The sequence below is a fragment of the Microcoleus sp. Z1_A1 genome, from assembly GCF_036700305.1.
Taxonomy (GTDB): Bacteria; Cyanobacteriota; Cyanobacteriia; order Cyanobacteriales; family Microcoleaceae; genus Microcoleus.
Genome location: NZ_JAUBOR010000008.1, coordinates 89,478 through 187,126 on the forward strand (window position 1 = coordinate 89,478; position 97,649 = coordinate 187,126).

The 97,649-nt window shown below is 46.3% G+C and carries 75 protein-coding genes and 1 pseudogene; 38 read left to right on the top strand and 38 right to left on the bottom strand.

Translation table 11 applies throughout. The features are described from left to right. Positions 1 to 236: 236 nt before the first annotated feature. Positions 237 to 1,253 (bottom strand): hypothetical protein, encoded by a 1,017-nt coding sequence (locus QT973_RS07545; RefSeq protein WP_333053408.1) that lies wholly within the window; start codon positions 1,251 to 1,253, stop codon positions 237 to 239. Positions 1,254 to 2,167: 914 nt separating this feature from the next. Beyond that, positions 2,168 to 2,305, bottom strand: a complete 138-nt coding sequence (locus tag QT973_RS07550) for a hypothetical protein (protein WP_333053409.1) — start codon at positions 2,303 to 2,305, stop codon at positions 2,168 to 2,170. A 316-nt stretch (positions 2,306 to 2,621) separates the two neighbouring features. Between QT973_RS07550 and msrA the strand changes: the two genes are divergently transcribed. The 4 genes from msrA (at position 2,622) to QT973_RS07570 (ending at position 4,810) form a co-directional block, all read left to right on the top strand. After that, positions 2,622 to 3,275 (top strand): peptide-methionine (S)-S-oxide reductase MsrA, encoded by a 654-nt coding sequence (msrA, locus tag QT973_RS07555; protein ID WP_333053410.1) that lies wholly within the window; start codon positions 2,622 to 2,624, stop codon positions 3,273 to 3,275. Between the two features lie 129 nt (positions 3,276 to 3,404). Further along, a complete protein-coding gene (locus tag QT973_RS07560; RefSeq protein WP_333053411.1) occupies positions 3,405 to 3,728 on the top strand; it encodes a hypothetical protein in 324 nt (107 codons plus the stop codon). A 121-nt stretch (positions 3,729 to 3,849) separates the two neighbouring features. Beyond that, the gene (locus QT973_RS07565; RefSeq protein ID WP_333053412.1) at positions 3,850 to 4,191 is read left to right on the top strand and encodes a YtxH domain-containing protein; all 342 of its coding nucleotides are present in this window, start codon (positions 3,850 to 3,852) and stop codon (positions 4,189 to 4,191) included. Between the two features lie 37 nt (positions 4,192 to 4,228). After that, positions 4,229 to 4,810, top strand: a complete 582-nt coding sequence (locus QT973_RS07570) for a DUF948 domain-containing protein (RefSeq protein ID WP_333053413.1) — start codon at positions 4,229 to 4,231, stop codon at positions 4,808 to 4,810. Between the two features lie 17 nt (positions 4,811 to 4,827). Here QT973_RS07570 and QT973_RS07575 read toward each other — a convergent pair whose 3' ends face one another. Then, on the bottom strand, positions 4,828 to 6,615 hold the full coding sequence (locus QT973_RS07575; RefSeq protein WP_333312747.1) for a cellulose-binding protein: 1,788 nt from the start codon (positions 6,613 to 6,615) through the stop codon (positions 4,828 to 4,830). 4 nt (positions 6,616 to 6,619) lie between these two features. Between QT973_RS07575 and QT973_RS07580 the strand changes: the two genes are divergently transcribed. After that, positions 6,620 to 6,790 carry a hypothetical protein gene (locus QT973_RS07580; RefSeq protein WP_333391052.1) on the top strand — a complete coding sequence of 57 codons (171 nt, stop codon included), beginning with the start codon at positions 6,620 to 6,622 and terminating at the stop codon, positions 6,788 to 6,790. Here QT973_RS07580 and QT973_RS07585 read toward each other — a convergent pair. After that, positions 6,787 to 7,290 carry a DNA-binding response regulator gene (locus QT973_RS07585; protein ID WP_333391055.1) on the bottom strand — a complete coding sequence of 168 codons (504 nt, stop codon included), beginning with the start codon at positions 7,288 to 7,290 and terminating at the stop codon, positions 6,787 to 6,789. The genes QT973_RS07580 and QT973_RS07585 overlap by 4 nt on opposite strands. A gap of 226 nt (positions 7,291 to 7,516) precedes the next feature. Between QT973_RS07585 and QT973_RS07590 the strand changes: the two genes are divergently transcribed. Together QT973_RS07590 and QT973_RS07595 are read left to right on the top strand one after the other, a co-directional pair. Beyond that, positions 7,517 to 7,732 carry a hypothetical protein gene (locus tag QT973_RS07590; protein ID WP_333391057.1) on the top strand — a complete coding sequence of 72 codons (216 nt, stop codon included), beginning with the start codon at positions 7,517 to 7,519 and terminating at the stop codon, positions 7,730 to 7,732. A gap of 461 nt (positions 7,733 to 8,193) precedes the next feature. Continuing rightward, positions 8,194 to 10,422, top strand: a complete 2,229-nt coding sequence (locus QT973_RS07595; RefSeq protein ID WP_333391060.1) for a dynamin family protein — start codon at positions 8,194 to 8,196, stop codon at positions 10,420 to 10,422. On the opposite strand, the gene QT973_RS07600 is transcribed toward QT973_RS07595, so the two are convergent. The 4 genes from QT973_RS07600 to QT973_RS07615 all read right to left on the bottom strand — a co-directional run bounded on the left by QT973_RS07600 (position 10,415) and on the right by QT973_RS07615 (position 11,314). Next, positions 10,415 to 10,540: a hypothetical protein gene (locus QT973_RS07600; protein WP_333391063.1), complete on the bottom strand. Its 126-nt coding sequence runs from the start codon at positions 10,538 to 10,540 to the stop codon at positions 10,415 to 10,417. The two genes, QT973_RS07595 and QT973_RS07600, sit on opposite strands and share 8 nt — an antisense overlap. Positions 10,541 to 10,568: 28 nt before the next feature. Continuing rightward, a complete protein-coding gene (locus QT973_RS07605) occupies positions 10,569 to 10,796 on the bottom strand; it encodes a hypothetical protein (RefSeq protein WP_333053419.1) in 228 nt (75 codons plus the stop codon). Then, positions 10,786 to 11,043 carry a hypothetical protein gene (locus QT973_RS07610; protein ID WP_333053420.1) on the bottom strand — a complete coding sequence of 86 codons (258 nt, stop codon included), beginning with the start codon at positions 11,041 to 11,043 and terminating at the stop codon, positions 10,786 to 10,788. Before QT973_RS07610 ends, QT973_RS07605 begins: the two co-directional genes overlap by 11 nt. Positions 11,044 to 11,146: 103 nt before the next feature. Then, positions 11,147 to 11,314 (bottom strand): hypothetical protein, encoded by a 168-nt coding sequence (locus QT973_RS07615; protein ID WP_333053421.1) that lies wholly within the window; start codon positions 11,312 to 11,314, stop codon positions 11,147 to 11,149. Positions 11,315 to 11,402: 88 nt separating this feature from the next. Between QT973_RS07615 and QT973_RS07620 the strand changes: the two genes are divergently transcribed. The 7 genes from QT973_RS07620 (at position 11,403) to QT973_RS07650 (ending at position 13,845) form a co-directional block, all read left to right on the top strand. After that, a complete protein-coding gene (locus QT973_RS07620; RefSeq protein ID WP_333053422.1) occupies positions 11,403 to 11,618 on the top strand; it encodes a hypothetical protein in 216 nt (71 codons plus the stop codon). Beyond that, the gene (locus QT973_RS07625) at positions 11,615 to 11,791 is read left to right on the top strand and encodes a hypothetical protein (protein WP_190738037.1); all 177 of its coding nucleotides are present in this window, start codon (positions 11,615 to 11,617) and stop codon (positions 11,789 to 11,791) included. The genes QT973_RS07620 and QT973_RS07625 overlap by 4 nt, the downstream gene beginning before the upstream one ends. Positions 11,792 to 11,801: 10 nt before the next feature. Beyond that, positions 11,802 to 12,188 carry a hypothetical protein gene (locus tag QT973_RS07630; RefSeq protein ID WP_333053423.1) on the top strand — a complete coding sequence of 129 codons (387 nt, stop codon included), beginning with the start codon at positions 11,802 to 11,804 and terminating at the stop codon, positions 12,186 to 12,188. A 174-nt stretch (positions 12,189 to 12,362) separates the two neighbouring features. Continuing rightward, positions 12,363 to 12,587, top strand: a complete 225-nt coding sequence (locus QT973_RS07635) for a DUF433 domain-containing protein (RefSeq protein ID WP_190742266.1) — start codon at positions 12,363 to 12,365, stop codon at positions 12,585 to 12,587. Further along, positions 12,587 to 12,955, top strand: a complete 369-nt coding sequence (locus QT973_RS07640; protein WP_333053424.1) for a DUF5615 family PIN-like protein — start codon at positions 12,587 to 12,589, stop codon at positions 12,953 to 12,955. The genes QT973_RS07635 and QT973_RS07640 overlap by 1 nt, the downstream gene beginning before the upstream one ends. A gap of 165 nt (positions 12,956 to 13,120) precedes the next feature. Then, positions 13,121 to 13,459, top strand: a complete 339-nt coding sequence (locus tag QT973_RS07645; protein WP_333053425.1) for a hypothetical protein — start codon at positions 13,121 to 13,123, stop codon at positions 13,457 to 13,459. A gap of 197 nt (positions 13,460 to 13,656) precedes the next feature. Beyond that, positions 13,657 to 13,845, top strand: a complete 189-nt coding sequence (locus tag QT973_RS07650) for a hypothetical protein (protein WP_333053426.1) — start codon at positions 13,657 to 13,659, stop codon at positions 13,843 to 13,845. 456 nt (positions 13,846 to 14,301) lie between these two features. Here the strand turns inward: QT973_RS07650 and QT973_RS07655 are convergent, their stop codons facing one another. After that, positions 14,302 to 14,511, bottom strand: a complete 210-nt coding sequence (locus tag QT973_RS07655; RefSeq protein ID WP_333260243.1) for a hypothetical protein — start codon at positions 14,509 to 14,511, stop codon at positions 14,302 to 14,304. A 553-nt stretch (positions 14,512 to 15,064) separates the two neighbouring features. Between QT973_RS07655 and QT973_RS07660 the strand changes: the two genes are divergently transcribed. Then, positions 15,065 to 15,988 carry a fused MFS/spermidine synthase gene (locus tag QT973_RS07660; RefSeq protein ID WP_333374665.1) on the top strand — a complete coding sequence of 308 codons (924 nt, stop codon included), beginning with the start codon at positions 15,065 to 15,067 and terminating at the stop codon, positions 15,986 to 15,988. 444 nt (positions 15,989 to 16,432) lie between these two features. Here the strand turns inward: QT973_RS07660 and QT973_RS07665 are convergent, their stop codons facing one another. The 3 genes from QT973_RS07665 to QT973_RS07675 all read right to left on the bottom strand — a co-directional run bounded on the left by QT973_RS07665 (position 16,433) and on the right by QT973_RS07675 (position 18,192). Beyond that, on the bottom strand, positions 16,433 to 16,861 hold the full coding sequence (locus tag QT973_RS07665; RefSeq protein ID WP_333053428.1) for a heavy metal-responsive transcriptional regulator: 429 nt from the start codon (positions 16,859 to 16,861) through the stop codon (positions 16,433 to 16,435). 103 nt (positions 16,862 to 16,964) lie between these two features. Further along, complete coding sequence (locus QT973_RS07670) at positions 16,965 to 17,258, bottom strand: hypothetical protein (RefSeq protein WP_333053429.1); 294 nt, start codon at positions 17,256 to 17,258, stop codon at positions 16,965 to 16,967. Positions 17,259 to 18,021: 763 nt separating this feature from the next. Continuing rightward, the gene (locus QT973_RS07675; protein WP_172186391.1) at positions 18,022 to 18,192 is read right to left on the bottom strand and encodes a hypothetical protein; all 171 of its coding nucleotides are present in this window, start codon (positions 18,190 to 18,192) and stop codon (positions 18,022 to 18,024) included. A 167-nt stretch (positions 18,193 to 18,359) separates the two neighbouring features. On the opposite strand from QT973_RS07675, the gene QT973_RS07680 reads away from it, so the two are divergent. The 3 genes from QT973_RS07680 (at position 18,360) to speA (ending at position 22,577) form a co-directional block, all read left to right on the top strand. Further along, positions 18,360 to 18,950 (top strand): DUF3611 family protein, encoded by a 591-nt coding sequence (locus QT973_RS07680; RefSeq protein ID WP_333053430.1) that lies wholly within the window; start codon positions 18,360 to 18,362, stop codon positions 18,948 to 18,950. 155 nt (positions 18,951 to 19,105) lie between these two features. Then, positions 19,106 to 20,257, top strand: a complete 1,152-nt coding sequence (locus QT973_RS07685) for a helix-turn-helix domain-containing protein (RefSeq protein ID WP_333053431.1) — start codon at positions 19,106 to 19,108, stop codon at positions 20,255 to 20,257. Positions 20,258 to 20,567: 310 nt separating this feature from the next. After that, a complete protein-coding gene (gene speA / locus QT973_RS07690; RefSeq protein WP_333312739.1) occupies positions 20,568 to 22,577 on the top strand; it encodes a biosynthetic arginine decarboxylase in 2,010 nt (669 codons plus the stop codon). A gap of 392 nt (positions 22,578 to 22,969) precedes the next feature. Here speA and QT973_RS07695 read toward each other — a convergent pair whose 3' ends face one another. From QT973_RS07695 to QT973_RS07730, 8 genes are all read right to left on the bottom strand, one after another. Further along, the gene (locus tag QT973_RS07695) at positions 22,970 to 24,133 is read right to left on the bottom strand and encodes an NDP-sugar synthase (protein WP_333053433.1); all 1,164 of its coding nucleotides are present in this window, start codon (positions 24,131 to 24,133) and stop codon (positions 22,970 to 22,972) included. A gap of 751 nt (positions 24,134 to 24,884) precedes the next feature. Next, the gene (locus QT973_RS07700; protein WP_333053434.1) at positions 24,885 to 25,700 is read right to left on the bottom strand and encodes a segregation/condensation protein A; all 816 of its coding nucleotides are present in this window, start codon (positions 25,698 to 25,700) and stop codon (positions 24,885 to 24,887) included. 87 nt (positions 25,701 to 25,787) lie between these two features. After that, entirely contained in the window at positions 25,788 to 26,177 is a 390-nt protein-coding gene (locus tag QT973_RS07705; protein WP_333211675.1) for a LapA family protein, read from the bottom strand. Between the two features lie 199 nt (positions 26,178 to 26,376). Further along, entirely contained in the window at positions 26,377 to 27,201 is an 825-nt protein-coding gene (locus QT973_RS07710) for a DUF3153 domain-containing protein (protein ID WP_333053436.1), read from the bottom strand. A 213-nt stretch (positions 27,202 to 27,414) separates the two neighbouring features. Next, positions 27,415 to 28,719, bottom strand: a complete 1,305-nt coding sequence (locus QT973_RS07715; protein ID WP_333211672.1) for a metallopeptidase TldD-related protein — start codon at positions 28,717 to 28,719, stop codon at positions 27,415 to 27,417. 138 nt (positions 28,720 to 28,857) lie between these two features. Further along, complete coding sequence (locus QT973_RS07720) at positions 28,858 to 29,061, bottom strand: hypothetical protein (protein ID WP_333053438.1); 204 nt, start codon at positions 29,059 to 29,061, stop codon at positions 28,858 to 28,860. Between the two features lie 4 nt (positions 29,062 to 29,065). Continuing rightward, a complete protein-coding gene (locus tag QT973_RS07725; protein ID WP_333053439.1) occupies positions 29,066 to 29,272 on the bottom strand; it encodes a hypothetical protein in 207 nt (68 codons plus the stop codon). Between the two features lie 75 nt (positions 29,273 to 29,347). Then, positions 29,348 to 30,535 (bottom strand): transposase, encoded by a 1,188-nt coding sequence (locus tag QT973_RS07730; protein WP_333053440.1) that lies wholly within the window; start codon positions 30,533 to 30,535, stop codon positions 29,348 to 29,350. 52 nt (positions 30,536 to 30,587) lie between these two features. On the opposite strand from QT973_RS07730, the gene tnpA reads away from it, so the two are divergent. After that, on the top strand, positions 30,588 to 30,986 hold the full coding sequence (gene tnpA / locus QT973_RS07735) for an IS200/IS605 family transposase (RefSeq protein ID WP_333053441.1): 399 nt from the start codon (positions 30,588 to 30,590) through the stop codon (positions 30,984 to 30,986). On the opposite strand, the gene QT973_RS07740 is transcribed toward tnpA, so the two are convergent. The 3 genes from QT973_RS07740 to QT973_RS07750 form a co-directional block, all read right to left on the bottom strand. After that, positions 30,983 to 31,348: a hypothetical protein gene (locus QT973_RS07740; RefSeq protein WP_333053442.1), complete on the bottom strand. Its 366-nt coding sequence runs from the start codon at positions 31,346 to 31,348 to the stop codon at positions 30,983 to 30,985. The genes tnpA and QT973_RS07740 overlap by 4 nt on opposite strands. A gap of 178 nt (positions 31,349 to 31,526) precedes the next feature. Further along, the gene (locus QT973_RS07745; RefSeq protein ID WP_333211668.1) at positions 31,527 to 32,048 is read right to left on the bottom strand and encodes a tetratricopeptide repeat protein; all 522 of its coding nucleotides are present in this window, start codon (positions 32,046 to 32,048) and stop codon (positions 31,527 to 31,529) included. Positions 32,049 to 32,095: 47 nt separating this feature from the next. Then, positions 32,096 to 32,455: a single-stranded DNA-binding protein gene (locus tag QT973_RS07750; RefSeq protein WP_190663675.1), complete on the bottom strand. Its 360-nt coding sequence runs from the start codon at positions 32,453 to 32,455 to the stop codon at positions 32,096 to 32,098. Between the two features lie 330 nt (positions 32,456 to 32,785). Here QT973_RS07750 and QT973_RS07755 point away from each other — a divergent pair, with 330 nt between their 5' ends. The 3 genes from QT973_RS07755 (at position 32,786) to mreD (ending at position 35,250) form a co-directional block, all read left to right on the top strand. Then, positions 32,786 to 33,793: a rod shape-determining protein gene (locus tag QT973_RS07755; protein WP_006632285.1), complete on the top strand. Its 1,008-nt coding sequence runs from the start codon at positions 32,786 to 32,788 to the stop codon at positions 33,791 to 33,793. An 87-nt stretch (positions 33,794 to 33,880) separates the two neighbouring features. Then, complete coding sequence (gene mreC / locus QT973_RS07760; protein WP_333053446.1) at positions 33,881 to 34,687, top strand: rod shape-determining protein MreC; 807 nt, start codon at positions 33,881 to 33,883, stop codon at positions 34,685 to 34,687. Then, positions 34,684 to 35,250, top strand: a complete 567-nt coding sequence (gene mreD, locus QT973_RS07765) for a rod shape-determining protein MreD (protein ID WP_333053448.1) — start codon at positions 34,684 to 34,686, stop codon at positions 35,248 to 35,250. Before mreC ends, mreD begins: the two co-directional genes overlap by 4 nt. Positions 35,251 to 35,446: 196 nt before the next feature. On the opposite strand, the gene QT973_RS07770 is transcribed toward mreD, so the two are convergent. Beyond that, entirely contained in the window at positions 35,447 to 36,238 is a 792-nt protein-coding gene (locus QT973_RS07770; protein WP_333053449.1) for an HAD family hydrolase, read from the bottom strand. 246 nt (positions 36,239 to 36,484) lie between these two features. On the opposite strand from QT973_RS07770, the gene argB reads away from it, so the two are divergent. The 5 genes and pseudogenes from argB (at position 36,485) to QT973_RS07795 (ending at position 40,598) form a co-directional block, all read left to right on the top strand. After that, positions 36,485 to 37,396 (top strand): acetylglutamate kinase, encoded by a 912-nt coding sequence (gene argB / locus QT973_RS07775; RefSeq protein ID WP_333053450.1) that lies wholly within the window; start codon positions 36,485 to 36,487, stop codon positions 37,394 to 37,396. Between the two features lie 235 nt (positions 37,397 to 37,631). Continuing rightward, on the top strand, positions 37,632 to 37,823 hold the full coding sequence (locus tag QT973_RS07780) for a DUF4926 domain-containing protein (RefSeq protein WP_445243001.1): 192 nt from the start codon (positions 37,632 to 37,634) through the stop codon (positions 37,821 to 37,823). A gap of 155 nt (positions 37,824 to 37,978) precedes the next feature. Then, the gene (locus QT973_RS07785) at positions 37,979 to 38,224 is read left to right on the top strand and encodes a hypothetical protein (protein ID WP_333053452.1); all 246 of its coding nucleotides are present in this window, start codon (positions 37,979 to 37,981) and stop codon (positions 38,222 to 38,224) included. A 278-nt stretch (positions 38,225 to 38,502) separates the two neighbouring features. Beyond that, a pseudogene (locus QT973_RS07790) lies at positions 38,503 to 39,612 on the top strand (IS630 family transposase). A 266-nt stretch (positions 39,613 to 39,878) separates the two neighbouring features. After that, positions 39,879 to 40,598 carry a PHP domain-containing protein gene (locus QT973_RS07795; protein WP_333053453.1) on the top strand — a complete coding sequence of 240 codons (720 nt, stop codon included), beginning with the start codon at positions 39,879 to 39,881 and terminating at the stop codon, positions 40,596 to 40,598. Between the two features lie 482 nt (positions 40,599 to 41,080). On the opposite strand, the gene QT973_RS07800 is transcribed toward QT973_RS07795, so the two are convergent. Continuing rightward, positions 41,081 to 42,247 (bottom strand): CO2 hydration protein, encoded by a 1,167-nt coding sequence (locus tag QT973_RS07800; protein ID WP_333209389.1) that lies wholly within the window; start codon positions 42,245 to 42,247, stop codon positions 41,081 to 41,083. A 312-nt stretch (positions 42,248 to 42,559) separates the two neighbouring features. Continuing rightward, the gene (locus QT973_RS07805; RefSeq protein WP_333209387.1) at positions 42,560 to 44,074 is read right to left on the bottom strand and encodes an NADH-quinone oxidoreductase subunit M; all 1,515 of its coding nucleotides are present in this window, start codon (positions 44,072 to 44,074) and stop codon (positions 42,560 to 42,562) included. Positions 44,075 to 44,304: 230 nt separating this feature from the next. Between QT973_RS07805 and QT973_RS07810 the strand changes: the two genes are divergently transcribed. Beyond that, complete coding sequence (locus tag QT973_RS07810; RefSeq protein ID WP_333053456.1) at positions 44,305 to 44,916, top strand: Uma2 family endonuclease; 612 nt, start codon at positions 44,305 to 44,307, stop codon at positions 44,914 to 44,916. A gap of 123 nt (positions 44,917 to 45,039) precedes the next feature. Here QT973_RS07810 and QT973_RS07815 read toward each other — a convergent pair whose 3' ends face one another. After that, positions 45,040 to 46,914, bottom strand: a complete 1,875-nt coding sequence (locus QT973_RS07815) for an NAD(P)H-quinone oxidoreductase subunit F (protein ID WP_333053457.1) — start codon at positions 46,912 to 46,914, stop codon at positions 45,040 to 45,042. Positions 46,915 to 47,537: 623 nt separating this feature from the next. On the opposite strand from QT973_RS07815, the gene QT973_RS07820 reads away from it, so the two are divergent. The 7 genes from QT973_RS07820 to QT973_RS07850 all read left to right on the top strand — a co-directional run bounded on the left by QT973_RS07820 (position 47,538) and on the right by QT973_RS07850 (position 54,354). Beyond that, a complete protein-coding gene (locus QT973_RS07820; protein ID WP_006635059.1) occupies positions 47,538 to 47,849 on the top strand; it encodes a carbon dioxide-concentrating mechanism protein CcmK in 312 nt (103 codons plus the stop codon). A gap of 96 nt (positions 47,850 to 47,945) precedes the next feature. After that, entirely contained in the window at positions 47,946 to 48,287 is a 342-nt protein-coding gene (locus QT973_RS07825) for a carbon dioxide-concentrating mechanism protein CcmK (RefSeq protein ID WP_006635058.1), read from the top strand. Between the two features lie 404 nt (positions 48,288 to 48,691). Continuing rightward, positions 48,692 to 48,997 (top strand): EutN/CcmL family microcompartment protein, encoded by a 306-nt coding sequence (locus QT973_RS07830; protein ID WP_006635057.1) that lies wholly within the window; start codon positions 48,692 to 48,694, stop codon positions 48,995 to 48,997. 118 nt (positions 48,998 to 49,115) lie between these two features. Further along, on the top strand, positions 49,116 to 50,753 hold the full coding sequence (locus tag QT973_RS07835) for a ribulose bisphosphate carboxylase small subunit (RefSeq protein WP_333053458.1): 1,638 nt from the start codon (positions 49,116 to 49,118) through the stop codon (positions 50,751 to 50,753). Between the two features lie 289 nt (positions 50,754 to 51,042). Continuing rightward, positions 51,043 to 51,741 carry a carbon dioxide concentrating mechanism protein gene (locus QT973_RS07840; RefSeq protein WP_333391068.1) on the top strand — a complete coding sequence of 233 codons (699 nt, stop codon included), beginning with the start codon at positions 51,043 to 51,045 and terminating at the stop codon, positions 51,739 to 51,741. Positions 51,742 to 52,089: 348 nt separating this feature from the next. Beyond that, complete coding sequence (locus tag QT973_RS07845) at positions 52,090 to 52,863, top strand: BMC domain-containing protein (protein WP_333053461.1); 774 nt, start codon at positions 52,090 to 52,092, stop codon at positions 52,861 to 52,863. A 450-nt stretch (positions 52,864 to 53,313) separates the two neighbouring features. Next, a complete protein-coding gene (locus QT973_RS07850; RefSeq protein ID WP_333053462.1) occupies positions 53,314 to 54,354 on the top strand; it encodes a tetratricopeptide repeat protein in 1,041 nt (346 codons plus the stop codon). Between the two features lie 304 nt (positions 54,355 to 54,658). Here QT973_RS07850 and QT973_RS07855 read toward each other — a convergent pair whose 3' ends face one another. The 11 genes from QT973_RS07855 to QT973_RS07905 form a co-directional block, all read right to left on the bottom strand. Beyond that, entirely contained in the window at positions 54,659 to 55,846 is a 1,188-nt protein-coding gene (locus QT973_RS07855; protein ID WP_333053463.1) for an aldo/keto reductase, read from the bottom strand. Between the two features lie 58 nt (positions 55,847 to 55,904). Continuing rightward, the gene (locus QT973_RS07860; RefSeq protein WP_333391071.1) at positions 55,905 to 60,254 is read right to left on the bottom strand and encodes an amino acid adenylation domain-containing protein; all 4,350 of its coding nucleotides are present in this window, start codon (positions 60,252 to 60,254) and stop codon (positions 55,905 to 55,907) included. A 191-nt stretch (positions 60,255 to 60,445) separates the two neighbouring features. Continuing rightward, positions 60,446 to 66,181: an amino acid adenylation domain-containing protein gene (locus QT973_RS07865; protein ID WP_333374679.1), complete on the bottom strand. Its 5,736-nt coding sequence runs from the start codon at positions 66,179 to 66,181 to the stop codon at positions 60,446 to 60,448. A gap of 136 nt (positions 66,182 to 66,317) precedes the next feature. Further along, positions 66,318 to 69,560, bottom strand: coding sequence for an amino acid adenylation domain-containing protein (locus QT973_RS07870; protein WP_333391074.1), 3,243 nt, complete (start codon positions 69,558 to 69,560; stop codon positions 66,318 to 66,320). 22 nt (positions 69,561 to 69,582) lie between these two features. Further along, positions 69,583 to 70,632: a TauD/TfdA family dioxygenase gene (locus tag QT973_RS07875; RefSeq protein WP_333209378.1), complete on the bottom strand. Its 1,050-nt coding sequence runs from the start codon at positions 70,630 to 70,632 to the stop codon at positions 69,583 to 69,585. Positions 70,633 to 70,805: 173 nt separating this feature from the next. Next, the gene (locus tag QT973_RS07880) at positions 70,806 to 72,350 is read right to left on the bottom strand and encodes a condensation domain-containing protein (RefSeq protein WP_333231391.1); all 1,545 of its coding nucleotides are present in this window, start codon (positions 72,348 to 72,350) and stop codon (positions 70,806 to 70,808) included. After that, the gene (gene panP, locus QT973_RS07885) at positions 72,337 to 74,025 is read right to left on the bottom strand and encodes a pyridoxal-dependent aspartate 1-decarboxylase PanP (RefSeq protein ID WP_333391077.1); all 1,689 of its coding nucleotides are present in this window, start codon (positions 74,023 to 74,025) and stop codon (positions 72,337 to 72,339) included. The genes QT973_RS07880 and panP overlap by 14 nt, the downstream gene beginning before the upstream one ends. Before the next feature lie 204 nt (positions 74,026 to 74,229). Then, entirely contained in the window at positions 74,230 to 77,502 is a 3,273-nt protein-coding gene (locus QT973_RS07890; protein WP_333312723.1) for an amino acid adenylation domain-containing protein, read from the bottom strand. 1 nt (position 77,503) lies between these two features. Beyond that, positions 77,504 to 82,243 (bottom strand): amino acid adenylation domain-containing protein, encoded by a 4,740-nt coding sequence (locus QT973_RS07895; protein ID WP_333391080.1) that lies wholly within the window; start codon positions 82,241 to 82,243, stop codon positions 77,504 to 77,506. A 34-nt stretch (positions 82,244 to 82,277) separates the two neighbouring features. Beyond that, on the bottom strand, positions 82,278 to 91,055 hold the full coding sequence (locus QT973_RS07900; protein WP_333391084.1) for an amino acid adenylation domain-containing protein: 8,778 nt from the start codon (positions 91,053 to 91,055) through the stop codon (positions 82,278 to 82,280). Between the two features lie 94 nt (positions 91,056 to 91,149). After that, the gene (locus QT973_RS07905; protein ID WP_333053475.1) at positions 91,150 to 91,314 is read right to left on the bottom strand and encodes a hypothetical protein; all 165 of its coding nucleotides are present in this window, start codon (positions 91,312 to 91,314) and stop codon (positions 91,150 to 91,152) included. A 551-nt stretch (positions 91,315 to 91,865) separates the two neighbouring features. Between QT973_RS07905 and QT973_RS07910 the strand changes: the two genes are divergently transcribed. The 3 genes from QT973_RS07910 to QT973_RS07920 all read left to right on the top strand — a co-directional run bounded on the left by QT973_RS07910 (position 91,866) and on the right by QT973_RS07920 (position 97,560). After that, positions 91,866 to 94,634: a TonB-dependent receptor domain-containing protein gene (locus QT973_RS07910; protein WP_333391087.1), complete on the top strand. Its 2,769-nt coding sequence runs from the start codon at positions 91,866 to 91,868 to the stop codon at positions 94,632 to 94,634. A 272-nt stretch (positions 94,635 to 94,906) separates the two neighbouring features. Then, positions 94,907 to 96,088 (top strand): PepSY-associated TM helix domain-containing protein, encoded by a 1,182-nt coding sequence (locus QT973_RS07915; protein ID WP_333391089.1) that lies wholly within the window; start codon positions 94,907 to 94,909, stop codon positions 96,086 to 96,088. Positions 96,089 to 96,297: 209 nt separating this feature from the next. Then, positions 96,298 to 97,560 (top strand): MFS transporter, encoded by a 1,263-nt coding sequence (locus tag QT973_RS07920; RefSeq protein WP_333053478.1) that lies wholly within the window; start codon positions 96,298 to 96,300, stop codon positions 97,558 to 97,560. Positions 97,561 to 97,649 lie beyond the last annotated feature (89 nt).

The following is a 97,649-nucleotide window of genomic DNA, read 5'->3' on the forward strand; positions in this document are numbered from 1 at the left end:
CGCTATGAGATTTTCAGGTTCCCAATTAGATGACTGATGGCGACGCACCCTAGGATGTCTCAGGCTCGACAATTCATTTGTGTATCCGTGTCAAAATCAGTATGGTGCGTCGCTATGAGATTTTCAGGTTCCCAATTAGATGACTGATGGCGACGCACCCTAGGATGTCTCAGGCTCGACAATTCATCCGTGTATCCGTGTCAAAATCAGTGTTGTGCCTTCCTTCTTCCTTCTTCTTACAGTTTTAGCAACGCTTCCTTGATATCCAGCGCTAAAAATCTATCCAATGCTAGATACATCCAATAAACAGATAACTGACTATCGCTGCTAGTCTTCTGAAATCCCAAAGCCAGGGACTGTTTTTCGTACATGGGGTGGATCATCAGGGTGTACAAGTCGCAAAGATTGGGAAAATCTGTTTGCATTTCGCCTAAAACTTTTTGTGAGTCTTCGAGAAAAGCAATGCGGTATTCTGACAAATACTGCGGATCGATCATCCAACTGCGGACAAATACTGACTGGCAATTTTGATCTCCTGGTAACGCCATTTTGAAAGGATCGATATCGGAAATAGAGCTTAAATGAAGCCCTTTACTAGGAGCATTAAAAAAATTCACTTCCGATTCGCTAGCTGTGGGATAAAGTAAGTAAAAGCCGACTGGATTTAGATTATCTGAGCGGCGCAAAACTCGCATTCCCTTTGAGTATTGATGGGCAAAAAGCCGGAGTATTTTAGCAATTTTGTGGGGAACTGTGTTAGTGTTGCGGTTCATCCAGTTGTAATTGGTGGCTAATAAATTGGCAACGATAATTGCGTCGCACCGAGGGTTGAAATCATCTAATTGGAGTTGTACAGGCTTTTGAGGTTCGGCGGTTTCTAAAATTTCTGAAACTGACTGAATTTTAATTGCCGTAGCGTTACCATCAAAGTGTTTTGCGATTAATCCGAGTGCTGCTAATTTATCTAACATCATTCCGGCGGCGCGATCGCTCCCGCGATCGGAATCGCAGTAAAATAGTTCGGCGGCTTCCCGGTGAGTGCACTGCACTTCTGTTGCGGGTACTTCCAGTTTCGTCAGCGGTGGTTTGAGACGGGGCTGGCTTTCCTGAAGCTGTTTCACCGATAAGTAAACCCAAAGCCTGATAAAGCATTCAGCCCTAGTGCGGGTTACGCCTACTCGTTTCATCAACAGCGAAACAGCCGTGCGGCGTTGAGAAGGAGAATACCAAGTATCTAGTTTTGCAATATCCATTTCAGTCGGGAAGCTGCGAAGGAACTCTAGTTACATATTGGCTCAATTACATAAAACTTCACCCCACTTCAGGTTATTTGTTGCCGCTGTTGCTCAACTTGCCTGATTTCCGGCGAGTCTACAAGATAGCTGCTTGCTCGTTGCAAGTTTACAAATCACAAAGCACAATCAATTTTAAATATTTTATGACCCGACTAAATTAGCAACTTTAGAGGTTTACGTCATGTACAGTGCTGATACCAATTTAATATGAAGCTGCCGAGAATAAAGCTTCAAGAATGAAATTGTAAGAAGATAGCGAACTGCGACAGTTCAGGTGTGATTTGTTGCAGAACAAGGTTAAGTCGTTCATGCAATAGGGTTCTTGGAGCCTCTATCGATATTTGGAACTGCAAAAAGAGATGAGGAATGTTTAAAAGTATGGTGCTACTTATAGCAATCTTTGCAGGAGTCGTAAATTTTTTACCCCACCCCAACCCTCCCCGAAATCGCGGGGAGGGAGTAAGAAATTCACAAATGATTTAGGATGGCTATAAGCTGTTGTGCATTTAAATTGTATATTTCGAGTCCCGATCGAACAATCGTCAAGTCCTCTCCCCCGATCCCCATCGGACCCTCTCCCTCTCTAATACCATAGGCAATCTAGATGCAACACAGCTTATGTAGGGTGCAACCTAAGCACCTTACGACTATTTAATGACTGCCAACAATCTAGATAAACCCGCCCCCACACAATGAATAATCTGCATCAACGCTGTCTGTGAACGCATCGAAAAAATGTACATTTGGATTGTTCGTCTTGGGAGGGCGGGTTTTTCAGATTATTCGTTTCCGACATAGATGGTTGGTAAAACCCGCCCCTACGCAATCTGAAATTATAGTTGATTTTTCAGGTATAAAATTAAGAGGAAAACTCAAGCTGCTGCTAGCTGTGCTTGTTCTGCTGCTTGGGGCAAAGTCTGATTTACCACAATCCACTTGCCTGTAATTGGGTCGCGGTAAGTAATAAAGGGATTAGATTTTAAAGGTTGACTGCAAGGTTTAGCGCCCATCTCTACACACTCCCTATAAATGGCATTGAATAACTACTACAACACCATACCTTTAATAATCGGCTATTTTGCCTAAAATCCGCGTGATTTATACCTCAACAATAGGTGATATTTAAGGTATGTTTTCGTGACATAGAACACTGCCTCATGTGATTTAAAACTGCGTGGACAGTGAGCAGTATCACCAAAAACCTTCCGTAAAAAAATCTGCCTTGTGGTTTTTACCTTCTACCTTTAAGCAGACCACTGTTTTCAGTATACATCTGATATTATTAAGTAAGGTAAAGATGTTTATCAGAGATCCCCTCACAAACTTATGGTGCTATTTGGATTTGGCAAAAAGTCGAGCCTGCCCTCTCCCCAAGAGGCATTACCGGGACGGGCAGAGTCGATGTCGGTACCGGCAAGTCACTTTGTTAACGGCAATCCGCTCAAACCTCCCTTTCCAAACGGCATGGAGACTGCGTTGTTTGGCCTGGGCTGTTTTTGGGGAGCGGAACGCAAATTTTGGCAGCAAAATGGAGTTTTTTCGACGGCTGTTGGCTACGCGGCTGGGATTACTCCGAATCCTACTTACAATGAAGTTTGCAGCGGGATGACGGGACATAATGAAGTAGTTCTGGTTGTGTTCGATCCGAAAGTAATTAGTTACGAAACGCTGCTTAAAGTTTTTTGGGAAAGTCACAATCCTACTCAAGGAATGCGTCAGGGTAATGATTCTGGTACTCAGTACCGATCGGGCATTTACACGTATTCAGCTAGCCAAATGCAGTTAGCTGAAGCTTCGCGAGATGCTTACCAGCAGGCTTTGACGGCGGCCGGTTACGGCAAAATTACTACTGAAATTATTGATGCTCCTGAGTTTTATTACGCAGAAAGCTATCATCAGCAGTATCTTGCTAAAAACCCGAACGGTTATTGCGGTTTGGGCGGTACTAAGGTTTGTTTGCCTGCTATGTCTCAGGCTTAAAACTTTTACAAGGGGTATTTTGGGGCTGTTACAATAGTCCGGCAGTCGGGCAGGGGTTTAAACCCCTGCCTCAAAGCTTAAGTCGTCTGAAGACGACTGAAAGGTTATTGAGATGGCAAAAGGGATTAGTTGAAAGCAGGTAAAATAATGCTGGCGGGTGTGGTAATTATCAATTTAATGATATCTCTGGTCTGTTTTTATATCGCTGCGAAGGTGGGGAAAATCAGGCGGACGATCGCACGTTTGGAACTTCGGATCGCAGCAATCGAACGCTGTAGCAGCAATGTCCTCAGTATGTCGCCGGATTTCCTTGGTAAAAGGCAGCAAGGTACTCGCCAACTACGACGGCGTTATCAACAACTAGAATTGCAACTGCAACAGGTTCAGCAACTTTTGGGATTGCTGGGTTTGGGACGGATGCTTTGGTCCAGGCGCGATCGACGTTTGAGGTAAGCTATCCTAAAATTGCCGCCTGTGCTGACTCCCTAGGATTTTCAACAATATTTCTACCTTTGTAAAGGGCTGCGATCGGGCAAACGCCCCTAAAATTGGTGTATGGAGAGAAGTTATAAAAATGTCAACTAAACGTTCAGGATTATTTATTGGCGGTTTGCTTGTGGGTTCTGCGATCGGGGCCGTGACTGGCTTGCTGATGGCACCGCGACCGGGCAAGGAGACGCGGCAGATATTGAAAAAATCAGCCGATGCTTTGCCGGAGTTGGCGGAAGATTTATCGACTAGCGTGCAGTTGCAGGCCGATCGACTTTCTGAAACTGCCATCCGAAATTGGGACGAAACTTTGATTAGACTCAAAGAGGCGATCGCGGCCGGTTTGGAAGCGACTCAGCGGGAACGCCAAACCCTGTCGGAAGCTGAATCTGAAGTGAGTCCCTCCTCGCGCCCTCCCATCCGCTAAATGGCATGAAATTCTCAACCCCCAATCCCAGATTCAAGTGAGCGATCCTATATTTTGGCTAGGACTTTCAATTTTGCTAGTGGCAGTTAGCCTGACTGCTGTTTTAGTGACTTTAATACCTGCAGTGCAAGCGCTGGCCAGGGCGGCCCGCAGCGTGGAAAAGCTCGCTGACACGCTTTCTCGCGAATTTCCGCCGACTTTGGAGGCGATTCGCTTGACGGGGCTGGAAATTAGCGAGTTGACGGATGATGTCAGCGAGGGAGTACAAAGTGCGGGCGAGGTTGTCAAACAGGTCGATCGAAGTATTGGTAGCGCCAAAAAGCAGGCGCAAAATGTGCAGGTAACTACTCGCAGCGTGGTGACTGGGATTAAGGCTGCTTGGAAAACTTTAACTCGCAAGCCACCGATGTCTGGGACAAATCGCCGATCGACAGATAGATTGTCGCCGAGTCAAAGAAGTGCGCTTTCGCTGAGGGATTCGGGTTTGGAGGGCAGGCATTCTGGGGTTTACGGTGCCGGTGCTAGTAATGGGGAATCGCCCAGGTTGAGGAGTAGCGAGGGTTCGGGTTTGCCGGGGGATGCTGGAGAGTTTGAGGAAGTGCGATCGAACGATTCTTGATTGCACCCAATTCCCGATCATCCCTCCACAGCACACCCATCCCACCAGCAAGGATTCTTATCAATAAAATCCATCAAAGCATCATACTTAGGCGAACCCTTTTGTTCCACATATTCCAAAGCCCCCCAACTTCCCCACTTACTAAATCCACCAACGTCCACAAAGTGCATGAAAAGACTGCCTCCAGCTTGTTTCCAACTATTCAGTAATTGAGTGTACATATCATACATTTCAGGACGCCTATTTAATGCCATAAAAAACTCAGTCAGTTTTTCGTTATTCTCAACTCCTTCAATACCTACAATATGTTGACCGCCCTCGTAAACAAATAACTTGAGACCTTTTTTTTGAGCCACATCTAAGAAATACTTAAAGTCATTCTCAACATCGGGCAAACTATCTTTGAACCCCGGCAGTAACCCGCCCTCTCTTAATTGCTTAAAAGCTTTGCCAAATCCGCCATCTGCGTCATTCAACCAAGACTCTACTGTGCTGACACTTTCTTTCCCGCCCAAGTTGCCGCTAAAATATCCAGCTATGGCTACGGCATCAATACCGTGTTGATAACAAGGTTTATTGCCTTCAGCCACCCAATAGGAACACTCTAAAGAATAAGTTTCTAAATCTCTCCAGGCTCTTTGAGTTCCTAACACGCAGACAACTCGATTCTTTTGATCCTCAAAAACACCTTTCCAGATATCGCACATTTGAGCAGTACGCATTCCGTACCATTGCATAAAAGCATCGCCTTTATCTCCCCACTTCGCTTTACCTTGTTCCAAAGCATAATGAGATTGTGGAAATAACCAATTCCAAACCTCATTAGAATACTCTACATAAACTTTCAGCCTTGGATCTAAACTATCTTTTACCATTTTAGCAAAGTTAGTCATATATTCATCAGTAGCCTGATGCGGCATATTAAACCAGGGTTCTGCTTGAACTTTGTTAGCTAAATTCACCATGACTTCTATGGGAACACTGCCTCTGTAAGAATAGGATACACTCTCTGGTTTAGGTCGGTTTGACCATTCTTTTTGTTCAGAACCATTTGTCTCCATCCAGTCCATAAAACGCAAAACTCTAAATTTTTTAATCTTGTCTATCAACAGCGGATTAAATATTTCACCGCTTTGAATAAGCTGTTCATCTTGGGAGTGAAACATTTTAATGTTGCGGATATAGTTCCCTGTTTTATTGGGATCGGTAGCAGTAATTGTAATCATTATGCCTCCGCCTTGTGTGGCATCGACATTAATGATATCCCTCCCAGGTTTCGACGCAGCCTCATCTTTTTTGGCATCAAACCTATATTCGATCGCACCTTCACCCTCATAAGTAACAATATATTGCCCTGAAGGATAGCGATTGGGGATTTCCCTAAGTAATAGGGTACTTACCCTAGTATATTTAGGAGCATCTTCGGGCGAGGGGAGAGACTTCACCCACCCATTTTCATCAAGGTTTAAAAGATTATACTCTTCTGTATCCCATTCACCTTGACAGTTTGGTTGTCCGCTGACGCATTGAGTTATCCATTGTCTAGAAGATTTGAAAGCATCTAAAAAGGGTAATTGTGTTGACGAGTCAGCAATACCGTGAAGCCCAACTCCTAAAGAAGAGCGAGAATTTGATGTATTTTGTACATCTGCCCGCACAGCTACTGTGTTATCTACTTGCCGTACTGCTGTGGGAGCAATATTAGTTGTTAAAGCCCAACATCCGGGAATAAAAATGACAAAAATTAATAAACCCAGCACAAAGCCCAGAGCTTTTTTGTTCGATCTGATACTTAATCGAGACATAAATTTGACTGATTTTATTGTTTTAGGTAAAATCGAAGCGGGTGAAGCTGTTTTAATTTTGATATTTTATCAAAAAGTTCCTTCTAAAACGATCGGCTATAAGATTATTAACATTTTTGCCTCTGTGTGGAGGGGCGAGATCCCTTTTTGTCCCCAAGTGCGATCGCCCATCTAACCGTCTTTATCCAAGTGTTCGGTTTTTGCAGTTTCTGAAGTTGAGGGGAATTCTAGTCGAATGTTAATATCAATTGATATTGTATTTTTCTCAATCACACCTATACCAACTATTTTTACTAATGCTTCTGTAGGTACAGAATTATTTATTTTAAATTCAGGAGAAGACAGAGTTTTATATCCGGCTTCCTGTAGCCGATCGCAAATATTGCGCCAATTTCCTACAGGTTCGTTAGGTACATCTGCGAGTTTTTTAACATATTGGTATAAAGTTTTACATAAATAAACCTCTGCACTTTTGGAGCTCTGAAACAGTTGGCGGGCGATTTCGGCGGGGCTGCAACCGGAAAGCAATCCTCGCAGGTAGAGTTTTTCTGTTTCTGTGAGTCCCCGGCGCGATCGGGGAGAGATTTGCCGTTTAGCTTCTGCAAAAGCTTGGTACAGCCTTTCTAAGTCCCAGTGTTTGGCGGCTTCGGCAAATAAGTCTTCTTTTGATGCCATTGTCGGGTGTGGTGAGATGTGGCTAACGATAGCATAACGGAAATTGCTAGCGTTTGTTAGTTGCTTGCTATCGATAGCTAGTGTAGTATTATACTAATACTAAAGATATAAGTGTAAATACTTAGCTAAGCGGGGAGGCGCGATCGTGATATTTCAAATTTTACCTGTTTAGTTAACTTTCATTAGTCAAAAAGTTAGTTTTTGTTCCTTAAACTGAGGTATTCCAATGGCTAAAGGTGATGAAATAGCGAAAGCGGCAGGTTCCGCTGCTGCGGGTGGTGCTGTGGGTGCTGGTGTGGTAGCTGCTACAGGTTTGACGGCAGTTGGTGCCGTTGGCGGAGGTGCTGGTATTGGTGCTGCTGCTGGCCCCGTTGGTATAGCCGTAGGTGCATTAGCAGGTTTGGCATTTTACGGGATTAGCAAGGCTTTTTCTGACGACTAAATATTGACTCGCGCCAGGGACTTAAATCCCAGGCTAATAACTCAAGTCGGTTGTTGATATTTAGCGCTTGTTGCACGAGTCCGCCGGGGGTTAAAAACCCCCGTCTCATAGCGAAAGTCCTCTAAAGAGGACTAAATACCTAATGTACAAAATTTTCAGTCCTCTGAAGAGGACTTTCGCTGTTAGCCAGGGGTTTAAACCCCTGGCGGATAGGTGGGTAAGCGCTAAATATCTTTCAATTTGAACCGCGAATTTCTAGCTCTAACTTAGCCCGTCCCTCAACTAAAAAGTGTTAACTTATGTCTTCTCAAGAATTTCAAGCAGCATACACCAGCATTGACAGTACAGGCACTTTCCTCTTACAATATCTCAAAGAATTTCGAGACGGACTCCGCATTCAGGGAGATGAAAGTCAAGGGCTACAAAGCATTGAAGATGAAATTAACAAAGCTTTAAAGGCTTTGCAAGATCAGAAGTATCAAGTAGCCGTCATAGCAGCAATGAAAGCTGGCAAAAGCACCTTCTTAAATTCTATCATCGGTGCTGATGTACTGGCGAGTGAAACGGCCGCCTGCACTATCTGCCGTACAGATGTCCGACACATTAAACCAGGCGAAACTCCTAAACTTTTAGAGTATCGGGAAGGAGAAAGAAAACCAGTCATTCTTGTTAAGGGTGACGCTGGCGAAATTCAGCAAAAATTCCTGCAGCGTACCCGTGAAATCAGAGAACAAGGCAATCCCGATCACACTACACGCTTTGAGATAGAGCATCCGATTGAAGCAATTAGCCAATTATCTTCTCTCACAGGCTTTACCTTAGTTGATACTCCCGGCCCTAATGAGTGGGAGTCTGCAAACTTCAACATAAATGCACTGAAGCAGACAGCACTAGAAGCACTGCGAACCTGCAATGCCATTCTGTTTATTTTAAACTACGCTTCCTACAAAGATAATGCAGTTGCTGATTTGTTTAAGGATGTTGTTGAAAATCGTAAGGATTTTATAGCTGAGAACACGGGGAAAATTTACTTTATTTTGAATAAAGTTGACCAAAAAACAGAGAGAGACAAAGAAATTGCTGATGTCATTAAAGATTTAGAGCGAGAGTTAGTTGGCTTTGGCTTTTGCAATCCAGTTATTTACCCTGCTAGTTCTCGACAAGGACTTCTAGCGAAACTGATTCAGCAAGAAAAGGCCACTGAAAGCGAAACCAAAGACTTTAAAAAATTCTTTAGTGCTAGGTATGCCACGGAAGATGAGGAAGGAAACCAGATTATTCCTGCACCCCGAAAAATAGCACCGCAAGCACTAGCAGATAGCGGTATCCTAACCATTCAAGAAACCGTCATTCAAAGGATTACGCAAAATTCTGGATGGAATTTATTGAGTGAGGTGGTGGCAGAAATTGATAAAGCTGCTAAGGCTATTGAGGATACTCTCAATACAGAGATCCGGGGTTGGGAAATGGGGATTGAAGCCCTCAAGGAAAAAGTAGAAGACTACAGGAGACGCTCAGAGAATGCGAGGTACAAAGTTAAATCTGTAGAAAAAGCTGTCGAGCAACAAAAACAAATACTAATTTCAGGATTTAGTCAAGGCATTAACACATTTCGTGATGAAGCTAAAGCTCAGATAACCAGTGAGATAGATAAGATTGCAGGATCACGTTCCGCTAACTCTCCAAACCCAAAAAAAAGTGAATTTCTTTCCCAACAACTGCAAAAAGTTGAAAAAATGGGCTTCGTCGGACAAATAGTGGGAGAATTTGGAGAAGCACTATTAGGGTTGATCCCTGTTTTTGGTCAGGGATTAGGCAAAGCATTCAAATTGAGCACATCTCTATGGGATAAACTGAGTGAAACTGTTCCTGACACTTTCAATGGTTCTGTCTCTGAACAAGATGATAAGCCTGAAAAGTTCGATCCATACATTATCCGTTGCAAGACTCAGACTGAAGCTCAAAAAATCCTAAAAACTATTAATGATGTTTGTGCGCCAAGTATTGAAAGTTGGTGGATAGATACTCAAGATCAGTTAGTTCGAGAGGGTACTAGCATCCGAGAGCAGTTAGCCGAGAAGATTCAAGAAGATATTCAAAAAATATCTGATGAGTTGTCTAATTATTTGGGTGATACTTTACAGGTGAGACTGAATATTAACCCGATTCAGTTTCCGAGTTTTGATTTTCCCGGAATTGATGCAGGTATTCAACGTCAAGTAGAGGTATTTACCAGGACTGAAAAGATAACTGAGGTTAAAAAGAAAAGCAGGACAAAAAAATCAAAAAGTTTATGTAAAGGCGATAAAACTTACACGATAGACGTTCCTATTGAAAAAACAATAGAAGTTCAAGACCAACGTACTATTTATCAAGTTGACTTGCGCCTAACTGTAAAACAAATCAAGCAAAAAATTGATGACAATGTATCAGGCAGCCAGTTGCTCCTAGAGCAGGTGATTGAGCAACAAGTTTCTACTGATTTTAAAAGTGCTGAACGGCAAATCAATGATTATATCAACAGGTTTCAAAATGACTTCGATCGCGTTTTGAAGGAACGGAAAACGAAAGAAGCAGAAGCGCCGGAAATTCTAGCTCGTCTTGAGTATCAAAAAGCCAAGCTTATTGAGTACCTCAGTCAATTGAGTTCGATTCGGGAATCTCTCAATAGTTGGAAGCCAGTTAAGTAAAGTTAGAGAAAGTACGATCGCCCTTTTTTCCCAAAGTGCGATCGCCCTTTTCCTCCAAATAACCAAAAGGGCGATCGCCATTATTGTCCGAAAGTTCGATCGCTCTTTCATTAATCAATAAAAACTTCTGAGTTGGAACTACAACTCTAAACGTGATAAGCAGTAATAGCAACTATTCCATCAGCACTGTAAATGGCTTCGATGCGTCTAAAAGTAGAATGAGTCCACCATACTTTCAGGCGATTTCCTTGAGCCGGATCTGTACCAATTTTACCATACCCTGCTGTCAATAGAAGTAACTCAAATTCTGTAGAAGGCAAAGTTTTGGCAGTAATTTGAATGATGCCGTCAAGCTTATGCTTATCAAGGGTCATAGCTACCTTGGTAAGTGCTATAGATACGGTAGCCAGGGAATACTAAAGCAATGCCAATGGGACTGTGAATAGTCCCCGGATAGCTTTCTTCGGGCTCGCTACCCCCAATCCTAATTTTGATAGCACCCAGCCAAATGTATAGCCCTGGAATTAAAGTATCTAAACTGTAGGCGATCGCCCGCATTTGAAGATCCGGGGGATTAATCGGTTTTAAATACTGTGGCTTTTCAGGTTGAGAAATGGACATGGCACTGATTCCTGTGCGGTATGGTGGAGAAGCGGTCTTGTTGAGAACATTTTAATATAACCTAAGTTTCAATTGCAAATTGTCAAGCTTAATTAATCTTATTTTACTTTAACTTGCGTAAGTCAGTTTGTCGGCATTTATGAAGACTACTCAAAGCTCGATCGCCCTTATTGTCCGAAAGTGCGATATACCTTATTTTCCCAAATAACCCAAAGTGCGATCGCCTTTCCCATGTCAAATCCCAAAGTGCGATCGCCCTTTTTTTATTCACTCGCGCACATATTCAACTTGTTAACATGATAACATATAAGCAGAACAGGTGTACGATCGTGAGAATATAAAAATTGGAGGAAGCCTAAATGGGAAAAAGTACGGAAGTGCCAGCCAAGCGACACGACCCAAATTACATACAGCTATCGGGAGATGTCCGAAAAGAACTAGGACTTCAGTTTAAAGCTGCGTGTACTCTCAAGCAGCTAAATATAGGAGAAGGGTTGGAAGAGGCGATCGAGATGTGGTTTCAGGCTCAGCAAGTCCCCTCATCCAGCAAGAGCAGCAAAAAGGGGGACAAGTGAGAGATCCAGAACGGGAAAAAGAAGAGCTTGGCAATCCCATCAACGAACCCGTACAAGCGTATAACCTAAAAGAAGCGAAAAAGAAATGCCAACAGCTAGCAACTGAATATGAACGGTCTCTTGCAGATGTTCGCCCTGAAGGCAAAGCCTGGTTTCGCTGCTACTTTCAGTGAGGGAAAATACATGAAAATTCGAGAATCAGTTGGTCAAAGTGTCTGGAACCATTCTGAGGGTTGGTGCTGCGAGCCTCTTGACCCCATACCGCCCGGTCATATTGCCCTGGCCGTTGAAGCGATCGATCTTAATCTTGTAGACTGGGATATCGAAGAAATTGGCGAAAAAGCAGGTTTTGATATTCAGTACAAATACACGGGAGTCAATGACCCGAAAGATTCATCTTTAGCTTGCGTAAGTCAGTTTGTGGGCATCTATGAAGACTTCTCAAAGCTCGATCGCGATTTGGAAATTTTGATTGCAGCCGGCATCCCGCGTCATTTATTTAAAATACTGACTGACAACGATGACATCGATTTGAAGCCTGTAACGCAATACCTCAAAGCTGTCTCATAATGCTTTGAGTGTAGCGCAATTGTTTCTTTTTCCGAAAGTACGATCGCCCTTATTGTCCGAAAGTGCGATCGCCTTTCCCATGTCAAATCCCAAAGGGCGATCGCCATTCCTTAAGTTAAAATATAACTTGTCAGATTAGATAATATAACTTCTCAGATTCAGAAAGGACAAGTTATGCCTGTAAACTGGAGAGAACATATCGTTAGTACCCCCGATGTACTGCGAGGTAAACCAAGAATCAAAGGGACTAGAATTCCCGTTGGCCTGATTTTAGGATATTTAGCATCAAATAACACTGTAGAACAAATCATCGACGAGTTTCCAGATATCACCAAAGAACAGATAGCTGCTTGTCTTGATTATGCTCGCGATTTGTCGGATTTTGAAACAGTTGCCTAATGAGTTTAAGATTGTTCATCGATCAATGCGTTCCTAAGTCTATTATTCAAATACTTCGTGATACCGGACATGAAGTTTTTGTATTGGGAGATTACATCTCAATAGAATCTCCAGATACTATTGTCATTGCCAAAGCTCAGGAATTCAATGCCATACTTGTTTCTCTGAATGGAGACTTCTCAGATATTGTGACTTATCCGCCAAGTTCATATCAAGGAATCATTTCTATTCAACTGAGAAATCACCCTGAAATTATTCCTCAGTTGATGGCAAGGCTAACAGAATACTTATCATTGCACGATAGTGAGGAGCATTATCGAGGTAAATTACTACTGGTAGAAGTTTACAGAATTCGCATTCGAGAGTAAAAATTGATAGCGAGATCCCTTTTCCCCCAAATAACCAAAAGTGCGATCGCCCTTATTGTCCGAAAGTGCGATCGCCCTATAATTTCAGCATGGCAACCACTGTCAAATTCAACAGAGCGATCGGTATAATTAAAAAAACAACATCAAATACAGTCAATTAATGCCATGATTGCTAATTTGCCCATCAAGCTGCCTCACTTACCCAACAGCTTGCCCAGCGAAGGTTCTGTCCGCATTGAGTTAGTCAACGGACTCTTAATATTTAGCGCTTCTATTCAAACCCAGGAACGAATTCAAACTTTAACAGCTCAACAACAAGCATCAAATCTCACTCCCGAAGAACAAACAGAATTGGATGGATATCGAGAATTCATTAGCTATCTAAATTTGGTAAATGAAACCATGAAAAATACTTTTCTATATCCTTTGCGAGGCACTGTCATTGGCTATAATGAGCCGTTTGAACCTGCGGTTTCCTTGGAAGATTGGGAAGTGTTACAATGATTGTACTAGATACTCATATATGGGTTTGGTGGGTTGACGATAACACACGACTAACTCAGAAACATCGGGACAGGATACAACAATATCAATCTCAAGGTTTAGGAATCAGCATCATTTCTTGTTGGGAGGTTGCTAAATTAGTAGAAATGGGAAGACTTACTTTGTCCGTTATAGTTGATGAGTAGTTAAAACAAGCTTTGGCTTATCCCGGAGTGCAGCTACTCGAACTCACCATTCCCATCATTGTTGAGTCAACTAAACTCACAGGTTTTCACCGCGATCCAGCAGATCAAATCATTGTGGCAACTGCGAGGATTTGCGGGTGTCCCTTACTAACTGCTGATGCAAAAATTCTGGCATATCCTGATGTACAGACTCTTCAGTGACAGGTAAAAAATGCCTTAAGACGAATCTTTAGGTTGCGTTAGTCAGTTTGTCGGCATCTACGAAGACTCGTCAAAGCTCGATCGCCCTCTCGAAGCTTTGATTGCGGCCGACATCCCTTGTCATCTATTTAATAGGACTTACCCATGAGGCCCAGAAACCGGGTTTTTTATCAAAATACTTCGTTGTAGCCTGCAAATTCGGTAAAAAACCCGGTTTCTTTAGTCGGAGTGCATCAGTCTTGTCGGATAATGTTTTGGGTGTAACGCAATTGTTCTTTTTCCCAAAGGGCGATCGCCCTTACATCCCCAATTGTCAAAAAGTGCATGAAGCGCAGCTATCCCGTAGGGAATCGCCCCTACATGAATTATTCAAACTAACTCCGACACACTCAGCCGCCATTCTACGGATTCATACTCATCTAGCTCATTAAATTTTTTATCTCTTTTTTTTTGTCCTCAAACTAATTGATGAGATGAAGACCATGCAGTGACTATATATAGGGCTTTTTGCTGCTCATTTCGGTCATAAGATAGTTTCATTGTTTTGCCATCAATGGCAATCGCGTTTAATTCTAATTCCCCGATTATCGCATTTACCCAACTCAAAAAATATTCTTGAAACTGCTGCGGTTCACTTCGGGCTAATAAGGAGACTAAACCTGTCATTCGATTTTAGATTTTAGATTTTAGATTTTGGATTGACTTGCGCGAGATAAATTCGGGGGACGCAAGGATTTGAGATTTTAGATTTTGGATTGATTCCACGGATAAATCACGTGGCGGGTACCATCAAGAAATTCTTGGTCATGAGATGGTATACCGGTAATTATAGAAAGCTTTTGAACCATTCATATTTGGCGTTACCATAGGCTGTTCTTGCCACCCATCCGTCGGCACCGCGTCTGGATAGCTAGAATCGCGATCGATCTAATATCTTTGAGCAAATCTTCTTTACTTTTTTCTATTCTTAGGTCGTTCAATGTGGAAAAACTAAAAAAAAATGGTATTTAAAATATACACTTTTGGCAATGAATTTATTTGTTTGTTTGTTTTTGTTGCCAAGTTACAGCTTTACTAAAACCTCTTGCCCTCGATCACAATCTTGAACTACAATAAAGTACATAAAAAATTAGTCGGATCTAACTGTAGCATATTTTGGGTTAAAGTTAAGATTCGTTTACCCTGAATCTAAAATCTAAAATCTAAAATCTAAAATCGTATGACTGATTATAAAGGCGATCGACAAACCAGCAACTTAGCAGCTATTAACCAACAAATCACTTGGCTTCAGCAACAGCCAGATGGCTTCCTATTTCAACAAAACTCCGGCGACAACTGCATCGCCGTAAAAAAAATAAACTCAGTGCTACTACTGCTCTTAGCAGACAGAGAAACCTTAATCACAAATGTAGCTCAATCTATCCTAGACCTCAACAATCCACTAAATTTAATTTTTCCCTATTCCCGATCCGTGCTGCTAGCATTAGTCTGGAAAACTAACCCAAAAAAAATCTATGTAATCGGATTTGGTGGCGGCACCCTCCCCAGAATTTTCCACCACTATTTCCCTAACGCGATAGTCGAATGTACAGATATTGACCAAAAAATAGTCGAAGTAGCTCAAAAATTTTTTGGCATTCAATTCGACGACAGACTCAAAGTAGTCATTCAAGACGGGCGCGAATATCTAGCCCAACAAGATTCCACAGTAAAAAACGATATAATTATCGTGGATGCTGGTTTTGGCAGCGGCTATATGCCCTATAAATTGGTGACACAAGAATTTTACAAACTGTGCAAAACTCGCTTGTCAAGCGCAGGTGTTCTAGTTGTCCACCTGTTCCACAAACAAGAGTTTAATGCGGCAGCGGTGAAAACGATTCAAACTGTGTTCGCACAAGTTTATATATGCAATTTAGAAACCGGCAACAGCGTTGTCATTGCGACTAATGCTCCCGATTTAGCTAAAAATGAAATTTTCTTGAAAGCCGAACTTATTCAAGATTTCCACAATTTAGGATTTTCCTTAATAGAAATGTCGCTCCAGCTAAAAAAAGTAGCCCAATTTCCGGAATGGGTGAAAATTTGGGAAACGCTGCCAATTTTTACAGATGCTGAAATACCCGCCGGATATTTGGACTGATAAATATACACAATTAGGGCTGTTAAGGGAATCCACAAAAAACTCTAATTGTAGGGTGCTTATGGGGGCACGATCGGGCTGTAGAGTGTTTAGGGGCGCACCATCGCTATGCCTTTAGCAAATCCCAATCACTCAACAGTTGATACTACGAAACTTCGCTCTAAAAAATACTTGACAGTGAAAATCTGGCGGTGTATTATAGAAGTAGTGCAAAAAATGAAAAACATGAGACTAAAAAGTTGGGAGTCTCCTCGCAGCGAGGGTAGAAACTCCAAAGGTAAAGGCGGCTCAGCCAGGGCTCGGCAACTCAAAAAGCAACAGCAAACTCTGCGAAAACAGTTAAAAGCTCAACACGATCGACAAAATCACCCACAAAACCACCAACAAAACCATCAAGGGAAGGAAACCCATAATTCCTTCCCTTTTTTTGTATCTTTCCGCTGCTCAATCCCGCTGAATGTTCGGACAAATCGTGCTAGTAATGCTCGCCTGCGAGGGTTGCTCTTGCCAGCACTTGAGAATGCCTTGCAACTCCCTCTTCAAAGTTTCTAAGGCTGCAATTTGCACGGAAATTTCCTCTACTTTAGCCGTTAGATGCTGCTTCGCTTCAGAACAAGGCAACTCTCCCCGATCGCGAACCTCTAAAATATCCTTAATTTCCTGAAGGCTCAAACCCAGAGTCTGAGATCGTTTAATAAACGCCAACCTGTTGAATACGGTTTCGCCAAACAAGCGATAGCCCGCGGGTGATCGCTCCACCGCAGGAGACAGCAAGCCCATCTCCTCATAGTAACGAACAGTTTTGACCGACAAACCGCTACAGGCAGCTACAGAGCCAATTTTGTACAGTTTCTCGGCAACAGAAATATTCATAAACCAAGCATCCAAGATCGAAAGACTTTCTTGCCCTATCTTTTGGTGCCTCAGATCCAGGGAGTCGATCGGCACATCGCCCAGTCAGCATTGCCCAGTAATCTTAATAAGGAGGATTTTTTTTAGACACATTAAGCACCGGTAACTGAGGTCTAGAAGACTGAGGAGGAAGATAGTATTCGGGAGCAGGTGCGGTTTGTTCGGCTGCAGAGCGGTAAAATTGCCACCAGCGGAGAGCCATCGCCACCCCAGCGGTGCCAAGCCCAAAAGCCAATAAAGAGCCACTCGCACCCATGCTGCCGATGGCTGCATCGACAACGCCCACTGTCACAACAAAGCTGGTAATTGGCTCTTTACGGTAAGCTGACCTCAAAAGTCGCGTCCACGAAGCATTCATTTGGTTTTACTCTGTTCTATATTTATTTACAAGCTGCTATACAAAACTTGGCTAAACTTATCTCAGTTTCACCATTCAACTAGAAGTATTTTCTAGAGGGTCTGATTCCTGCTTCTGCCAAGGGAGTCGGCTCCTACTTGTCCACAGGCGTAAATTCGGGTGTAGCCCACCCTATTTTTTTAGTCAGTACAACTATTCTTTTTGAAGCTTTTAGCCATTGTTGAACCATTATTTTCAACCCATTTAACGAATCGTGGTATCCCGTTCGACCTTGTTATAGGCTGGTCAGTCTTAAATCGACCGTGGTTTACAAACCAGAAAATTTTTGCCTTGGTTTTCGGCATTATCCTGAGAATGTTACATAAAACGGAGCGCCTGTCAATATGGTCGCCATAATTCGCTTGATGGCAAGTTTAATAAAGCATTAAGCGATTAGAGCCATCTCTAAAACTTAGAGTTGGCGGAACGATCGGGATTTCTAGCTCAAAGACTAGCTTCACCTAAATTAATCTTCTCGCCTGTGGGGAATTGTACGGGAGCGAGGCAAAATTGCCAAGCTTGTCAAATCAAAATTCCACCCCATATATACCTCCAAAAGCCAGCTATTGCATTCGGGAACAGAACTCTCTCGGCAGAGAAGTCGCTGGGCTTCTTTCTAATTAATATTTTAATCAATTCCCGAATTTGTCGCGGTCAGCAGAAGCCACACCCGCTGCCGTTCGAGTCAAGACAAAGTGTAAGGCTGACCGCGCCATTGCTAAAATTAGTTGAGACCTAACCAGGACAGCAAGCCCTGGCCTGTGACATACTCGATAATTAAAGTTAGAGAAAAACCGATCATCGCGGCTCGACCGTTAAGGCGTTCCGCGTAGCTGTTGAAGCCAAACTTTGGCTGTTCCAGTTTGGGAGTGACGGTGGGTTGTAGTTGTGTCATTGCTTTGGATACCTGGCGATCGACGCTATTCAAATGTGAAATCCAATGTTAGTTACAAATCTTAAACATTGCTACTTCTATTATAAAGAGGGTTAACCGCCGTCAACCGTCCCCGAAGAGAAAAAACTGCTGCCAACTAATGCCAATTAATTATACCCGCTCAAAATATGACTAATCAGTTAGATAACGATAAGCTTCCTGTCGCCGTACAGCGAGTAGCCTTTGCCCTTCGTACAACAGGCTGGGTTTGCTTCTGGGTACAGTTAGTGCTAGCGGTTGTAGCGGGGATCATTTTGCTCTTTGCCATCCCCTTCGCCCTCCCCAGCACTACCGTCGCTGGGCGTTCAACCAGTGCCGGCACCGGCGGGGGCGTTTTTTTTGCCATTTGCGGGCTAGCCGTACTCGCTTACAGCGTATATCGCTCTTTCCGCTTCACCCGTTTGTCGAGACAACTGCGATCGCCCGGTAACGCAGCGCGCCCCAAAAAAGCAGACACCATCAAAGAGGTGCGGCTGGCACTGATGAGCAACTTGTCAGGAATGATCCTGACGCTGATCGGCGCAGAAGCCATCAGCGGCACGCTTTTAGCGAAATCTCTAGCTCAGCCGCAAGCCTTGTTCGGTGCCGCAGTTGATGTGGGTCGATTTATTCAGCCTCTAGATATATTTGTGGTACTCGCCAATACTCACGCCACAGTTGCCCATTTTGTCGGGATTTTCGGGGCTCTTTGGTTGCTCGATCGCATCCACAAACAATAGTTATTGGGGAGGGGCAACCGATGCCCGATGCCCAATGCCCGATGCCCGATGCCCGATGCCCCACTCTCCCACTCTCCCCCAACCGACATCCGGAATCACTGCCAACCTGTCGAAGAACGTACTCAGATACCTTCTACCAAGACAAAATGAATATCATGGCACTGAAACCCGAGGCTTATTTTGGGGTGACAGATCACCCAACTATTGAAATTTCTCAAGAAAGTTTTCGTTCTGTCCTAGGTCAAATAGAAGCTGAACTCCTCTGTAGCGACACCTATAGCCACGCTCTAGCTAGCTTGCAAACCATGTTGGGCGAAGCAGCCTCCGCTGCCGAAATTTTAATTAGAGCAGTTAGCAGAGAAGCCGTCAAGCTCGCATTTGACAGATTTCCCAAACAGAACAAAATTGAAGCGCAAGTAGCCCAAGAGAGTGTTACTGCTGTAAGTCCCGCTATTGAGACGGTGACAGAAATTCAAGAATTGGAGCCACCAGTAACTGCTCCTGTCTTCTATTGGCGCAGCGCTACTGTGGAAGCGCCCCCCCAAACCGAGTCCGACACAGAAGAAAATTCCGATCGAGAAACTAACACTTCTGAAGACAGCAAACAAGCGCCCCAAGACGAAATTAAAGTCGAGTCGGCTCTACCTGCAACTGTCACCGTCCCCGGAAAATTCTTTCCAGGGTTCGGTTTTCCCAAAAAGCCGAAAAAACTCACCAAGGAAGAAGAAGCAGCTTTAGCCGTTCAACAGCGAGAAGAATGCCTGCGGGAGTTGGGTAAAGAATTGCGTAAGGGACGGCAAATTCGCTCCCTATCCCTGCTCCAACTCCACAGTCAAACTCTCGTGCCGCTGCACCACATCGAATCGATCGAAAATGGGGAAATCGACAAACTGCCCCAAGATATTTACGTTAGAGGTTTTATCCGCAGACTAGGCGACGCCTTGGGACTAGACGGCAGCGCTATGGCGAATGCTTTGCCCAAACCCGCTCCGACTCCAATTCCCAGTATGTATGTGTCTGTTTCCGATTCCGACTCAGGCGAAGGCTTTCAAATGCGTCCGGTGCATTTGTACATCGGCTACACCGCTTTGATGGCTGGGGCTGTAGGGGGTTTGGGTTGGCTGTCGCAGCAACCCGTGGTGCCAGGAGCACAGGCAGTACCTCAACCGCAGGTGACACCGCCAGCCTCAGTTGCACCGGCTCAGAAGACCCCAGAAAAAGCACCTCAACCGGGCTTGAAGAAGTCTAAGACCGGGGGAATGATTATGGGCGCTGACATGGCGCCGCCGGAGGTGATTTTTGGTTAGTGTGTGTCGGGCGAGCGATCGTCCGATAACTCTCTTGGCGCAGGTGAACTCTGAAACTCGGTTTCAGAGTTCACCTGCATAGGGATACTTGCTTGAAGAAATAAGTCCCGCAAAGCAAATACGGTTGAGATTGTAGTTCAATCCCCGCTTTTCATCTATCTGTAGACTCAATTCTAAAATCTAAAATCTAAAATCTAAAATCTAAAATCGCCCGCCCGTGTACCCAAAGTGATTTTTCAACTGCATCAGGAAACCCAATATCTGCGATAAACTATCTATTTGACCACTCCTAAAAGAGGTTTTCGATAAGATGAGTTCCCCAGCTACCGCTGCCTTCTCCGATCTCGATCCGCTATCGACTCACTCGCCAACAGTCACGAGTTTGGCGGCACCAGACAGTGCTTTGGTAACGGCGGCTCAACTGCCACAAGCATCTTGGACAATAGAAGATAGTGAGAAACTCTACCGAATTCAAGGTTGGGGCGAACCGTATTTTTCGATCAATGCAGCCGGTCACGTTACAGTGTCTCCCAAGGGCGATCGCGGCGGTTCCCTGGACTTGTGCGAACTGGTAGAATCCCTAAAACAGCGAAATTTGGCTTTGCCCCTGCTGATTCGATTTTCTGATATTTTGGAAGACCGGATCGAGCGCTTAAATTCGTGTTTTGCCAGAGCGATCGCTCGGTACAACTACAAAAATGTCTATCGCGGTGTCTTTCCAGTTAAATGCAACCAGCACCGACAATTAATTGAAGATTTGGTGCGTTTCGGTCAACCCCATCACTTCGGGCTCGAAGCCGGATCTAAACCGGAATTAATGATAGCTTTGGCGACCTTAAAAAACCCAGGCGCTTTATTAATTTGTAACGGTTACAAAGACCGCGAATACATCGAAACTGCTATTTTGGCGCAGCGACTAGGGCAAACTTCCGTAATTGTGCTGGAGCAAATAGAGGAAGTAGAACTCGCAATCGCCGCAAGCATTGCATTAGGCATTAAACCGATTTTGGGAGTGCGAGCAAAACTCACTACCAAAGGGGTTGGCCGCTGGGGAGGTTCCACGGGCGATCGGGCAAAATTTGGCTTGACAATTCCTGAAATTATGCGTGCAGTCGGCGAACTAGAAAAAGCGGGAATGCTCGGTTGTTTGCAGTTACTGCACTTCCACATCGGCTCTCAAATTTCCTCAATTAGCGTTATCAAAGACGCCATTCGAGAAGCCAGCCACATTTATGTAGAATTAGCTAAATTGGGAGCTAATATGAACTACTTGGACGTAGGCGGTGGCCTCGGCGTTGACTACGACGGGTCTAAAACAAACTTCCACGCTTCCAAAAACTACAATATGCAAAACTACGCTAACGACGTAGTAGCGGGAGTGAAAGATGCCTGCGACGAGCGGAAAATCCCGGTTCCAATTATCATTAGCGAAAGCGGGCGGGCGATCGCTTCTCACCAATCAGTGTTAGTTTTTGACGTACTCGGTACTAGCGATGTCCCCAGAGAAGTACCCGAACCAGTAGACGAAAACGCGCACCAAATTCCGCGCAATCTCTACGAAATTTACCAATCTATCAGTCCCGAAAATTACCAAGAAGTTTATCACGATGCTATCCAATTCAAGGAAGAAGCAGTCAGTTTATTTAACTTAGGCTATTTGGGAATTGCGGAACGGGCGAAAACCGAACAGTTGTACTGGGCTTGCTGCGATAAAATACAGGCGATCGCGCGGCAAAATGAATACGTATCTGACGATTTGGAAGACTTAGAAAAGGTGATGGCGTCCATTTATTACATCAACTTATCTGTTTTCCAGTCAGTACCGGACAGTTGGGCAATTAACCAATTGTTCCCAATTATGCCAATTAACCGACTCGACGAAGAACCAACTCAACGCGGTATTTTAGCCGATCTTACCTGCGACAGCGACGGCAAAATCGACCAATTCATCGATTTGCGAGATGTGAAGTCGGTTTTGGAACTGCATACTCTCAAACCTGGAGAACCTTACTATTTGGCGCTCTTTTTGGGAGGTGCTTATCAAGAAATTATGGGCAACCTTCACAACTTATTCGGCGATGCAAATGCAGTTCACATTCAGCTAACACCTTCTGGCTATCATATCGAACACGTTGTGAAAGGAGACACTATGAAAGAAGTCCTCAGCTACGTACAGTACGATTCAGAAAATTTGGTTGAAAGCATCCGCCGTCAGACAGAAGAAGCTTTGCAGCAAAATAAAATTACTCTTTCCGAGGCCCAACTTTTGCTGCAAAATTACGAGCGGAGTCTCAGCCAATATACTTATCTTCAGTCTTAAAATGTAGGGTGCAACTGACATCTTGCAGCAATATCAATAAGAGGATTTTTCGTGGGATCGGGCGGGTTTATAGAACCTATTTGCAAGCTTTAAGGCTGTTGGCGAACCCGCCCCTAGGGCTAATTGAGAATGGTGCAAGATGTAGGGTGCAACTGAGATGTTGCACCACTGTCAAGAAGCCTTTTATGAACAGGCTTTCCGGCCTGTTCCACAAACAGTAGATTTTCTTGTGGAACAGGCCGGAAAGCCTGTTAAGCGAGAATGGTGGAAGAGGTGAGGTGCAACCTAAGCACATAACCAGAATTGAAAGCTGAGATCGTAAATGTAAAAGTAGGGTGCGCTAGGCGCACCTTACCTTGAGCAATTAGCAATTAGCAATTAGCAATTAGCAATTATCCACCATTACCGAGAATTTCAGATATCGCGCGCCGCTCTTCTCCGTGTTGAGTGGGTAAAACTTGGCGAGCGTCAGTAATCAGCCAATCGAGAGCCGCCGCTTGCAAATCGATCGCAGCCCCGGTTTTATCAACGCAGTAGCGCCCGAACACCAGTTTGTCAACCAACCGCACCTCCGGGCCCAAACGGGAATACTCAAAAATCACGCTGTTTTCCACAGTGGCGCCACTGCAAAGCCAACAATTTGGGCCAATCATTGTCGGGCCGACAATTTTTGCTCCATCCTCAATGATCGTCATCCCCCCTATGTAAACAGGCCCAGTAATATCAACTTTATCCCAGTTAACAGCTACATTCAAACCAGCGTAAATGCCGGGGCGCACTTCAATTCCCGGAATCGAAACATTTTTAACTTGTCCCAGCAGCACGCTCTGAATTGCCCGCCAATAGTCAGGAACTTTGCCGATATCCACCCACTCAAAGTCCATGCTAATCCCGTAAAAAGGCGCGCCTTCTGCTACTAGCTTGGGAAATAACTGCGAACCGATATCGTATTCCTGGCCCGAAGGGATGTATTTGAATATTTCCGGTTCAAAAATATAAATACCAGTGTTAATGTCGGTACTCAGAGCTTCCTCTACAGAAGGTTTTTCTTGGAAATCTTTAATTTTGCCAGACTCGTCTGTTACCACCACTCCGTAACTGGGAACCTCCTCGCGGGGAACCGATTTCATAACAATAGTAGCGATCGCCCCTTTTTCCCGGTGCCACTTCACAGCAGCAGTCAAGTCCAAGTCAATCAAAGCGTCGCCGCACAGCACCACAAAAGTATCGTCAAAAAACGGCGAGAAATCCTGAATTCGTTTCATGCCACCAGCAGAACCGAGAGCCTCTCCAATCAGTTCTCCCTCCTCAATTCGCCCTTCAAAAGAATAGGCAATTTGTACCCCAAACTTTTGACCGTCGCGAAAGTAGTTTTCAATCACGTCGGCCAGGTGGGAAACATTGACCATAATCTGGTCAAATCCGTGCTGGCGGAGCAATTCAACCAAAAACTCCATCACTGGCTTTTGCAGGATGGGAATCATCGGTTTGGGTATTGTCTGAGTAATAGGACGGACGCGAGTGCCTTTACCGGCCGCCAGAATCATCGCTTTCATAAGAAAAACTCGGTAAGTGGGAAACTCAGGGTATGAAAGACCTGAGAGGGAAACGACACGGGCGGTTTCAACCGCCTTTAATCTTTCTGTATCCATTACCGCCTTGGAGTTGCTCGACAGGAGTGTACTTTTGTAATGCACTTTCGGCAGGACAGTTAGCGCCTCAAACCTTGCAACTCTGTACGCATAATGTTTGCTCTTATGGAGCCTCCCTTTCGGGGTAATGTTCGCTTCGACCTGGTTATAAAAGCTTGTTAGACCTGCAACACTGTTTCAGTGACTTTAAAACTGTTTAATTGCAGATGACAGAGCGGAAAACTAGCGTCGCATTCTCCGGTGTCGTGACCTAAATAACGTCTCCTCTTTCGAGGGGTCTGGTCAGAACAGCTTGCAATTTCTTACAAGCTCAGTGGCTTTAGCCCTGAGTTCCTGACTCTTAACTTCCTCAACCCTCTGTTAACTGATATCAACTGAACAATTAGATGCTAGCGGTGGCGATCGTCGAATCGATCGAGCACAGCAAAATCCTGACCAGTTTATAGGCGACATCGTACCAGGCTATCAATCATTTATCCCCAATTTACCTAGATTTAAGAAACCAGGAATAGGGAATCACCAAGAACTTCGCACTGCCACTCTCCGCATTCGGGACTCAGCAACAGAATGCCATAGAGCGAGATTCTCCCTGGAATTTTAACCGACGCAGTGGCATAGTTATTAGTTTCGCCCGAGAACCTAATACCCTCTAAGCTCAAAGCGCGCGGATTTTGAGGTCTTGATAAAACTCCTCTTGAAGCAACTCTACTTTAGACTGAGCCGATAGTAGCAACAACGCCCAAAAAATACCTACGCGGTCATGATTTGGCAAGTGAACTTCCCCAGTGGATACCGGGTGTTCTGGGTTGACAGAGGAGTGCAAATCCTTATGATGCCAGAGCTCTAGCAAGTTGTCCAAGTCCAGCCAACCCTCGTCAATTTCCGCGCCCCGCTGAGCCAGAAACCGTTCGAGTTCACTAGCAGTTTCTACGAGATTTTCTTGGTGAGCTAGCTCAAAGATAGCCTGGGCCGCTTGCGATCGCATTTTTGAGGTAGGGCGGCGCCGGGGGGTAACTGTCTGCTGCTCCATTGCTGCTTTCATTAGCTGCAACTGCTCAATCAGTTCTGGGAGAGTCACCGGTCGTTTTTGCGGTAGTTGAGCTACACCGCGACGGCGCAATTGCCGCTCTAAATGCTGCGGCAAGTGTCGCCCGCCTGAGTGCTCTGCGTCTTCTACTGCAGGCTCGTCGGCGTCGGGATTCGCGGGGGGTTCTGAGAGGACGATACTTTCTGCTTTGAGCAAAACCAGCATTGAAGCGTACAAAAACGCTTGGCCGGAGTGGGACAAATCGGAGAAATCCTTACTCTGATCAGTATCGCAGGCGTTCGTAAGCTTGCTCAGACATCGATCGAACACTTCAATTACCTTAACGTCCCAAGGATCAATTTCTCCCCGTTCGGCGAGGTCAATTAAAATTGCGATCCCCTCGGAAATCGTTTCTAAACCATCTTGGTCTCGGGAAACGGCCATTCGATTTTAGATTTTAGATTTTAGATTTTAGATTTTAGATTTTAGATTTTAGATTTTGCCTCGGAGAAAACCAGAGAGCATATCAAATTAATTGGCGGTCATTTCAGCAGCTTTGGCCTCAATGGCTGCTATTTCTAAACTTATCGGTTCTGCACTTTCTAACAAAGGTTGTTGGCCTTCTACTTCGGCTTTATAGCGTTCAAGATTTTGTTCTAATTCCTGAATCCGCTGCTCTTTTTCGCGAACTTGGCGGAGTTGTTGGCGCGAGGCGAGGGTTCGCTGCATTCTCGACCACAGACTGAACAGCCACGCTAGTGTTGCCCCTAATCCTATCGCTACAATTAGTTCTACGCACAGCGGAGCTTTAACTTGGACGCCTTCGATAACTTGAATCACGACTGGCTGTGTATTTTCTATGCTGAATAATACTAGAGCCAAGCAAATCAGAAAGATGAAGAAGAAATTTAGCGATCGCATTTTCTCTGTTCCTAATTCTCAATTCAGGTTAAGCAAATTATTTACCATTTGTCAACTGTTTTTAGGCATATATTCTCAGTGTTTTTATAAAATCTAATCGGGTCAATTAACCATAATATCCGGGGAGGGGCGGGTTGATGGCAGCTCTGAGAGTTGATTGAAGAGATTGGTTAAGCCGCCCCTCTAGGACATATCCTCTTTAGGTTTGACCGATGTTTTGCGGTTTCTTGCCGATTCCCAGCCCTGGCAATATTTGATATTTCAAAGCAATGCCCGCCGCCACAAATAAGGCAATAATCAGCGCCCCAATTCCTACGGGACTGGGAATCCAGAATATCGCCTCCAAATAGTTAACTTCTCCGGGTTTGAGCTTCCAAACTAACTGTTTTCCTTGCTGATAGCTTTCGGGAACCAGCGCACCAGCGACTGTTTCAATACTTTCGGCGCCCCAAGGTGTGTTCAAGCTAAAGTCTAGCTCCAAAAGTCCCCCCGGACTCAGCAGCAGACTGCCATTAGAAGAAAGCAGTGAAAGAGAGCGCAAATCCAATTCCAAACTCAACCGATTTCTCAGCACCAATAACAAATTATTCTGCTTGACATTAAGGTGAGATTCAAACTTCGGCAAATCGGTTTCTAGCCGACTTGAAACCAGAGATTTTGTCGTTGGTGCGATCGGATTGTAAAATTGGTTGAACTTGTCTTGCAACTCGGATCCATTATTGAAAGGAATCGTCACTAGAACTTCTGTGGGGGAAACCCGTTTAGTTTTTCCGTCCAGCAACCTCACCCGGCGTTCTACGCTTTTCAACCATTCTGCAACAGTTTCGCTGCTGAAGCTCGTCAACCTTTCCCCTAGTTTAATGTGCTGCACGATTTCGCCGCGAGTTTGACTCTCAAAGTTGACCCCGACATCGTACTGAACGCATCCAGTCACTAGAGTTAAAAGGCAAAAAACCAAAGGTAAAAGAAAGAAAAAGTGCTTTTTCTTCTTCCCAGTTCCATCCTTGACATTTTGCTCTTTCATTATATATTTTTCCCTATTTTTACCTATTTGCATGAATTAGCAAAGCGTTGAATTGCCGACACTGTTTCTATGTTTGTTTAACTGGTTCCTAGGCTCTGCCTGGGAACCCATGTCCAGACGCTTTGCCTCGCAAGCTTTCATCCAAATTCGAGGCAGAGCCTCATCATCTGTATTACCAGGCAGAGCCTGGTAACGAGTAAAAACGCACTGAACTTATTGCCTCGAAGCTACACCCAACTGTTGAAACAGCATACTCGGCAAATAGGCTGCACCGCCTACCCATTCGGCTTCGCTACTCAAATCTGCCAAATTTTTAAAGGCTTCAAAAATGCTGCCTGCCACCATTGTATTCTTGACGCGACCCACAATTTTGCCTTTTTCTACTTTATAGCCTAAGTCCAAATTGACAGAAAATTCGCCAGCTAACTGATTGGACTGACCGGCACCTAAAACCTGTTCTACTATTAGACCTTCGTCCATGCTAGCAATCAAGTCTTGAGTGGCGGTATTTCCGGGGGAAATGCAAAAGTTAGTCAAATCAGGGCCGGGGCGAGACAATCCGCCACGAAAACCGTTGCCGGTTGATTGTACACCGGCGCGAGCGGCCCACCTGCGATCCCAATAAAATCCGGTGACAGTACCTTTGTCTATCAAGACTTTGCGGGTGGTGGGTGTACCTTCGTCGTCAAAGGGACAAGCAGAAGGGCCTAAAGTGGGGTCTTCAAAAAAGGTAAAGCGTTCGTCAAATAAGGTTTCGCCGATTTTGTCGGCTAGGGGAGAGGCTTTTTGAACTACTGCTTGGCCTGAAAGGATGGTATCAAAGAGGCCACCGAGGGTGCTAGCGGCGGCTCTGGGGGTAAATAATACTGGGTAGGAACCGCTGGTGATGCTGGCTGAATGTTCAGCGAGGCGGTATTTTTCGAGGAGTGATTCGAGGATGCTGTTGGTGTCTAGGGGACGATCGCGCGCAACATCGTAACTGTATGCTTGCATAAAGTCTTCTCCCTTTACCAAATTTCCCGCGATCGTCCCGCTGACTATTTGGCTGCTTCTTTCGGCATACACGTCTCGCGTCGTGGCAATTTTGACGCGCCCGCTGCGGACGTGGAAGCCGACATCTACCATAATATCGGGATTGTAGGCGTGAACTTGCTCGATCAGGTTTTTGCCGTTTTCGACTAATTCTTGAGTTGTGGGCGGAGTGTAGGTGGTTTCCGGGCCTTTTAGGTGGAAGTCGGAGGCGAGTTCAAATTCTGCGGGGTCGCCGATTTCGGCTGTTTGAATGGCTGCATCTACTAAATCGTTTATCCGCGTTAAATCTGTGGAACTAGCAAAACCGATTTTGCCGTGCGAAATCAGCCGCAGTGCTACGCCTTGCAGTGCTTTGGTTTGCAGGGATTTGAGGCGATTGTTTTCAAATTCGATGGGGGTGTCTTGACTCGACAGGTAGTATACTTCAGCGGCATCCGCGCGTTGAGATGCCAATTTTAATATCTGTTCTATGGTTGAATCGCTCACAATAATCGCCTTTTTGGTTTGGTCTTTTCTTTATTTTAGCGATTTAGGGTGTTGCCAGAAACCGGGTTTTTTCCCAGAATATCGATACACCACCGAAAAGCTGCGAAAAACCCAGTTTCTTTAGTCGAAGTGCATCCATCAATCCCCAGCCATCTGCTGAACCATAGCAATAATTTCTCTCACTGTCTCCGCGTCGGGCGATCGCAAATGCTGTAAAATCTCCAAAGATTGCTGTAAATAATTCAACTTAGAAACCGGGTTTTTTGTGAATCTGCCGACTACAGCGAAGTATTTCCATAAAAACCCGGTTTCTCGACACCCGCGCCTAAAACTGAAGAGCATTCCTCTATAATTGTAATTCACACTGTTTAAAAACATAGTTAACTGCTGCAAACAGTCGCTCTAAGTCCTGAATTGTATAGAAAAATTTATTTTGAGTAAACATTTCTAATTTCAGCTTGCCAAACTGCCACATTGCCCCATTAGAAACAATCCCAAAGATAGTTTGTTCCGGTTCATTGTTAAGTCGCTGCACGGCGATCATTTCTGCCAAACACTGCCCCCATCCTTCATCAAATGCGCTCTCTTTCTTGGCTTCAACTAATATGAAATAGGGCTTTTGAAATACTCACCGTGCTGAAGCAGCGGTGATTCTTGACGCTTCATCGGGTGATGCTACCGAAATAGTCTCACTCTCCCTCTGCGTCCGTTTAGAGTCGTGGCGATTCCCCATCCCGACTTTCTCTATATTCCTCGAAGCGTTTTGATCTCTATCCTGCTCAGTACCGCAACTAACACAAAGCACTGAACGAATAGACAAATCAATCTTGCCCCATTTAAAACCACAATCCGCACAAACTTGGCTAGTAGGTTCCCATCTACTAATTACTTGAAACTCTCTACCAAACTTTTCAGATTTAGCCTCACAGAGAGTCCTAAATTCTCGCCATCCTTGCTGACTAATTGCCCGTGAAAGTTTCCGGTTTTTTACCATTCCCGATACATTGAGGTCTTCCCAAATAATCACTTGGTTTTCCTTGACTACTTTAGTTGACAATTTGTGCAGGAAATCTTTCCGGGTATCGGCAATTTTATTGTGCAACTTAGCAATTTTAATTCGGGTTACGTTTCTCCTTTTAGAGTCTTTTGGTTGACGAGCTAATTGGCGCTGGAGTTTGCGAATTTTCCGGTCTAATTTTTGGTAGCTAGGGCTTTCAGCTTTTTCTCCATTGCTCATTGCTGCAAAAGTTTTTATTCCTAAATCAATTCCGATACTTTGGTTTTTGGCATCAGAGTGAACGGGTTGAACTTCTACTACAAAACTTAGGAAATAACGATTTGCACAATCTTTGATTACTGTGACTGAGCTAGCTTCAGATGGAAGTTCTCTTGACCAGATTGGCTTGACAATACCAATCTTGGCTAAATACACACCGCCATTCTTAAAAGAAAAGCCTCCAATCCGAAATCTGGCAGACTGGCTATTTGTTCTTTTCTTGAACTTAGGATAACCCACTTTACGACCCTTTCGCTTCCCTTTACAGGAATCGAAGAAGTTCTTGAAAGCTGTTTCTAAATCCGCTACAGACTGCTGTAGAGGGATATTAGAAACTTCGCTCAGCCAAACTCTTTCTTCGGTGTTTTTTGCTTGGGTTATTATGATTTTTTGCAGCTCAGATGAACTTGCCTTTTTTTCAGACTGCTTGCAGAGGGCTAGACTATCGTTCCAAACCACCCGGACGCAGCCAAACAGCCGAGCCAAGCTCTGCTTTTGTTCGGTCGTCGGATAAAATCTGTACTTGAATCTCGCCTTCATGGTTATATTGAATGTTGGTCTGTAGGTTTAATTATATATTGGTTGACAAGCAATGACAACAGTTTACCGTCGGGAACGCCATTCTGTTACAGAACTTAAAATATATTTGGTCTGTATAACAAAATATCGTCGGTCTGTATTCACGAGCGAAAGTCTTGATTTGATTGAAAAGTCGTTTCGAGATGTAGCCCAAAAAATGAACTTTCAAGTGCTAGAGTTCAACGGGGAAGCCGATCACGTTCATGCGCTGATCGAGTATCCGCCTAAATTATCTATTTCTCAAATAGTTAATGCACTCAAAGGTGTTTCTAGTCGTCGCTACGGACAGGCTGGATACAAAAAACCCCACAAAGAAGCTTTATGGAGTCCTAGTTATTTTGCGGTTTCCGTAGGTGGCGCACCTCTAGAAGTATTGAAGGAATACATTAGAAACCAAGAAAAGCCGTCCTAAAAGGACGGGGCTTGTATCCCAGTTTCTTGGTCAAAAACTACTGTGCCGAGGGGGGAGCGCTTCGCCAATATATAATCTGGAATTCCTGACAGATTATCATTATAGACTAAGGTTTGGTGACTCCAGAGGAGAAAATTACTGCGATAATTTTTCCAAACTTCTTTTAATACAGGATAAATGATATTTTCACAAATGGCGATTTCCGAGTTGTCAAATACTCCCTCATTGAAAATCAATTCTAATTCATTCCGAAAAACTTCGCTGACTGCAAATTCTGTTTCGACAATGAAATTCTCCCGTAGGCAATTAATTTGGAATTCTTTGGCGACCGCGCTGATACTTTTATAATTGCTAAAAGGCATTGCTTAACTTCTCTCAGGGCTTATGCAAGCAATGGTTTGATATCATCATGTCGGATCGATTGACTATAATATAGCGACCAGGGCGGGTTTTTGAGATTGTCAATTATTGGCGAGTATTGTTGGTGAACCCGCCCCTACCATATTGGGTAATCGACCGCATATGAAATTAAACAAATGATTAATAACTAAGAAATAATCCGCCTAAAATTAGCCCGATCGCAATTAACGCCACCCAGATAAACCTATTATCTTTCGTATTAACCTGACTCAAATCTACAGGCTCTGGTACGACTGGCTTGGGTTTAGCGTACTTGATATCAGCGTTCGGATTGGATTGAAAACTGATTGATTGATTTTCATCTAAAGCTGCCAAATCAGGGATTTTCACCATCCATTCAGGAGGGATAGTGAGTTTGGGAGCTTCGAGAATGAACAGCAAGCGCTTTGCTTGCTGGCGGGTTTCTTGGCGGGGATGGCGGGTGAGCTTGCGGCAAAGCTCGATCGCCCTTTCTGTATTGCCAGAGGCTTCGTAGGCTGTCACTAGCCACATCTGCACCTCGCCGCCCAACCGGGAATTTCGATCGACTAAACCGGTAGCTGTTTCTAAACTCTGCACAGCTTGAGCATACCGGCCACTCTCAAAAGCTACTTGCCCAGCTTGGTACTCAGTTTGAACAATTTCTAACTTTTCTGAAGTCACGAGCACCCACCCAATTCACAAATATTACTTCCCAAATTCCCCAAACGCTAGAATTCGCTGTTGTGTTGCGACATACCCGACTCGTTGTCGCGTTTGGAACCCAGCAAGTCTAAATGGTCTACCTTAATTACAGGCTTCGAGCGATTTGAACCGGTATTGCGGTCTTGCCAGCGATCGAACTTTAAAGAGCCTGTTACGCCAATTAGAGAGCCTTTGCGAACGTAGTCAGCAGCAATCTGCGCTGTTTTGCCCCAGATTTCCAGATTGAACCAGTCTGGTTGATCGCTGTTCTTAGTTCTGCGGTTCACTGCCAGCGTCAAACTACACTTAACTGTACCCGACTCAAAATACTTTACGTCCGGGTCGCCGCCGACGCGGCCTACTAAAGTTACAACATTAAGACTCATAAACTTTTTTGGGAATGTGGTCGATCGGTGATGTAGTTAAACAGTCCACACGCGCCTTAGCCTCCAAACTGAACTTGGAACAGCGCTTGTGAGGCTTCATCCTGATTGTACACCCAGTTAGGAGAACATATTGATGGTGGATGATTGGCAAGTCTGCGCTCAACCTGAGCTCGACAATGTACATTTCTGACTAGACTCAGGATGAAAAACGTAATAGAATCCACCTCGGTTACACTTTTGTAACAACATTATTGCACACAATAGTATTTTAGTTTTTGGGGGGGGTACGAATCAGTGGGTCTTCTCAATCGATTTTCGTTATCTAGAGATATGGGTATCGACCTCGGTACTGCTAACACGCTCGTTTATGTATCGGGCAAAGGTATTGTTCTGCAGGAACCTTCTGTAGTGGCGATCGACCAAGATTTAAAAATACCGCTGGCTGTTGGAGAAGAAGCCAAAAAAATGCTCGGCCGCACGCCAGGGAATGTCATAGCACTGCGCCCGCTTCGCGACGGGGTAATTGCAGACTTCGATACGGCAGAACTAATGCTCAAGACTTTTATCCGCAGGGTTCACGAAGGCCGAAGCTTAGTTTCGCCACGGATCATTATTGGCATCCCCAGCGGTGTCACCGGAGTTGAGAGGCGTGCTGTCATTGAGGCGGCGACTCAGGCTGGTGCTAGAGAAGTACGGTTAATTGATGAACCCATCGCGGCGGCGATCGGGGCTGGACTGCCTGTTGCTGAGGCGACTGGCAATATGATTATAGATATAGGCGGAGGTACTACGGAAGTTGCGGTTTTGAGTTTGCAAGGTACGGTGATCAGTGAGTCTGTGCGGGTAGCCGGCGACGAACTCAATGAGGCGATCGTCCAATACATGAAAAAAGTTCACAATTTGGTCATCGGCGAACGCACTGCTGAAGAAATTAAGATTCAGGTTGGTTCTGCATATCCAACTCCAGAGGATGACGATGTAATGATGGAAGTGCGGGGCTTGCACTTACTGTCGGGTTTGCCGCGAACTGTTACTATCAAGGGCCCAGAAATTCGCGAAAGTATGTCGGAACCGCTTTCAGTAATTGTGGAAGCTGTCAAGCGTACATTGGAACGCACCCCGCCGGAATTAGCGGCAGATATTATTGACAGGGGAATTATGCTGGCTGGTGGTGGCGCGCTGATGAAAGGTTTAGATACTCTGATCAGTCACGAAACAGGAATTGTCACTCACGTGGCCGCCGATCCGCTGTGCTGCGTGGTTTTGGGAACTGGTAGAGTATTGGAAAACAAACAGTTGGAACGGGTTTTCAGCGGGCAGTCGTCGCGTAATATGTAGTTAACAAATTTGGGATTGTGGATTTAGAAATACGGCTGCAATCTCAAATCTAAAATCCTGACTTAACAATTTTAGATTAGTGAAATTATGCTAAAAAATACATTCCGAAAGTGGTGGGATCTGCGGCTGCAAATAGCTCTTTTAGGTTTAGCTGTAACTGCCGCTTGGGGAGTTCGACAAACACAAGGTGCGGCAGTATTTGAAGTTTACAATTGGGTGACTCGTCCGTTTCACGCCAACGGCTCTGGACAAGAGGAACTCATCTCGGCGCGAACTCAAGAATTGCAAGCCCAACTATTAGAAGCAGAGACTCAAAATCAAAAGCTAAAAGAGCTTTTAGGTTACGTTTCTGCTAAGAAACCTAAAGGGATTGTAGCTCCTATTGTTGGTCGCAGCGCCGACCACTGGTGGCAGCAAGTAACCTTGGGGCGCGGCAGTAATGATGGCATTAAAACAGATTTTACTGTGATGAGTCCCGGCGGTTTAGTAGGCAGAGTAGTCAGCGTTACTCCTAATACTAGCTTGGTGCTGTTAGTCAGCGACGCTACGAGTCAATTGGGTGTGGGAATTACCCGCAGTCGTCACATGGGTTTTATGCGCGGGAAAGGCGGAAATCAGGCGGTGATGGAGTTTTTTGAGAATGTTCCCAATGTCAAGCCTGGGGATGTGGTTTCAACTTCTTCTTACAGTCAGTTGTTCCCTCCTGGTTTGCCGGTGGGAAAAGTGGTTTCGGTGGATATGAATAAAACTCCGGCTCCAGAGGCTGTGGTTGAGTTTTCTGCACCGATGAATGCTCTGGAGTGGGCGGTGGTTTACCCCCACTCTAAGCAAGCCGAACCGAAGGATTCGCAGAGTCAATCTTCTGCACCATCTGAGGGAGCACAGCAACAATGAAAGCTTTATCTCGGATGTCTTCGCGATCGCGCCCATTTCTTAACTTCGCAGTTACATTTCTATCTGTGATGCTGTGCATACTGATATTGCCCACTCGGATGCCGGGAATGGAATTGTTGGGAATTGGGCCTAACTGGCTGTTAATTTGGTTGGTAGCTTGGAGTATTAAGCGGAAACGTACAGTTTGGGGAGCCGCTAGCATGGGCTTGGTTTTGGGGTTCCTTCAAGATGCGATGACGGCTCCTCATCCCAGCCACGCTGTCAGTCTAGTTGTTGTAGGAGTCTTAACAGTTGTTTTGCAGAAAACCTGGTCGATTCCGGTAGATATTGTTGAGAGAGATCCGATTCCGATCGCGTTAATTGTGTTTGGGATGGCGGTGGTAGCGGAAACGGTGATGGGACTGCAATTTTTTTCTATGGGCGATCGGGCTTTACTGGAAATTTGGAGCTATCACCAGCGAGTGGCTTTGTGTTCTGCTATTCTTAGCAGTCTTTGGGCTCCGGTGATTTATTTTCCGCTCAATCGCTTGTGGGAAATGACCAGGAATTTAGAAAAATCTTAGTCAGTCATCAGTCATTAGTCATTAGTCATTCGTTAACAGTCATTAGTCATTCGTTAACAGTCATCAGTCATTAGTCATTAGTCATTCGTTAACAGTCATTAGTCATTCGTTAACAGTCAACAGTCAACAGTCATTAGTCATTCGTTAACAGTTAACCGTTAACAGTCAACAGTCATTAGTCATTCGTTAACTGTAGTCATTCTACTATTACTTGTTGCGCCGAACCTAATAAGTGATGAACGGCAATAATCAAATCGCTGAGAATGAAATTAGGCTGGTGCTTTTGCAGTTGATATCGGCTGCGAATTCCGCAGGTAACGGCAATTGTAGGTATTCCCAATGCTTTTCCTGCGAGGATGTCTGCTTCTGTATCTCCGATCATCCAAGCCGAACCCAGCGATGACTCAAATTCTTGTGCCACTTCAGCCAACAATTCAGTTTTTAAGGCTGTATAGTTGTGATAGGCCGCATCCGCCATCTGAGTTCCGCGAATGCTGGTAAACAGTCTGGCTAAACCGTAATTTTGTAACAGTTGAACGGCTTGATTTCTCGGCCGCAGGGTGACTAAAATCAGCCGCACGCCGCGGGAGTGCAGAAGTCCGATCGCCCATTGCACTCCCGGCTGGATGCGATCTAAGTGCAACAAGTCTGGCTGATTGACAATTTGACTGACGCATCCTAAAAAAACGTTAATTTCTTCTCCCGACAAGCCGGAACTTTTGGCTATTTCAGCATCGGGCACGCGGTTTTGCTTCATTTGCCAAAATTGCTGTTTGCTGAGGATTTGAAGGTTGAGGTTGATTCCCCGATCGAGATAAGCTGCTTGAGTATCGGCCAATCCCTGTTGATAGGTGGCATAGTAGCGATCGGAAACATCGACTATGGGCCCGTCTAAATCGCAAAATACCGTCATCCGGGGGGACGAGTCAGCCTCTGATGGTAGGTTGTACTGAAGGTTTTCCGAGTCTTGGGCGACAGCAGTTAACATAAAACGTTAAGTAAATCTAGGGAGTTATACATTTCTTGACTGTAGCAAAAAATGTATAAGTTATAATACATAAATTTTAATGCTTTTATTAAAAAAACCTATGAATTTTTTGAAGATTGGGATCAATAAGGGCGATCGAGCCTGCGCGTCGATAAAATTCAGAGAAAAAGTGATTTTTGTGGCTGTTAATATGTGCTTTAGCCATTAAAGTTTAGAATTAAGTTTTTAGTCTTCTGTAATTTACCCATGCTCAAACAAAGCGATTTTGTTAGGAATTCGGACACTAATCGAGTAGAGGTGCTGTCCGAAGCACTGCCTTACATTCAACACTTTGCCGGTCGCACCATAGTTGTCAAATATGGCGGTGCGGCGATGAAAGATAGCAATCTCAAAGACAAGGTGGTTCGGGATATTGTGCTGCTAGCTTGCGTGGGGATGCGTCCGGTTGTGGTTCACGGCGGCGGCCCGGAAATTAATATTTGGCTCGAAAAATTAGGAATTGAGCCGCAATTTAAGGATGGTTTGCGGGTGACTGATGCGGCGACAATGGAAGTTGTAGAAATGGTTTTGGTGGGTAAAGTAAATAAGGAAATTGTTTCGTTAATCAACCAAGCCGGCGGCAAAGCAGTGGGATTGTGCGGCAAGGATGCCAACCTGATTCAAGCTCGTCCAGATGGGCGGGAAGGAATTGGGTTTGTGGGTGAAGTCAGCGGCGTGAAAATCCAGATTTTGGAATCTTTGGTGAACAGCGGATATATTCCGGTGGTGTCGAGCGTGGCCGCCGATGAAAACGGTCAATCTTACAACATTAATGCTGACACGGTAGCTGGGGAAATTGCCGCTGGTTTGGGAGCGGAAAAGTTGATTTTGATGACAGATACTGCGGGCATTTTAGAGGATTATCACAAACCAGAGAGTCTGATTGCTAAGTTAGATATTCAGGAAGCGAGACAGTTGGTTGAGTCGGGAGTTGTGTCTGGGGGCATGATTCCCAAAGTTAACTGTTGTGTGCGGAGTTTGGCTCAGGGTGTGAAGGGTGCTCACATTATTGATGGTCGAATTCCTCATGCTTTGCTGCAAGAAATATTTACCGATGCGGGGATTGGGTCGATGATTGTGGCTTCTGAGTTTAGCAGCGCGAACTTAAGGCCTAAGTAAGGGGTAAATCCTAGCGTGGGGAGGGCGGGTGCGTGAAATGGGTAAACTCGCTGCGATCGCGTATATCCTAACTAAACCTGCCCCTAAAAACCTTGAGAAGGTACTTCTAGGAAATTACTTCAACTACTTCTAACCGTTGTTGGATTTCAGCTTTTCTTAAACTACGATCAAACACTTTAGAGTTTTGGATTCTGTTGCGATTCTCAAGCCGATTGCCAATACGCGATTAGCGCTAGTGGAACCAGAATACGCATCTATTTCTAGTTTACCAGTTGGACTTGTGGGAACTATTGTTGAAGTGTATGATACGGGAAAGGAATGTCAGTATTTAGTGGAGTTTGCTGATAGTCAAGGGAGTGAATATGCTATGGCTATGTTGAAAGCTGATGAAATTTTTGTTCTGCAATATGAACTTGCAGTTGCTTAGTAATGTGAGGACAATAGAAGGTAAGGATTCAGGTCAAAAAAGACTTAAGTATCAAAAGCTGGTAAAATAAACGAATGAAAAAGCCCGCAGCCACCAGACAGAAAGAAAAAATCCAAATCGAGCAGTTGAGCCAAGCTGAACTGGTATAACTCGTAATGGGGCTGCAAAAAATAATTGAAGAATTGCAAGAAAAACTAGCCATTGCTACGGGAAAAAGTCGAACCACCAGTCAGGCTTCTTCGATTCCTCCATCACACGATAGAAGTGGGAGTAGGAGCACTCCAAAAGACCAATCAACGAGTAGCAGCAGCGGTAAAGCCAGCTATAAATGCACTGTGGAAATGGGCGTGCAATCAAATGTTCATGTAGATGAAACGCTAAGAGTGTTTGATGGGGGTTAAAGAAGGGCTATGGACGGCTAGTGGAGAGGGATTCTGTTTATTCCATTCCGCGGATACTTTTGTGACGTGTGGAACTAGAAACCATGCTGGGTACAGAATTTGCTGGGGTCTTAAGCTCAGATGATTTCAGCGTTTATAATGGTGGCACAATCACAGCTCAACAGAAGTGTCTAAGCTGTTGTGCATTTAAAACGCATATTGGTATAATATAACATAATGATATTCAGAAAAAGTGAATGCCTGCTAAAAACTTTCTCAGTTCCGAGACAAAGTAAACTCTGCAACAAGCATTAAAAGACCATGAGCATCCAGACATTCGACAAAGAGCGTTAATATTTTTATTACTAAACAACGGAAATACACAAGCTCAGACTGCTGAACTAATTGGATGTTCTCTCATAAAAGTTGCCTACGGTCGCATTCATGGTCATCCTGATAATTTAGACAGTTTTAAAGATAATAGGATGAAGGGTAATTACCGAAAAGCCACATAAAAATACATTGATTTACTTTTAGAAACAGTTGAAATAGAGCCTGAGAAATATGGTTATGAGTTCGGAATATGGACAACAGCTAGACTTGCAATACATCTAGGAGAGCAGACAGAAATAGAGCTGAGTAGTACCCAATTTAGGAGGATTTTAAACTCAAAAAAGTATGTTTTCTTTTCGGCTAAATCTAGCTTAGAGTCTAAGCAATATACGGTATAAAGGGGGTTGATTTAAAAATAAATTAGCGGAGTATTTAAAAATAGAAAAGTAATATCCAAACCTTTTGCAGGTATGGTTTTAGAACGATAGTGCATTTAGTTTAAGGGTGATTAGAAGGAAGAACTGGTGTATAAAAGTAACTCGAAGTAACATTCATAGGAGAGCGACGAAAAAGTCGTATTAATGTTATGGGTGGAGTAAGATATTAAGATAAAAAAAACGGGTATATTTTATTCCATCTGGGAATTATGCTAATTTTTATGCAGTGCTGAAAAAATTTTATGAAGATTTAAAAGCCGAGTGGATATTGCAAGTAAATTTAGCGGAAGACTTTCAAGATAAAGGCTGTAAGTTTGTGAGATTTTTGGACAACGCTAGTTTTCATAAAAAAGCAGAGACTTTGCAGAAAATAGCGTCAGAAATGCCGAATCTAATCATAGAGTTTTTGCCAAAATATAGCCCGGACTATAACGTAGTTGAATTAGTATGGCATTCCGCCAAGGAATATGTTGCTAATAGATTATTTGAATTGAAAAACTAGAATCACTGTTACATAAACTTTTAAATGAGGGCGGGCTAAGAGTGCCCAACCCTACTCCCTACAAGAAAATTTACTCTTTGTGGAAGAGGCCGGAAAGCTTGTTGTTAAGAATGATGCAATATTGTGGGAGTAATTGATATCTGCTGGCATTTTCCCCAAACCTGTAGAGGCGAGTTTTACCAACTATAAATTGCCTAAAATCAATAATCTCATAAACCCGCCCCCACCCGACGATAAAATGCTGGATAGAGAATTGTGCAAGATGTGCGAGTGAATTGATATCTTGTGCCGAACGCCACAATCAGCCAGATGTTTCAATCCTACAGCCGACTATTGCCACAGGTGCAACATATGAATTTATTAGATATATTAAACAAAGCTAGTTTTTTCTATAATAACGCTTATGGCTGTCAATTTCGCTACGTCCCCCGCTTCTAGTCTCAAACCAGAAGCCCAGAATATCTCAGCACTCAAACAAGTCTTCCAGACAATTGATGCCGATAGCTGTCCGGGTTCCTATAATTTTCATATGCACACAGTCTACTCTGACGGGCGATTGCAGCCAGAGAAATTGATGGAACAAGCCATAGCCCGCGGTCTCAAGGGCTTAGCTATCACCGACCACCACAGCACCGAAGGCTACGTTAAAGCTCAAATTTGGCTGGATAATTGGAAATTAAACCATCCTGACAAAAATAGTGAAGCACCTAGTCTCTGGACAGGCGCTGAAATTAATGCCGAATTGCTCAACAATGAGGTACACATTCTCTGTTACGCCTTCGATCCGCAAAATCCCAGTCTCAAACCTTACTTGCGAGGTAAAAGTACAGAAGGCACCTATTGTTATTCAGCAGCCAGGGTAATTGAAGCTATTCATGAAGCAGGAGGTTTAGCAGTTCTAGCACATCCTTGCCGGTATCGATCGACTGCCGATCAACTAATCCCAGAAGCAGCTCGTTTCGGCATTGACGGTGTAGAAATTTACTATGCTTACGGTAATCCAAATCCTTGGAAACCAAGCCCCAAACAAACTGCTTTAGTCAAAGATTTAGCAGAAACTTATGGTTTGCTGGGAACTTGTGGCACGGACTCTCACGGCCTGAGTCTTTTAGTCCGAATCTAAATAGTTCGGAAATAAGAAGTGCTTTATCCTGTCCTTGCCAGTCTAAGCGTTAGCGGATATATCTCTTATGAAAGCAATCACCATGAGCCGAAAACAAACAGTTGATCAGGTCAATCGATTTTAGATTTTAGATTTTAGATTTTAGATTGACTGCACGGATAAATACGTTCGGCAAGTTTCATTTGATACAGGTTTTTTATTTCTGGACGGATGAATCACGTGGCGGGTATCCTGGATGCTTGATTGTCATATTAGGTGCGCTAAAATGACTATAAAATTGTTTGGTAGTGAGGACTTCAGTCCTCATAAAAGTCTGTGGACTGAAGTTTTTACTACTTGCCTGATAACGGCTATTTTACGGGACGTGAGATAATTGCGATCGCCAGAATGAGCTTTCGGTATCCAAAAGTAAGCAATTGCTTTCTTCAGGTAATATTCTTGCAACTCCGAGAGACATTGCGCCCTAAAAACCAGTCGCCCTTCTACCGTTCGGGGAACAACTGACAGGCCCTGTTCGTTGGCTGATTTGCCCACTCCAAGCGAGAATTTCCAAATCGATCCATCCAACCTTCCAAATAAGCGCGATTAGCCTTTTTTTCCTCTGGATCGGAGGTATTCATGGGATGAGGTGCTAAACCAAAAATAGTCGCCGTCGTCACGCAAAACATCGACTTCTGAAAACTTTGGCAAATTTGCACCCGCAGATCATCTTCACCCCGACAGCTAGTGCGATAAACTGCGTGCAAATACTCCGGCAAATAATGCCGCATATCTTGCATCAATTGAGTTGGCGGAATCCCTGCACCTCCAATAGGTAATGGATCAGCAAACAAAGCCCCGTAGGCAAAATCTTTTTGTTTTTCCGGGATTTGATGGGCTTGAGCGTTGTAGGAAACTGTGCCAAAAAAAGCTGTGCCCCGAAAGAAAACAGCCTCTACATAAGGCACCGCTACATCTGGTAAAAATGTCAAGTTAGCCGAGGCCGGAATGATATCGTAGACTTGACTGTGAATCTTGACGCTGTAGGTAATCGGTAGGCTGGCGGCGGCGACTAAACCGGCTTTGACAAAATCAACTACATCAGAAATAGACTTAGTTTCCCCTCGATCGTAGGAATCAGATAAGTCCATAAACAAATCGCTCATTACCCGCCAAAACTGACCGAGACCGGTGTAGTAAGCCAGCATCCGCACTTGTTCCGGCAAAAAATTAGGAAAGGTTTTGTTTAGTCCCTGCATGAAAAAATTGCCTTTCAATTTAGCAGCGATCGCCTTTTCGACCAAACTGCTAAATTCCGGGGAATCCAAATAACTGTCCAAACCGCCGCCGCCGTGCCAAAGCATTGTTCTCATGCAATACTCAGCATACTCAAAATTTATGCGATCGTGCCACAAATAGCGAATTAATTTCGGCAGAGTCACATCTCCGTTGAAATATTTAAAAAACGGAAAAAGCACTAAAAACTGTTCTTCTGCAATATAGTTGAGATTGCGAGAATAGGCATCTAAAACAATAGCATAACTTTTCAGTACGCCGACAACTTCAACTACATTTTCCGTAGATTCAGGCAGTAAAGCTTTGCCTGATTCCAAGATGTCAATGTATGCGGATAGGGGATGGGAAGATGGTTTTAATACGGTACTTGTCATTTTTATTTAACCTTAATTGAAGGAAGGCACGACACGGATTTGAACACGGATACACTGATGAATGGAATAGGTAGGGACACGGCAGTGCCGTGTCCCTACAGCAGTCTGCTGTATTTTATGGGATTGAAAACTGCCATAGGACTAAAGTCCGATGCTACTGATATCTTGCACCATTCTCAATTAGCCCTAGGGGCGGGTTCGCCAACAGCCTTAAAGCTTGCAAATAGGTTATATAAGCCCGCCCGACCCCACGAAAAATCCTCTTATTGATATTGCTGCAAGATGTCAGATGCTACAAACTTAGGTCATATTTTATTTCAAGTTTTGAGCAATCACTTTAACTTGGGGTGGCACATTAGCAACCATTCCGATCGCAGTTTTTTCGCTCAAAGCAACTAAAACTCCCGGCTGCACTCCCATGATGGCAATAATTATTGCTAAAACCAGCGAAGGAATGCGATCGTCCCAGCGGACTTGCGGCAAATTTACCACCACATCAGAAAGGCGGCCGAAAAAGGCGCGGTTGACCATAATTAAAAAGTAAACTGAAGTTAAACCAGTGCCAATCATGCAGAGCAAAGTTTGCAGGGGAAACACTGGCAAACTGCCCCGAAATATCAAAAATTCAGCAATAAATCCAGCCAAACCAGGAATGCCGGCACTAGCCATCACGCCGAGGATCATTAAACTGCCAATCATCGGCAAACCGCGATCGGGATTGAACAAACCTTTGAGCACATCGATGTTGCGGGTGCCGGATTTTTTGTAAATAACGCCGACACTCAAAAATAGCAGCCCTGAAATTAAACCGTGGCTAACCATTTGCAAAACTGTTCCCAGCATACTAATCGGAGTAGCTGCGGCGCTAGCTAACAAAATGTAGCCCATGTGAGCGATCGAACTGTAAGCTACAATTTTTTTCATATCTTTTTGGGCGATCGCGCAACTCGCCCCGTAAAGCACGCTTACCACCGCCCAACTCGCCAACCAAGGTGCCGCCACCGCCCACGCATCTGGAAACAAACCCAAACCAAAACGCAGCATCCCATAAGTTCCCAGCTTCAAAAGCACCCCCGCCAGCAGCACCGAAACCGGCGTCGAAGCTTCTACGTGAGCATCCGGCAGCCAAGTATGAAAAGGCACCAAAGGCATCTTAATTCCAAAAGCCAGCAACACCCCTGCCAGCAAAACAATTTGCCTTACCAAAGGCAATGGCAATCCTCCTTGTAAATGCGATGCGCCCGCTGCACCAACCATATCGAAACTCGAAGCACCGCTAAGCCAACCAGTACCCAAGAAAGCAGCCAGGAGCACAATTCCCGAAAATGCAGTATAGATTAAAAACTTAGTAGCAGCATAACCCCGGCGCTCGCCTCCCCAAATCGCAATTAACAGGTAAAGCGGAATCAATTCTACCTCAAAAAACAGGAAAAACAGCAGCAAATTTTGAGATAAAAAAGCCCCTGTTACGCCGCCGGTAATTAACAAAATCAAAGAATAATAAAGTCGAGGTCTGCGGATCGACTCATCCGTAGCGTAAATAGCTATTCCTGTCAGCAGAGTATTTAAAATTACCAAAGGCAGAGCCAAACCATCAACACCGAGATTGTAATTCAATCCCAAAACATCTATCCAAGGAATGAATTCCGCAAACTGCAACTGACTGGTACTGGCATCAAACTGAACTGCCAAAATCACCGAGAGAATAAAAGTTATACCCGCAATGGCGATCGCTACATTCCGAACTATTTTAGAACTCACTGAACCAGGCCAGATCCCAATCAGGGCAGCGGCCAACATAGGTATCCAGATTAAAGCACTGAGCATCAATTAAAACTTTCCTTTATTACGCAGTTTTTAGAGATATAGCAATCCTAAATCATTTGTGAATTTCTTACTCCCTCCCCAAGGCATCGGGGAGGGTTGGGGTGGGGTAAAAAAATTACGACTCCTGCAAGGATTGGTATATATTTAACATTAACGCAAAGCAACTGCATAAAAAAGCGATCGGCCCATTTTCTTGTTAACATAGATTCAAATGTGTCTGGAATCCTCCTATGACCTCAAGTCTTACAGATCGAGAAGATTTGCAAATTAAATCCGGTTCTCCTTCCACCCGCCTCACCGTTGCCGACTTGGAACAACTGCAAGGTATACTCTCGGAAGCGCATCTAGACTACCAATTAGAACTCGTAGACGGGAAGATTATCCTTATGGGCCCATCAGACATTGTATCGAGCGAAATTGGGGCAGAGTTAGTCAGACTTTTACTAAACTGGGTCAAACCCCGCAAACTTGGACGAGTGTTTGAGTCCAGTGGCGGGTTTATTCTCCCCAATTCAAATCTTACAGCACCCGATGTTTCGTTTGTAACCGCCGATCGCCTCAAACAAAGTAAAAGGTATTTTGCCGAACTCGTTCCCGACTTAGTTGTAGAAATCAAATCTCAGTCCGATCGCCTCAAACCCCTGCGAGAAAAAATTTTATCATTTATCGAACTAGGAGCCAAAGTAGGAATATTAATCGACCCTGACAAGCGCACAATAACAATTTACACTCCCCAAGCAGATCCAGTGGTATTGAGAGACGGCGACATGATTTCAATTCCCGAACTTTTGCCCGGTTGGGAAGTTCCAGTGATCGAATTGTGGCCGATCGAGTTTGAATAAAAGTAGATAAAAAAGCAGACAAACCCAGAATAAAATCATCTGCGTTCATCTGCGGTTTAAAATTAAATAACATCAGACAAAAAGCAGACAAACCCGAAAAATTCATCTGCCAACCTCTGCTGTTTAAAACTGCCAAATAATCAACCCCAGCAACACCGCAACCCCCCCCACAATAGTCAACACATAAAACTGCGACTGACCGGTGCCGCTGTACTTCAACCCTTCACCGCTGAAAATTGTGGCAAAACCGAACAAATTCACCGCCCCGTCCACCACATACCTATCAGTCCAAGCGCTGATTTTAGAAATAAAAGCCACAGCCCAAACGACAGTCAAGCGGTAAACTCGATCGATATAAAAATCGTAAGCAAACAAATCCTGCAACGCTGGCACCGGCAGCCGTACCGGTCGAGGTAAAACCCCGTACCAATAAATCGCCACCCCAACCGCAACGCCAATCAATCCAGATAACAACAACAGCGGTGTATCCAGCGTCTTCAACAGCAAATTTAAAGTATCAAAATCTCCCGTTTCCGCCCAAGGGCCAGTCCAACTAATTAACAGTTGCCACTGCTGCAACATCCAAGGAACCAACAGCCCCATCACTGTCAGAATTACCATCGGCAAAGCCATCGGCCAACCAACTTCTGGAGCTCTGCGAGTTTTCGGCTGCGGTTTTCCCACAAACACTAAACCGAATATGCGAGTTAAATTTAGCGCTGTCAAACCGTTAACTAAAAGCAGCACTATTACCAGCCACAAAGGCACCGTCCAAAAACCGTTGAGCCAGCGTCGCATCGCCCAAAAGTTGCCCAGAGGCAACAACGCTACCATCCCCGCAGCGCCTACTAAATAAGCCGTAGTCGTGGCAGGCATCTTTGACCACAACCCACCCATTTCTGTTAAATTTTGAGTGTTAGTTGTGGTAATAATTGACCCTACGCTCATGAATAATAGGCCTTTGGCGATCGAGTGCGCGAACAGCAACAGTAAAGCAATGTCAACTTGATTTAGCCCCACGGCGATAAACACCAAACCCAAAGAAGCGCTGGTAGAATGCGATAGTGCTCTTTTGAGGTCGATTTGGGCGATCGCCACCAAGGAAGCGCCAACAGCCGTCACCGCCCCCAAAACCACCAGCACCCCATCCGTCACGGGCGACAGCGCTAAAACAGGCTGAAGTTTAATCAAAACATAAGCCCCAGCGCCCACAACTACCGTATTCCGCATAATCGAAGCCGGGTTTGGCCCTTCCATCGCCTCGTCGAGCCACAAATGGAAGGGAAATTGAGCGCACTTGGCTGTAGGGGCGGAGATTAAAGCCAAACCTAAAAGAGTCGCCACTAGGGGAGACAAAGTTGCAGTTTCCGCCCATGTTTCTAAATCGGAAAAATTCAAACTTCCTGCTAAAGTTGAAAGCGTCACTACTCCCATCAGCAGTGGCACGTCTCCTACACGCTTGGTTAAAAACGCATCTCTAGCGGCTGTTACTACCAGCGGTTGAGCGTACCAAAACCCGACTAGCAAGTAAGTTGAAAGCGTCAGCATTTCCAATAAAGCGTAAGTTAGAAGCAGTGAGTCGCTAATAGCAATGCCGCTAATTGCTGCTTCAAAAAAACCGAGCAGCCCAAAAAATCGAGCTAGCGCCCAGTCTTTTTCCATGTAGCCTAGAGCGTAAATTTGTGCTAGCAAACTCAGAAGTGTAACTAACTCCATTGCTCCGACGCTGACCGTGGAGATTTCTATTGCAAAAGACAAATCTAAATCGGCTGCTTGCACCCAGTGCACGAGCAACTGTTGCGGCGGTTGATCCCAAGTCGCTGTAAAAATAACTGATCCGTGTATGAAAGCCACCACTGTCATCAGCAAATTGAAGTAAGCTGCTGGTCTTGGGCCTGTTCTGCGAATGGTGCCGGTAGACCACGGCAAAGTTAAAATTGCGCCTATTAAGCCATATAAAGGTACCCACCAACAGGCTTGGAGGAGAAATTGAGTCATTTAATTTATGCCTTAAACTTGAAATTACTGGCTGCTTTTATACAAAAACAGTAGCGGGCGATCGCGCGATGCCCTAAAACTTTGACTAAACCCGATCGTATAGTTGTGGCAAAATAATTTGCAGTCCAGATTAACTATACATGAAAGCATCAAAACTGATAATTATCTCAACACTAATTTATAAGCTGAGCAGAGGAGGCACTCAAAGAAAAAAATGTCTGCCGATGGGCCAAGACTGCCTTTTTTGGCTATTTACCCGCGATCCCCATTTTGAACTCCCCTAATTTCCTGCCAGCGATCGGCTCCGGCTTCGCATACCGAACTCTACTTTATGAGTATTCTTACTTACTTTAATCCCCCCTCGCTCTCGGTATCTACCCCTCTAAATATTAAGATTATTAAATAAATATGAAATTATTTTAAGTAACATAAAAAATTTTAATTTTTGTTATTAAACATTATGATGTTAGTTTATATTGTCAAGGTGGACAGCTTCCCCTATTCTTATAGGATAGGAAGCTTTACACTGCCTTACTAAAAAATGTGGGCCTCCCCGTCCAAATTTTTAGATTTCTCAAAGATTTGTAACGGTAATTTCGCTCATCCTCAAAGGAGATTCAAAAATGTCAATTGCCGTGGGAATGATTGAGACAAAAGGTTTTCCCGCTGTGGTGGAAGCTGCCGATGCTATGGTCAAAGCTGCCCGCGTTACCCTCGTGGGGTATGAAAAAATCGGCAGCGCCCGCGTCACCGTAATTGTGCGCGGCAACGTGTCGGAAGTCCAAGCCTCAGTCGCAGCCGGAGTGGAATCCGTCAAGCGGGTCAACGGCGGAGAAGTCGTCTCTACCCACATCATCGCTCGCCCCCACGAAAACCTAGAATACGTTCTGCCGATTCGATATACAGAAGCAGTAGAACAGTTCCGAGGCTACTAAGTTCTTAGCGCACAAAAATTTCGTTAAAGGAAAATTTGTGCGATCGTCAAAAATTAACTGTTTAGTTCCCCAAATATTCAATCAGGAGTAAAACCAATGGCAATTGCAGTTGGCATGATCGAAACCCTAGGCTTCCCCGCAGTGGTAGAAGCCGCTGACGCGATGGTCAAAGCAGCCCGCGTCACCTTGGTAGGCTACGAAAAAATCGGTAGCGCTCGGGTTACGGTCATTGTAAGAGGAGATGTCTCGGAAGTGCAAGCTTCTGTCGCAGCCGGAGTAGAGTCAGTGAAGCGCGTTAACGGCGGACAAGTGATGTCCACCCACATTATCGCCCGCCCTCACGAAAACTTAGAGTACGTGCTGCCGATTCGCTACACCGAAGCTGTAGAACAGTTCCGTGAAGGCGTGAGTGGCATTCGCCCTCTCAACAGATCATAAGATAGGCGATTCCCTACGGGATAGCTTCGCTTCACGGCTGTTAGGGGCGTTTGGTAATTAAAAATTAAAAATCGCGATGTTTTTGATTTAGCATTTTTAATTTTTAATTGAGGTGGGCATGGGATATTGGTTATTAGTCATGAATCATGAGTCCGTCGATTTTAGATTTTAGATTTTAGATTTTAGATTGACTCTCGCATTGAATTGGGGAGCTTGAACTCTTAGTCTAAAATTTCGATCTCGTCCACTTAAGTGGGGAATTTTACCCGTTTCTGGCGAGTCATTAGTTACTAGACGAAAAACTCTAAAAGACGCAGAGCAGACAGAAGAAAGCAAATCTAAAAACGACAAGTGACTAAGTGAAAAAATGACAATTACCAATTACCTATTACCTATTACCTAAAATGCAAATGGCCAAAGTTCTCGGCACAGTTGTCAGTACCCAAAAAGAGCCGACACTGAGAGGATCGAAATTTCTACTGCTGCAATTCATCGATGAGGAAGGTTCGCCAGTTCCCGGCTATGAGGTAGCCGCTGACTGTGTGGGCGCTGGTATAGATGAATGGGTTTTAGTAACCCGAGGCAGCGCAGCCCGGATCGCGCCCGGAAGCGAAAACCGTCCGATCGATGCTCTAGTAGTAGGCATTATAGATACTGTCAATGTAGAAAACCGCCTCATTTACAGTAAAAAAGACGACCCGTACGGCTAGTTGCAACCGTTAGCAGTTAGCAGTTAGTGGAAAAATAACTAACAACTAACAACTAACAACTAACAACTAACAACTAACAACTAACAAAAAGATTTTTCAGCTTAGGAGAACTTAATTTATGGCAGTCCGCAACGTTGCGGCTCCCCCGACGCCTTGGTCGAAAAACTTGGCTGAGCCTAAAATTCACGACACCGCCTTCGTACATTCCTTTTCTAACATTATTGGGGATGTGCATATCGGTTCTAATGTGATGATTGCCCCCGGGACATCTATCCGCGCCGATGAAGGCACTCCTTTTTATATCGGACAAGGAAGCAACATTCAAGACGGAGTAGTGATTCACGGCCTAGAACAAGGCCGTGTCACAGGAGACGACGACAAATCCTATTCTGTGTGGGTGGGGAAAAATACTTCCCTCACCCACATGAGTTTAATTCACGGCCCGGCCTACGTGGGCGACAACTGCTTTATCGGCTTTCGCTCCACGGTGTTCAATGCCAGAGTGGGCAACGGCTGCATTGTCATGATGCACGTACTAATTAAAGATGTGGAGATTCCCCCCGGTAAGTACGTACCTTCGGGAGCCATCATCACTAATCAGAAGCAAGCCGATCGCTTGCCTGACGTTCAAGATTCTGACATTCAATTTGCGACCCATGTCATCGGCATCAATGACGCTCTGAGAACGGGTTATCGCTGCGCTGAGAACATCGCCTGTCTAGCACCAATTCGCAACGAGCAAACTAAAAACCCAAATATGACTCAAACCAAATATTCTACCCATGCCGGCACCCAATTGAGTTCAACTCTTGCCGATAGCATCCGTAATTTACTAGCTCAAGGATACAGCGTGGGAGCCGAACACGCCGACGCACGCCGCTTCCGTACCGGTTCTTGGCGTACTTGCGGCCCGATTTCCTCAACCCGTGACTCTGAAGTGATCGCGGCTTTGTCAGCTTGCATGGCCGAACACCAAGGAGAATACGTCCGCTTGATCGGGATTGACACCAAAGCCAAGCGCCGCGTACTAGAAGAAATCGTCCAAAGACCGGGAGACAACGGCTCTAACGGTTCTAACGGTGCGAAAACTCACCAATCTAACGGTAAAGTTGCACAACAAGCTTCATACCACAATAGCGGTTCCGTGTCAAGCGGAAAATTGAGTGCCGAAACAGTGACTCAGGTTCGGGGCTTGCTAGCTCAAGGCTACAAAATTGGCACGGAACACGCCGACGCGCGCCGCTTCCGCACCAGTTCTTGGCAAAGCGGGGCTTCGCTGCAAGTCAGAAACGAATCTGAGGCGATCGCCGCTTTGGAAGCTGTGATGAACGAGTACCCCGGTGAGTACGTGCGCTTGATCGGGATTGACCCGAAAGCTAAGCGACGCGTGGTTGAAGAAATTATTCAGCGTCCCGACGGCCCAGTTGCTCAATCGGCTAAGCCTGCAGCAACATCGGGATACAAAGCAGCTTCGACTGGTTCGGCCAGCAGCGGCAGTTTGACCGGCAAGACGATCGACCAAATCCGCAACCTGCTTTCCCAAGGCTACAAAATTGGCACGGAACACGCCGACGCGCGCCGTTTCCGCACCGGTTCTTGGAGCAGTTGCGCCCCGATCGCATCCAACCGCGAATCCGAAGTGATTTCTGCCCTCGAAAGCTGTCTCAAAGAACACAGCGGCGAGTACGTCCGCTTGCTGGGCATCGACTCCAAGGCGAAGCGCCGGGTACTCGAAGAAATTATCCAGCGTCCTTAATTTGCTAGGTAATTAGCTTGTTTCTCCCGTTAAGCCCTCGCGTTGGGGCCAACGGGAGAAACCCCAGCGGATTTAAGTTGGATTTGAGATAGTTAAAAAGCTCGAATGAGAAATGTTGGTCAAAATCTAGAATCTTCGGAAAGTTTCTATAAAACGTTAAATCATCAAGCTTCTCAGTATTAGTAAATTATCGTTTCTTAGATTGACATGGTTAAATTTATCAGTCGAGAAAACCCATAATTTAAAGTCGTTTTATCGAAAAAAATAGCTCCTTTCATGGTGAAGTCGAATGTATTTATCGCCACTGCAATTAAGTAGCAACTCTCAGATTTTGATGAGTGGCGATGTAGTTGTGAATGAGGGTGCGGCGATCGCCCCTGGAGCAATCCTGCAAGCAGAGCCCGGAAGCCGGATCTCGATCGCCGCCGGTGCCTGTATCGGTATGGGAGTTATCCTTCACGCCCGTGAAGGTACTCTGGAAATCGCGGCGGGCGTAATTCTGGGTGCAGGGGTGCTGGTGGTAGGTGCGGGAACGATCGGGGAAAATGCCTGTATTGGCGCCGCGACGACCCTAATCAATCCTTGTATCGACAAAATGCAAATTATGCCAGCAGGTTCTCTAATGGGAGATACCAGCCGCCAAGTCGCCCCAGAACCAACAGCAGAACCAACAGCAGCAGCGCCAACAGCAGCGCCAACATCACCAGAAACCCCCGAAGCCACTACGCCACCAGTCGATCGACCGATCGAGCCGATCGAGCCGATCGAGCCGCCACAACCCGCCCAAACACCGCCTCAAACTGCGCCGGAGACTGCCCCAGAGCCACCGGAACCCACCACCGCAGAGCCGCCCCAACCAGGGGAAACGCCAACTATTCTATATGGCCAAGCTCACATCAATCGGCTGTTGGGGACGCTGTTTCCGCACCGGCAAGCTTTTAATCGATCGGAGGAAAACGGCCAAACTCTATCGGGCGGTTCCGGGTAGCCGTCAATCGATTGCGCGATTTTCGATTTTAGATTTGAGATTGAAGCATTGACTTGCGCGAGATAAATTCGGGGTTCCTTTATGGGATACAGGTTTTTTATTTCTGGACGGATGAATCACGTGGCGGGTATCCTCGATGCTTTCGGTCATTTCGGCAAAAGCCAGCTATGCTAAAGGCAGAAAGATCAAATATAAATAGGTAATCTCATATTATTGGTAGCTCAGCAATTTGTCAGACCTTGCAGCAGCAATCAGTGTCTTGTAGCTCGTGCAGTCTGTCTTCTCATCTGAGAAACTATAAACTATCAACAAATTTTTATTTTGGGAAGTTTCTAAGGGTAATAGAAGATGGACGGACAAACAGATCGTAACAGTCACCAAGAGCGATCGCAGCGCCAGGAATACTTCAAAGACACTGCTTTGGGTTTGGTATCGACCAAGAGTTTTCCGGCAATTGTCGGGACTGCTGACATGATGCTCAAGTCGGCAGGAGTGATTTTAGTAGGATACGAAAAAATTGGTTCCGGTCACTGTACCGCGATCGTCCGGGGCAGAATTTCGGATGTGCGTTTGGCTGTGGAAGCTGGAGCTCAAACTGCCGAACAGTTCGGGCAGTTTGTTTCTAAGTTAGTGATTCCTAGACCTTTGGCTAATTTGGAAGTGGTTTTGCCGATCGGCTTTCGGCTGACTGAACTTTCGGAAAAAGGCAGTTATTCTCGGCTTAGCAATCAGGCGATCGGTTTGCTCGAAACCCGCGGATTTCCGGCAATGGTCGGTGCTTGCGATGCTATGCTCAAATCTGCAGACGTACACTTGGCAGCTTACGAGAAAATAGGCGCCGGCTTGTGTACGGCAATTATTCGCGGTGCAGTTGCAGATGTAGCAGTAGCCGTAGAAGCCGGGATGTACGAAGCTGAGCGAATTGGCGAGTTGAACGCGGTGATGGTAATTCCGAGGCCTTTGGAAGATTTGGAACAAACTTTACCGCTGGCGAGTTGCTGGATCGAGCAGCGTAAACCTGTGATGATGCCCATGTCGGTTAAGGAAAAGGAACAAGAATTGATCGAACTTCCAGATTTGGAGAAATTGAGAGTTTATGTGGAAGAGGAAATCAATCGGTAATTGGTAATTAGGCAACAAAAGTTTGTAGAGACGTACTGTCGCAAATACTGAGACGAAATTTGTCAAAAAAATAGAGAGTTTACTCGGTAGGACTGCTGGCAACAATTTATACTGAGTAGCGGTCTCAAACTTAATTTGCCGATCTAGCCGATCGTCGCTGCATCAAGAGACACCGAGCACCAAGTAAAACTAGACTTTTGAGAGCAAGTCGATCGAGTAAACAATCGAACTGACTAATAAGTAAATCCAGCCGACGTGCAAAGCCTTTCCACATGATTTAACTACTGTTAAAATAAACCAAAAATCCTGTTTACGGTAGATTGCCCGGAATCATTCAAGAGTTACTCTGACCGCAGGTGGATGCTCTTTCAACAGATTAACGGCTGTCGAACTCAAAACTGACAGCACAGGAATCAACCCCCAGAATCAAGCACTCCTGAAAGTTGACCTATGAACCTCAAACAATTTTACAAGCGCGGTTTGCACAGCGCCAAGAAAGGAAACTATGAAGCGGCGATCGACGATTTCGATCGCATACTGCAACTCAATCCCGCCGATGCCAAAGCCTATAACAATCGCGGCTTGGTGTATTATTACATGAAAGACTACCAAAAAGCGATCGCAGACCTCAGCCAAGCCCTAGATATCAATCCTAATTTCTTCGAGGCTTACCTGAATCGAGGCAATGCTTGGCGTCATCTCGGAGAACACGACAAAGCCATTGAAGATTTAAACTGTGCTTTAGCAAATAAGCCTAACAGCCACGCTATCTACAACAACCGGGGACTGGTACTTGCTAATTTAGGAAACTACGAAGAAGCAATAGAAGACTACAATCGAGCTCTCTCTATCAATTCCAACAATTATAAAACCTATTACAACCGGGGGCGCGCTTACTACCTTTTGGGAGAAAAAGAGGCAGCAACGGAAAACTTTAACGAAACGCTGCGGTTGAATCCTAAATATATCAAAGCTTACATAAATCGAGGTCTCTGTTACCACCAACTAGGAGACAATACGCAGGCGATGGCCGATTACAACATTGCACTCGCCATCGATCCACAAAATGTTTATGCCTATTATAACAGAGGTTGCGTTCGCTATAAATTAAAACAAATGCAGCTTGCAATTGAAGACTTTGACCAAGCAGTAGAACTCGATCCGAACTATGTTAAAGCTTATCTCAACCGGGGTTTAGCGCTGTATAAACTTGGAGATGTTGCGGCAGCAAATAAGGATTTTTACCACGTAATGTGCATTAATGCTGAAGCTTATGTATACTACCAAGCCCAGCGGTGCACGCCTGATATTAATTCATACTTCAAGGAAGCGCCGCAGGTGGAACTTAATAATGCTGCGGAATACTACAACACAACATTAAATACGATGTCAACTTCCTTAAGTTCTGCAGCATTAAACGCGGTCTGGAATCAAGAAGATTTGGAGAACAGAGACTCGATTATCTGTGAAGGTGAATTTATTAATGATTGATTTATTCAGTAATCAGGGAGCTTGCGTACTTAGTCGGCTAAAATGTTACAATAATATCTCATTTTAGCACACGATCGGGAGCATCTCATATTTGTAAAAACACTTCTTCTGGCTCCTTCCTTCTTCCTCTTCCCTCTTCCCTCCTGCCTCCTGCCTCCTGCCTCAAAACTCCAATTTCTAGCGGAGGCCTGCTTTCATTGAGATGCTCCCACACTAAGTATGGAAGAACCATAAACATTAACTGAAACTATTCCATAATGCCATTGAAGATTTTAAGTTCAGCCGTTCTCCGGCAAGGGCAACTTCAATTTCCGTTTAACACTTGAACAATTGAATCAGTAAGTTCCTGAAACCTTGCTCTCCCAAGCCGCCCGACAGCAGCAAGGGCTAGGTTCTCTTCTATATGTTTTGGCGCTTTCATCCCTACAAGGGCACTCAGGAGGCCAGGGGCGCTGCGGGTATATTGGAGCGCCCGCTGGCAGTCTGTCCGCAAGCTTTCGCCAAAGGCAGAAGCAATCTTTTCTGGGATCTGACCGATAACCTGCGCTTCACAGATCGACCTACTGGCGATCGCCCAAATGCCTAAGCGATCGGCAGCTTCCAATACTGAGACTTGTTCTCCTTTGATTGTTTGAGTTGGGCTTAGCACAGCTTCCGGCATCCCCATATTCAAAGGAAGCTGGATAAACCGAAACCCATCCTCTTTGTTCCCAGCTACTTCGCGAGCAATGGACTTCGCACGCGCCAGATCGATATGGTACTTTTCAGTTGGAGGTACGCGAAAAGCATTCCAAGTTGCCACACCGTAATTAGCAATTTTTCCAGCTAAAACCGCACCTTCAAGTACCTCAAAAACCTCTCGCAACCGATTGTAAAAAATATCGGGTTCAACTTGAGAAAGTAGCTTTTCTGGATTGTGAAGATAGTAGACATCGATTGTCTCAATGCCGAGGTTGGCGAGGCTCCAATTAAGCTGATCTTGAATGTATTCTGGGTGGATGCAGTAACGCTCCTGGGCCAAATCTGCCATGCTGATAGTAGAGTTGTTTGGCTCGACGTACTGCTGATAAAACCACTCTACATGGTTGGGAGTTGGATGGGGAACAACGCCGCCTTTCGTACAGATAATTAGTTCATCCCTTGAGGCTTCTCCCGATTCCAGGAGACGGCGGATAGCCTTTCCTACGCTCCGCTCTCCGTACTGGTAGCGGTAGTTAATTGCTGAGTCAATTAGGTTGGCACCCCGCCGAACCGATTCCACTACAGCTTCCGCCACCAGAGTGTCAGTATACTCATCTGGTTCCCCAAGGTAAGTGCCAATTCCAATCGAGCTGGCCACAAGCGAACCAGTTTCTCGGAAGTGATCGGCTGCACAGTTTTTGTTGTGCCGTTCCCTGTAACGCCGCGTTCCTTCTGCGGTAGCTCTGCCTGCGATCGCGATCGCATTATTATTTCCTAAGCTAACATTCATTAAGTTTAAGCCCTCCTTCATTGAAAATTTTCCTCAAAGTGACCAAGGTAGAAACGCGATCGCTCGCGCCTCTACATTTTTAGACCAGATGTTTGGGAGCCTCTATTAACTGGCGATCGACAAGATAGGAAAAATAAGTCCGAAACAAACTCGCATCCGCTTGCGGGCAGATAATGTCCGTTCCAGAAAGTCCCTTCAACGCATTCTGGCAATCAAATTGCAGCGTCGCAGATTTAGCCATGTCTGCATCAGAAACTTTTTCGGAAAAAAGACCGACAAGCGGGTACAAAGCATGAGCGGGAGAATTTCCAGCGCGATTTACAATTTCTGCTTGCCAAGTCTCAGAAGAAACTCGTTTGATTGGATAACCCATTGAGCAAATCCAGCCCAGCAATTCACTCATTTGAAAAGACTGAGGGTTGACTAAATGAAACGTCTTTCCGAGCAATTCTTTTTGGCTCGAAAGATGAACGATCGCTCCGCTCACATAGTCAACAGGCGCTACATTCATCAGCTTATCGTCATCGGGTGCACATCCAAGTTGCACGCAACCAGCGATTAACCTGTACAGTAAATCACTGGGATTGCAGGCCCCTGTTTGGCTGTCCCCAGAAATGCGACCTGGCCTGTAAATGGTAACAGGAATGCCGCGATCGCGCGCGACCTCTACTAACTTTTCTGCCACCCACTTAGTCTGAGTGTAAGCGCCTTTGAGACCCTCTCCCGGAGTGAGTTCGTCCTCCTCTCGCACGTGCTTAATCCCAGATTCTCCCTTTGCCGAAAAAACGGAAATAGTAGAAATTAAATGGACTGGTTTTAGCTTACTTTGACTCGCCAATCTCAGAACTTCCTGCGTCCCCAAAACGTTAGCCGGTTTGAGAACAGAGTAGGGATAAGTAAACTTGACAAACGCGCCATTGTGGTAAATGACATCAATTTTACTGGCTAAAACTCCGAACTGCTCCTCGGAAAGCCCCAAAAGTGATTGAGACAGATCTCCAGCAATTGGGATAATGCGATCGCTGCTGCTTTCATCCCAAATTAAATAGGATTCGAGGCTGCTTTGAATCCGCTTTTTAGCTGATTCTGCATCGGCAGAACGGACTAGGCAATAAATTTCTGCTTGAGTTTGTTGCAAGAGATCGCGGAGTAAAAAGGCTCCCAAAAAGCCCGTCGCCCCTGTTAAGAGAATGCAAGCTGGTTCAGTTTTTGGCTCGCTCAATGGAGTTGCAGGGCGAATTGCCGGATCTAAAACAACTTCAGCATTAATATCGAAACTTGCAGTGCGATCGCCCGCTGTGTTGCCCCCTTGCTGCATTTCGATTTTTTCAGCTAAACCAGCTACAGTAGGAGCTTCAAACAAAACGCGCAAAGGCAATTCCACCTGAAAACATTCTCGCACTTTGGCTAACAACTGAGTAATCAGTAATGAGTGTCCCCCCAAGTCAAAGAAATTGTCGTGAATTCCTACCTGTTTAAGGTTGAGAAGCTGGCTCCAAATTTCGGCAAGAATCTCCTCAGCGGGAGTGCGAGGGCCTACAAACGTATCTGTAAAATTGGCTGCTACGGACGGTGCAGGAAGCGCTTGACGGTCTATTTTGCCATTGGGAGTCAGTGGCAGCGCTTTCAGAACCACAAAAGCAGAAGGTATCATGTATTCGGGCAGTTGTTCTTTGAGGAATGAACGCAGGCTTTCAATTAGTTGTGAGTCCTGAATGCTGGGTTTTGAGTGAGAAACAATATAGGCGACTAAACGCTGATTTCCCGGTTCATTTTCTTGAAGTAAAACGGCTGCCTCGCGTACAGAGGGATGATGAGACAGCCCCGCCTCAATTTCTCCTAATTCAATGCGGAAACCTCGCAGCTTTACTTGGCGATCGACGCGATCGATAAATTCTATATTTCCGTCTGGCAAATAGCGAGCTAAGTCGCCAGTTTTGTAAAGTCGAGTTTCCGGTTCCTGATTCAATGACTTGCAAATAAATTTTTCTGCGGTGAGTTCTGGTTGGTTTAGATAGCCGCGAGCCAATCCCGCACCAGCAATATATAATTCACCGGCTACCCCTACAGGAACCGGCTGCAAGTGCGAATCGAGCAAATAAATCTGCGTGTTGGGTAGTGGGCGACCTAAAGGAACTGTCTGGGAAATGCGATCGCCTTGCATTTTTACCTGATAAGTCAGCACGCCTACAGTTGTTTCTGTCGGCCCGTAATGGTTGAAGATCGAGCAGTCTGGATTGTATTTCTGAATTGTTTCAATTAAATTCCACATCAAAGGCTCACCGCCGAGAATTAATCGCTTTTTCGGTAAGATTTGCGCGGGGTTAGAAGCGCTCAACAAAGCTTTTAAGTGAGAGGGAACAATTTTCAAACAATCGATAGAATGTTGCTGAAAATAAGCCGCAATTGCTTGAGGATCTGTTGCGCGTTCTTGAGAGATAATGTGCAGGCATCCACCCGAACACAAAGCGGGAAAAATAACAGTGTGTCCTAAGTCTGCTGCGAAGGTGGAAACGGTGGCATAATTTGCACCTGATGGCAGGTTTAATCTTTCTTGAATGCCGTGCAGGTAATTGAGCAGTTGGCGGTGTTCAATAGCGACTCCTTTGGGTGTGCCGGTGGAACCGGAGGTATAGATAATGTAAGCTAAATTTTCACCAGAAGCAGAGACGAAAGTAGTAGGAGAAAAAGAGAGAATGTCTGTATCTAAGCAGACGATCTGTGCCTGAGTTTCCGGCAAATTTGTGATTAGATGCTGTTGCGTTAACAGCACTGGAGTCTGAGCGTTTTGCAACATCAATGCTAGGCGCTCTTTGGGCATGGCTGAATCGAGCGGTAGGTAGGCGCCACCTGCTTTGAGGATGCCTAGAATTCCAGCGATAGCCTCTAAAGAGCGATCGACGCAAATGCCGACAATCACCTCTGGCTTGACACCTAATTGTTGCAAGTAATGGGCAATTTGGTTAGCGCGGGCGTTGAGTTCGCTGTAGGTAATTTGCTGATTTTCACAAACAGCAGCTATACTGTTGGGCGATCGCTCTGCTTGTTCTTCAAAAAGCTGGTGCACGCACTTATTGAGCTGGTAATCTGCTTTGGTGCTGTTGAATTCTAGTAATAATTGATTTCGGGCGCGATCGCTCAGCATTTCGAGCTTGCCGATTGCGGTTTGTGGGTTGCTGGCTACACTTTGCACTAAGGCGTAAAATTGCTCGGCCAAGCACCGGATACTGTTGTCTGCAAGGAAGATAGGATCGTAGTGAAACTCAGCGGCGAGCGAGTCATTTTGGCGGTGGCAAGAGAGTTTAACTTTGAAGCGATCGCAGCACGCATACTGCTTGTAAATCGAAAAAAATACGCCACTAGCCGAATGCTTTTTGAGGTGTTCCTCAAACTCGAAACCAAATGGAAAGCCGGAAGAGTTGCCTAGATATTCGTGGGAGAAATATTCTTGATACTTGTATGCCTCGCATTCTTCCTGCTGAATTTGGTGCAAGGTTTCCGCGAAGGAAAAGTTTTCTGTTAGTTGGCTCGACAGCGGTAAAAATTTGGCAAACAGCCCAAGCGCTGGCTCTAGTTCTTCGTATTTTCGACCGTCGAATGCCACGCCAACAGTGAGCTCTGATTGGCCAATCAGTCGCCAGAGCAAAATTTTCCAGCAAGCGAGCAAGAATGTAGAAAGTGAGGTGTTGTACTGGCGGGCGATATCTTCCACTTGAACCAGCAAAGCTGACTCTAATTTGACCTCAAAAGCTTGGGGAGTAAATTGAGATGGCGCGTTAATTAATCTATTTTCAAACGGCAACCTTAAACTCGCTAGCGCCGATAAATCTTGTCTAGTCCAGTATTCTTTGCCCTCCGCCGCTTCCTCATCTTCGAGCAATTCATTTTGCCATTCGGAAAATTGAATGTATTGCACAACTTCATCGGTAATTTCTTCGCCGTGAAGGCAGGCGGCATAGCACTGGCTGATTTCTTGAACCAGATTTTTTAGTGTGCGACTATCGGCGCACAGTGCGGGCAAACTAACCAGTAAAATGTGCCTTTCAGATGAAAGTGTAATTAAAGACAAGTGCCAAACAGGATTGCGATCGAATTTGAAGAAAGCGCTCTTTTCTTGCTGAAAAATCTCTTCTATTTTGGCTTCTTGCTCCTGGGGATTTACTTCACTCAAGTTAACCCAGTTCCACGAAACAGAGCTATGTTCGGAGATAACTTGTATAGGAATTTTTAGCCCTGCCTTTCCCTGAAAGCTTGTGCGGATAATTTCGTGGCGATCGCTAACTTTTTCTAAAGCTTTCTTGAGGTTATCAGTTTGAAGACTTCCCTCGATCGAAATAGCGGATTGAATGCGGTAAGCAGGGCTGTCTTGCTGCAAAAGCCACAGATATTTTTGCTGGGGTGAAAGGCGAAATCCATTAATTGTTTGCATTGTTCCTCTTTATCAAAGCACTACTTTATTCTCGTTACATTTGCCTGGAAGAGATGATATTATGCCCGATCGATTGACCATAATATCCCGGCCGGGCGGGTTTTTGAGATTGTCAATTATTGGCAGATATTGTTGGTGAACCCGCCCCTACAGGAATCAGGCTAATCGACCGGACATGATATGAGAGGGAATTAAATTCCTGATTCAGGAATCATTTCGCCCATCGCTACAACAATTTTTCGCGAACCGATAAATGGATTGCGACTGTGAGCGGCAAGCATATTATCTAGCATTAAGATGTCTCCTGCTTGCCAGGGAAAACTAACAGCAGCTTGCGCGTACACTGCCTGAATTTCTTCCATTACTGAGTCTTCAATAGGAGTGCCGTCACCGTAATAAACATTGCGGGGGAGGTTCTCTTCTCCAAAAACAGAGAGCAAGGAAGCGCGGGTTGCCGCATCTAAGCAGGAAATGTGGTGCAAGGGAAGTTGATTGAAAAATACCATTTCTTTGGTTTTTGGGTGCTTGGCAATTGCAGGGCGAATTTTGCGAGTTCTCAAATTATTTCCTGCTTTCCACTCAAATTCCATCCCAGCTTGTCGGCAGTATTCCTCAACCACAGATTTGTCTTCTGTTTGGAAAAAATCTTTCCAGCTTACATCCAGTCCGTCTGTGTAGTTACGGACGTACATAATTTGCTTTTGGGCAAATTTTTCTCTGAGTTTCGGGTCTAGCAACTGGTAAATTTTACGGCAGTCAACAATCGGCGTTTCTCCGCCTTGTTGCGCTGGCTGAACGCAGAAAAACCAGATTTTCATCGGCCAGCGGTGCAGGTGCGAACTCTCGCTGTGAAATAAGATAGCTTTATCTGCTGGGTAAGGAGTTGAACCGTAAACTTTTCCGCTAACTCCTTCGCGTGGCAAATCCCCGTACTCCCCAAATAATTCCGAACAAATTGAGAGTGCAAACTGCTCGAATGCGGAAACCACAGGGCCGGTGAACCCTCGAAAAAGAATCCCTCCATGCTGTAGCAATTTTGCTTCTATAAATTCGCGGTTATTTTTCGCCCAGTCTGCGAGATCGACATCGGCTACTGCGGGTTTTGCCACTAAAGGAAAGAGTTCGTCGGGGTGCAGGTACTCGGTTTTTATCAATTCGCCTTGCGGCAAAGCCACTGGCTTCGGCTTGACGCTTTTGAACTTACTAAAATTGCTTTTTTCACGCTTTAATTCTTGCATGGCTTGTTTCTGCTTCTGGGCTTCTGTGAGTATTTCTAAAGTGTTCAAACGACTGTCAGGCTGCGCCACAATGCTGCCGAGGAGGGTTTCAAAGCGATTTGACATTTGAGCGATCGTCTCTCTGTCAAATAGGTCGGAATTATACTTCCAACTGCCGACAATTCCTGTCTTTGTTTCCGACACAAATAGCGCCAAATCAAATTTAGCCGTGCCGCTATCAATTTCAACCGGGATTAAAGTTAAACCCGCCATTTCTAAATTCGGCATAGGCGCATTTTGCATGACGAATAAAACTTGAAAGAGCGGTGTTTGACTCAGGGTGCGATCGGGACGCAGTTCTTCTACCAGTTTGTCGAAGGGCAAATCTTGGTGAGTGTAAGCTTTTAATGTCACTTCGCGCACGCGATCGAGCAGTTGGCGAAATGTAGGATTGCCGCGCATATCGGTTCGCAAGACGAGGATATTGACAAAGAAACCAATTAAAGCTTCAGTCTCAACTTGTGTGCGGTTTGCCAGGTCAGTACCGACGACAATATCTTCTTGATTTGTGTAGCGATAAAGCAGCGTTTGAAGTGCTGCCAACAACGTCATAAATAAGGTGACATTTTGTTGCCGACTAAGTGCGTTTAGCGCTTCTGAAACTTGCCAATCAAGCTGGAATTCTTGAATCTCAGCTCGATCGCTAGAAACAGCAGAACGCGGTTGTTTTGCTGGCAATTGCAGCGGGGGCAAATTTTGACCCAACTGCTGCTTCCAGTCAGCGAGTTTTGCTTCCAAAACTTCGCCTTGCAGCCAGTTTATTTGCCAAACAGCATAGTCTGCGTACTGTACAGAAAGTTCGGGTAGGGGAGAAGGTTTGCCACTGCAGAAAGCTTCATAAAGCGCCGCCACTTCCCGCACCAGTACCCCCATCGACCAGCCATCAGCTACGATGTGGTGTACTGTCACTAACAGCAGGTATTCTGTCTCGTCAAGATGTAACAATGTGACGCGCAGTAACGGCCATTTTGTGAGGTCAAAAGGCTGTCGCGCTTCTTCAGCGGCGAGTCGCATTGCCTCGGCTTCTCGTTCAGCTTGCGATAACTCTCTTAAGTTTACGATCGGCAATGTGAAATTTAAAGATGAAATAATAACCTGAGCGGGTCGTCCTTCCACCGAATTAAAAGTTGTCCGCAATGCTTCGTGTCGCTTGATAATCTCCTGAAAAGTTTGCTCTAGAACCGCTACATTGAGCGCCCCCTTCAAGCGCACGGCTGCTGGGATATTATAGGCAGGATTCCCGGGCTGCAATTGGTCGAGAAACCACAGTCGTTGTTGTGCAAAAGAAAGGGGTAATTCTTCCTGCCTTGACGCAGGCTTGATGGGGGGTGCTTTCAGTTTTTGATCGGCGCGATATTGCAAGAGGCTTTCGGTGACTGTTGCGACGGTAGGCGATTCAAAAAGAGAGCGCAAGGGTACTTCAATTTGAAAAGCTTCTCGCAGGCGAGAAATCGCCTGAGTAGCCAGCAATGAATGACCTCCCAATTCAAAGAAGTTATCGTGAATTCCCACTCGCTCTAAACCGAGAACTTCCGCCCAAATTTCTGCTATTAATTGCTCGTCGGGAGTTCGAGGCTCGGTAAAATTGCTCTCTAATTCGGCTGTGTTTGTGTCAGGTGCTCTTAGCGATCGCCGATCGATCTTTCCGTTAGGCGTTAAAGGCATTGCTTCCAGCAGCACAAACGCTGACGGCATCATGTACTGCGGCAGTTTTTGTTTCAGGTAAGAGCGCAAATCATTAATAAGTTCTGAGTCTTGAGTTTTGAGTGCTGAGTTAGCAACGATATAAGCTACTAAACGCTGGTCGCCCGGATTGTCTTCTCGAACCAGTGCGATCGCTTCTCGCACGGCTGGGTATTGGCTGAGTACCGCTTCAATTTCGCCTAATTCGATGCGAAATCCGCGAACTTTCACCTGGTTGTCGCTGCGCCCCATAAATTCAATGTTTCCATCTGGGAGATAGCGAGCCAAGTCCCCGGTTTTATAGAGGCGTTCTGAAAGAATAAACGATGAAGAATTAAGGATGAATGAAGCATGAGTTGGGTCTTCTGCAAAGGGGTTAGGAATAAACTTCTCTGCGGTCAGTTCCGGTCGGTTTAGGTAGCCTCTAGATAAGCCGGCACCGCCGATGTGCAGTTCGCCAAAAACGCCAACGGGAACCGGCATTAAATAGCGGTCTAATATGAAAATTTGAGTGTTAGCGATCGGGCGACCGATGGAAACTGATTCATCTTTGCGATCGACCTGATAGAGAGTTGACCAGATCGTGGTTTCTGTAGGGCCGTATAAATTCCACACAGAAGCGCCGCGCAAAAGCAACTGATTGGCGAGATGTCGGGGTAAAGCTTCTCCCCCGCACAGTATTTTTAATTGATTGTTTCCCTGCCATCCTGCTGCTAAAAGCATTTTCCAACTGGCTGGAGTAGCTTGCATAATGCTTGCGCCAGAATTTGTTAATGTTTCTAAAAGCTTTTCGCCGTTAGATGCCACTTCTCGGCTGGCTACAACAACGCGAGAACCTGTTGTAATAGGCAGGAACAGTTCCAGCGCTGCAATGTCAAAAGATAAGGATGTTACTGCTAGCCAAACATCGCCGTCTGCGATCGCGAGTTGTTGGCGCATAGAACTCAAGAAGTTAACGGCAGAGGCGTGGGAAATTTGCACTCCTTTGGGTTTACCTGTTGAGCCTGAAGTATAGATGACATAGGCTAAATTGGAGGAATTTTGTAAACCCACGAGTGGCTCGTCGCCGCTCGATATGCCTTCCAAATCTGCGTCCAGAAACACGAGGGAGGCGCTATTTTTGGGCAGGGTTTCTAATAGCTTTTTCTGAGTGAGTAACACTGAAATTTTCGCGTCTTCCAGCATGAATCCCAGGCGCTCTGGTGGATACGCTGGATCGAGGGGAACGTAAGCGCCACCAGCCTTGAGAATGCCGAGAAGCCCTACCATCATTTCTAGGGAGCGATCGACATAAATTCCCACCAAAACTTCTGGTTTGACACCGATTTTTTGCAAGTAACTGGCGAGGTTATTTGCTTTTTCGTTCAGTTCCCGGTAAGTCAGATGTTCATTTTCAAAGACGACTGCGATCGCATCCGGCGTCCGCTCTGTCTGCGCTTCAAATAGTTCATGTATGCACTTATCTTGCGGAAAATTCGATTGAGTATTGTTCCACTCGAACAGCAGTTGCTGCTGTTCAGGTTTCGTCAAGATTGGCAAATGTGAAATGCGCTGTTCGGGATTGGCAGCTATACTTTCTAGTAAGGTTAGAAAATGTCCGGCTATCCGTCGTGCAGTGCTAGCATCAAACAAATCTTGGCTATACTCAAGCGTTGCATTAATACCCTCTAATCCTTCCTCCAAGTCAAGCGCTAAATCAAATCTCGCCGTTTTCCGTTCTATTTCCAAACTGCTCAACGTCAATCCTGGCAATTTTATCTGCGGCGTCCGAACATTTCGCAGAGAAAACAACACCTGAAATAGGGGATTATGACTTAAATCTCGTTCGTGGTGTATAATTTCTACCAGTTTCTCGAAGGGCAAATCCTGGTGGTTATATGCGCCGAGAGCTACTTCTCGCACGCGGCCCAGTAAGTCTTTAAAAGTCGGGTTGCTCGACAGATTGGTGCGGAAAACTAAGGTGTTAGCAAATAAGCCAATTAATTCCTCGATTTCGCGTCGGTTGCGGTTAGCAATGGGGGAGCCGACTAAAATATCTTCTTGCCCGGTGTAGCGATAGATCAATGTTTTAAACGCTGCCAGTAGCGTCATAAATAAAGTCGCTTTTTCCCGCTGGCTTAATAGAGTCATTTCCTCTGCGATCGCCTTGGGAATGGTGAATTTATGCACCGCACCTCGGAAGGTTTGTACTGCCGATCGCGGGCGATCGGTTGGCAAATTTAGTACCGGGAGATTCCCTCCGAGCTGTTTTTTCCAGTAAGCAAGCTGCGTCTCTAAAACTTCTCCCTGCAACCACTGGCGCTGCCAACTTGCAAAGTCTGCGTACTGTACCGACAGTTCGGGAAGGGGAGAAGGTTTGCCAGTGCAAAAGGCTTGATAAAACGTGGCGAGTTCCTGGATGAATATTCCCATTGACCAGGCATCGAAAATGATGTGGTGCGTACTCAATAGCAGCACCCAGTTGGAATCGCTCAAGTGCAGCAATTTGGCACGCAATAAGGGTGCTTGTGAGAGATCGAAAGCAAGCTTTGCTTCTGCGGCGATTAACCGTTCAACTTCGCGCGATCGTTCAGTTTCAGGAAGCGATCGCAAATCTATTTCTAAAATTTGCAATTCCAGATTGGAAGCGATCGCCTGAACGGGTTGGCCGTTTATTGTCTTAAAAGCCGTTCGCAAAACTTCATGACGCTTGACAAGTTCGTTGAGACTGCGATCGAGAGATGTCGCGTCAAGTGTTCCCGTCAAACGCACGGCGGCGAGGATGTGATAGGTAAAGTTGCCGGGATTTAGTTGCTCAAAAAACCACAATCGCTGTTGAGCAAACGACAGAGGAAAAGTGTTAGACTCTCGACTTTGAGGCAGAATTTTTTCTAGCGAAACGCTTTCTTTTTTCTGGTTGAGTCGCTGCAACAGCAACTCGCGCTTTTGGGGAGAAAGAGCCGCGATGCGTTCGATTAAATCACTCATTTTCTGACAAGCGAATTTCAAAGGTGGTACAATGCCCCGGATTTATGCGTGGAATCAATCCCAAATCTCAAATCTCAAATCCTCAAGCCCCCGCATTTATCTCGCGCAAGTCAATCTAAAATCTAAAATCTAAAATCTAAAATCGATTGACTCCTTGTTGGGCGAGAATTTCCTGTATTTCGGTTTCTGACAGTTGATCGAGGTCTGCTAAAACTTGAGCTAGCATTTCACTGTCGCTTTGTTCGACTTGCTTTTGCGCGATCGCTACTGCAAAATCGGCGACAGTGGCCGACTCAAATAAACGGTGCAAAGGCAACTCGACCTGAAATGCTTGGCGCACTCTGGAAATTACTTGAGTTGCTAATAAGGAATGCCCTCCTAATTCAAAAAAGTTGTCGTAAATGCCGACTTTTTCAATTTTGAGAACTTCAGCCCAGATAGCGGCTAAAACTTCCTCGATATTTGTACGAGGCGCCACAAAGTTTTCTGTCAACTCCGATCGCATTTCATCAGGTGCGGGCAGCGATCGCCGATCTATCTTTCCGTTAGAAGTTAAAGGCAAACTTTTGAGCGTTACAAAAGCAGAAGGCACCATGTACTCCGGCAATTTTGACGTTAAAAAATTGCGAAATTCCTTGTGGGTAGGTGCTTGTTTCTGATTAGAAATCAAATAAGCCGCGAGGCGCTTTTCACCAGGCGCATCTTCCCGCGCCACCACTACAGCCTGCGCGATATCTGGATGTTGCCCCAGCACCGCCTCAATTTCTCCCAATTCAATGCGGAAACCGCGAATTTTTACTTGGCCGTCAATTCGCCCGATAAATTCGATGTTTCCGTCTGGCAAATAGCGAGCCAAGTCGCCGGTTTTGTACAGTCGCGTCTTTGCTTGCGTGTCAAATGGATTGCGAATAAATTTTTCTGCGGTTAATTCAGGGCGGTTAAGATATCCGCGTCCCAAATTCTCACCGCCGATGTACAGTTCACCAGCTACGCCGATCGGCACTGGTTGCAAGTAAGAATCCAAGATATAAATCTGAGTGTTGGCAATCGGAAGACCGAGGGGAACTGTGTCAAAATCGCACCCAATTTTATCAAATTCGACTTGATAAGTCAGGACACCTACAGTTGTTTCTGTTGGCCCGTAGTGATTGAATACTGAGCAACTGGGAGCCAGATTGCGAAGTGTTTTAATTAAGCTCCAATTGGCCGATTCACCTCCTAAAATAAGCCGTTTACCAGGCAAAATTGACTGGGGTTGAGAGGAATTTAAAAGGGCGGCTAGGTGAGAGGGAACTATTTTGAGGCAGTCGATGGAATTGCGGCAGAAATATTCACCCAGTGCCTCTGGATCGGTGGCGCGTTGTTGGGAGATAATATGCAGGCAACCGCCGAAACAAAGGGCGGGGAAAATGGCTGTGTTTCCTAAGTCGGCGGCGAAGGTGGAAGCGGTAGCAAAACTGGCATCGGCTGGTAGGTTTAATTTTTCTTGAATGCTGTGCAGGTAATTGAGCAGTTGCCGGTGTTCGATCGCGACTCCTTTGGGGATGCCAGTGGAACCGGAAGTATAGATGACGTAAGCTAAATTGTCTGTAGAAACACGGGGCGTGTAAGATGCAGAAACAGTGGGAATATCTGTATCGATGCAAACAATATTTGCCTGAGTTTTCGGCAAGCTTTCGATGAGCCGCTGTTGTACGAGCAAAACCTTTACCTGAGCGTCTTCTAGCATTAGCGCTTTGCGCTCTATTGGGGTCGTTGGATCGATCGGTAAATAGGCGCCACCGGCTTTGAGTACGCCCAGCATTCCTACGATTGTTTCTAAGGAGCGATCGAGGCAAATGCCAACAACGACCTCTGGTTCAACTCCCAAGTTTTGCAGGTGATGGGCGAGTTGATTGGCGCGATCGTTGAGTTCTCGGTAGGTGATTTTTTCACTTTCAAAGACGACGGCAATGCTGTCTGGGTTGCGTTCTGCTTGTTCTTCAAAAAGCTGATGAACGCATTTATTTTTCGGGTAATCTTTTTGAGTTTGGTTAAAGTCAATGAGAAGTTGCAGCCGATCGCGATCGCTGAGTATGTCTAGCTGACTGATAGCGACTTCTGGATTTTTGACTGTGCTTTCTAAAAGCGCCTGAAAGTGTTCTGACAAGCGCTTTATATCTGCCGCAGCAAATAAAGCGGAATCATAGTGAAATTCAGCGCTTAGGGAATTGCACAGGCGAAGGCAGGAGAGCTTGATTTTGAATGGTTGTAGGCAGGCATCTTGCCGAATAAGGGAAAATGAAACGTCTGAGTTATCATCGTTGTTAGGCTCTGCTTGGAAGTCAAAGCAGACGGGCCAAAAGCTGCTGGTTTTTTCGTTTTCTAAGATTTCTTCCCTGCTAAAATATTCTTGCCAGTTGTACATCTCGTTGAGATTAAGCTCAACTTGCTGCCTCACTTGTGAGAAATTTAACTCGTCTTGCACTGGGCATCGTAGGGGTAAGTATTTGCACAGCAGCCCCAGAGAGTGTTCTAATTCTTCATATTTTCTGCCGTCAATCGCTACGCCGATTATCGGGTTTTGCTCTCTGGTAAGCCGCCAAATGAGAATTTGCCAGCAAGTCAGCAGGAAGGCAGAAATATCGCTTTTGTGCTTTGGGGCGATCGCTTCTAGGCTGTTCAACAAATCACCGCGAATTTCCACCCTTTCTACTTGTGGCTTAAATTCCGCTTCTCCATTCTTCTTTTCCCAAGGAAGTGTTAATAAATCCCAAGATTCAAGGTTCAGCTTTCGCCAGTATTCTTGGCCGATTGCCGTTTCTTCTGATTCGAGTAACTCATTTTGCCACTCAGCAATATCGGCATATTGCATTGACTCATCAGAGAACTCTTCCCCGCACGCGCAGGCTGAGTAGGAAAGACTGAGTTCGCGGGTGAAATTTTTCAGGGTGACGCTATCTGCAATTAAGGCAGAGAAGTTCACCAGCAATAGCTGCTTGTTTTGCGCCAGAGTGACTAAAGAGAGATGCCAAAGTGGGCCGCGCTCAAAATCAAAAGGAAGCAGGTTTAGTTGCTGAAAAAGCGCTGCGATTTTAGCTTCTTGTTCTTCGGGAGACAAACCGCTGAGATTGTGTTCCGAGATAGGAACTTCACCAGTGCTGGCGATCGCTTGCAGGGGTAGTGTCATCCCAGGCAAGCAGTGAAAGCTAGTCCGCAGGATTTCGTGCCGATTTACGACATTTTGCAGCGCCTTTTTAAGAATCTTTTTGTCGAGATTTCCGGTAATTAAAATTGCACCTCGAACGCGATAGATTTGTTTAGGATTATTTTGCTGTAACCCCCACAGATGCCGTTGCTGTGGAGAGAGTCTAAACCCTTCGATTGTTTCGTTTTGCATTTCTAAAGTTCCTTTAATAAGCCTAAATATCTTGACAGCTAAACGGTTCTGCCATACCGACAACAACCCGACGCGAACCAGAGAATGGCGTGCGTCCGTGCGCGGCTAGCATATTATCTAGCAGCAAGACATCTCCTTCTTCCCAAGGGAAAACAATCGTTTCTTGCTGATAGCAGCGACGAATTTCGTCTAATATAAAATCTTCAATGGGCGAGCCATCGCCGTAATAAGCATTGCGGGGTAAATCTTCCTCTTTAAAAGAAGTTAAAAGCTCTTTGCGAACGGCGGGTTCGAGATTGGAAATGTGGAAGAGGTGAGCTTGATTAAACCACACCATTTCCTGCGTGTGTGGGTGTTCAGCGACAGCTTGACATATTTGCCGAGTTCTCAAGCCATCGCAACTTTTCCATTCTAACTCAATTCCGGCTTTTTTGCAATACTCTTCTACCTCAATTTGGCTATCAGTATTGAAGACATTTTGCCAGGGTAAATCTACGCCACCGCCGTAATTTCGCACATACATAACCTTTTTTTTGGCAAACTTTTCTCTAATATTTGAATCCAGGCTTTCAAACACTTTGCGGCTGTTAGCGATCGGAGTTTCTCCTCCCTGTTCGGCTTTCTTGACGCAGAAAAAAGCGATTTTCAGCGGCCAATTTCGAGAATAAGCCATTTCATTGTGCAGGGGGATGAATTGCTCGGCAGGATACTCGGTGGAAGTGTAAATATTTCCGCTCACCTGGCTACGCGGAGTCGAGCGAAAAGAATATTCCAACAAGTCGCCAGCAAGAGTTTGAATAAACTGCTCGAAACCATTCACCCCGCCGACTTCAAAGCCTCGAAAAAGTATTCCTCCATGCTGCCATAACTGCGTTTCAATTAATGAGCAATTGTTCGCAGCCCAACCCGCGAGATTTAATTTTTCTACTGTTGGCTGAACCACTAGAGGTAGAAAGTTTTCGGGCTGGAGGTAGGCGGTTTTGACTAATTCCTCTGAGGATAGGCTGACGGCTTTGCGCCTAACCGATCCTAACTTTTGGGAATTGAGATTCTTTGTTTCTGTATTTGTCATAATTTTTGCTTTGGTGAAAAATTTATCTCTTTTTCCCGAAAAAACCTGAGAGATTGATATCAAATCCGTTAGCATCGGAACTATTCATCTCTCTGTTCTCTTCCTCTGCGTTCTCTGCGTACTCTGCGGTTTAATCATTCTAATGCAACCGGAATTGATATGAGCCATCCTTTTCAACTCTTCATAACTTTGCGTTTAGCCATTTTTAATTTTTGAATTCCCGAAAGATGAATTTGTTTTTGCTGCTCGATTTGGTGCTGCCTTTCTGCTTCGGCAAGAATTTCTGCCAACTCGTCGATTCTGATATCTGGCTGAATGACTACCTGGTTGAGGAGGATTTGAAAACCTCTCACCATTCGGGCAATAGTCGCAGCCTCAAATAAGTCTGTTTTGTACTCAAATAAGCCTTGAATTCCTTCTGAATCCTCCCAGAGAGTGAGGCTTAAGTCGTGTCTCGACATACCGACATCGGATTCCAGAATGCTCAAGGTCAAACCAGCTAACTCCAAGGGTGGCATGGGTGCATTCTGGAGTACAAACCACACTTGAAACAGCGGGTTATAGCTGAGATTTCGCTCCGGCTGCAATTCCTCCACGAGCTTTTCAAAAGGAACATCCGGGTGAGCGTAAGCTGCTAACGCTACCTCGCGTGTTCGATCGAGTAGTTCGCGGAAAGTTGGATTACCTGCCGTGTCAATTCGCAGCACTAAAGTATTGACAAAAAATCCAATTAGTTCCTCTAATTCAAGGCGGTTGCGATTGGCAATAGGAGAGCCAATAGCGAGGTTATCTTGCTTTATTTGGCAGGATAGCAAGGATTGAAATGCTGCCAACAACGTCATAAATAGGGTGACATCTTGTTGCTGGTTGAGCGCTTTCAGTCTCTCAGTTAAAGAAGCATAAATCACAAAAGATTGCTGCGATCCTCGGAAAGTTTGCACGGGAGAGCGCTGCTTATCTGTTGACAGCACAGCTAAATCGCCTCCCAATTGCTGTTTCCAATAAGCGAGCTGTTTTTCTAATTTCTCTCCCTGGAAATGCTGCCGCTGCCAACTGGCGAAGTCGGCATACTGCACGGAAAGTTCAGGCAGCCCAGAGGGTTTGTCAGTGGAAAAAGCTTCATAAAGTGCGGCCACTTCTCGCACCAATACCCCCATAGACCAACCATCAGAAATAATGTGGTGTATCGTCAGCAGCAACACATATTCTGCCGAACTAAGTTGCAGCAAAGTGCCTCGCAGTAAGGGCGATCGCGTTAAGTCAAAGGGGCGTTGGGCTTCTTCTAAAGTACGCTGCTCAATTTCAGCTTGCTGCTCAGTTTCTGGTAAATGTCGCAAGTTTACTACCGACAAAGCGAAATCCAAGGAAGGAGAAATCAGTTGAACAGGTTCCCCGTCCATTTCTGCAAAAGCAGTTCGTAAAACTTCGTGACGCCTGACAATTTCATTGAGTGTTTGTTGCAGTGCCGACAAATTCAATTGCCCTTGCAACCGCACAGCAGCCGGAAGGTTGTAGGCAGGGTTTTCGGGAGACAATCGATCGAGAAACCACAGCCGTTGCTGGGCAAAAGAAAGGGGAGCAGAATTTGGCTGCGATCGCCTGGGAATACATTTAGATTGCTCAGCCTGTACTGCCTCTTTGCCCAATGCTTTGACGAGGAGCGCTCGCTTCTGGGGCGAGAGGTTTTTTAGTCGTTCTGAACGATTAGTAGACATCATAATTCACTTCCTCGCAGTGGTCGCTGTTTGTGATAGTTAAGGAAAGTTTTGCTGCTATTTTTAGCTGGTCATTTAAAACAAAATTGATATCTGCTTCAGTAGTAAGGGGGTTGGCAAGGACGACTCGAAAAGCAACAATGGGAATGGTTTTGCCATAACAGGTGTTTTGTAAGGTTGTTCGCGAGACGAAGGTGTGACCGGCTTGCCGCTGGGCCTCCTGAAGGCGCTCGTTAAATTCATTAATGAAGTGGTTGTCTGCTTCGGTTAGTTGTTTTTTGGCTGCTTTTTCCCTGAATGTTTCTGGAATGTAGCGGTATAAAAGAATATTAATTTCTGGTTCTAGCAGCAATTCAAAGGCTGGATTTTTCCGAAGTAAATTGGCTAAGTGCTGCGTTTTATGGATGCCTCCATCTATCAAAAACTCATAGCCTTGATGGCCGATGATATTCAAGGCGGCTTGCAAGAACAAACTCGCACCCGATCGAGAGCCTTCGAGAGAGCGCTTGCCTAGATCGATCGAGTCTTTTCGCACCGTGTAGGGTGCGTTTTTTTCAATAACTTTGGCGGTTTGGGGATTGCGGAATAAAACCATGCCGATTCCCATTGGCAAATACATTTGTTTGTGTCCATCTATGGTGACGGAATCTGCTAGTTGAATGCCTGCTAATTTGTGCCGGTGACGTTGGGAAAAAAGCACGGGGCCGCCCCACGCGGCATCGACGTGAAAGTGAGCGTTTGCGGATTGGGCGATCGCGGCTATTTCTGGTAGCGGATCGATACTTCCCGAATCGGTGCTGCCGGCGATACCGATAATTGCCAGAATGTGCAGGTTGCGATCGCGACATTCGGCCACAGTTTGGCGCAGCGCTGCCAAATCCATCCGGTGATTGGAATCGGTGGGGATTTTTAGGAGATTGCGATCGCCAATGCCTAATAAACCGGCAGCCTTTTCAAAAGAATAGTGCATCAAACTCGATCCGATTATCACCATTCCCTTGTAGCCGTAAAATTCTAAAGCTGCGTACAAGCCTTCTTTTTCAATGCCACCAAAGTCATTTTTTGGCCCTAAAGAAGCGTTGCGAGCGCACCACAGGGCGGTGATATTAGCTAGGGTGCCGCCCGTTACCATGATACCGAGCGTGCTATCATTTTTTTGAATGTGCTGATTATAAAAATCCTCAGAAAAATCGTAAATTAATCGGTGCATCATTGCCAAAGTCTGGCGCTCGCAGGGGCTTAAAACTTTGGCCGTTTCCATCTTGACTAAATTTTGATTCATCGCGGTTACAAGCTTCGCGATCGGGCGCACAAAATAGGGAAGTGCACTCGTCATGTGACCGATATATCGCGGGGAAGATGTGTGGATGGAATGAGCAACGAGGGTTTGGGTCAAATCATCGATATAATTCCCAACATCTGTAGGAAGGGCGGGAATTTTGTTTTCCCTAAACTGCTGAATAATTAACTCTAAGTCAATATCTGTACTAGCGGTTTTTGCGTACAAAAAGTCTTGAACTAGGGCAGAAATTCGCTCCTCCATTGCTTCTTCTGCCAAAAATGACTTTTCTGAGGCACTGAATAGCTCCATTAACTTTTCTTCAATTGGGATAACAGAGGCTTTTAATTGCTGCATTACCTCTTGAGACTTTGTGGCTTTTACTGTTAGTTTACTCATGCGAATTTATCCTGTTATATCAAATTCGTTAACATCGGAATTATTCATCTCTCTCTTCCCTTTCTCTGTATCCTCTGTGTCCTCTGCGGTTTAATCATTCCGATACAACCGGAATGGATATTAAATGGGATTTTTAAATCTCCAATTACCCACCGAACCCTTAAGGAGCAAAGGGCTTTTTGTGTTTTTTGACCCACCCGATATTTACTCAGCCACCATCACAGTTTGTGCTGACTCTTCATCCACTTTTTCTAAGAGATCGAGCAATTCATCTATCTGGTTAGCATCGGCGTTTGCCAGAATTTCTTCCTCGATTAGTTCAGCTAAATTCTGAATGGTGGGAGCAGCAAAAAAATCGCACAGTGCTAACTCTACCCCAAAGCACGATCGCACTCGCGATATTAACTGTGTTGCCATCAGAGAGTGACCGCCGAGGTCAAAAAAGTTTTGGTTAATTCCTACTTTTTCTATCCCTAAAATAGCAGTCCAAATCTCAGCAATTTCTTTCTCTGTGGGCGTTTTTGGCTCAGTGAATGCTGTTTCATCAGAAACGTAATCGCACCTTTGAGATAAGGCGAGACGGTCAATTTTTCCGTTGGGCGTTAGTGGCAGCGCATCTAATAGCATAAAAGCTGAAGGCACCATGTAATCGGGCAGTTTTTGCTTCAAGAATGAACGCAGTTCGGAAATAAGTTCTGGGTGCTGATTTCTGAACCCTGAGTTAGGAACTAGGTAAGCGACTAGGCGTTGACTGCCCGGTGCATTTTCCTGAAGCAAAACAGCAGCGGTGGACACAGAATAATGTTGAGAAAGTGCTGCCTCTATTTCTCCGAGTTCGATGCGGAAACCGCGAATTTTTACTTGGGAATCGCCCCGACCCAGAAATTCTATATTACCATCCGGCAGGTAACAACCGATATCGCCTGTTTTGAACAAAAGTTTTTGATGATAATTACCGACAAAATCTAATTTTTCTTGCCCAAACGGGTTAGAAATGAATTTTTCCGAGGTTAAGTCGGGGCGGTTTAAGTAGCCTTTTGCCAATCCATCGCCCCCGACGTAAATCTCGCCGGGAACTCCTATCGGAACGGGTTGCAAATTGCGATCGAGCAGATAAATTTGCGTGTTGGCGATCGGGCGACCAATTGGCACTTTTTCGACACAGTGAGTTGCATCGTACCACGTCACGTCCGCAGCTACTTCAGAAGAGCCATAAAGATTGATTAATACCCGCTGGGGCATCTGCTCTCGAAATTGCTGGCAAAGTTCGATCGGCAGAGTTTCTCCGCTGCAAATCCAATACTTTAATTGAGGCAAACGCCTGTCTAAATCAGGGAAAGCATCTAAGATAGCGCGCAACAAAGAAGGAACCAGCACCAGTCGGGTTACTTTTTGCTTTGATAAGGTTTGAAGGAATTGGTTAATATCTTTGACGGAGCGATCGCGAATAATGACAGTGGGCAACCCATGCAGCAAAGGAGCAAAGATTTCCCAAACCGAATCGACAAAATTTAAGGACGTTTTTTGACAGCAAATATCAGATTCGATAAAAGGGTAGGGGTTCCAAAAACAGCGATTGACTGTGCCTCGGTGGGTGCCGAGTACGCCTTTGGGAGTGCCTGTCGAGCCGGAAGTGTAGAGGACGTAAGCGAGGTTTTCAGCTTCCACTTTAACAGCGGGGTTGCGATCGATCTCGCGGCAAATTTCCTGCCATTCGGCGTCGATACAGACGACTTTAGCGCTGTGTTCGGGGAGGGTTTCTAGGAGGTTTTTTTGAGTCAAAAGCACCGGAACTTTTGCGTCGGCCAGCATGAACGATCGGCGTTCTTGGGGATAAGCAGGATCGAGAGGAACGTAAGCGGCACCGACTTTTAAAATGCCCAAAATGGCCACCAGCATCGACAGCGATCGCTCTAAGCAAATTCCCACCAAAACTTCGGGTTTTACGCCTAGAGATTGCAGGTAATGCGCGATTTGATTGGCTTTGGCATTCAATTCGCGGTAAGTCAATTGTTCATTTTCGCAAATTGCAGCCACTGCATCTGGGGTTCGCTCTGTTTGCGCGGCAAATAATTCGTGAATTGAGGAATTTCTGGGATAATCCGCTTGGGTGTCGTTCCACGGGACAAGTAATTGCTGGCGTTCGGCGGCGCTCAATAGGGACAATTCTGACAGTTTCCGCTCAGGATTGGCAGTCATTTCCTCCAGTAAAGTGTGCAGGTGTCCGAGCATTCGCGCGATAGCAGCGTCTTCAAAGAGGCTGCTACTGTAACCAATTTTTAGCGTCAATTGGGCACCGGGCATTGCCATCACGGTTAGAGGATAATTCGTTGTTTCCCAGGAGCGAATATTCTCTACTTTTAAGTTTTGAATCTTCTCCTGCAAAGAAGCATCCGAAGGATAATTTTCAAAAACGACAAAACTCTCAAATAGAGGTAAACTCCGAGGAACTTCGCTCCACCCCTGCACCTCAACGAGGGGGCTGTACTCATATTGTCGCGCCTCAACTTGTTGCGCTTGGAGTTCTTTCAAGCAGGATAAAATAGAATCCTGTGGGTCAATTTTTACGCGCACTGGCAGAGGATTTACGAACAGCCCCACTACCGATTCAGCACCCATTAACTCTGGCGGTCGCCCGGAGACAACCGTACCAAAAACCACATCTTCCTCGCCGCTGTATCGGCTCAAAAGTAGCGCCCAAGCTGCCTGTACGAGGGTATTTAATGTTAGCTGATGCTGTCGCGCGGCAGATTGCAGTGCGGCGGTGGCTGTTGCAGAAAATATCACCTGCTGTTCGCCACTACTTTCTAAACGGTTTCCCGCGACAATATTGCCCCGGCCGATCGCAGTTGGAGCTGCAAAACCTTTGAGAGTTTGCCGCCAAAATGACTCCGCCGCAGATAAATCTTGCTGGTGCAGCCACGCGATGTAATCCCGATAAGGGCGAGGGCGTTTGAGGTGCAATTCCTCGCCCTGGGAGAAGGCTTGATAAAATGCAAAAACTTCCTCAAGCACGATCGCCAGCGACCACCCATCTAAAACCAAGTGGTGGTGGCTCAAAATAAACTGAAAACTATCTGTTTCTAACTGCGCCAGTGTAATGCGAATCAAGGGAGCTGATTTCAAGTCAAAGCCCTGCTCGCGATCGGCTTTTAGGAACGTTTCTAGCTGCTGTTGTTGTTCGGAGGCCGAGAGCGATCGCCAGTCCATCTGCTGCCAAGATAATGCAGCCTGCTTACGCACCGCTTGCACGGGTTCTTTCAATTTTTCCCACAGGAAACAAGTCCGCAAAATGGGATGTCGCTCTACAACTTTTTGCCAACTATTTCTCAACGCAGAAACATTGAGATCGCCGCGCAAGACGCACAGCAGTTGCCCGAAATATACGCCCGATTCTGGCTGGTAAAGGGAATGAAAGAGAATGCCCTGCTGCGCTGGGGAGAGGGGATAAAAATCTTCGATATTGCCTTTGCTCATCTTACAGCTCTCCCAAAATTGCAGTAATGTTGTCTAAATCGTCCTGGCCCCACTGACTCCACTTAAACTCTGCAAAGTCAGAAGGAGTGCAGCCGCCTGCGTCGGGGGACTGACAGTATTGAATTAGCGATCGCAGTGATTCTATAAAGCCGGTTGCTAAATTTTCAATGCTTTCTCGTCGGTGAATGCTTTCGCTGTACGTCCAATCTAATTGCAGCTTGTTGCTGGCAACAAATCCGTTAATTTCCAGCAGGTAACGCCGATTTCCGCGCGGGCTGCGAAGGGGGCCAACAGGCTCGGATGACAGCATAAATAATGAAGATTTCGGCAGCACTTGGTCAAACTGTCCGAGATAGTTAAAGCTTACCTCAGCTTGCGGCAATTTGTGCAAATTCTTTACATTTTCTGGGTTTAAATATTCTAGGACACCGCAACCAACGCCGCGATTAGGCACGGCGCGTAATTGCTCTTTCACTGATTTAATTGCTGCTCCTAGATCGGCAGGTTTTTTTAAATTCAACAGGACGGGAAAAACAGATGTGAACCAGCCGATTGTGCGCGACAAATCTACTCCCTCAAATATATCTTCGCGCCCGTGACCTTCTAAGTCAAGTAAAAGTGAGTTATTGCCAGTCCAGCGTTCAAATGCTTGACCTAAAGCAGTTAGCAATACATCATTAATTTGAGTGCGGTAAGCGGCAGGTACTTCTTGTAAGAGCAGTTTTGTTTCTTCAACACTCAAAGCAACGGATACTGTCTTTTCAGATGCAACTAAATTAGCTGCGGTTGGGAAATCCACCGGCAAGCGAGAAGTTGGTTGGTGAGAAAGGGCGAACCAGTAATCGAACTCTGCCTGCAATTCGGGCGATCGCGCCCACTCATGCAAGCGTTCTGCCCACTGCTTAAAGGAGGTTGTTTTGGGCGGTAGCGCCACTGTTTCGTCGCGGCTAATCTGCCCGTAAGCTGTCTGGAAATCCTCAATTAAAATTCGCCAGGAAACCCCATCAACCGCTAAGTGATGAATGGCTAATAACAAGCGATTTGGCTGATGTTTGCCCATGTCAAATAGGGCAGCGCGAAGTAATGGCCCCTCTGACAAATTCAAACTGGCTTGCAACTGAGTGGCGGCGGTTTGGAAAGCGGCTTCTTGTTCCTCTGGAGGTAGCGACGACAAATCAATGCAGGTAAACGCAGCAACCTCGTCGGGATTGGCGAGATTCTGCAGCCAGCCAGATTCTCCTCGCACAAAACGCAGGCGCAGCGCGTCGTGGTGCTTCAGCAATTCTTGCAAAACCGACTCAATTAATGCAGGTTCGAGAGGTTGTCGCAACTCGAAAAGCACCGCCTGATTCCAGTGGTGTGGATCGGAGAGATTTTGCTCAAAAAACCAGTGCTGAATTGGTGTCAGAGGAACGTCGCCAATGATTAATCCCTGTTCCAATTGTTGGGTTCCAGTTGTATCGGCGACGGCTGCTAACTGTGCAATGGTTTGGTGTTGAAACAGTTGTTTTGGAGTGAGTCGCAACCCCGCTCGATTGGCTTGAGAAATTACTTGAATGCTGAGGATAGAATCGCCGCCCAATTCAAAGAAATTGTCGTCAATTCCTACTTGTTCTAACCCCAATACTTGCGCCCAAATTTCTGCCAGGATTTTCTCAATAGCTGTGCTTGGCGTGGCGAATGCCTCTTCGAGTTCTGGCCGATCGCGATCGGGTGCGGGAAGGGCTTTGCGATCGACTTTGCCGTTGTTTGTTAAAGGCAGCGATTCCAGCAGGACGAAGGCAGACGGCACCATATACTCTGGCAAGCGTTCTTGCAAGAACTGACGCAGCTCGCTAGAAGATAACTGTAGGGGCGGTGCCCCCGTGCCCGCCCCTAGGCGGGCGTCGGGGACGAGGTAAGCGACGAGACGCTTGCGAGCGTTTGCCTCGAACCACACCAAAACCGCACTTTCGAGCACTGCCGGATGCTGGGAGAGTGCCGCCTCAATCTCTGCCAGCTCAATGCGGAACCCGCGAATTTTCACCTGATTGTCAATGCGACTGACATATTCGATGTTGCCATCAGGTCGATAACGAGTTAAGTCTCCAGTTTTGTAGAGGCGCGAACCAGGTTCATTGCTAAAGGGGCTGGGGATAAATTTTTCTGCCGTCAGCTCGGGACGGTTGAGGTATCCCCGTGCCAAACCAGCGCCGCCGACGTGCAACTCGCCCGGAATGCCAGTGGGTACAGGCTGCCCGTTACAATCTAGGATGTAGGTTTGGACATTGCCAATAGGGCGCCCGATCGGCAACTCCCTCAATGTGGCGTCGGCTGCCGATAATTCGCATATCGTTGCCACCACAGTGGCTTCTGTAGGGCCGTAAGTATTCACCAGACGTACTTGTTGCCCTACACGCTCAATCCAAGTTTTCAATCGTTCGGGGAGCGCTTTTTCTCCGCCAATGATTGTCAAGCGTAATGACGGGGCAAGTACCAAGGTTTCTTGGCTCAATAAGGCTGTCAGTTCGTGCCAGTAGGCTGTCGGCAAACTCAGAACAGTTAACTTCCAAGTCCTGCACTTTTCCCAAAATACACCCGCTGAATCCAGCATGGAATCAGTACGCAATACGAGTGTTGCGCCCGAAGTCAGGCAGGGGTACATTTCTTCGGCACTGGCATCGAAACTAATAGAGGCAAACTGCAAAACGCGATCGCGCTTTTCTATTCCATATTCAGCGATCGCAGCCGTCGTGTAATTGACTAGCGATCGATGTTCGATTAAAACGCCTTTGGGTTTTCCTGTAGAGCCTGACGTGTAGATAACGTAGGCCAGGTTTTCTGGCTTTACGCCGCTGCGAGGGTTTTCTGAGCTGTAAAAAGCAATTTCTTCCCAGCCCGAGTCCAAGCAGACAACACGCGCCGAGTGTGGGGGAAGTTTTTCGAGCAGCTTTTCTTGCGCCAGCAGCACCTGCACTGAAGAGTCTTCTAGCATGAAAGCCAAGCGCTCTTTAGGATAGTTTGGATCGAGTGGGACGTAAGCACCGCCCGCTTTGAGGACGCCCAACAAGCCGATTACCATCAAGGGCGATCGCTCGACGCAAATTCCCACCAGCACTTCTGGCTCCACTCCCAGAGAGCGCAGGTGGCGCGCCAACTGGTTTGCTCTGGCGTTCAGTTCCCTATAGCTGAGTTCTTCTCCTTCAAACACCACTGCCACAGCGTCAGGCGATCGCGAGACAGCCTCCTCAAATAACTGATGGATGCACTTATCCTGGGGATACTGGGCAAAAGTATTATTCCACTCCAGCAATTGCTGCTTTTCGACAGCAGTCAGCAGGGGCAAGCTCCAGAGGCGCTGCTCTGGATTAGGGACGATACCTTCCAACAAGGTTTGCAGGTGTCCGAGCATCCGGGTAATGGTGGCGCGATCGAACAAATCCGTGCTGTATTCCACTGAGGCTTGCAGCCTTTCCCCCAATTCTTCTAAATCCAAGCTCAAATCAAACTGCGTCGTATTCGTTTCGACATCGAGCAGACTTAAAGTCAATCCGGGCAGATCCAAGGGCGGCATGGGGTTATTTTGCAACTGGAACATAACCTGAAATACCGGGTTATAACTCAGACTGCGATCGGGTTGCAGTTCCTCAACCAGTTTCTCAAAGGGCAAGTCTTGGTGCGCGTAGGCTCCCAAAGTCACCTCGCGCACGCGTTGAAGCAATTCTCGAAAAGTAGGATCGCCGGAAACGTCAGTTCGCAACACCAGCGTATTGACGAATACGCCAATGAGCCCTTCAATTTCCGCGCGGTTGCGGTTGGCGATCGGCGAGCCGACTAGCAAGTCTGTCCGCCCTGTATAGCGGTAAAGCAGCGCTTTAAAGGCCGCCAGCAGCGTCATAAACAGGGTAACGTCCTCCCCCTGGCTGAGGTTTTTGAGGGCGGCTGTCAGCTCCTGAGACAGCAATAGCGACTGGGTTGCGCCGTTTGATGTCTGAATTGGAGGTCGGGGTCGATCGGCAGGCAGTTCCAGCAACGGAGGCGCTCCCTCCAACTGTTGCTTCCAGTACGCAAGCTGAGTTTGCAGCACTTCGCCCCAGAGCCAGTTGCGCTGCCAGATCGCAAAGTCGGCATACTGCACGGGAAGCTCTGGAAGCTGGGGTTGGTTTCCGGCGGATAAGGCTTCGTAAATTGCCGCCAGTTCCCGCGCCAGCACTCCGATCGACCAGCCATCTGAAACGATGTGGTGCATCGTCAGCAGCAGGACGTATTCTTCTTCGCTAAGCTGTAGCAAAGAGGTTCCCAGCAAGGGGCCTCGTTCTAAGTCAAAGGGCTGTTGCGCTTCCTTTGCAGATAGCTGCTTTACGGCTGCCTCTCGATCGCTCTGGGGCACTTCTCGCAGGTCTATTACTGGCAGCAGCAGGCGAGAAACAGGGGGAGCAATAACTTGAACGGGCTGTCCCTGAACCTCAGTAAAGGTCGATCGCAAAGCTTCGTGCCGGTTGACGATTTCGTTGAAAGTTTGCTCCAACACAGCCACATTTAATTTGCCTTTGAGCCGGATAGCGCCTGGGAGATTGTAGAAAGATTTTCCAGCCTCGAATTGGTCGAAAAACCACAGCCGTTGCTGGGCGAAAGACAAGGGGATCGAGTCGCCTTCTTTCCTTCTAGGAATTCTGCGATCGCTTGAGGATTCTACCCCCTTTTCTCGCAGCATCACTTCCAGCAATGCGCGTTTTTTTGCAGATAGTTTCAAATAGCTCATTGGGCTTTTGTTTGTTTTGGCTTAATTTCTGGGATTAATAACTAGAAAAAGCGGAGATCGTCAATTCCCGATCGGGGAGAGAAATTTTCTCGGCTAGCATTCGCTCTACTTCTTCATCGGAAAGTTCCGCAAGACTCAGCAGCAATTGAGCGGTATTTTCAACTTTCTCTCGCTGCGCGGGATTTTCCACCAGGGCCGCGGCTTGCTCGGATGCCGTGGGCGACTCGAAGAAAGAGCGCATGGGGACATCTACCCCGAAGGTGTCGCGCACGGCTGAGATGATTTGCGTGGCTAGTAGGGAGTGCCCTCCTAAATCGATGAAAAAGTTGTCGTGAAGGCCGATTTTTTCCACTCCGAGTATTTCAGCCCAGATGCCTGCGAGAACTTTTTCAACCGGGGTGTTAGGCGCGACAAAGGTTTTCGGAAGGAAGGCGGCATCCGGTGCGGGCAGAGCTTTGCGATCGACTTTGCCATTGGCAGATAGCGGCAGCGATTCCAGCATGACAAATGCAGATGGCAGCATATATTCGGGCAGTTTTTCACTCAGGAATTGTCGCAATTCGCAAGTTTCTGGCGCTGCATTTTGTTGGGGAACCACATACGCCACTAACCGTTTCTGACTGCGATCTTCCCCGAATGCCGTTACTACACACGATCGCACTGCCCGGTGCTCGTTCAAAGCAGCTTCAATTTCTCCGGCTTCGATGCGGAATCCTCGAATTTTAAGGCGGAAGTCTTCTCGCCCTAAAAATTCGATATTCCCGTCAGGAAGGAAGCGCCCTAAATCTCCCGTTCGGTACAAGCGCTCGCCCGTGACGGGGTGCGTGAGGCAACTGGCGCGGGTTTTTTCTTCATTCCGCCAGTATCCTTTTGTCAGTCCAACTCCGGCACAGCACATCTCGCCGGCAACCCAGACGGGACAGTCTTCGAGCCTTTCATTCAAAATGTAATAGCGTGTATTGGCGATCGGCGATCCGTAGGGAATGCTTTTCCAAGAAGGGTCAACAGTTTCTACCGGATACCAGATGTTCCAAAGGGTAGTTTCGGTTGGCCCGCCAACGCTGACAACGCGACATTCACGGACGATCGCCCTTAACCTCTGAGGCAGTGTGACTGGAATCCAATCTCCGCCGAGAAACGCCCAGCGCAAGCACTCTGGCAACACTTCAGAACGTCCGCCAGCGTAATCGAGCAGCATTTCCATCATCGGGGGAACCGAGTTCCAAATGGTGACGCGCTCTTTTACCATCAATTGCGCCCAGTGAGCGGGGTCTAGCCGTTGGGCGGCATCGGGAATGACGATCGCTCCTCCGGCTGCTAGGATGCCGAAGATATCGTAAACCGACATATCGTGGTGCAGTGCGGTGACGGAGATCGCGCGATCGCACTCGGCCACATTAAACACTTGGTTGGTCTGAGCGATCGCATTGACTGCACCGCGATGGGCGATCGCCACGCCTTTCGGCAAGCCAGTTGAGCCGGAAGTATAAATCACATACGCTAAATCTTCCGCTTCCTGCACTGATTCCAAAGCTTCGCCGCTTTCTGTTGCTAATTCCTCAGTATCAAGACAAATTCGCCGCACATTTTCCGGCCATTCCAATCGCTGATTTAACTGAGATTGCGTCAAAACAATCTCAACTTCACCATTTTCCAATAAATACCAAAGCCGCTCTTTGGGCAGCGCCGCATCGATAGGCAAATAAGCGGCTCCAGAGGCTAGAATTCCCAAGACAGCGGCGATTTGCTCCCATCCTTTCTCCATGACAACGGCAACCAACTGGTTAGGGCGAGCTCCCAGCTTTCGCAAGCGATGACCGACTTGATTCGATCGCCGATATAGTTCCTCGTAAGTGAGGGTACGATCGCGCGTAATGATGGCTGGTTCGTGCGATCGCAAGGCGACTTTCTCAGCAAACAATTCGTGCAGCAATCCATCGGGAATGGGTGCTTCAATGCTGTTAGCAAAAGCTTGCTGAAACGACACGGTTTCCTGCCAAGTTTCCTCCTCGTTAGCGAGGCGTTGCAACAAGCGGCAATAGGCGTCAAACATCTCGTCAATCATCCCTGGCGGGAAAAGTTCTTCCACTGCATCCCAGCTAAAAGAAAGCCCCTCAGCAGTTTCGGTAAATTGCGCGTCTATCCAAACTTGCGGAGTTTGACCGATAATGTGCACCAGTTCTCCCAATTCTTGAATCAGAGAAAAGATAGAAGAATCTTCCCCATGCGCGTTTTGCGGATCGATCGTAAACACGACTGGCATCAGCGCTGCAGTTGTACCTTGCGCTTGAGCGAGTTCTCGCAAAACGCGCACGCCGCTGACATATTGGTGTTCTAAATCTTGCCAAAGCTGTTCTTGCAATCGCTTGGCTCGTACTTCAAAACTTTCTTGCTTTGAGTTATCTATTTCTAGCAGAGTAAATGAGGCAAATTCTCCGATAATTTCCTCAATTTGAGGATGCAGAGGAAGGCGATTAAAGCGCGGCACGTTGAGGGTAAACCGAGGCGTTTTGCTCCACAGAGACAGAACCTCCGCATAGGCGGCGAGCAATAAACCCGTAGGAGTGAGGCTGGCGCGAGCTGTGCGCGTTTTGAGGCGCTCCCAAGTTGAGAAATCTAAGCGATCGCTCCAGCGTTTAAATCGCGGCTGCGTTAAGGAATTCGGGTGTTTGGCGAGGGGCAATTCCGGCGCTGGTGGCAGGGTTTTGAGGCGATTGCGCCAGTAATCTAAGGATTGCTGGTAAAATGGGGAGTTTTCTAAGGCAATCGCGGCTAACACGCAATCGCGAAAAGACAGTTGCAAGGGCGCGATCGCAGTATTAGGATTGCGGTAAAACTTGACCAAATCACCAAACAAAATTTGAAAACTCCAGCCATCTATGCACAAGGCGTCAATGCTGATGTGGAGCCGGATGCGGCGATTGTTTATTTGCGAAGCGCAAATCTCGAACAGCGGCCAGCGATCGAGCGGTAGCACTTGGTGGGAAAGGCGATCGCGAATTGCTTCGAGTTTTTCGCCCGCAACCTCTGGATCGATCGATCGCAAATCCAAAACCTCAATTTTATAAGCGGGTACGTTTTCCAGAATTTGCTGCTGTCCATTCGGAAGTACGATCGCCCGCAGCATATCGTGACGCTGTACAACTCGCTGCCACGCGAGGCTAAACCGCTCTAAATCTAACGAGTCGCTTTCAATTTCTACATAGCCGTGAATGGCCACATTGCCCATTTCAAAGAAGCTATTTCTCCCGATCCAGTAAGCCTGCTGCATTTCATTGAGCGGAAATGGTTTGTAGCGATTTTGAGGATCGGGGGCGATTGTCGGCAGTAATTTAATAGGTTGTCGATCTGGCTCGCTTTTAGTTTCCGCGATCGTCGCTGCTAGACTAGCGACTGTGGGGGATTGAAACAAGCAGCGCAACGATAGCTCGACTTGAAAGCGATCGCGCACCTTGGCAATCAGTTGAGTTGCCAGCAAAGAGTGACCTCCCAACTCAAAGAAATTGTCATTAATTCCCACCTGTTTTAAACCCAGAACCTCAGCCCAAATCTCCGCTAATACTTGTTCTTCTAAAGTCTCAGGAGCGATAAAATCTGCATCTAAACTGTTGGTTTCCGGTGCGGGAAAAGCTTTGAAATCTACCTTGCCGTTTGGCGTTAATGGCATGGCTTCTAAAAACACAAAACTGGCAGGAACCATATAATCTGGCAGTTGTTCCCGGAGAAAAGAGCGCAGATTTTTAATCAGTGCGGAGTTGCCAATGCTGAGTGCTGAGTTTAAAACGAGGTAAGCAACTAAACGCTTTCCGCCTGAATCTTCGTCACGTGCGAGAATGACTGCTTCTTGCACGTCTGGATGTTGGCTGAGTGTGGATTCGATTTCTCCTAACTCTATGCGGAAACCGCGAATTTTTACTTGGCGATCTGTGCGATCGAGAAATTCTAAATTGCCGTCGGGGAGATAGCGGACTAAATCGCCTGTTTTGTAAAGGCGAACGCCTTGTTTGCTGCTAAAAGGATCGGGAATAAATTTTTCTCGATTCAACTCTGAACGGTTGAGATAGCCTCTGGAAACGCCCGCACCTCCGATATATAGTTCGCCGGGGACTGCGATCGGAACTGGTTGCAAGTTAGCATCGAGTACATAGGTGCGGGCATTTGGAATTGGGCGTCCGATCGGCAAAGTTTTTGGGGAGTTTTTAACCGCAGAGGGCGCAGAGGGCGCAGAGGGGAGAGAACAAGAGGAGGAAAAGTCGCACCAAGTGGCGACAATTGTTGTTTCTGTGGGGCCGTAAGTATTGACAAGTCGTACTTTTTCTGAAACGCACTTTTGCCACTGATTCAGCGACGCCGAAAGCGCTGCTTCTCCGCCAATGATTGTCAAGCGCACTGATGGGGGAAATTCTGCTTTTTCGGTGCTGAGTCTGGCGGTTAATTCGCGCCAGTAAGCGGTTGGTAAATCTAAGACGGTGATTTGCCATTCCCGGCATTTTTTCAGGAAGGAAGAAATGCTGTCTAACATGGAATTTCCGCGCAGTACCAATGTTGCGCCTCGCGTTAAACAGGGATAGATTTCTTCGGCGCTGGCGTCGAAGCTGAGGGAAGCGAATTGGAGAATGCGATCGCCTGGTTCGATGCCATATTCGACACTTGCAGCTTGGGTATAATTCGCCAAAGATTGATGCTGCACCATCACTCCTTTTGGCTTGCCGGTAGACCCGGATGTATATATGATATAAGCTAGGTTTTCTGGCAAAACGGCGCTTTCAGGATTTGACTTGTTTTGTTGAGCGATCGTCTGCCATTCTGCATCCAAGCAAATCACAGAGATATTATTTTGGGCTGGCGTTTCTGCTTTTAATTCTGCTTGTGTTAGCAGTACCTGAACGCCAGCGTCTTCTAACATGAAAATAAGGCGTTCTTTAGCATAGATGGGATCGAGGGGCAAATAAGCGCCGCCTGCTTTTAATACGCCTAAAATCCCGACGATCGCATCGAGCGATCGCTCCATATAAACGCCGACTATCCCATCTGGTTTTACGCCGAAGGAGTGCAAATAATGGGCAAGTTGATTCGCGCGAATATTTAATTCTTGGTAAGTCAAACTTTGGCATTCAAACCGCACCGCAACCGCATCAGGTGTTTTCGCAGCCTGCGCTTCAAACAAACGGTGAACGCACTCATTTTGGGAGTAATTTATCCCAGTGTTATTCCACTCAAATAGAAGTTGCTGGCGTTCTGTTTCTGCAAGCAGGGGCAAATCTGATAGACGCGCGGAGGGATTCGCCACGATGCCTTCTAATAAGTTCTGAAAGTGTCCTGCCATTCGCGCAATTGTAGCCGATTCAAATAAGTCTAAGCTGTATTCAAACCAGCCTCTAATATCCGTTGCTGTGGCTTCTAATTCCAAGGTTAAATCGAAATTGGCTGTGCCGCTGTGAATCTGTTGGCAGTTCAGGCTTAAACCGGGCAATTCTAAGGCGAATTCGGAGGCATTTTGAAAGGCAAACATCACCTGAAATAACGGCGAGTGACTTAAATCTCGATTCGGCTGCAATTCTTCTACCAACTTCTCAAACGGTACATCTTGATGCGCGTAAGCGCCTAATGCAACCTCTCGCACTCGACTCAGCAACTCTCGAAAAGTGGGATTTCCATTTAAGTCAGTCCGCAAAACTAAAGTATTGACAAAAAATCCAATTAATGATTCGGTTTCGCTGCTGTTGCGGCTGGCAATTGGTGAACCGACGAGGATATCTTCTTGGCCCGTGTAGCGGTAAAGCAGTGTTTTGAATGCCGCCAGCAATGTCATAAAGAAAGTAGTTTTTTCGCGGCGACTCAATTGCCTAATTGCCTCGGTTAAGTGCTCTGGCAATTCAAATAATTGCCGACCTCCCTTGTAACTTTGAACAGCGGGACGAGAAAAGTCTGTTGGTAAATTTAGCACCGCTGCGCTGCCACTTAACTGCTGCTTCCAGTAAGTAAGTTGAGTTTCTAATATTTCTCCCTGCATTTGTTGGCGCTGCCAAGTTGCAAAGTCTGCATACTGAATTGGCAGAGGTGGAATATCGGCTAAACTCTTATTAGTAAATTCTTCATAAAATGCCGCTAATTCCCGTAAAAATACGCCCAAAGACCATCCATCAAAAATGATATGGTGGGCAGATAAAAGCAGGGTATGTTCTGTTTCAGATAAACGTATAAGTTTGGCACTGAGCAGATTTTGTTTAGTTAAATCAAAGGGCAACAGTGCTTCTTCCGCAGACAGTTTTTGCGCTTCTTTCTCGCGTTCATCAGGGGAGCAATGGCTCAAGTCTATCAGCGGTAATGGGAAACTTTTCGCATCAAAAATAACTTGTATCTGTTCTTTTTCAACACCAGCAAACGCAGTTCTTAAAATCTCGTGTCGCTCGATAATTTTCTCAATACTTTTCCTAAGTGCTTCTGCATTAAGTTGCCCTGTGATCTGAACTGCACCGCAGAGGTTATAAAACGGGTTTCCGGGTTCCAATTGGTCGAAGAACCACAAGCGCTCTTGGGCAAAAGACAGGGGAATATTTTGTAGGCGAGAAACTGGCCTTGGGGCGACTGCTTTGGTATTTCCTGTCAGTTGCTCTAGAATTTGCACTGCCAGTCGAGCAATGCTCCTATCTTCAAACAAATCGGCAACCGATACAGTAACGCCAAAGTCGCTCTCTATCTGATTTTTTAACTCAAAAATTCTTAAAGAATCTAGTCCAAAGCTACTGAGAGGTCGATCGATTTCAGTCGGCTTTAGCCGACTTTGGCTATTAGCCGGGGAATGAATTCCCCGGCGGTTTACCTGCTGCCAAAGGTAAGCCTCAAGCAGCGGCTGCCGTTCTTCTAACTCGGCTGTCAGCAGAATTTCTCGCGTTAGTTGATTGTCGATTTCTACCGAATCAGCTAGCTCTAAAATGCTACTGGCAACAACTTCCAAATTGTCAGCTAGAAAGTCAGCATAGGCGGCGCGACGTTGAATTTTACCGCTGGTCGTTTTCGGAATGCTTCCGGGCTTAATCAGCACTACTCCATAAACTTGCACTTCATATTCTTGAGCAATGCGTTCGCGGATGGCGCTGATAATTTCCTCGGCATTATCCGGCGCTTTGCGAGATTGTAATTCTGGCACGATAACGAGCTGTTCTTCGCCTGCGACTTCCACCGAGAATGCCGCGATCGCCCCCGGCCGCAAACTGGGATGGCTGCGTTCTGCTGTTCTTTCTATATCTTGGGGGTAAAGATTGCGACCTCGGATGATAATTAAATCTTTGAGTCGCCCTGTAATAAACAGTTCTCGATCGCGTAAAAAGCCTAAATCTCCTGTTCGCAAAAATGGCCCTTCGCTGGTATCTGAAAGATATGCTTGAAAGGTTTTTTCTGTCTCTTCTGGGCGATTCCAATAGCCTCGCGCCACTGTTTCGCCAGCTACCCAAATTTCTCCGACTTGTTGCGGCTGACATTGTGTCAGAGTTTCGGGATTGACGATCGCAACTTTAGTGCCAAATTCAGGGAAACCGCAGCCGACTAAAGTTCTCGCGCCCCCCTCGCCTTCGACAACTTCTACAATGTGATTATTTTCCAGCGCCCCAGCGTCAACAGGTAAGAAAGTCGGTGTTGTCCCGCTGCGAACCGTGGCAATTTTTAGCGTAGTTTCTGCCATTCCGTAAGCAGGACAAAAGGCATCGGCCTGAAAACCGCAGGGCTCAAAAGCTTTGGTAAATCGCTCTAGGGTTTCTTTGTGGATGGGTTCTGCACCGTTATAGGCCACGCGCCAACTACTCAAGTCGAGCATTTTTTGGCCATCGCCCAAAATTTCGCGCTGCATAATAGCGGGATGATTTTGATTGTTTTGTGGGATGGGCGTCCCGCCCGTCCGGTGTATTTTCACAGCAGGCCCGACGCCTACCCCACAATAATCATCCTCAAATTGTGCTAGCAACATTTTGCTGATTTTGCTAGCACACAAGTCGTAAGCAAAATTTGGCCCGCCGCTGTGGGTAGCTTTGTAACGCGAAATCGCTTCCAACCAGCACATCGGGTTCTGAATAAACGCCGCTGGCGGCATGAAGTAAGAGGGAATTCCCAGATACAAAGGTTTGAGCAATCCGTCAATTAACCCCATGTCGTGAAAGGGGGGAAGCCACGTTACGGCAACGCTTTCGGCATCGTGATCGAAGCCTCGGTGAATGTATTCGATGTTGTACAAAACGTTGGCGTGGCTCACCATTACGCCTTTGGGGGTGGAGGTTGAGCCGGAAGTGTACTGAAGATAAGCTACTTCGTCGGGATGGATGGGTGGCTGCTTCCACTTTTCGCCGTCATCCGAAAGCGCCTCTGCACTCAGCCAGCGCAGCCCTTTGAGTTCCGGCGCTTGTTCGCATAGCTGTTCTAAATTTTCCAGGTGTCGCGCGGGTGCGATCGCAACTGTTGCTCCTGCATCTAGGGCGATCGCACTAATTTTCGCTAAATTCCGTTTCAGCTTCGGTGGATAGAGGGGAACCGCGATCACTTTGGCGTACAAGCATCCAAAAAAGGCGGCGAGATAGTCCAATCCTGGCGGGAAAAGCAGTAAGGCTCGTTCGCCACTGAGCCCCAATGTCTGAAGTCGCACGGCGTGCGATCGGGCGATCGCATCTAACTCTCGATAAGTCAAACTGGCGGTTTCAGTTTTTCCGTCTAACAGAAATGTATATTTCTGCTCTGGTTGGTGTAACGCTCTGTTTTGTAGGAGTTCTACTAAATTCGTACAACTTTCGGTGAGTTGGTTTCCCTCAATTCTTGCGTCACTCATCGATTCTTTTTACCTAATAAATCTTGTTTGCAGTACGCCAACCAGTCCCGCCAAATTCTTTCCACATAGACTTTCTGTGAATAGCTTTCGGGCGTTACGAGTCTCTCATCAGCGCGTTTGAGTCTTCAATCCGTGTATTAGCGCTTCTTTTCACGTTTTGTTGTCGATCGGGCTGTTCGGCAATGGCTCCGGGGCGATTTGGGTCCGAGCCAGCTTCGATATCAGCTTCAGGGGCTTTACGGCTATCGACTTTAAGCATAGTAGGCTAGATGATATTTATTGTCAAGAGTAGTTGAAAAACTTTATTGACTCCTATCCTTCCCTATATGACAATATTTTCTAACTCTTGCCATAGCATTTTAGGCGATCGTTTGTCTAGCCCTGACAAACAACCATAATAGGCAAGTGGCGTGTAACTCGACAGAGGGGTGAGACCCCCTATCTTAAACTGCAATAAATTTTCATTAGTTAACTCTTGACAGATGCAAGTGCTCTGTTATCTAATTAAGGCACTTTCTCATTAAGCACCCAGTGGCTACTTCCTTTAACCGAGGAAGGTGCCAACCGTGGTCGATCGTCCAGAGCGCCACCGGACTGAGGCTTTCGCCCTCACGCGCCTGCTGTGTTCCCAGACAAAGGCTGCTAGCGACGGGAGAATCGGATCGAACTGCGCCCGACAACTAGGTCGTATCTTCCGCAGGTCAGTTTTAGGAGCCAGAGAAGAGCAGCAACGCTCTCACTCACACATTTTGTTGTGCAAGCAACGCAAACCACATATCCGAAGTTCCATTAATTGTTGATTAAATAGTAATGAAGAGATCGCAGAAATTATTAAATAGCCTTGGGCTGGCAGGAGTCGTGTCGGCGGTAGTCGCTGGGCCGGTGTGCGCTTCCAACATCGCGCAGGTGACGGGCGTTCGCCTCAAGCCCACGTCAGAAGGCATTGAAATCATCCTAGATACTGAAGATGGAAGACCCCTGCAAGTCTTCAGCGCCAGCTTTGGCGAAACTTTACAAGCTGATGTCATCACCGCTCAACTGCGACTACCGGGGGGAAATGAGTTTCGTCAAGACAAGCCTGCAGCCGGAATTGCTTCTGTCACCGTTACTCCTTTAGATAACAACAGCATCCGAATCAAAGTCGTTGGCGAGAGGGGTCAACCAGTGGCACGGGTGATTCCTAATGCTGCGGGTCTGATTCTCAGCTTAAAACCCACCTCGGAGATGACGGCTCGCCCGGGGGCACCTGCTCCTACAACACAGCGGCCGGGGGCACCTGCAGCACCCTTCCCACAGACAGGGCAGCCGGTAGAGATACCTGCAGAACCTTTACCGCCGACAGCGCAGCCACCTGGAACACCCGGAGAACCCTTGCCACCTACAGCGCAGCCACCTGGGACACCCGGATCACCCTTGCCGCCGACAGCGCAGCCACCTGGAACACCCGGAGAACCCTTGCCGCCTACAGCGCAGCCACCTGGGACACCACCGGCGGGGAGAGACCCGATTGAAATCGTCGTCACTGCAACACGAACTGCCGAAAGAGTGACCAACGTGCCACGCTCTATAACGGTGGTAGACTCCGAAGAACTTCAGCAGCAGGTAGGGCAATCGAGAAATATCGGGGAAGCTCTGGCAAATCAGGTTCCCGGTTTCGCGCCTCCGACTCAACTTACTACAACTTATGGACAAACTTTGCGGGGTAGGGATGTTTCCGTTCTGATTGACGGCGTGCCACAAACGACCAATCTTCAATCGTTTGGCAGAGAATTTAGAAACATCGATCCCAGCGCGATCGAACGCATTGAAGTAGTGCGGGGGTCTACAGCAATCTACGGCGCTCAGGCTACAGGTGGCGTGGTTAATATTATTACTCGTCGGCCAACTGAGGAAAGGCTAAGTGCTGTTACTGAAGTGGGCGTCAGTAGCGGTTTAACAAACACGGATGATGCTCTAAGCTTTAACGCTCAGCAGACGGTTTCTGGCCGAAGTGGCAATGTCGATCTGACGGGCACTGTCTCGCTCTCTAGAAGTGGAGCTTTTTACGATGCCAAAGGCTCGCGCATTCCCTATTTTGAACTCGGCGGAGATAGCAGCACCCTCTTCAACGTGATGGGCAAAGTCGGGGTAGATTTGGACACCAACCAGCGGCTGCAACTAACTGTCAATCACTATCGGGAAACTCAAGATCCCAATGTGATTCCAGACTTTAGTGTTGACGACCAGGAAGGACGGCAAAAAGCCCGCGCCATCCGAACCGGAGATTTGGATATTGACGGGGAAACACCGGGAAATAGAAGTACACAGCTCAACCTCAGTTACACCAACCAAAACCTTTTTGGCAGCAGCCTTCAAAGTCAAATTTACTATCGAACGAATTCCAATGTAAGTGTTCCCTCTGATTTTCGCACGTCCGATTTCTTTGGCCCGTTTGTCGGCGTTGCTCGTTCGCGAGCCGAGAACGAACAAATAGGAGGAAGGCTTGCGGTCACCACTCCTTTATCCAGTGCCGAAAATCTTCGATTAACTTGGGGTTCAGACTATGTTACTGAAGATAGCAAACAGCGTTTCGACCTGTACGACCCAGAGAGAGTTGACGCAAGTGGTGGCAGGGTTTACCGGAAAATTTCCGAGCGTCCTTTCGTCCCTCCTTACACTTACAACAGCCTTGGCTTTTTCGGTCAATTGGAATGGAATATTGACGATATCGTGATTCTAAGTGGGGGGATACGTCACGAACGCGTCGGGTTAAACGTCAATGATTATACCACTTTTAACGATCGCCAGATCGAAGGAGGCGATCGCAAATTTAACGCCACCCTATTTAATACAGGGGCTGTCTATAAAATTAATGACACCTTCAACGTATTTGGCAACTTTTCTCAAGGTTTCTCAGTTCCAGATTTTGGCCGCATTCTCCGCCAACCCCCCGACGATTTTGTGGGAATTGAATCCTCGTTAGAAGTAACTCAACCGCAAAAAGTCAACAGCTACGAAATTGGCATTCGAGGAGGGTGGCGATCCGTGCAAATGTCGCTTGCCGCTTTTTACAATACCTCCGATCTAGGCATCAGTTTTCAACCAGTTGGCAACACAGGTCGCCTGGAACTAATCCGCGCCCCAGAACGCATTTACGGCTTAGAAGGGACTGTGGATTGGCAACCTGCACGAGCATGGTCGATCGGCGGGACTGCTACCTATCTTCATGGCGAATATGAGGAGGACAACCGTTACATCGCCCTCGATAGCAGCAGAATTCCACCCCTCAAGCTAACAGCTTATGTTCAAAACGAAACTTTGCCGGGATGGAACAATCGGTTACAGTTATTATATTCTGGAAATCGCGATCAAGCCTTCAAAGACGGCTCGGATGGCGGCCCGATTAGCAGCTATCTCACACTGGATTACGTCAGCGCGGTTAAAATTGGATCGGGGCTGCTACAAGTCAAAGTCGAGAATTTATTGAATAATCAATATTTTCCCGTGATCTCCCAATACTTAGCTGGATTTGGATCGGACAGCGCTAATTATGCAGGCAGAGGTTTGACTCTCAGTGTTAATTACCGCCTTAACTGGTAATTACAGCAGATTGCAGGTTTATGAAGTAGATTCAATATCCCCCGTAGGGACACTCCAAGAACCCATTGGTGTCAATTTAAGCTGTTAGTCTGCCAGTCCTCGCGGCCACCCGCTAGTCCGCCAGTCCGCCAGGGGTTGAAACCCCTGTCTAATAGCTAAAGTCCTCTCAAGAGGACTAATGAGTTAAAAAGTATTTTTCTCAGTCCTCATAGCGAGGACTTTAGCTTTGAGACAGGGAATGAATTCCCTGTCGGACTATCAGTTTTACCTTAATGAGAACAGTTAACGGCTTTGAGAAAAATTTCGAGATGAAGTTCCGCAAACTCGCATTCAAACTGCACTTGTATTTGGGGTTGGTGGTAGGAATATTTCTAGCAGTAATTGCTTTAACGGGCAGCTTGCTGGTTTTCGGGCCTGAAATCGAGCGGTTCTTCAATCCCCAACTCCTGCAAGTAATTCCTCAAGCCGAACGAATACCGCTGGAAAATGTCCTGCATATTGTCGAAAAAGCTTATCCGCAAAATCAAGCTCTTAGTATCTTGCTGCCGCGATCAGCCAAGGAAGTTTGCCAAGTTTCGATGCTGTCAAAGAGTGAGGAAGTAGTTAGCGTTTATGTCAATCCTTACAGTGGAGAAATTAAGGGTGCGCGCCTTGGGAAAGAAACTTTTACAGGTTTGGTTTTTACGTTACACGCAGAATTAGCGGGAGGAGAATTCGGTCATCTTGTTGTAGGTATTTGCGGTATAGTAATGCTAGGACTAACTTTTAGTGGCTTGGTATTGTGGACTGGTTGGCGCAATTTGGCTCGCGGATTTTCAATTAATTGGAAAGCTCACTGGCAGCGGACTGTATTTGATTTACATAACGTTTCGGGCATTGTATCGGTCGCTTTTCTCATACTCATCTCCGCTACAGGGACAGCGATAATTTTTTACGCGCCGGTTGAATCGACTCTGTATTGGCTAACGAATGAAAAGCCACAGCCAGCATTGACTTCTCATCCCCACTCTAGCAGTTCGAGGCAAAACCTTGACGAAATATTACACCAAGTTAATACCGTTTGGCCGGAAGCTAAAACTACTTTTATTTCTCTGCCTTTGAAGCCTGAAGCAACTTTTAAAGTACGGAAAAAATTTCCCAATGATCCGCACCCAAACGGGATTAGCACCATTTATCTCGACCAATACAGTGGCGAAATATTACAGGCTGATAGTGTAAATTCAGCTTCTGTAGCAAATCGAATTCTCAACTCGCTTTATCCGCTACATATTGGCAGCTATGGCGGAATTTACTTGCGACTTGTACACACGATCGCAGGATTAGCAGCGATCGTACTGTTTGTTACGGGCGTACTGATGTGGCGGCAGCGGCACTTGGCGAAATTTTACCGTAAGGAGGCGAGACAGCAATATGAAAAATTATCTCCACTTAGCCAGCAATGGCCTTGGTTTTAATGAGAGCGGCGTGGGATTTTATGCGGGTGCATATCATCTCCGGTTACACCGGAATGATGTTGACTGTTGACGGTTGACTGTTGACAGTGAACAGTGAAAAGTCAACAGTGAACTCGAATTTACTATTCCGATGCTAACGGATTTGATATCATTCTCCTGCCTAAAAACCCCTATCCTCTGAATTTTAAATTCTATCAATCGCCTATTTCATGCAAAAATTTATTCAACTATGGCTCGGACAAACTGCTTCGATGATTGGCAGCGCTATGTCCGCGTTTGCGCTGACTATTTGGATTTGGGACTCTACCAGTCAAGCGACAGCTTTGGCTTTGTTGATGTTTTTTACTCAATTGCCGCGCATCTTGCTCGCTCCGGTTGCTGGCATTCTCGTCGATCGCTGGAATCGAAAATTTTTGATGGGGATAGGTGATGCGGTTTCAGCTCTGTTAACGCTCACTATCCTATTACTTTATATCAGCCAAAACCTGCAAATATGGCATATATATGTAGCGGCTGCGATTAACGGAATTTTTGACCAAATTCAGCAGTTAGCTTACTCAGCAGCGATCGCCACAATGATGCCAGAAAAGCATTACAGCCGCGCTAGCAGTTTAAGTTTTTTGGCAAATTACGGCGCGAGTATTATTGCTCCGACACTGGCGGGGATTCTCTATTCTGCGATCGGGCCCGGCGGGATTTTTACGATCGACCTGGCAACTTTTACAATCGCGATCGCCACCCTAGTATCTGTCAAAATACCACAGCCCGCGATCGCTTCCAATCCCCAAGCGACTCGCTTTCACCTATGGCAAGAACTCAGCTTCGGATTCCGCTACATCGTCGATCGTCCCAGCCTGCTTGCCTTGCTGGTGTCCGTGTCGCTATTCTGGTTCGCTCACGACATCGGCGCGGCCCTCTACTCACCGATGATTCTGGCACGCACCGACAACAATGCCAGAATCCTCGGTACTATCCTTTCAGCCGCCGGCGCCGGCGGCGTTTTAGGAGCATCGATCGTCAGTATATGGGGCGGCCCCAAACGCCGAATCCGGGGCTTTCTGCTCGGCATGGCAGGCGCGGGCTTGAGTAAAATAGTCTTTGCTTTCGGCCAGGCCCTTTCTATCTGGATTCCCGCTCAATTTTGTTCGTCTTTCAATTTCCCCATCCTCGGCAGTTCCAACGAGGCGATTTGGTTGGCGAAAGTCGCACCAGAAGTACAGGGGCGCGTTTTTGCTACCAGAGCAGTTATCGTGCAATTGGCGTCTGCGATCGGTTTATTGATCGCAGGGCCACTTGCCGATCGCGTCTTTGAACCCGCCATGCAACCGTCCGGTTTTTTAGCAGCTATTTTTGGCCCAATTCTGGGGACAGGTGCGGGTGCTGGCATGGCTTTGTTATACGCTATCTCCTCGCTGGGCTTATTGCTTGTTGCCGTCGGTGGGTATGCTTGCCGGCTGTTGCGCGATGGATAATATCGTTTCCGGTGTGCGATTCGTTTAGCCTAAATGGATAGGTTCTCCTATCCAGGGACGGTTAGCCTGACTCCGCTGCGAGTTAGTGA

Coding starts and splice junctions, on each gene's coding strand:
- QT973_RS07545 (WP_333053408.1), bottom strand. CDS start 1,253: ATGGATATTGCAAAACTAGATACTTGGTATTCTCCTTCTCAACGCCGC.
- QT973_RS07550 (WP_333053409.1), bottom strand. CDS start 2,305: ATGGGCGCTAAACCTTGCAGTCAACCTTTAAAATCTAATCCCTTTATT.
- msrA (WP_333053410.1), top strand. CDS start 2,622: ATGGTGCTATTTGGATTTGGCAAAAAGTCGAGCCTGCCCTCTCCCCAA.
- QT973_RS07565 (WP_333053412.1), top strand. CDS start 3,850: ATGTCAACTAAACGTTCAGGATTATTTATTGGCGGTTTGCTTGTGGGT.
- QT973_RS07575 (WP_333312747.1), bottom strand. CDS start 6,615: ATGTCTCGATTAAGTATCAGATCGAACAAAAAAGCTCTGGGCTTTGTG.
- QT973_RS07585 (WP_333391055.1), bottom strand. CDS start 7,290: ATGGCATCAAAAGAAGACTTATTTGCCGAAGCCGCCAAACACTGGGAC.
- QT973_RS07590 (WP_333391057.1), top strand. CDS start 7,517: ATGGCTAAAGGTGATGAAATAGCGAAAGCGGCAGGTTCCGCTGCTGCG.
- QT973_RS07605 (WP_333053419.1), bottom strand. CDS start 10,796: ATGACCCTTGATAAGCATAAGCTTGACGGCATCATTCAAATTACTGCC.
- QT973_RS07610 (WP_333053420.1), bottom strand. CDS start 11,043: ATGTCCATTTCTCAACCTGAAAAGCCACAGTATTTAAAACCGATTAAT.
- QT973_RS07620 (WP_333053422.1), top strand. CDS start 11,403: ATGGGAAAAAGTACGGAAGTGCCAGCCAAGCGACACGACCCAAATTAC.
- QT973_RS07630 (WP_333053423.1), top strand. CDS start 11,802: ATGAAAATTCGAGAATCAGTTGGTCAAAGTGTCTGGAACCATTCTGAG.
- QT973_RS07635 (WP_190742266.1), top strand. CDS start 12,363: ATGCCTGTAAACTGGAGAGAACATATCGTTAGTACCCCCGATGTACTG.
- QT973_RS07640 (WP_333053424.1), top strand. CDS start 12,587: ATGAGTTTAAGATTGTTCATCGATCAATGCGTTCCTAAGTCTATTATT.
- QT973_RS07645 (WP_333053425.1), top strand. CDS start 13,121: ATGATTGCTAATTTGCCCATCAAGCTGCCTCACTTACCCAACAGCTTG.
- QT973_RS07655 (WP_333260243.1), bottom strand. CDS start 14,511: ATGACAGGTTTAGTCTCCTTATTAGCCCGAAGTGAACCGCAGCAGTTT.
- QT973_RS07660 (WP_333374665.1), top strand. CDS start 15,065: ATGACTGATTATAAAGGCGATCGACAAACCAGCAACTTAGCAGCTATT.
- QT973_RS07665 (WP_333053428.1), bottom strand. CDS start 16,861: ATGAATATTTCTGTTGCCGAGAAACTGTACAAAATTGGCTCTGTAGCT.
- QT973_RS07670 (WP_333053429.1), bottom strand. CDS start 17,258: ATGAATGCTTCGTGGACGCGACTTTTGAGGTCAGCTTACCGTAAAGAG.
- QT973_RS07675 (WP_172186391.1), bottom strand. CDS start 18,192: ATGACACAACTACAACCCACCGTCACTCCCAAACTGGAACAGCCAAAG.
- QT973_RS07680 (WP_333053430.1), top strand. CDS start 18,360: ATGACTAATCAGTTAGATAACGATAAGCTTCCTGTCGCCGTACAGCGA.
- QT973_RS07685 (WP_333053431.1), top strand. CDS start 19,106: ATGGCACTGAAACCCGAGGCTTATTTTGGGGTGACAGATCACCCAACT.
- speA (WP_333312739.1), top strand. CDS start 20,568: ATGAGTTCCCCAGCTACCGCTGCCTTCTCCGATCTCGATCCGCTATCG.
- QT973_RS07695 (WP_333053433.1), bottom strand. CDS start 24,133: ATGAAAGCGATGATTCTGGCGGCCGGTAAAGGCACTCGCGTCCGTCCT.
- QT973_RS07700 (WP_333053434.1), bottom strand. CDS start 25,700: ATGGCCGTTTCCCGAGACCAAGATGGTTTAGAAACGATTTCCGAGGGG.
- QT973_RS07705 (WP_333211675.1), bottom strand. CDS start 26,177: ATGCGATCGCTAAATTTCTTCTTCATCTTTCTGATTTGCTTGGCTCTA.
- QT973_RS07710 (WP_333053436.1), bottom strand. CDS start 27,201: ATGAAAGAGCAAAATGTCAAGGATGGAACTGGGAAGAAGAAAAAGCAC.
- QT973_RS07720 (WP_333053438.1), bottom strand. CDS start 29,061: ATGCTCTTCAGTTTTAGGCGCGGGTGTCGAGAAACCGGGTTTTTATGG.
- QT973_RS07730 (WP_333053440.1), bottom strand. CDS start 30,535: ATGAAGGCGAGATTCAAGTACAGATTTTATCCGACGACCGAACAAAAG.
- tnpA (WP_333053441.1), top strand. CDS start 30,588: ATGACAACAGTTTACCGTCGGGAACGCCATTCTGTTACAGAACTTAAA.
- QT973_RS07740 (WP_333053442.1), bottom strand. CDS start 31,348: ATGCCTTTTAGCAATTATAAAAGTATCAGCGCGGTCGCCAAAGAATTC.
- QT973_RS07750 (WP_190663675.1), bottom strand. CDS start 32,455: ATGAGTCTTAATGTTGTAACTTTAGTAGGCCGCGTCGGCGGCGACCCG.
- QT973_RS07755 (WP_006632285.1), top strand. CDS start 32,786: ATGGGTATCGACCTCGGTACTGCTAACACGCTCGTTTATGTATCGGGC.
- mreC (WP_333053446.1), top strand. CDS start 33,881: ATGCTAAAAAATACATTCCGAAAGTGGTGGGATCTGCGGCTGCAAATA.
- mreD (WP_333053448.1), top strand. CDS start 34,684: ATGAAAGCTTTATCTCGGATGTCTTCGCGATCGCGCCCATTTCTTAAC.
- QT973_RS07770 (WP_333053449.1), bottom strand. CDS start 36,238: ATGTTAACTGCTGTCGCCCAAGACTCGGAAAACCTTCAGTACAACCTA.
- argB (WP_333053450.1), top strand. CDS start 36,485: ATGCTCAAACAAAGCGATTTTGTTAGGAATTCGGACACTAATCGAGTA.
- QT973_RS07785 (WP_333053452.1), top strand. CDS start 37,979: ATGGGGCTGCAAAAAATAATTGAAGAATTGCAAGAAAAACTAGCCATT.
- QT973_RS07795 (WP_333053453.1), top strand. CDS start 39,879: ATGGCTGTCAATTTCGCTACGTCCCCCGCTTCTAGTCTCAAACCAGAA.
- QT973_RS07800 (WP_333209389.1), bottom strand. CDS start 42,247: ATGACAAGTACCGTATTAAAACCATCTTCCCATCCCCTATCCGCATAC.
- QT973_RS07805 (WP_333209387.1), bottom strand. CDS start 44,074: ATGCTCAGTGCTTTAATCTGGATACCTATGTTGGCCGCTGCCCTGATT.
- QT973_RS07810 (WP_333053456.1), top strand. CDS start 44,305: ATGACCTCAAGTCTTACAGATCGAGAAGATTTGCAAATTAAATCCGGT.
- QT973_RS07815 (WP_333053457.1), bottom strand. CDS start 46,914: ATGACTCAATTTCTCCTCCAAGCCTGTTGGTGGGTACCTTTATATGGC.
- QT973_RS07820 (WP_006635059.1), top strand. CDS start 47,538: ATGTCAATTGCCGTGGGAATGATTGAGACAAAAGGTTTTCCCGCTGTG.
- QT973_RS07825 (WP_006635058.1), top strand. CDS start 47,946: ATGGCAATTGCAGTTGGCATGATCGAAACCCTAGGCTTCCCCGCAGTG.
- QT973_RS07830 (WP_006635057.1), top strand. CDS start 48,692: ATGCAAATGGCCAAAGTTCTCGGCACAGTTGTCAGTACCCAAAAAGAG.
- QT973_RS07835 (WP_333053458.1), top strand. CDS start 49,116: ATGGCAGTCCGCAACGTTGCGGCTCCCCCGACGCCTTGGTCGAAAAAC.
- QT973_RS07840 (WP_333391068.1), top strand. CDS start 51,043: ATGTATTTATCGCCACTGCAATTAAGTAGCAACTCTCAGATTTTGATG.
- QT973_RS07845 (WP_333053461.1), top strand. CDS start 52,090: ATGGACGGACAAACAGATCGTAACAGTCACCAAGAGCGATCGCAGCGC.
- QT973_RS07850 (WP_333053462.1), top strand. CDS start 53,314: ATGAACCTCAAACAATTTTACAAGCGCGGTTTGCACAGCGCCAAGAAA.
- QT973_RS07855 (WP_333053463.1), bottom strand. CDS start 55,846: ATGAAGGAGGGCTTAAACTTAATGAATGTTAGCTTAGGAAATAATAAT.
- QT973_RS07860 (WP_333391071.1), bottom strand. CDS start 60,254: ATGCAAACAATTAATGGATTTCGCCTTTCACCCCAGCAAAAATATCTG.
- QT973_RS07865 (WP_333374679.1), bottom strand. CDS start 66,181: ATGAGTGATTTAATCGAACGCATCGCGGCTCTTTCTCCCCAAAAGCGC.
- QT973_RS07870 (WP_333391074.1), bottom strand. CDS start 69,560: ATGCAAAACGAAACAATCGAAGGGTTTAGACTCTCTCCACAGCAACGG.
- QT973_RS07875 (WP_333209378.1), bottom strand. CDS start 70,632: ATGACAAATACAGAAACAAAGAATCTCAATTCCCAAAAGTTAGGATCG.
- QT973_RS07880 (WP_333231391.1), bottom strand. CDS start 72,350: ATGATGTCTACTAATCGTTCAGAACGACTAAAAAACCTCTCGCCCCAG.
- panP (WP_333391077.1), bottom strand. CDS start 74,025: ATGAGTAAACTAACAGTAAAAGCCACAAAGTCTCAAGAGGTAATGCAG.
- QT973_RS07890 (WP_333312723.1), bottom strand. CDS start 77,502: ATGAGCAAAGGCAATATCGAAGATTTTTATCCCCTCTCCCCAGCGCAG.
- QT973_RS07895 (WP_333391080.1), bottom strand. CDS start 82,243: ATGAGCTATTTGAAACTATCTGCAAAAAAACGCGCATTGCTGGAAGTG.
- QT973_RS07900 (WP_333391084.1), bottom strand. CDS start 91,055: ATGAGTGACGCAAGAATTGAGGGAAACCAACTCACCGAAAGTTGTACG.
- QT973_RS07905 (WP_333053475.1), bottom strand. CDS start 91,314: ATGCTTAAAGTCGATAGCCGTAAAGCCCCTGAAGCTGATATCGAAGCT.
- QT973_RS07910 (WP_333391087.1), top strand. CDS start 91,866: ATGAAGAGATCGCAGAAATTATTAAATAGCCTTGGGCTGGCAGGAGTC.
- QT973_RS07915 (WP_333391089.1), top strand. CDS start 94,907: ATGAGAACAGTTAACGGCTTTGAGAAAAATTTCGAGATGAAGTTCCGC.
- QT973_RS07920 (WP_333053478.1), top strand. CDS start 96,298: ATGCAAAAATTTATTCAACTATGGCTCGGACAAACTGCTTCGATGATT.